Here is a 108977-nt window from a genome sequence, read left to right as displayed (position 1 = left end):
ATCGAGACGCCAGAGGATGTGGCGGCGCTGCCGGTCGTCGCCGGCCCCAATGCGGTGGTGCAGGCCAAGGACATTGCCACCATCCGCTCCACATTCAAGGACGCCGAGACGGTCACCCGCCTCGACGGCAAGCCGGCGATCGCCATCGAGGTGAAGAAGCGCATCGGCTCCAACCTGATCGATACGATTGGCAAGGTCAGGGAGGTGTCCGACGCCTTCATCAAGACGATGCCGGAGGGCATGCACGTCACCTACACGCAAGACAAGTCCGTCTTCGTGAACCAGTTGCTCGGCGACCTGCAGAACCACGTGATGATCGCCGTCATCCTGGTGTTCATCGTCATTCTCTACGCGCTGTCTGGCCGTGCCTCGCTGCTGATCGGATTGGCCATCCCCTCGTCCTTCCTGATCGGCATCCTGTTGCTGGCAATGATGGGCTACACGATCAACATGATCGTGCTGTTCAGCCTCATCCTGGCGGTCGGCATGCTGGTCGACGACGCCATCATCGTCACCGAATTCGCCGAGCGACGCATGAGCGAGGGCATGCCGAAGGAGCAAGCGTTCGCGCTTGCCGCCAAGCGCATGGCCGGCCCGGTCATCGCGGCGACGATGACGCGCATTGCCGCCTTCTCGCCGCTGTTGTTCTGGCCGGGCATTATCGGCGACTTCATGAAATACATGCCGATCACGCTGATCGTGACGCTCTCGGCCTCGATGCTCTATGCGCTGGTCTTCGCGCCGACGCTGGGCGCGATATTTGCCAAGGCGCCGGCCCATCACCCCGACGACAATCGCGACGGCTGGTACATGGCCGTGGTCAAGCAGGCGGTGCATTATCCCATCACCGTGCTTGTCCTCACTGTGGCGCTGTTGTTCGGCGTCGGCTACGCCTATTCGAAATTCGGTGCCGGCGTCGAATTCTTCCCGAATGTCGAGCCTGACTACGGCCTGCTCTATGTCCACGCCCGCGGCAATCTTTCGCTTGCCGAAATGGACGCGGCCACCAAGACCGCGGAAAATCGACTGCTCGGTTGGCCGGGCGTGAAGTCTGTCTATACCCGTGTCGGCAAGACGCAGGGCGGCGGCCAGGATGTTCCGGAAGACGTGGTTGGCGTGATCCAGTACGAATTCGTCGACTGGCGCGAGCGTAAATCGGCGAACTCAATCCTGGACGAACTGCGCGGCGTTATGGCCGGCATTCCCGGTGTCGACGTCGAGGTTCGCGTGCCGGAAGCCGGCCCGCCTACCGGCAAGCCGATCCAGATCAGGCTTTCGGCCGTCGATCCGAAGGGCCTTGACGACAAGGCCCGCGCCGTCGCCGCGCGCATAGCCAAGGTGCCCGGCGTCATCGATATTTCCGACGGCCTGGCGCCGCCCGGCGTCGACTGGGCGCTCGAGGTCGATCGCGCCAAGGCGGCGCAGTACGGCATCAGCCCGACTGCGGTCGGAACGGTGGTGCAACTGGTGACCAACGGGCTGAAGCTCAGCGAATACCGGCCCGCTGGCGCCGACGATGCAGTCGACATCAGGCTGCGCCTGCCCGAGGATCGGCGCACGCTGTCGACGCTCGACGAACTCAGGGTGCAGACCGCTCAAGGCTCGGTGCCGATCTCGAACTTCGTCGTGCGCAAGCCGGAGCCGACGGTCGGTATCCTCAACCGCATCGACGGTGCGCGAACGGTCGTCGTCCAGGCCAACGTCGCTGCCGGCGCCCAGGTGGCTGCCGTCCAGCAGGAGGTCACCAAAGCTGTCGCCGACATGAACCTCGGCAGCGGCATTCGCTGGAAGCTTGCCGGTTCGAATGAGGACAGCGCAGAGGCCGGTGCCTTCCTCAGCAAAGCCTTCGGTGCGGCGATCTTCCTGATCTTCATCGTGCTTCTGGCGCAGTTCAACAAGTTCACCAGCGTCTGGCTGGTGCTGTCCTGCGTGGTCATGGCGACGATCGGCGTGTTCCTCGGGCTGCTGCTGACGGGAGAGGCATTCGGCATCGTCATGTCGGGCATCGGTGTCATCGCGCTGGCCGGGGTGGTGGTGAACAACAACATCGTGCTGATCGACACCTATGACCGGTTGCGCGAAGAGGGCTGGGACAAATACGAAGCCGTTCTGCAGACCTGCCGCGAACGTGCCCGTCCGGTGGTGCTGACGGCGGTGTCGGCGATCCTCGGCGTGCTGCCGATTGCTTTCGGCCTCGGCCTCGAAATCTTCCATCACGAGACGACGATCAACGCGCCGTCGACGCAATGGTGGATTTCGCTGTCTTCGGCGATCGTCTTCGGGCTGTCCTTCGCCACCGTGCTGACGCTGGTGGTGACGCCGTCGATGCTGATGGTGTTTACTCGCGCCAAGGTCAAACCCGGTGCGCGTCGTGGCTGGTTCAGTCGCCTGTTGGGGCGTCGAAAGGCCGAAATCCCGTCGAAAGGCCTGGACGCCGATCTGGGTGCCGAACCGGCGATCGCCTTCCCGAAGGCCGCCGAATAGAGTCCGGATCGCCATCCTGATCAAGCAAAGGCCGCCCGGGAACAATGGGCGGCCTTCTGCATTGTTCCGTCATTGCAACCTCAAAGCGAGGATTTTCTGATGACGATCAGCACCATTCTCATCATTATCCTTATTCTTATTCTGATCGGCGCGGTTCCGGCATGGCCGCATTCCCGGTCCTGGGGTTACGGACCATCCGGCATCGTCGGCGTCATCCTGATCGTTGTCCTGGTGCTGCTGTTAATGGGCCGGATCTGAGCGCAACCTTCCTCCCGAACAGCGGCGGATGACCATCAGGCCATCCGCCTTTTTTAAGTTCCTTGTTGGGCAGCTTTTTGCGTCGTCTTGATCGTGGCGATGCCGATATCCTCAAGCGCTTCCGACACTGCATCTTCCAGCGGCGTGTGCGGGATCGTACCGATAACGCTTTCCAGCCTGCCCGAAACCAGCCGGTGCGGCTCGAAGCGGAGATAGGACATCGAAACGATCTCGCGCCACATCGCCACGAACGGGCTGCCGGCGCGCAGCACCCACCACGGCATCGACGTCAGCTTCAGCGTGCGTCCGAGCGCCTTCTCCGCGGCCGCCTTGATGTCCAGATCGGTCACCGCATGGCCAGGAAAGTTCAGCGCCTCGTAGGAGCCGAGCTTGTCGAGACTGTCAGCCAGCCCGACGAAGGCCTTGGCCAAGTCGCGCAGATAGGCCCATTCATGCACGAGATCGACCGGCCCTGGGGCGGTATAGACGCCCTTGGTCATCTTGGCGGCAACAACCAGATCGAACCACGATCCGCTGCCGGTACCACCGAAGAAATCACCGGCGCGCAGCAAGATCGTGCGCACCCGACCCGCGTCGGCCTCGCGGCGAAACAGATCTTCCATGGCGACGCGGATGCGGCCCTTTTCCGTCGTCGGGCGAAACGGCGTGTCTTCGGCGATCACCGCCGGCATCTGCGAACCGTAATTGTAGACGGTGCCCGGGAAGAGATGCAGCGCGCCGTTCGCCCGGCAGGCAGCCATCACATTCTCGGCCATCGGCAGGCATTTGCTCCAGTCGGTGTAGAGCGGGTTGAGGCCGTTGAAAATGATATCGACGCCTTCGGTCGCGCGGATCAGCGCAGCACGGTCGAGCGCGTCGCCGGCGATCGCCGTAGCGCCTTTGAGCTCGGCCGGCACCTTGCCGCTGCGGGTGACAGCGCGGACATCGTAGCCGGCATCGAGGAAGGCCATGGCGACCGTGCGGCCGAGGCGGCCATTGGCGCCGAGAATTGCGATCGTGGTCATTGTTCGTCTCCGTGTTGCGTTACGACCCCAATATTGTATCTTCGCAAACGAATGAAAATTGACTATGATTGGCGATATGATATTCAATTTTGAATGGATATTGACTGGAACCTGATCAAGAGTTTCGTCACCGTGGCGGAGACCGGCAGCCTGTCGGCCGCCGCGCGAAAACTTGCCGCGAGCCAGCCGACGCTCGGCCGCCACATCACCGAGCTGGAACAGGCGCTCGGTGTCACGCTCTTCCGGCGCGGGCGGCGTGGCTACGCGCTCACGGAAGCGGGCAGCACGCTCTTTGAACGGGGCCGCGCGGTGAGCGAGCAGGCGAGCGCCTTTTCGCTGCTGGCGCTGGGATCGGTCGAGGCGATCGAGGGTACGGTGCGCATTGCCGCCAGCGAAGTGGTGGCGGCCTATGTGCTGCCGGAAATCACAGCGAGGCTTGGGTTCGAGGAGCCGGGCATCGAGGTCGAGATCGTCGCCTCGAACCAGGTCGAGAATCTGCTGCGTCGCGACGCCGATATCGCCATTCGCATGGTCAAGCCGGCGCAGAATGAGCTGGTCGCGCGCAAGGTGACCGACATTCCGCTCCGCGCCTGCGCGGCAAAATCCTATCTGGACCGGCGTGGCCGTCCGCGCGAGGCCCGCGATCTTGCCGGCCATGATCTGGTCGGCTTCGACCGCAGCGATGAGATCATTCGCGGCTTTGCCCAGTTCGGCGTCCCGCTCGCCCGCAATGCCTTCCGCTTCAGGACCGATAATCAGATCGTGCTGTGGGAAGCGGTGCGGGCGGGAAACGGCATCGGCTTTGGCCAGGAGCCGCTCGCCGACCGTGATCCGCTGGTCGAGACAGTGCTGCCGGGTCTCCCGCTGCCGACGCTGCCGGTGTGGCTGGCCATGCACCGCGACGTGCGTACCAGCGTGCGCATCCGCCGCGTCGCGGATTTCCTCTACGAAGAGTTCAAGCGCTATTCAGCCGGTGCAGGCTCGGCAGCGAATTCGGCGCGGTGAGCGAGGCCGGCCATCAACAGCACGACGACCAGCAGCCCGGAGAGTGCGACGAAGATCGGGCCGAAGCTCGAGTGCTCGGCGACGAAGCCGATCGCCGACGGCGCCACCAGAATGCCTGAGTAACCCATTGTTGTGACGACGCTCATGCCTGTGCCGGACGCCATGCCCTCCTGGTTGCCGCCGGCCGAAAAAATGATCGGCACCATGTTGGCAATGCCGAGGCCGCAAAAGGCGAAGGCGGCAATGGCCAGCCAAGGCGAGGGAGCCAGCCCGGCCACCAGCATGCCGGCAGCAGCGGCAAGGGCCGAGGCGCGCAATGTCGTAACGGCACCGAAACGGTTGCGGACGCCATCGCCGAGAAAGCGCATGATGGCCATGACTCCGGAAAAGGCGGCATAGGCCAGGCCTGCGATGGCAAGATCGGCGCCGAGCTCCTGCCTGAGATACAGCGCCGCCCAGTCGAGTACCGCACCTTCGGAGATCATCGTCAGCAGCGCCATCAGCCCAACCAGATAGACCAGCGGGTTTGCTGGCAGCGCGAATTTGTGATGCTCGGCGACTGGGTGCTTGTCCTCGGCGATCAGGTAGCGGATCGCGACGGCGATGACGGCAAAGGCAAGAGCCGTCACCACTGTCGCATGGGCGAGGTGACCGTAGTTCTGGATGGCGAAACCGCCCAAAGCGCCGCCAGCGAAACCGCCAAGACTCCAGAAGCCGTGCGAGGACGACATGATGGCACGGGACAGCCGCCGTTCGACTGCCACTGCGTTGGCATTCATGGCGACGTCCATGCCGCCGATCGAACCGCCGAAGATGAACATGGCGACGGCCGCAAGGGGCACGTTGGGGGCCAGAGCCACAACCAAAAGGCCGAAGCTGCCGGCAAGTCCGAACCAGCGCAGCACCGTGCGCGAGCCATGCTTCGAGATCAGATGGCCGCACCAGGTCATGGCAGTGACGGCGCCGGCACCGAACAACAGAATCAGCAAGCCGAGCGTGAACTTCGAAATGTCGAGTCGCGTCAGGAACACCGGGATCTGCGGCGCCCAACTGCCGGTCAGGAAGCCGTTGGAGAGGAAGATGCCGGCCACTGCCCAGCGTCCACGAATCGCGATCTGCGTGATTTTCTGCGCGTCCATCGGGTAGAATCCGGTCCGGAAATGGCGTTGCGCGGCAAATTAGATCGATTCAATTCACAGTCAAGCGCTCTTCGCCGAAAGTGCTTGGACCAGACGCTACGTCCTCTCGCGTCGGCCAACCACCTCGGCGGTCCACTCCGAAATCCCTACGACTCGGGATAAGGCGCGCCATCTTTGTGCACAAACCGGCCGTCAGCGTTGGTGCTCATCATGTCGATGTCGGAGCAGGTGGCGACGTCGTCGGGCCAGCGCGAACCGACTTCGAGATAGATCGCCATCGCGCCCGATTTATTGATCATGTGATGGCCGTTGCCTGATCCTTTCGGAAAGGCCGCGCAATCACCGGCGCGCAGCACCGTCTCGCCGGCATCTTCGACGAGCGTCAGCTCGCCTTCAAGCACGTAGACGAATTCGTCTTCGTGCGAATGCCAGTGGCGCTGGCTCGACCAGTTGCCCGGCGGCAGGCGCATGAGATTGATGCCGAAGTCGGTGAGCCCGCCTGCGTTGCCTAGCCGCTGCCGCACGCGTTCGGCACAGGGTGCATCGAACGGCGGTGGATAGGATGAGCCCTTGCGTACGGGCACCTCGGCAACGTCGATCTTAGGCACGGCGTCCTCCCCTAGTGATCCCTAGGGCGTCTTGCCTCGAACTCGGCCTTCTTGGCGTCGGAGGCTTCGATCTGGTTCAGTGCCTGCCACTCGGCATAGGGCATGCCGTAGATGATCTCGCGCGACTGTTCCTTGCTGAGTTCGACACCTTCGGCTTGCGCCGCATCGCGGTACCAGTTGGACAGGCAGTTGCGGCAGAAGCCGGCGAGGTTCATCAGGTCGATGTTCTGTACGTCGGAACGCTCGTGCAGATGCGCGACCAGCCGGCGGAAGGCAGCGGCTTCGAAATCGCGCTTTTGTTCTTCGCTGAGTTCGGTCATGTCATGTTGGCCTCCCTTGGGCCTCATCATACCGGCCCGGTGCGCGAGCCGAATATTTTCACCGCATGTATATCGGCACGTCGATCTATCGCGTCAACGATCGGCGCCAGCCGTTCGGCCCAGGCGAGGGCACCCTTGCGGTCGGCGATCAGGTCCTGGCGGACCTCGAGCAGCGCATGGGCAAAGCCGTTGACGATGGCATGCCTGAACATGGTATCGCCGCGCAGTGCGCCGTCATAGGGTTCGTTGTCGCCGACGATGAGGCTCTTGTCCTCGGCGAGCATGTCGATCAGCGGCCGCGCAACGCGGTCGTCCAGGTCCCACAATATGCCGGCGTGCCACGGCCGCACGAATCCCTGCATGGTCGGTGTGAAGGAATGCACCGAAAAGATGAAGGGTGCCCGCGCGGATGCTCGCGCCACAGAGGCGATCATGGCGCCGACGGCATCATGATAGGGGCGGTAAAAGCGGTCCAGCCGCCTTTCGCGCTCCTCCGGGGCCATGGGATAATTTCCCGGGATGACGGTGCCGTCATAGAGCTGGCGAATCAGCGTTGGATCGTCTTCGCCGCGATTGGGGTCGATCAGCAGTCGCGAAAAATTGGCAAGCACCGCCGGAACGCCGAGCAGACTTGCGAGTTCGCGGGTTACAGTCTCGACGCCGATGTCGTAGGCGATGTGGCGGTCGAACTCCGCCGCCGGCAGGCCGAGACTGCCATACTCCTCCGGCAGGTCGCGGCGGGCGTGATCGGCCAGAAGCACCATGCCGCGCTTGCGATCGCCTTCGACGATATCGAAAGGCGCGAAAACTGTGGATCGGGTCATTGGCGGGAAAGGTCTGTTCGCTGGCTTTCGGGGAGGTGGTATCGTCATTCCACGAAGAGAACGCTTGCGCAATGCCGTTGTTTGGCCACGGTTTCTGCCAAAAAACTGAGCAGGGGCGACCGCAAGCGCGCCAGAGCCTTCTAAATCGATTGGAATTGGACAGATCGGCGCGTTGACATGCGTACGGACTTTTCCGAAAAGGGGCGTTGAGAGATGCAAATGTGGTTCTTGAGGGGTTTCAGGATGGGTTTCGCCGGCAGGCTGCGTGTGCGCCACGCCTTGGCCATGCCGCTCCTGGTACCGGCCATGGGTCTTTTCGCGGTGATTTCGGCCTCGCCGGCACGGGCCGATTTCCGGGTCTGCAACGCCACGCAGAACCTGGTCGGTGTCGGCATCGGCTATCGCGCCAAAGCCGGCTGGATCACCGAAGGCTGGTGGCACATCGAAGGATCGAGCTGCAAGACGCTGATCGAGGGACCGTTGTCATCAAGGTTTTACTATCTTTATGCAGAAGACGCCGAGCGCGGCGGACGCTGGGATGGTCCGATCAACATGTGCGTGGCCGAAAAAGAGTTCAAGATCGCCGGCGTTACCGATTGCGTCGCCCGGGGCTTTCAGCGCGCCGGATTCCAGGAATATGACACGGGCGAGCAGGCAAGCTGGATGGTCCAGCTGACTGACGAGCCCGCAACGGATGGCGCTCCAGCCGCCCCGGGAACAAACAGTCAATGAGACGCAGCCGCAAGGTCAAGATCCTCGCCACCATCGGTCCGGCCTCCTCGTCCGAGGAGATGCTGAAGAAGCTGTTCGAAGCCGGCGCCGACGTGTTCCGCATCAATATGAGCCACACCGACCATGAATTGATGCGTACGCTTGTCGGCCGCATTCGTGCCGTCGAGGAGGCGGTCGGCCGGCCGATCGGCGTTCTCGCCGACCTGCAAGGGCCAAAGCTGCGCGTCGGCAAGTTCGCCAACGGCAAAGAGGTGCTGACCGTCGGTCAGACCTTCACGCTTGACGACAATCCCGAGCCCGGCAATTCGACGAGGGTCTACCTGCCGCATCCCGAAATCCTGCGTTCGGTCGAGGCTGGTCATCGCCTGCTGATCGACGACGGCAAGCTCGAGCTCAAGGCGGTCAGCAGCAACGGCAAGGCGATCGTCTGCACCGTCGTCGCCGGCACCACCATTTCCGACAAGAAGGGCGTCAGCCTGCCCGACACCGACCTGCCGGTCGGCGCGCTGACGGAAAAGGACCGCCGGGATCTCGACGCGGTTCTGGCGACCGGCGTCGACTGGGTGGCGCTGTCCTTCGTGCAGCGGCCCGAGGACCTGGCCGAAGCGCGCAAGATCGCACGCGGCCGGGCGCTGATCATGGCCAAGATCGAAAAGCCGCAGGCCGTCGCCCGGCTGGCCGAGATCATCGAGCTTTCGGATGCGCTGATGGTCGCCCGCGGCGATCTCGGCGTCGAGATGCCTCTCGAAGCCGTGCCTGGCATTCAGAAGCAGATCACCCGCGCCGCGCGCCGTGCCGGCAAGCCGGTGGTGGTCGCCACGCAGATGCTGGAATCGATGATCACCGCGCCGGTGCCGACGCGGGCCGAGGTGTCGGACGTGTCGATCGCCGTGTTTGAAGGCGCCGACGCGATCATGCTTTCGGCGGAGTCCGCCGCCGGCGCCTATCCGGTCGAGGCGGTGGCGATGATGAACCGGATCGCCACCAAGGTCGAAACCGACCCGACCTATGCCGGAATTATCAACGCGCAGCGCTCGGAACCGGAAGCGACCGGAGCCGACGCGATCTCGCTCGCCGCCCGCGAAATAGCCGAGACGCTGAAGCTGTCGGCGATCATCACCTATACCGCGTCCGGCACGACCGGCTTGCGCGCCGCGCGCGAGCGGCCGCAAGTGCCGATCGTGGCGCTGTCGCCGATCCTCAACACGGCGCGGCGGCTGTCGCTGTTGTGGGGCACGCATTGCGTCGTTTCTCCCGACGCCAGCGACCTCGACGACATGGTCGACCGCGCCTGCCGCATCGCCTTCGATGAAGGTTTCGGCAAGCCGGGCGACCGCGTCATCATCACGGCCGGCGTGCCGCTGAGGACGCCGGGCTCGACCAACATGTTGCGCATCGCCTATGTCGGATCGGAAGTCGGCCGCTAATGTCGGCCGCGGCTGCCGGACAGGCCGGCTGCATGGCGCGTCGTAAACACGGCGCCAGCCGGGCGCATCGACGGCAGTCGGGTTAGGATAGACGCCGAACTCCGCCAGCTTGCATCAGCCTGTGACCGGCCGTGAAGCGGTTCGAAGGCCCTATCCGACTTGAGCTGGAAGTCAGTTAAGGTAATCTCTCCTGGGAGAAAGAGGAGGGTGATCCAATGTGGATGCGCACTGATCTTCTGGAACTCCTCGGCATTGAGCACCCGATAATCCAGGCGCCGATGAGCGGCATCACCACGCCGGAACTGGCGGCGGCAGTCAGCAATGCCGGGGCGCTTGGCTCGCTCGGATGCGGCATTCTGCCTGCGGCGGCTATCCGCGAGCAGCTCACGGCGACACAGCACGCCACCAATCGTCCGATCAACGTCAACTTCTTTGCGCACCCGGCGCCGGCACGCGATGATGCGGCAGCCCAAAGTATGCGAGACCGCCTTCGCGGCTGCTATGAGGAGGTCGGCCTCGGACCGGTGCCCGAGCCGGGCGAGCCCTTCCCCACCTTCGATCGTGAGCGTCTCGAAATTGTGCTCGAGCTGCGCCCCAAGGTGGTCAGCTTCCACTTCGGTCTACCCGACACCGCAATTGTGCAGCAGTTGAAGGCGGCCGGCTGTACTGTCTTGTGTTCGGCCACCACCGTCTCGGAAGCGCGCCAGCTTGAGGCAGGAGGGGTGGACGCCATTATCGCCCAGGGATACGAGGCGGGTGGGCATCGCGGCACATTCACTGGCGACCCTGCTATCGGCACAGCCGGCACTATGGCACTCGTACCGCAGATTGTTGATGCCGTGCGGGTGCCTGTAATTGCCGCTGGCGGTATCTTCGACGGTCGCGGCATTGCTGCCAGCTTTGCACTTGGTGCATCTGGTGTGCAGATCGGCACGGCTTTCCTGGCCTGTCCTGAAGCCAATGTGCAGCCAGTCTATCGCGTAGCATTGCGCTCGGCCAACGACGAGAGCACGTCGGTGACTCGCTGCTTCACTGGCCGCCCAGCGCGCGTGGTGCGCAACCGGTTTGTGATGGAAATGGCTGGTGAGGGAGATGCAGCGTTGGCGTTTCCGCTGCAGGCGAGTCTGGTCATGCCGCTTTCGATGGCAAAGGATGAAAGCAAGCGGGCTGACTTTTTGCCTATTTGGGCCGGGCAGGGCGTTGCGAAGCTGCGGGAGATGCCGGCCGCCGCCTTTGTGGAGAAACTCGTCACGGAAGCAAGCGGCATAGATCGGGCCTATAGGGGAGTAGGGGAGTAGGGGAGTAGGGGAGTAGGGGAGTAGGGGAGTAGGGGAGTAGGGGAGTAGGGGAGTAGGGGAGTAGGGCGCATGTGTTCCACAGTGCAATCTGCACCTCTCACATACTACCTTGCTACCTTGCTCCCCTATTCCCCTACTCCCTTACTGGTCTCAAATGCCTTCGCCGGCAAGCTCCTCGGAAAGTGCGGCGACCTGGTCCTGGGCGCTGCGCATCATCGGATAGATGCCGAGCACGCGCTGCCAGGCCTCGAGTGCCGACTGCTTGTGGCCGGTTTCGGCCATGATCTGAGCCAGGCCGGAAAGCGCGCCGAAATGGCGTGGTTCGAGCTGCAGGGTGCGGTCGATGTCCGCCATCGACTTCCCGTAGTTCTTCATCATGAAATGAACAGTGGCGCGGCGGTTCCAGCCTTCCGCATAGGTCGGCTGCAAAGTCACCACCTGATCGAGGAAATCGAGTGCAACATCGAATTTCTGGTTTTCGATCGCCTTCTGCGACCATTGCATCATCAGGTCGATAGAGGCGCTGCCCGACTGGGACCACTCGCTGCCGATCCGTCCGGCGATGCGCTCGGCCGCCCTTTCATTGCGTTCGCGCTTGAGATCGGCAAACAGCTGATCGAGCCGCGCCTGTTTCGTCTTGACGACCGGAGGTGCTGTCGGCGGTGTTGTGGTCGGATCTTCAGCCCACGCCGGCAGCGAGACAGCGCCGGAAACGAGGAAAGCCGTGAAAAATGCAAAAAGAATCCGCATCGCGGGAATCTAGCCCCCGACGCCGGATCGTCAAACTGAATTTAGCGTGAGAGTCGTATCATGCGGACGGAGGCGCGCAGCCTCCGTCGAAAACTCAACCCTGGCGCGCCTTGTAGCGCGGCGCGGTCTTGTTGATGATGTAGATGCGGCCCTTGCGACGAACCAGCTGGTTGTCGCGGTGACGCGCCTTCAACGCCTTGAGCGAATTCTTGATCTTCATGGTCTTGCCCGTCGGTCTGGGCCCGGTCACGGGCCGAATTATTAAGGCGCGCCCACAGACGCGCCTTTGAACTGTGCGTGGCTCATAGACGAGGAGCGTTGCCCGTGTCAACCGCAAGCGCGTTGCCTAAACGATACGGACCGTTTCGTATCATCAAATATCCGCCACTGGCGTCTTGCGGCGTTGCGCAGGCTTGAGACGGCTGGAATGATGCGGTTGCGAATTGGAGATCGTCATGCGCCGAATTCTTGTGTCCGCCTGTCTTGTCGTCCTCGCGGCAGGTTCTGTTGCCTATGCGCAGGAATGCGACCGCAACGACGACAGCCAGCAGATGATGAACATCTGCGCCGACGCGGACTACAAATCCGCCGACGCCAAGCTCAACAAGGCCTACCAGGATCTCATCGGCGGAAGTGACGCAAAAGCCAGGAAGCTGTTGCAGACGGCGCAGCGCGCCTGGATCGCTTTTCGCGACGCGGAATGCAGCTATTCCGCCGCGGACAGCGAAGGCGGCTCGATCTATCCGATGCTGATATCGGAATGCCTGACGCGGCTGACCGACGATCGCACCAAGCAGCTCACCGTCGATTCGACCTGCGCGGAAGGCGATGTGAGCTGCGCCAGCCCCGACGAGGACGAGAGCGGCGAAATCCAGTAAGCGTAGGTTCTAACTTGTGTTTGAGCATGATCTTTTCCGAAAACCGGATTCCACTTTTCGCTAGCGCGGACCTTCGGTTCGGGATCATGCTCTAGCTGCGGCGGCTCACGCGCGTAAAATGGCCCATCTTGCGGCCGGGCCGCGCCTCGGCCTTGCCATAGAGGTGCAGCATCAGATCGGGCTCGGCGAGCAGCTCAGGAACGCGCCTGACATCGTCGCCGATAAGGTTTTCCATGACGCAGTCGAACCGCCGGGCGGGATTTCCCAGCGGCAGGCCGGCGACGGCGCGGATGTGCTGCTCGAATTGCGAGACGGTGCAGGCGGCCTCCGTCCAGTGGCCGGAATTGTGGACGCGCGGCGCTATCTCGTTGGCCAACAGCGAACCGTCGGCAAGGACAAAGAATTCGACGCCGATGACGCCGACATAGTCGAGCGCTGCAAGGATCTCTGCCGCCGCCGTTTGAGCCGCAGCCGCCGTCTCGGATTTTACTCCGGCCGGCAGCGTCGAGCTGTGAAGAATACCGTTGCGATGGACATTCCACGCTGGATCGTAGGCGGCGAGCGAGCCGTCGCTGCCGCGCGCGGCGATCACCGAAATCTCGCGCTCGAAGGTGACGAAGGATTCCAGGATCAACGGCACGTTGCCCATCGCCTCGCAAGTGCCGGCAAAGCCGCCTGTTTCTATGTTGCGGAAGACACGCTGGCCCTTGCCGTCATAGCCCATGCGGCGCGTCTTCAATATGCCGCTGCCGTTGAACTGTTTCAGCGCAGCCGTCAGTTCCTCGTCATTGTCGACGGAGCTGAAATCCGCGGTCGGTATGCCGATGCCGTTGAGGAATTTCTTTTCCGCTAGCCGGTCCTGCGCCACTTCCAGTGCGCGTGCCGGCGGATAGACCGGCACCGTAGAGGCAAGTGCCGCGGCGGCCGCGACCGGTACGTTCTCGAATTCATACGTAACGACGGCACTGGCCGCAGCCAGCTCGCTAAGCGCGGCCGCGTCGTCATAGGCGGCGACGATCTGCCGGTTGGCGACCTGTGCCGCCGGGCAATCCGGCTGCGGTTCCAGCACGACGATGCGGTAGCCGAGGCGGGCCGCGGCCATCGCCAGCATGCGGCCAAGCTGGCCGCCGCCGATGATGCCGATGCTCGATCCCGCCGGCAGGCTCACGGCGCATCCGTGGGCTCGGCGGCCACCTTGGCGGTCTGCGCGGCGCGCCAGCTATCCAGCCGGGCGGCGAGCTTTTCGTCGCTCAGCGCCAGCACCGCGGCGGCCAGAAGGGCAGCGTTGGCAGCGCCGGCCTTGCCGATGGCCAAAGTGCCGACCGGAATGCCGGCCGGCATCTGCACGATTGATAGCAGCGAGTCCTGGCCCGACAGCGTCTTTGATTCCACCGGCACGCCGAACACCGGCAGCGGCGTCATCGCCGCCGTCATGCCGGGCAGATGCGCCGCACCGCCGGCACCGGCGATGATCACCTTGTAGCCGGCCGCCTTGGCGCCCTTGGCGAAGTCATAGAGCCGGTCGGGCGTGCGGTGGGCCGAGACGATCAGGCGCTTGTGCGGAATTCCAAGCGCCTCAAGCGTTTCGGCGGCGTGGCGCATCGTCGCCCAGTCGGACTGGCTGCCCATGATGATGGCGACGTCGGCGCGGTGATCGTCCAAGCTTCTGCTCTCCGGCGGCAAAAGCGCGCATTAGCTGAAATCGAGGGGAGCCGCAAGGATGGCCGGAAACGGCAAAGCCGCTTGTGCCGTCTCCGTGGCTACGCACATGGACAGGGGCGGTCTGTCATCGGGCGGCCGCTGCTCGGAAGCGGTTGACGAAGTCGTCAAGTTCAGGCCGTTCGGTATCGGAAATCGCCCAGTAGGAAAAGGCGCTGTCGCTCCAGTGGACCAGCGAGAAGCCACCAGCAGAAAGATCGACCGGTCCGGCTGTCGAGCCGGTTTCCTCGGGCGCGGCGACGAGAGTGATCAGGTGCTCGCGGTGCCTGTAGACCAGTGCCGGCACTGGCTGGTCGGCGATCACCTCGACCCGACCGCCGAGCAACGCGAAGCCGTCACTGGCAAGATCAGGTGCCGGCGGCGACAGGCCGACCCTGCGATCCAGCCAGGGTTTGACCGTGTGCCGGTCCGACGAGACGACGTCCACGGGGCTGGCTGCCAGCAGGCTGCGGCGATGGCCGCTGGCGACCGCGGCGGCAAAGCTGTCGGGCGCCCTGCTCAGCATCATCCATTGCGTCGCGCCGCTGGCCAGCACGGCGGTAACGATGATCGACGCCGCCAGCGCGCGCCAGTCGAACGCGCCAAATCGGTGCACCGCTCTGTGTGCCGGCGGCACTCGAGCGGCGGGCGCCGGCGCCGGCAGCACTTTCTCCGTACCGGCTGTCCCGATTGCAGCGATGCGAGCCTTGAAATCCTCACGGACATCGAGCCTCGGCAGCCCGCTGACGACCGTCTGCAGCGCAGCGATGCGGGCATGCTCGGCGGCGAGCGCCGGATCGGCCGCGATGCGTCGCTCGACAGCCAATGCTGCTGCTGCGTCGAGCTCGCCATCGACCAAGGCATGGATCATCAGCTCCACGCCCGCCGGGTCATCGGGCAGTCCATCGTTGTGCGCGATCATGGCGCCCTCCCAAGTTGGGATATCAGCAGACCGCGCGCCCTCGCCAGCCGCGACATCACCGTGCCTAGCGGCACGCCAAGCAGCGTCGCGATCTCGCGATAGCTGAGGCCGTTGATGTCGCGCAGCACCACAGTCTCGCGAAATTGGTGCGGCAGCGCGGCGATCGCCGCCTCGAGTGCGGCCGTGTCGGCCTTGGCGATCAGGCTTGCCTCAGGACTATCCGTATCCGGCAGGCCGGCGCCATATGCAGCCGTCATGTCATCGAGGTCGCTCAGGTCGCCGACGGCGACGATACTGCGCGGCCGGTTGCGCGCCAGCCAGGAGTAAGAGGCGTTGCGCACGATCGCCAGCAGCCAGGCGCGCGCATTGCCGCCGGCATAGCCGGCGATGCCCGCATGCGCCTTCAAACAGGCCTCCTGCACCACATCCTCCGCGTCGGCGGCGTTGCCGGTCAGCCAGCGGGCAAGCGCAAGCGCATCCGCGAGATGGGGCAGAACCACCTCGCGAAAGCGCTCGGTCGCGGCCTCTTGGTTCAACACCGTCGCATCGCCCGGCATCCCGGGCAGAACCGTCCGAAAATCCTCACGGAGCGACGGTGATCCTGCCCTGCATGTGCGGGTGAAGCCCGCAGAAATAGGCATAGTCGCCCACTTTGGTGAAGGTGAAGGCATATGTGTCACCGGTGTCAAGCGCCTTGGAGCGAAACGAGACATCGTTGGCGACCACCAGATGCGGGATGTCGTCGTCATTCTCGAAGGTCACGGTAGTGCCCTGCTTTACCGTCAGCACCGCCGGTGTGAAGGCAAAGTTCTCGATCTTGACCATTGGCTGGTCAGCTGCGTTCAGTGGCATGGCAACCATTATCAGGATCGCCGCCAAACCGAACGTGACAGAGGATACGACCAAGACGCGGGATGGGAAGCGGATCATCGCATTTCCCCTCAGGCCAGCGTGCTGTCGATGATGGCGAGGTCCTGCCCGCCTTGCTTGACTGTCACGCTGCTTGTGCCGAGCAGGCTGCGCAACTGGCCGGCAGGTACCGTCATCGGCCCGGGTGAGGCTGCGGTGCCCGGCGCCGGTTGCGGGAAAGCGGTCGAGCGCGCGGTATGAAAGGTAACGTTGCCTTCGACCTTCTGCATGATCTGGTGGATATGGCCGTTGAGTACGGTGACAGAGCCGAAGCGCTTGAGCAGGGCCAAGGCCTGCGCCGCGTCGTCGGTGCCCCAGCCCCATTCGGGATAAACAGCCCATAGCGGAATGTGGGCAAAGACGACGATTGGCGTCGAGGCGGTGACCGCCTTCAGATCATCGGCCAACCATGCCAACTGGTCGGCGCCGAGATTGCCCAGCCCGCCAGCCTTCAGGTTGACGACGTTGACCAGCCCGATGAAATGGACGCCGTTCTGGTCGAACGAATACCAGCCAGCGCCCTTGGTGCCCTTGCCGTAGCGGTCGAGATAGGCCTGGCCATTGCCGTCATCGATCAGGTCGTGCTCACCGGGCACATAATGCACGTCGAAGCCTGCGCCGCCGATGATCTGGGCAGCGTTGTCGAACTGCGCGGCTTTCGACAAATGGGTGATGTCGCCGGTGTGGATCATGAAAGCGGGCTTTTGCGGCAACGCCTGGATCTTGCCGATGGCCTCCTTCAGCGTGTCGATGGCGTGCGGGTTGGCAGCCTTGTCGAAGCCGATGTGGCTGTCGGAGATCTGGAGGAAAGTGAAGCCGGTGGCCAAGGCCTCGGCGGCTTGCGACGCACCGAGCAGGCTGAGCGAAACCGGCACGCCGGCCGAAATTGTCCACAGCACTCCCGTGCCGGCCCAGATCATGCATTCCAGTGCATGACGGCGGCTGATGCCGTCAGCTTCATTGTCGTGGTGGTGGGTCATACCGGTCTCCTGCACGCCGGAAATGGCGTCTGTTTGGGAGACCAATGGGCGGGGTGGTTTATTCCGCCCGAAGACTAAAAGTTCATTCACACTGCCGTGATGGCGCACTGGCCCGATGCGAAGCCGGCGCTGGAAGGCACTGGCTCGACCACGCTCTGGCGATGTCTAGTCCGGCCAGCGCAGCGCTCCGGCGGACTGCTTGCGAGCGGGTTTCATCGCATCCGCGGGCCGATCGGCAGCACTCAACACCGCCCGCAGGCGTTCGGCAACGATCTCCGCCTCGCCGGGATGGAGATTGCACGGATCAAGGAAGAAGTGACCGCGCTCGACCTCGTGGTTGCGCACGAGCACGGGCGGCGAACCCGCCGCAAGCGCCGAGGCGAGGCCGGCGGCGGTGAAGCGGCTTTCCGGCGCAACAAACACCTGCAGGCGGTCGAGAGGATTTCCGGTCGGATCTGGAATGACACGTGCCTCGATGCCAGGCAGGCCCTGCAATGCGGTTTGCCACAGATGCAGTGCGGCTTCTTCCCGCTGGCGAATGCCGGCATGGTCGCGCCGCTCCCAGGCTTCCAGGGCCGCCATAGTGCCGGCAATGCTCTCCTTGCCGACTTTCATGGCGCGCGCAACGCCCCGGTTCTGGAGATAGGCGGCCCGTACCAGATCCTTGCGGCCGGCAACGATGCCGCTTGTCGGCCCTGAGAGAAATTTGTGCCCGCTGTAGACAACAATGTCGGCGCCGCGCGCCAGAAAGCCACGCAAATCGTATTCCGAGGCGGCGTCGACGATCACCGGCACGCCCTTGGCGTGGCAAATCTCGCAGAACTCCTCAAGCGAGAGCATGCCGTATTGCACGGTGTGGTGCGCAACGACGTAGAGGGCTGCCGCCGTCCGGTCCCGGATCGCCTCGGCAACATGATAATCCTGGGTGACGCTGACCGTGCCGGCAGGCACTGCCTTGGCTCCGGCAAGCCGGATCGACTGGTCGATCGGCGCGCCATAATTGACGATGTGACCAAGCTGAACGATGACCTCCGATTTGAGGCCCTCGGTGTCGTCCGGCAGCCGCTCGATCGCAAGAAGGCTGGTCCCGGTCATCGCGCCGGCAATCGCCATTGTTATGCCGCTGGCGCAGCATGCGGTGATGAAGCCGGCCTCGCCGCCGGTAAGGCGTGCAATCACCCTACTTGCGGCGCGCTGCAGATCGTCCATCTCGACCCATTGCGAGGCCATTTCCGACATTGCGGCAATCGCTTCTGGCACGATGATCGAAGCACCGAGTGCCGTCATCGTGCCGGAGACATTGATGATTGGGCGAAGGCCAAGCCGTTCGCGGATTGTCGTGTTGGAACGGTCAGCGGCATAGGTCGTCATCTCTGTAGATCCTGTTTAAGATTTCAGGCGGCGATCTCGACGACCGCCTCGATTTCAACTGTGATGTTGCCCGGCAGCGAGCCGACACCGATCGCGGAACGGGCATGTCCGCCAAGCGTATCAAAGACGGCCGCGAAAAGATCGGAACAGCCGTTCACCACCTTGGGGTGCTCGCTGAATGTCGGCGTCGCATTGACAAAGCCAAGCAGCTTGACGACGCGCACGATGCGGCCGAGGTCGCCGGCCGCCGCATGCATGACGGCGAGCAGGTTCAGGCCGGTCAGACGCGCATGCCCGTAGGCCTCTTCAACGCTGACATCCTCTCCGACCTTGCCGGTGCAGAGCGCGCCATCGGCGCGCAACGGCCCCTGGCCGGAGAGGAAGATCAGCCGTCCGCTCTCGGCATAGGTGACGAAGTTGGCGATGGGCTTCGGCGGCTCGGGCAGTGTCAGGCCCAATTCCGCGAGCCGGATGTAAGGCGTCATAAAAGCTCCTTGCGACAGCTTTCGCCGTCCGATGTCAAAAATGCGAGGCGCGAAACCGCGCCAGGAAACTGCGAAGGCGTTCATTGTCGAACCCCGCCGCCAGAATCTCGGCGGGTGGTCCGACGGCACTGACGCCGCCATCCGCCATGAAAACGATGCGGCTCGATGCGTCGCGCGCAAAAGCCATTTCATGCGTGACCATCAGCATCGTCATGCCGTCTTCGGCGAGGCTGCGCACGACCTCGAGCACCTCGCCAACCAGTTCGGGGTCGAGCGCCGAGGTTATCTCGTCGAGAAGCAATATCTTCGGCTCCATCGCCACGGCGCGGGCGATGCCGACGCGCTGCTGCTGGCCGCCGGAAAGCTCGGCCGGCAGACTGTCGGCTTTGTGGGCGAGGCCTACGCGGCCGAGCCAGTGCTCGGCAATGGTGCGGGCCTCGGCATTGCTCTTGCCGCGCACCTTGCGCAGGCCAAGCATGATGTTGCCGGCCGCAGTCAAATGCGGAAACAGATTGAAGCTCTGGAACACCATTCCGGTCTCGGCTCGCATCGCCGCCAGGTCGCGCTCGCTGCGTCGCTGGCGTGTTCCCGTCTCGCGATAGCCGACTTCTTTGCCGTCGATACGGATCGAGCCGCTGTCGTAGCTCTCCAGGAAGTTGACGCAGCGCAGTAGCGTGGTCTTGCCGCTGCCGGAGGGGCCGATGATAGTCACGACCTCGCCGCGTGTCACTTGCAGGCTGACGGAGCGCAGGACCTCGACGGATCCAAAGGCTTTGGAAACCTCGGTGACATCGAGAAGTGCCGGATTCTGGTGCGAGGCGTTGGACATCGTGCTATTCCCGGATGAAGGAGAAACGCCGCTCCAGGCGCCGGCTGGCCAAGGAGAGGGCGTAGTTGACGGCGAAGTAGACGAGCGCACCGAGAATGTAGAGTGGCATCGCCTCATAGGTGCGGCCGATGACCTGGTTGATTGCCTGCATGAGGTCGGTGATGCCGAGCAGCGAGACCAGCGCGCTGCCCTTCACCGCGTCGGTGACGCCATTGATCCAGGGTGGCAGGAAGCGCCTGAACGCCTGCGGAAAAATGACGTAGACCAGCCGCTGGCGAAAGGTCAGTCCGATCGCCATCGCCGCCTCGGACTGACCCTTGGGAATCGAGCCGACGGCGCCCCTGAGATACTCGACGACTTGTGCGGTCTTGAAGAGGGTGAGGGCGAACACGGCCGCCCAAAAGGATTCCAGATGCAGCCCCACCGCGGGCAGGCCGTAATAGACGAAGAAGATCAGCACCAGGATCGGAATGCCGCGTATGGTGTCGCTGAAGATGCGCACTGCCCAGCGCAGCGGAAAAGGACCATAGACAAGGCCGACGCCCATCAGCACGCCGGCGATGAGCGATAACACCACGACCAGCAGCGACACCCACAAGGTTACGGCAAAGCCTTCGGCGAGGAACGGCAAGGCGTAGATGATCTGGCTCAGCATGTCAGCGCGCCGCCTTGAACCGGCGCTCGACGAGCCGCAGCGCGAAAAGCAGCGTGTAGCCGGTCAACAGGTACATTGCCGTCACCACCAGATAGACTTCGACAATGCGGAACGTGTTGAAGTTGATCCACTGGGCGCCATAGGTGAGTTCGGGTACCGAGATGACCGACGCCACGGACGTATCCTTGAAGAGCGATATGAATGTGTTGGAAAGCGCCGGCAGGGTTATGCGCAGCATCGTCGGCAGGCGCACATCGAGCAGCCTTTGCCATGGCGTCAGGCCGATTGCCTTGCCGGCGTCGAGTTGACCGCGCGGCACCGCCTCGAGCCCCGAGCGAAACACCTCGACCAGGTAGGCGCCGCTGTAGAGCGACAGCGTGGCAATGAATGAGGTTTGCGCGCTGTAGGCAATGTCGACCACCGTCGGCAAGCCGTAGAAGACCAGATAGACGAGCAGGATCAGCGGCACGTTGCGGATGAACTCGACATACCCCGCGATGATGGTCCGCACCGCACGTCCGGCCGACACGTACCAGACCGCCAGAACGAGCCCGATGACGATGCCGATCGCGATCGAGATGACGGCCAGTTCGAGGCTTAGCAGCAGTCCGCCCCAGAGCTTGTCGAAATGCCGCCAGATAAGGTTGAAGTTGAGAGTATAACCCATGCGTCCTCGTCATGGAGGGCTGTGATGAGAGAAGGCGGAAGGACGTTGTCCTTCCGCCTGCTTGCATCAAATGACCGGGAAACCGGGATGGCGCGCCGGCGGCTCCTGTCCGAAATAATCCTTGAACGCAGCGTCGTAGAGTGCCGTTTCATGGCCGAACATGGCGATGGTGAAGGTCTGGTTGACGAAGGTCAGCCAGTCGAGGTCGCCCTGCCGCAGCGCGGCACCATAAAGCATCGAGAACCAGCTCTTGCCGGCATCGAAGTACTTATCCGGATTGCGCGAGGCGAGCCAGCGCACCGTTGACAGATCGACCGCGGCGGCGTCGACGCGCTTCGATTCCAAGGCCTGCAGCACGTTGGCCTGCGTGTCTATCTGCATCACCTGCGACTCCGGCAGGACGATATGCACGTTAGCCTCGGCATCGACATTTTGCAGGATGGAAATCCGCGTTGCCGAACCGCCGGCAAGCAGCTTGTCGAAGGTCTTGTTTTCGGCGTTCGGAAGGGTCAGCAAGGCGATGCCTTCGACGTAGTAGGGTCGGGAGAAGTGGATCAGCTGCGAGCGCTGGGCGGTCATGGTCATGAACTGGATGGTGATGTCGACCTTGTTGGTGGTCACGTTCGGAATGCGCTGAGCCGGATCCTGCATGACGAATTCCACTTTGGTCGGATCGTCGAAAAGCCCCTTGGCGAGGATGCGACCCATGGTGATGTCCATGCCTACCAGTTCGCCGGCGTCGTTCTCGAAATGCCAGGGCGCGTTGGTGCTGCCGGTCCCGACGATCACCTTGCCGCGCTCGAGGACGGTGCGCAGCAGGCTGTCCGGCGCTGCCTGGGCCGCCGCTTTCTGAACGTCGACCGCGGTAGCGGCGCTCATCACTCCGGCCGTTGCAAGCCCGGCCATTCCCAGTTTCAGAAATTCACGCCTTTTGGATATGTCGTTCACGGCGACCTCCTTTCGTGTTGAGTTCCCCTTTGGACCAGCAGTACAGGCATCGGTTGCAACTGACGTCATTGTCCCTTACAAGAGACGCCTGTACTCTGTACAAGACAGATTAACATCAGGGATCGATAATGCAAGATGGCAATGCCTTGGCCGCTCGACCGGACATCGGTCTGGACGAAGACAAGAACTCGGGCTCTCGGGAGAAGGGTCTCAACCGGGTTCTCCAGATTTTGGAGTTTCTCCACACGACCCAGCGTGCGATCGGCATTGGCGACCTTGCCAGAGGGGTGAATGCACCGCGGTCGACGACCTATACGCTGGTGCGCTCGCTGGTCGACGCAGGCCTGCTGGAAATGGCCGGGGACGGCAATCGGGTCTATTTCGGAAAGAAGCTTTATCTCTACGGAATGGACTATGTGCGGGGCAACGACCTGCTTAGGCGAGGGCGCCAGGAAGTCGACCATCTGTCACGCGAGACCGGCGAGACCTCGGAGTTGTGCATGCTGCAAAGCGGCCGCTACACCATCGTCCATTCAAGCCCGGGAACGAGGCCATTCCGGATCAGCTCGGCGACGGGTCTGCAAATACCGCTCCCCTGGACAGCTTCCGGGCGACTGCTCCTCGCCGGCTTCGACAGGGCGGCGATCGAGGATATGGTCTCGGAAGACGATCTCGTGCTGCCGGACGGGCGCAGATTGCAGCTCGATGATTTCATAGACGACATCGCCGTCGCCAAGTCGGCCGGCTACTGCGTCACCTCCGGCCTTGTCGATGCCTACACGAAATGCCTGGCCGCGCCGGTCTTTTCAGCGCCGGGCAGGGTCGAGGCGACGATGTGCCTGGTGGTTCCCATCGATACCTCGACCGAAAAGACCGATGACCTGATAGAGCTGTTGCTCGAGCGCGCCGCGCGGCTTTCGATCGCGGCATAGGCCGCCTTTCCAGCAGGCCAGCGCCGGCGTCCGTTCAAGCGATAATGTCTGGAATGATCTTGTCTTCCAGCGCCATCAGCCTGTCCTTAAGGAAGAGCTTCTTTTTCTTCATGCGCTGGATCTGCAGCGGGTCGCAATTCATGGCGATCATCGCATTGATGGCGGCGTCGAAATCGGCGTGTTCCTGCTTCAGCCGGGAATATTCGAGGCGGATATCTGCCTGTTCCTGATCGGACATTTTTACCGTCTGCACGTCTGCGGCGCCCAAACTATGGGCCTGATTGGGCGGGACCGGGTCTTCTTGCACCGGCGCGCAGCCCATATCACATTTCATATTGGCGTGGAATGCTACCACGCAGCATTCGACATCGGTGCGCGATGGTGGCACACTGTCATTATGCCGTCACAGAAGCGAGCCTGCGGTGGACGTGCCATGACGGCTGCAATCCGAGGAAACCATGAAAGGGAGAACCAATCATGTCTCTTGCATCCCATCTTGATGAGCTGCAGCGGAAACACGGCGACATCGAACGGGAAATCGACGATGCGATGACCCATCCATCGGTGGACGACCTCGAAATCGTGAATCTCAAGCGGCGCAAGCTGGCGCTCAAGGACGAGATTGAAAAACTGAAGGCGAAACCGACGACGCACTGACGCCCTTCCAGGACTAGCCACGCCGCCCGGCGCGTGATTTCTTTCCGGTGGTATGTCTCTATGCTGCCGGAAACGCCTATGGATTTGCGGCAAGCTGCCGTCTTGTTGTTTCCGATTTGCTGGGCCTGCGCGCCAGTCGCCATTGACAAGCCATCTTTGCTCCTCCACCTCATGCCCGGACCTTCAAGATTAAAGGCAGCCGGCATGACCGGATATTTTTCCTCACCCTTCCCGCGCCGCAGGTCGGTCGGTGTCGATGTCGGCGGCGTGATGGTCGGCGGCGGCGCCCCAGTCGTCGTCCAGTCGATGACCAACACCGACACGGCCGATATCGACCAGACGGTCGCGCAGGTGGCGGCGCTGCATCGCGCCGGCTCCGAGATCGTGCGCATAACGGTCGACCGCGACGAAAGCGCTGCCGCTGTGCCGGCCATCCGCGAGCGACTGGAGCGGCTCGGCATCAACGTGCCGCTGGTCGGCGATTTCCATTATATCGGCCACAAGCTCCTGGCCGATCATCCGGCCTGCGCCGCGGCCTTGGCCAAGTACCGCATCAACCCCGGCAATGTCGGTTTCAAGGACAAGAAGGACCGGCAGTTCGCGGCAATCGTCGAGATGGCGATCCGATACGACAAGCCGGTGCGCATCGGCGTCAACTGGGGTTCGCTCGACCAGGAGCTGCTGACCCGGCTGATGGATGACAACCAGGCCCAAGGCTTTCCGCTGACCGCGCAGGAAGTGACGCGCGAGGCAATCGTGCAATCGGCGATCCTGTCGGCCGAAATGGCCGAAGAGATTGGCCTTGCCCGCGAGAAAATCATCCTGTCGGCCAAGGTCAGCGGCGTGCAGGATCTGATCGCCGTCTACACCGAGCTTGCCACCCGTTCCGACCATGCGCTGCACCTCGGCCTGACGGAGGCGGGCATGGGCTCGAAAGGCATTGTCGCCTCGTCTGCGGCCATGGGCATCCTGCTCCAGCAAGGCATCGGCGACACAATCCGCATCTCGCTGACGCCGGAGCCGAACGGCGACCGCACGCGCGAGGTGCAGGTGTCGCAGGAGCTGTTGCAGACCATGGGCTTCCGGCAGTTCGTGCCGATCGTCGCCGCCTGCCCGGGCTGCGGCCGCACGACCTCGACCGTGTTCCAGGAGCTTGCCCAGAACATCCAGGCCGACCTGCGCAAGAACATGCCGGTGTGGCGCGAACAATATCCCGGCGTCGAGAACCTCAAGGTCGCGGTGATGGGTTGCATCGTCAACGGTCCGGGCGAATCCAAACATGCCGATATCGGCATTTCGCTGCCCGGCACCGGCGAGATGCCGACCGCCCCGGTATTCGTCGACGGCAAGAAGGCGGCGACGCTGCGCGGCTCATCGATTGCCGCGGATTTCGAGAAAATGGTCGCCGACTATATCGAACGGCGGTTCGGGCAGCACGACAAAGCCGCGGCGGAGTAGTTGAATGCGGCGTTTGCTCGGCGCGGCGCTGGTTCTCATTTGCGGGCTGATCTGGGCGACAGCCGTTCAGGCCGATCCACCACGGCCCGCCAAAAAGAAGCTGATCGACCAGGTTTGCAACCTGATCGAGGCCCATGCCGACCGGAACGGGCTGCCCAGGGATTTCTTTGCCCGGCTGATCTGGAAGGAAAGCCGTTTCGATCCCAATGCGGTCAGCCCGGTCGGCGCCGAAGGCATTGCCCAGTTCATGCCGGGCACCGCCAGGATACGCGGCCTCACCAATTCGTTCGATATCGAGCAAGCGATCCCGGCCTCGGCAAAATATCTCGCCGAACTGAAGACCGGCTTCGGCAATCTGGGCCTCGCCGCAGCCGCCTACAACGCCGGCGAGACCCGGGTGTCGCGCTGGCTGAATTCCGGCGGCTTCTTGCCGATGGAGACCGAAAGCTACGTTCTGGACGTCATGGGCGAGCCGGCCGACAACTTCACCAATACCGCCTACGCCGGCGTCATCCGGCCGCTCGACAAGAAGGCGAGTTTCGCTGCTGCTTGCCGTGAGCTGCCGGTGATCATGTCCAGAACCGTGCCGATGTCGTCGATCAACATCAAGCCGTGGGGCGTGCAGGTGGCCGGCAATTTCCGCCGCGCCGCGGCGCTCAATCAGTGGAGCAACGTGAAGCGCCGGTTTCCAGCCTTGCTCAGCGGTCGCGATCCGGTGGTCAGCCGGGTGCGCACACCGATCGGCAGGCGCGGCATCTATGCGGTGCGGATCGGCGCCGACACCAAAGCCAAGGCCGACGATATTTGCCAGAAACTGCACAGCGTGGGCGGCGCATGCATCGTGGTGCGCAATCGGTAAGCCATATGTCGGTGCGTTTCGCGCCATCGCTGCCATCTTGTTCCCCGTGGGCACTTCGTCCTCGATACGTGAATCATATTTTCGGTGAACCGTCAGGCAGGTCTTGCATCGTTGTCGATGCGGGGTAAGGTCCCCGCGATTTTTCGCGAAAGGGATCAGCATGGCCGGCTTCAAGACACTGGACGACATCGGCGATATCAGCGGCAAGCGTGTGCTGGTGCGTGTCGACCTCAACGTTCCCGTCACCGAGGGCAAGGTCACCGACGCCACCCGCATCGAGCGCATTGCGCCGACTATTGCCGAGCTCTCCGGCAAGGGAGCCAAGGTCATCCTGCTTGCCCATTTCGGCCGGCCCAAGGATGGACCGGCGCCGGAATTCTCACTCGAACCGATCGCCAAGGCGACGGCGGACGTGCTCGGCCGTCCGGTTGGCTTTGCCTCCGACTGCATCGGTGACAAGGCGGCAAATGCCGTCGCCGCCATGGACAGCGGCGACGTGCTGCTGCTCGAGAACACCCGCTTCCACAAGGGCGAGGAGAAGAACGACCCGGCCTTCACCGAAAAGCTCGCCGCTAACGGCGATATCTTCGTCAACGACGCCTTCTCTGCTGCGCACCGTGCCCATTCGTCGACAGAAGGGCTGGCGCATGTGCTGCCGGCCTTCGCCGGCCGCACCATGGAGGCCGAGCTCGATGCGCTGGAAAAGGGGCTTGGCAATCCCGTCCGCCCGGTTGTCGCCATCGTCGGCGGCGCCAAGGTCTCGACCAAGATCGACCTGTTGATGAACCTGGTGAAGAAGGTCGACGCGCTGGTCATCGGCGGCGGCATGGCCAATACGTTTCTAGCGGCGCGCGGCACCGACGTCGGGAAATCCTTGTGCGAGCGTGATCTCGCGACCACCGCCAAGCAGATCATGATCGAGGCGGCCGAGGCCGGCTGCGCCATCATCCTGCCGGTCGACGGCGTCGTCGCCAGGGAATTCAAGGCGGGCGCCGCCAGCGAGACCGTCGCCATAGCGGACGTGCCGGCCGACGGCATGATCCTTGATGTCGGCGCAAAGACCGAGAAAACCATTGCCGAATGGATCGACCGTGCCGCGACGCTGGTCTGGAACGGACCGCTCGGCGCCTTCGAGATCGAGCCGTTCGACCATGCGACGGTGGCGACGGCCCGGCACGCTGGGGCGCGCACCAAGGCCGGCAAACTGGTTTCCGTCGCCGGCGGCGGCGACACGGTAGCGGCACTCAACCATGCCGGCGTCGCCGACGATTTCACCTATGTCTCGACGGCCGGCGGCGCTTTCCTCGAATGGATGGAAGGCAAGCCGTTGCCCGGCGTCGACGTCTTGAAGCGCTGAGCGCGGCCGCAAGAGCAGCGCGAAGGAGTGCGCCCGCGACTTTCAATCGATTCGCGCTTGTTTGACAAAATGGTTCGACTTGAACCTGCGTTGCTCTGGTGGTCTGCTGGGCGCGGATCAATTCTTTCAGGAGAAGCAAAAATGAGCGAACGTCTCGAGGACATTGCCGCCGCGATGGTGGCCGATGGCAAGGGCCTGCTGGCCGCCGACGAAAGCTCCGGCACCATCAAGAAGCGCTTCGACGTCATCGGCGTCGAATCGACCGCCGACAGCCGCCGCGACTATCGCGAGATGATGTTCCGCGCCAGCGATGCGATGACCAAATACATTTCCGGCGTCATCCTCTATGACGAGACCATCCATCAGAAGGCCGCCGACGGCACGCCGCTGGTCGACATCATCAAGGCATCAGGCGCCATCCCCGGTATCAAGGTCGACGCCGGCGCCAAGCCGCTGGCCGGCTTCCCCGGCGACACCGTCACCGAGGGCCTCGACGGCTTGCGCGAACGCCTTGCCGAATACTACAAGCTCGGCGCCCGCTTCGCCAAATGGCGCGCGGTGATCGACATCGATGTTGCCAAGGGCGTGCCCTCCGCCACCTCGATCGGCTCGAACGCCCATGCGCTCGCCCGCTATGCAGCGCTTTGCCAGGAGGCCGGCATCGTGCCGATCGTCGAGCCGGAAGTGCTGATGGACGGCGCCCACGACATCGACACCTGCTACGAGATCAGCAAGGCGACGCTGACAAAGCTTTACACGGAACTCTATGCGGCGCGCGTCGTCCTCGAAGGCACCATCCTGAAACCGAACATGGTCCTCGCCGGCAAGAAGTCGGGCAAGGTCAGCAGCCCCGAGGAAGTCGCCGAAAAGACCATAAAACTGTTCCGCGAGACGGTGCCGGCCGCGATCGGAGGCATCGCCTTCCTTTCGGGCGGACAATCTGACGAGGAGGCGACCTCCAACCTCAACGCCATCAATGCCATTGGCCCGCATCCGTGGAAGCTGACCTTTTCCTACGGCCGCGCCTTGCAGGCCGCTCCGCAGAAGGCGTGGGGCGGCAAGGCGGCGAACGTCGCCGCCGCCCAGGCCGCCTTCGCCCATCGCGCCCACATGAACCATCTGGCAGCGCTTGGACAATGGCAGCCGACGCTTGAGCAAGCCGCCTGACGGAATTCAGGTTGCGTTCCCTCCGACCCGGGCCTTTGCCCGGGTTTGTTTGAAAGCAGCAAGGTCTGCAATTTCCTGCAACTAAAAATGCAGCTCGGTGTCGGCATTCCTCGCTGCCGATCGTCCTCCGTGAAAAGAGGAGCAGACCTATGCCAAACAACAAGACCGTATCGCAGGAAGAGTGGTTTCAGGCGCACAAGGCGCATCTGGCGCGCGAAAAGGAATTGACGCGCTTTCGCGATCGTGTCGCCGCCGAACGCCGCGAACTGCCGTGGCTGAAGATCCGCAAGGACTACGTCTTCGAGACCGAGCAAGGGCCAAAGAAACTGCCCGACCTGTTTGGCGGCAACAGCCAGCTGATCGTCTACCATTTCATGTTCGGCCCCGGTGCCGACTATCGTTGCGAGGGCTGCTCGTTTCTTGCCGACCACATTGACGGTGCCAACCAGCATCTCAGGCACCACGACGTCTCGCTCGTGGTGGTTGCGCGGGCGCCGCTGGCCGAGCTTCTGCCCTACAAGCAGCGCATGGGCTGGAAATTCGACTGGGTGTCGTCGTACGCTTCGGACTTCAACTTCGACATGCAGGTGTCATTCACCGACAAGCAGATCGCGGCCGGCGACACGACCTACAATTTCGAGCGGCGCGCGCGGCAATCGAAGGATCTTCCCGGCACCAGCGTGTTCTATCGCGACGAGAAAGGCGACATCTTCCTGACTTTTATCTCGCGCTCCAGAGGCGGCGATCCGCTGATCGGCACATATCACTATCTCGACCTGACGCCGAAGGGTCGCAACGAAACCGGTCCCCACCATAGCCTGGTGGACTGGGTGCGGCTGCACGACGAATATGCGGATACGCCCGAGATGCAGGACAGCTGCTGCCATTGACGACGGGCGGTCACCCAAGGTCTTTCGCCTTCGGCCCGACATGCGCTAAGTGCTGTTCGCTATGCCCTAAAAGGGACTTGCCATGCGGCGCTTTCCGACCCTTCTCACCTGGCTCGCCTTTCCGGTCTATGTCTGGCAAGGACTTGGCGTGCGTCGCCGCACCGCCCGCATGCTGCCGGCACAAGGTCCGGTCATGCACGAGATATCTGGCCTGGCGCCAGCAATCTCGGTTCTGGTGCTTGGCGATTCCTCCGCCGCCTCGGTAGGGATCGGCAATTCCGAAAACGGATTGGCCGCGCAACTGGCAGTTCTGATTGCGCAACGCACCGGCCGCACCGTGCGCTGGCGGGCGGCCGGCTTCAACTCGGCAACCTCTGGCCAGATCCGCGATCATGTGCTGCCCAATCTATCGGCCGATCCGTGGACGCATATCGTGCTGGCCATCGGTACCAACGACACCAAGAATTTTCATTCGGTACCGCGCTTCAAGCGCGAGTTTGGCGGCCTGCTCTACGCGCTGCGCGCCAAATGGCCGGAAGCGCGCGTCGTGTGGTCGCCGGTGCTGGAGTTCACCCGGGCTCCGGCAATGCCGCCGCTGCTCGGCAAGATCCTCGAAATCCGCGCCGTCGAAATGAACCGGATGGGCGAGCGCCTTTGCCTCGAACGCGGCGCCATACCGGCGCCCCGGCTGCCGATCACGGATGCCGATGCCGGCTTCGCATCGGATGGATTTCACGCTTCGGAAGCCGGCTACCGAGCCTGGGCGGAACATCTGGTCAGCCTGGTGCTCGCCAACGAACCGGGCGTCGCGTAGCGGGCCGCCGGCACTAAAGCGCGTCGCGTTCGATTGGCCTCATCCGACGCGCTTCAGGTTCTTGTTTTTATGCATGTCGTTGTCGCAAAACCGCTGCACACTTTTGCGCGACATGCATTACGTCCAGTGCCCGAGCACCGCCGTAATCGAAATCGCCGCCATCGCCAGAAGCGCCAGCTTCCAGAAATCGCTGCGCCGCTTCAGCCCGGGCCAGCCGAGCGGCTTGATGAGCTGGATGACCATCATGAGGATGATGACGAGCGCGAGAAGTTTCGACATGCAGCCTTTGATCAGCATCGCGGCTGGCTGTCAAAGCGGCTCCGGGATCGCCGGCTTCCACTGCGGCAAGCCTCTTTTCAGCACTGCCTTGTCACTTCGATGGATAAATCGGAACGCCGGTCATGAGAGCCGCACCCTCCTGACAGACTGCTGTCAGCAGGGGTGTGCGATAGTGCCTGCATCGAAAGAGAGGAGACCAGCGATGAACGGTATTACCATTCTGCGTAGCGTGCAGCACTATGTCGGCAAGATCCGGACGATGCGCAATGAAATCCGCACCCAGCGGTTCATGAACACCCTGCCGGCGGACATCCGCAAGGATATTGGTTGGCCGGACATGTATGGCGACCGCCGCAATGGCGGCAATTGAGGCAAGCTTTCTGCGTGGCGTTTGGATGCGACCTGGCGACGAGCTGAGATGGGCATGCTGAAGCCTCCTGACAGTATGGTGTCAGGAGGCTCGTGCCATAGTGCGATGGCCGCCGGAGCCGGATGGCCGAGAGGACGATCGATGAAAAGCTGGAACGACAGGCTGAACACGCGTGGCATCAACGGCATAAGACCGTCGCCACGCACCATCGGCGACGTCGTCGAAGGCCAGCCGATGCTGGTTCCTACAGCTCGCCAGGTCCATGCATTCATCCGCTCCATCCCCGAAGGCATGGACATGAATATCCGCGCTTTGCGCACCGCTCTCGCCATCGAGCACGGTGCCGAGATGACATGTCCGGTCACCATCGGCTATCATCTGCGCACCGTCGCCGAGGCCGCCAACGAGGATCTTGAGCGTGGTATGGCACTGGGCGACGTTGCGCCGTTCTGGCGGGTGGTCGACGCAAGCACGCCGACAACGAGGAAACTGTCCTTCGGCGCGGCCTTCGTCGCCGCGCAGCGCAAGCGCGAAGGGCTGGAACGATAGACGCCGAGGGACCATACGATGCGCCGCGCCGACAGGCTCTTCCAGATCGTGCAGCATCTGCGTGGTGGTCGTCTGGTCACCGCCCAGAAGCTGGGCACGTGGCTCGAGGTTTCCGAGCGGACGATCTATCGCGACATCGCAGACCTGCAGTCGACCGGCGTGCCGATCGACGGCGAGGCCGGTGTCGGCTACATGATGAGGGAGGGTTTCGACCTTCCGCCGCTGATGTTCACGCGTGACGAGATCGTCGCGCTGGTCGCCGGCGCCCGCATGGTGCGCGCCTTTGGTGGCGCGGCCATGGCGCGAGCCGCCGACGAGGCGCTGGTCAAGATAGGCGCCGTGTTGCCCGACGCCGAAAAGGACCGCATCGCCCGTACCGAGATCCACACGCCGATGTGGGTGGTAAGCGATGCCGCCCGCGAAGCCATCGACCTGATCGAGCGGTCCATCGAGAAACGTCAGGTGCTGACCATCGACTATTCGGATGAGGCCGGCCGCAGCACCGCGCGCGACATCCGCCCGCTCGGCCTGTGGTTCTGGGGCAAGGTGTGGACCTTGGTCGCCTGGTGTGAGATGCGCGGCGATTTCCGCGCCTTCCGCATCGACCGCATCGCCTCGGTGGTCATCGCCGGCCGCACCTTCAAGCCGGAGCGCGGCAAGCAGCTCGCCGATTTCTATCGCGCGGTGGAGCGCAGCGAGGATTACGGCATGGCGCCGGACCGGGCGGCGCGAAGCTGACACGGAAGATCACAAAAAAGCCCGCTTGAAAGCGGGCTTTTTGTTTTGGATGCCAGACCTATTCCTCTTCGTCGGCGTCCTTGTCCTTCGACTTCAGCGCCGAAAGCTTGGCGAAGACGGCGTTGGCGTCAAGTTCGCGGTCCTCGTCCTTCGGCTTTTCGGGCGCCGGCACCAGCCGTTCGGTCAAGGCGGCCGGCAGCAGCGTATCGCCGACCGGCTGCGCCTGCTCGCGGCCGCGCGAGGCGCGGTTGATTTCCATATCGAGGTCGATCTGCGACGTCAGGCCGAGCGTCACCGGATCCATCGGCTGGAGATTGGCGGAGTTCCAGTGCTTTCTGTCGCGGATCTGGTCGATCGTCGACTTCGTTGTGCCGACAAGGCGGGCAATCTGCGCATCCTTGAGCTCGGGATGGTTGCGCACCAGCCAGAGGATGGCGTTGGGCCGGTCCTGGCGCTTCGACAGCGGCGTGTAGCGCGGACCCTTGCGTTTGGATTCCGGCACCCGCACCTTGGGATCGGAGAGCTTCAGCCGGTGGTTCGGGTCCTTCTCGGCGCGCGCGATCTCGTCGCGAGTGAGCTGGCCGGTCATGATCGGGTCCATGCCCTTGATGCCTTGCGCCGACTCGCCGTCGGCGATCGCCTTGACCTCAAGCGGATGCAGTCCGCAGAACTGCGCGATCTGCTCGAAGGAAAGCGCTGTGTTGTCAACCAGCCAGACGGCGGTCGCCTTTGGCATCAGCAGCGTATTGGCCATTACAAAAATCCTTCTCGTTCGCCCGCGTTCCCGCGCGGGCGGTGGTTTAGAGCCACCAAAATGGGAAAATCGCGGTCTATATAACCGCTCGCTCGCCGTTTCGCAATGTTTTTGGCAGGCGCGCGTCAAGGACGGCACGGCAGCGCGACCAGCAGACCGCGAAGGGTCGGCAGATGACGCCATGCAGTCGAAAAGCTTCAAAAAGACAAAGCCCGCCAGACCAAGGTCGGGCGGGCTCGGAACCGGCGACGGAAATCCGTCTGCTGCGGCTCTGGCTTCTAAAGCTTGATCCCGAACCGCGGCTCGGCGTTGCCGAAAAGCAGCGCCCGGTCTTCGGGCGGGATCGTGCTCGAGATCAAAGCCCTTTGCGGGCGATTCTCTCGATGTCGCCGCGGTTGATGCCGAGGTCGTTGAGCTGACGAGCATTCAGCCGGTTCAGTTCGCGCACGGTTTCGTTGTACATGCGCCAGTTACGGAAAGCGCGGATCGGGTTCATGATAGTCCTCCATCGTTTTGATGCCGCGTAAATAGGCATCGGCGATGAAAAATTGAACAGACGCTTTTGCATGGCCGCAATGCGTTTGTTGCATTGCACCGTTAAACTTTCGTTCAGCCTGTTTGCGGGCCGTCAGGCGACATCGAGCACAATCTTGCCGATGTGCTCACCCTCCTCCATCCGCTCATGCGCCCGCCACGCTTCCTTGAGCGGGAAGATCGTATCCATCACCGGCGCAACCTTGCGCGTGCCGAGCAGCGGCCAAACCTGCGCCTCCAGCGCAGCCGCAACTGCCGCCTTGAACTCCACGGTGCGTGGCCTGAGCAGCGATCCTGTGTGCACGAGCCGCTTGGCCATGATCTTGAAGAAATCGGCGCTCGCCACCGTCCCGCCCTGCGTCGCGATCTGGACGATGCGGCCTTCCATGGCTGCAGCCTCATAGTTTCGCGCCACATAGTCGCCGCCGACCATGTCGAGGATGACATTGGCACCCTTGCCGCCGGTTGCCTCCTTGACTGCGGCGACGAAGTCCTCCTCGCGGTAGTTGATCGCCCGGTCGGCGCCGAGCTTGAGGCAGGCGTCGCATTTCTCCTTGTTGCCGGCGGTGGTGACGACATAGGCGCCGAAAGCGGCAGCAAGCTGGATCGCCGTGGTGCCGATACCCGACGAGCCGCCATGCACGAGCAGGGTCTCGCCGCTCTTCAGGCCGCCGCGCTCGAAGACATTGTGCCAAACAGTGAAGTAGTTTTCCGGCAGCGCCGCCGCTTCGGTGTAGGTAAAGCCGGCGGGCAGCGGCAGCACGCTGCCGGCGTGCACTCTGACATATTCGGCATAGCCGCCGCCCGCCGTCAGCGCACAGACCCGGTCGCCGACGCGCCAGCGCGATATCTCGTCACCAAGGGCAGCGACTTCGCCTGCTGCTTCCAGGCCCGGCAGATCCGACGCTCCCGGCGGTGGCGGATAGGCGCCCTTGCGCTGTTGCACGTCCGGCCGGTTGACGCCGGCGGCCCGCACCCGGATCAGGATCTCGCCGGGACCGGGAACCGGTACGTCGCGGGTTTCCGGTTTCAGCACCCGCGGCCCGCCCGGTTCCGATATGGCGATCGCCATCATCTTCGCCGGAATTTTCTGTGCGTTCGCCATGAATTTTCCCGTCGTGCTCCGCCGGTTTCTCGTGCCAGCTCTTGCCCGCCATTTGCATCCATACCCTTGCCCTATGTATGCTCATTGGCAAATCAGGCAAATGGGCAATCACGGAGGAGCGACGATGGCGATCTTCGACGACGAACCCAAGAAGAAAGCGCGCCCGCACGAGATCGGGCAGGATCTGTCGCTGCTTTCCGTCGACGAATTGTCCGAACGGATCGGCATCCTGCGCGACGAGATCGCCCGGCTGGAAGCCGAGCTCAAGACCAAGGGCTCGACCAAGTCGGCGGCAGAGGCGCTGTTTCGCCGCGGGTAGTTACTGCGGGTAATGCCAAAAGCTCGGGCACGCCGCCGAAAAGCCCGAATGCCGCTGTCTGCAGACTTGTGCCCTAAACCCCAGCCGGATTGAAAAATGTTCGCAAGCTACAGACCGATCCTCTCGCTGCTGCGCGGCACCGCGTTCCTGTTGGCGGCATCCGGACTGCACGGTCTGCTGTTGCCGCTGCGCGGCCAGGTGGAGGGCTTCTCGACGGCATCGCTCGGCCTGATGGGCACGGCTTGGGCCGGCGGCTTCGTCACCGGCTGCTTCTTTGCGCCACGCATCGTGCGCCGCGCCGGTCATGTCAGGGCTTTCGGCGCCTTTGCCGCATCGGGAGCGATCGTCGCACTGCTCACCGGCCTGATCATCGACGAATATACCTGGATCCTGCTGCGCGCCTTCACCGGCTTCACCATGGCCGGCGCCTTCATGGTCATCGAAAGCTGGCTCAACGAGAAGGCCACCAACGAAAACCGCGGCACCGTCTTCGGCCTCTACATGATGGTCACCTATGCCTCGATCATGGGCGGTCAGATGATCGTTGCCGGCGGCGATGTGAGATCGGCGTCGCTGTTCATGATCACCGGCATTCTGTTCTGCCTGTCGCTGATCCCGACGGCGGTCTCGACGGCGTCTCACCCCAAGCCGCTGCAGGACGTGTCGCTTGACGTCAAGGGGCTCTACGTCAATTCGCCGGTGTCGGCGATCGCTTGCGTGCTGATCGGCATCGCCAACGGCGCCTGGGGTACACTTGGTGCCGTCTATGGAGCGCGCATCGGCATCTCGACAGCCGAGATCGCGCTGATGATGAGCCTCGTGGTCATCGCTGGTGCCGCCATGCAGCTTCCGGCCGGGCGGCTCTCCGACACGACGGACCGTCGTTTCGTGCTGGCGGGCGCGGCCTTCGGTGCTGCGCTGTTTGCCATCGCCATCTTCCTGTTCGAACCGCGCTCCGGCGTCTTCGTCATCGTCTGCACCGCCGCCTACGGCGCCTTCGCCTACACGCTCTATTCGATCGCGGTGGCGCATGCCAATGACCATGCGCGATCGGAGGACTTCGTCAAAGTGTCGGGCGGCCTGCTGCTGCTTTATGGCTTCGGCACGATGATCGGTCCGCTGGTGGCCGCCGGCCTGATGGGCTGGATGCGCCCTGAGGGGCTGTTCCTGGCCACTGCGCTCGCGCATCTCAGCCTGGCTGGCTATACGCTGCTGCGCATCAGCCGTCGCGCGCCGGTGCCGATCGAAGGCCGCGATGCCTTCAAGACCCAGCCCGCCGATCGCTCGGTGACGCCGGAAGCGTTGCGGCTCGACCCGCGCAGAAAAGCTGAAGCCGACAGTTGAGATTCGAGGCGCTTTGCCCCACAAATAAGGCATGATGCTTTCCGACGCCTTCATGGCGATTGCCGATCCCAACCGGCGCCATCTCTTGGAAGAGCTCCGGCGCGGACCGAAGACCGTCAACGAATTGGCATCCGGCTTGCCGGTGTCCCGCCCGGCCGTTTCGCAGCACCTGAAGGTGCTGCTTGATGCGGGGTTGGTCAACGCCAAGCCGGAAGGCACCAGGCGCGTCTATACGGTCAGCAATGCCGGCTTCCTGAAGCTCAACATCTGGCTTGACCAGTTCTGGGATGCGGAGCAGCTCGGTTCACCCGGAAGTTGAGGGGCATCGTCAGCGCGTCGAGCAACTATGCAGCATCGGGCCTAGAGCAATTCCAGGAAAAGTGTGAAACGGTTTTCCGTACGGAATTGCGCAAAAACAAAGAGATAGAGCGGTTCGGCGTTTCCGTGAAACGATGAACCACTCTAGCCATTGTTGTAGGGGAAGAGCTTGAAATACGGCTGCGCTTCCTCGATCACACGGGCAACCGAGGGGCGTTGCAGCAACCGGTCGTGATAGCGCCTGACCGCAGGATATTCGTCTCCGAACGGCTCGACCTTGTTGGCGTAGAACAGCGCGGGGGCGGCAGCGCAGTCGGCCATGGTGAAGCTCGCACCCACCGCCCATGTCCTCGACTGCATGTCCTGTTCAATGATGGCGTAGGAGCTGCGCAGCTGGGCGCGGGCCTGCTCGACGCCGAACGGATCGGTCTTGCCCTCCGGCCGCAGCCGGTCGCCAACGATCTTCTGCATCGGTTCCTGGACGTAGAAGTCATAGAAGCGGTCGGCAAGCCGGGTCTGACGGGCGAGATCGAGATCGCCGGGGATCAGCTCGACCGGTCCGGGATAATACGCGTTGAGATATTCGATGACGATCGTCGATTCCGGCACGGTCCGGTCCAGCGCCTCATCGCGCAGCACCGGCATCTTGCCGGCCGGCCACAATTTCAGGAACGCCGCGCGCGACTGTTCGTTGCCGAGATCGACGACGACCGATGTGAATGGCGTGCCGTTCTCATAGAGCGCGATCAGCGGTTTCCAGCAGAAGGAGGCCAGCGGATGAAGATGCATCGTCAGGGACATTTTTGCTCCTATCTTTGGTGCTTCGTCTCGCGGGCATCCGGTGTCAAGGTTCGGCCCGCTGCTACGTGGCCCGGCTGTGGGCGACGATCGCATCGATGATCGCGGCCCAATCGTCGGGATGCAGCTCGTGGCCGCCGCCCTCGATCCGGACCAGTCTTGCACCGGCGACCGCGTCGGCAAGAGCGGCGCCATGCTCGGCTGGAAAGATCGGATCGTCGGTGCCGTGGATAACGAGGAGCGGAATCTTCATCTCGTGCAGCCGCCCCGTCCAGTCCTCGCCGCTCCGATCTTCGCCGCCCTTGAGCATGAAGTGATTGGTCGCGCTGAGAAAGCCGCCGGACCGGTCGTAGTCCTGTTCCACGAACGCTCTCGTCCGCGCCTCATCGAACGGATGCGCGGTGCCGGCGAGCGCACGCGCGTTTTTGACCATGAAATCGACCGCTTGGCCACGGTCAGACCAGTCGACCTTGGCGCCTTCGGCCGAATGTTTCCTATAGGCCTCGGTGGTTCCGGGCAAATGCGACGTATCGATGCCCAGGGGCGAGCTGCTGATCACCGTCAGCGAATTGACACGCGGCGGGTATTTCAACGCAACGAGCTGCGCGATCATACCGCCCATCGACATGCCGACCACGTGCGCCTTTCGGATTCCCTGGTCGTCAAGGACGCGGACGGCATCGTCCACCATGTCGTCGAATGTATAAGGCGGCTCGCCCGGCGCGTATTTGGTCGAACGGCCGGTATCGCGATTGTCATAGCGGATCACGAAGCGACCCTCGCCGGCCAGCTTCCGGCAAAACGCTTCGGGCCACCAAAGCATGGAAGCCATCGCGCCCATGATCAACAACACCGCCGGATGGGCCGGATCGCCGAACGTCTGGGATACGATTTCGGGGTGTTCGGCGTTTCTCATGACTTTCCTCCTTGGGCTGCAAATCCGATTGCAAGTTGCAATCAGTTGCACGATATTAAAACCGATACGATAGTGCAACCGGTTTTTGGAGATTCGCATGAACATCGATCGTCGGTCCGGATGCCCCATCAACCTGTCGCTCGAAGTGTTCGGTGACCGGTGGAGCCTGATCATCCTTCGCGACATCATCTTCGGCGGCAGACGCCACTTTCGCGAACTGCTCAACGGCTCGATGGAGGGCATCGCCTCCAACATCCTCGCCGACCGGCTGAAGCGGCTGATGGAGCTCGGCATGCTGACCAAGGCGGACGATCCCTCCCACAAGCAAAAGGCGATCTACAGCCTGACCGAAATGGCGATTACGCTGGTGCCGATCCTGGCGCATCTCGGCGCCTGGGGCCGCGTCTGGCTGCCGGTCAGCGAAGAGCTCTCTATCCGTGCCGAGCTTCTGGAAAAAGGCGGCCCGCCGATGTGGGATAAGTTCATGAACGAGTTGCGCCACGAGCATCTGGGTGCGTCTCCCGCCCCATCTGGACCCACCGTCCGCGCGACTTTGCAGGCCGGATACGATGCGGTAGTCGCCCGCAAGGCGGAGCGAGTCGGCTGCGATCCGGCGCCATGACCAACTTATTTTCCCAATTGCGGGCTGGCTCTGCTATCAAGGGACTGAAGATAATTTACGGATTGGATAACGCTCTTGGTCGAGAACTCTAAGGACACTGCCCGTGCGCGGGCCGATTTGCGTTTCAAGAAACAGGAAGAGGCAGCCACGGTTCGCCAGAAGGCGATGGCGGAATATGTCGCCGAGAGCGACGCTCGCCAAGCCAAGACCAACAAGCTGCGGGCGCTGCGCCTCGCCAAGGAAGCGGAAGACCTGGCCAATGCGCCTCCGGCCCCGGTGAAGAAGCCTCGCGCCAAGAAGAAATAGGCCGGCGCTCCCAGAATGCATGCTTCCTTTCGCACGCGAAACAGTTCACTCGGAGTCTGTTCTGCCGGTTGATAACTGGCGCGTTTAGGAGACGGCCATGACCGCACTGACGCTCGACAAAGCCCTTGAAATCATCGCCGCCGCCTTTGCCAAGGGTGCCGAGCTCAAGCTCAGGCCGCTTGGCGTCTCGGTGCTCGACGCCGGCGCCCATCTGGTCGCGTTCCAGCGTCAGGACGGCGCCTCTTTCCTGCGTCCGCAAATGTCGGCCGGCAAGGCCTATGGCGCGCTCGCTATCGGCATGGGCTCGCGCCGGGTGGAAGCTTTCGCCAAGGAGCGCCCGCATCTGATCGCCGGCGTCTCCGACGTGTCGGGCGGGCGCGTCCTGCCGGTCGTCGGCGGCGTGCTGATCCGCGACAACGCCGGCACGATCATCGGCGCCATCGGTATTTCCGGCGACACGTCCGACAATGATGAAACGGCAGCCATCGCCGGCGTCGAGGCGGCTGGCTTCACCGCTGACCCGGGCTGAGTCGGGATCCTTAACTCATATTGATGTCGCGGGTGGCCGACCGCATCGACACCGAAAAGCCGGCCAGCACGTCGATCAGCGCTATGACCATCAGTGTGAAGAAAACGGAATGGGCGGCGCCCTTCACCAGCAGGAACTCGACCAGATAGGCCACAAAGACGAAGGTCGACAAAAGATGGTCCATGATCGAGGCATTTGTCGTGCGCGTCGACTTCACCACTTCGACGAACAAGAAGATCAGTGCGATCAGCACGATGAGGTCGCCGAGGGTCATCGAGAACACGCCACCCGACATCATCCGGACCGAAAACATTTCGGTGGCCCACGGATCGTCGCCGCTGCCGAATATTCCCAGAAGCCCAAGATTGTAGAGGATGAAAGGCACGATCAGCAGCGGGATGGCACCGAACATGTGGCGGCTCCGGTTGGACTGATCTTTGTAGAGTGCGCCCGGCGTTCGCCGTCAAGAATTTTCGTGCGGCCGATAAACACGGACAAAGACGGCGTGAAACAACAATGTCAGGCCCGGCTGATAGATCAGTTGTCGCAAACGCAAAAAGACCGGCCAATGGCCGGTCGTTTCGCAACCCAATAAACCGTCGAAAGCTCTATCAGCTTTCCTTCGGCTCCAGAACCTGGCGACCGCGATACATGCCGGTCTTCAGGTCGATATGGTGCGGACGGCGCATCTCGCCGGAGTTCTTGTCCTCGACATAGGTCGGGGCCTTCAGTGCGTCGGCAGAACGGCGCATGCCGCGCTTCGACGGAGAGGTTTTTCGTTTCGGAACGGCCATGGATATGCTCCACTACATGGTCAAAACGCCCCGGCGGCCCTCGTGAAAGGGCCACATCAGGGGCCGGAATCTGAGAAAGTCGGGTGCCTATACACGCCCGACAGCGTTTTGGCCAGCGTCGCCGTGTTTTTTTTTGACACTATCGCAGGCAACCGACATAGGCGCCGGCGCGGCCGGCGCGCCGTTCGATCAACGCGGCAAGCCGTCTCAGTCCCGGCCCGGGCTTCGCCGGATTGCGCACGATCGGATTCGGCAAGGTGACGGCAAGCAGCGCTGCCTGCCGCCGCGACAGCTGTTTTGCCGAGACGCCGAAATGATGCTGGGCGGCGGCCTCGATGCCGTAGATGCCCGGTCCCCATTCGGCGATGTTGAGGTAGATCTCCATGATCCGCCGTTTCGACAGCACCGCATCGAAATAGACGGCCAGCGGCAGTTCCACGACCTTACGGACCGAGCCCAACGGCCGCGACCATAGATAAAGATTCTTTACCGTCTGCATGGTGATGGTCGAGGCGCCACGTGTCATCTCGCCGGCGAGCGCATCGTCGACGACGCCGCGCAACTCGCCCAGATCGACGCCGCGATGGAAACAGAATTGCCCGTCCTCCGACATGATGACCGAATATGCCAGCACCGGCGCGACATCGTCGATGGAAACCCAGCGCCGATCGTAGCCAGAAAACGTCGCCAGGTCCTTCAGCATCAATGTCGACACCGGATGCACGAATGTCGGCAGGTACAGGAAGGTCAGCACCACCGGCACCAGCGCCAGCACGACCGCGACGGCGATGCCGCGCCGGACCCAGCGTTGAAGACCGATGCGGCTGCCGCGTCTCGGTCTCGCCATGTCCAACCCTTCGGTTTCGTGATCGACGATCGGTTCCGCCAAGCCACCCAGTCCGCGCTACTCCCTGCCCCCGGCATAATGGCGCTTGGCTTCTTGCGCAACGTCTGAGTGTCGGCTACCGCTCCCGACCATGACGAAAGACGACCAAATGGCGTTCGAAGCTGCACTTATTGCCCGGGCAGTTCCGCTCGAGGCGCTGCTGAGGCGGTTGCTCGACGGACGGACGCTTTCGGGCGAGGTCGCGCGGCCCGAACGCCTGATGGCGGCAATGCGACATGGCGTGCTGAACGGCGGCAAACGACTGCGTCCCTTCCTGGTCATGGAAAGTGCTGCACTGTTTTCAGCCGACGGCGAGGCGGCGCTGCGCGTCGCGGCGGCGCTCGAATGCGTGCACTGCTATTCGCTCATCCATGACGATCTGCCGGCCATGGACGACGACGATTTGCGCCGCGGCCAGCCGACCGTGCACAGGGCTTTCGATGAGGCGACCGCCATTCTTGCGGGCGACGCCTTGCTGACACTTGCCTTCGACATCCTTGCCGACGAGGCGACAATGCTGCCGGCCGAGCGCAGGGCAACGCTGGTGCTGGCACTGGCCCGCGCCGCCGGGGCGGGAAGCATGGTCGGCGGCCAGATGCTCGATCTCGAAGCCGAACAAAGCCGGCCGGACGAGGCCGGCATCATCCGGCTTCAGGCGATGAAAACCGGTGCGCTGATCCGCTTTGCCTGCGAAGCGGGCGCTATCCTTGCCGGCGCGCCGTCGGGCGACCGCGAAAGGCTGGCCGAGTTCGGCTCGGCGATCGGGCTTGCCTTTCAGCTTGCCGACGATCTGCTCGACCTGACCGCCGACGCGCATCAGATGGGCAAGGCGACCGGCAAGGATGCCGCGGCCGGCAAGGCGACGCTGGTCGCGCTGCACGGACCGGACTGGGCGCGGGGCCAGCTCCATGGCCTCGTTGACCAGGCTCATGCGTTGCTCGAACCTTTTGGCGAGCAAGCTGCGCTTCTGAAACAAGCGGCGCAGTTCGTAGCGGCCCGCAACAATTAAGCGCGCCCCTATGGCGCGCCGGAGAATTGGCGACTGATCGGCCGGACGCCCTCGCAACCGGCCGATCGGGATCATTTCCGGCGATGTCGGACCACATGGACCCGCCACACCAGTTGCCGAGCCATTCTTCAGCCTCGCGGCAGGGTTCCGCGGCTCGGGTGGACAGCGGTCAGCCTTCGCCAGTTGTCTTTTCCACTACGGGCTGCGGAACCGGTCCCATCTCGGCCGCCGCCTCGACCGCCTGCGCCTCGGCCGGCTTGCGCCGGTTGCGGATGAAGGCGGCGATGCGGTCGCGGATTTCGCCGGCGCTGAGGAACACCGGAACGCGCGCCACCGGCGCGGTCGGCTCAAAGGACAGGCCAAGGCCGGTGATCCTGCCCTTGTCGTCGACGTCGCGGACGATCAGCTCGATCGGACCGAGTAGCACGCGGTCGGCGTATTCGGCGTGGCCGCCGAGCCGCGTAGTGACCAGGTCGCCAATGCTGAGCTTGCGTTCCGCTTCGGTCAGGCCCGGCGCGTAGGCGGTCTCCAGTTCCTCGGCGGGGCGTGACGGATCGACGGCGAAGGCCCCGAAGAAATCCGCGTCCTCGGGATCGACCACGGCACGGCTGGCGAACAGCTTGTCGAGCAGGCGCGGATAGCGGTCCGGCACGAAGATGTAGACATGGTCGCCGGCCGCGAGCCGGCCCATATCCTGGAAGCGCATCGAGCGTCCGTCGCGCAGCACCAGCGACGGCCGCGCCCAGCGCGGAATGCGTTCGCCGCGCGCCACCGGGCTGCCAGGTGCCACGCGGTAGGCGAGAAGCTCATGATGGGCGGAGCCCGGCAGTTCCAATTCGACCTTGTCGAGCGGTCCCAGGCGGGCCGGCACGATAAGGCCGAGACGGCGCGCCAGCGGCCCGACGGTCCATCCCTGGATGATCAGCGAGACCAGCACGATGATGAAGGCAGTGTTGAAGATGAGGCGGCCGTTCTCAAGACCGCCGAGCAGCGGCGTGATGGCAAGCAGGATCGACACGGCACCACGCAGGCCAACCCACGAGACGAAGGCGACTTCCGGGCGTGGCAGACGGAACGGCACCAGGCAGAGCCAGACGGCGATTGGCCGTGCCACAAATACCAGGAACAGGCCGAGCAGCACTGCCGGCACCAGGATCGCCGGAAATTGCGAAGGCGTCGCGAACAGGCCGAGGATCAGGAACATGATGATCTGCGCCAGCCACGACATGCCGTCCTGGAAGCGCTTGAGGATGGTGACGGCCCGGATATCGGAATTGCCGGCAATCAGGCCTGCGAGATAGACCGCCAGGAAGCCGGAGCCGCCGACGGCACCGGCGGCAGCGAACACCATAAGCGACAGCGTCAGCACGAAGATCGGCAGCAGGCCGTGATCGAGATTGAGGCGATCGACAAGGCGCACGATGGCCATGCCGCCGAGAATGCCGATGACCGCGCCGAGCCCCATATTGACAAGGAAGCCGACGGCAAGATCGGTGACCAGCACCTTGGCCTCGGGGTGGGTATTGGCGGCGATGACCTCGACCAGCGTGATGGTCAGGAAGATGGCGATCGGGTCATTTGTGCCGGATTCCACCTCGAGCGTGGACCGCACGCGCTCGCGCAAATTGATCTCGCCGGCGCGCAGCAGGAAGAACACCGCCGCGGCGTCGGTCGAGGCGACGGCGGCACCGAGCAGGAAGGATTCCAGCCAGGTCAGGTCGAGCAGATAATAGGCGGCGGCGCCGAAGAGCCCGGTGGTCAAAAGGACGCCGAATGTGGCCAGCGACAGCGCCGGCCCGGCCGCCTGCCGCAAGGCGTTGAGCGGCGTGCCGAAGCCGGAATCGAAAAGGATGACCGCCAGCGCCAACGAGCCGGCAAAATAAGCAACTCGGGCATTGTCGAAATGGATGCCGAGACCGTCGGTTCCGGTGGCGAGGCCGATGCAGAGAAACAGCAGCAGGAGAGGGGCGCCGAAACGGAAGGCGATCAGGCTTGAAAACGCGGCGGCAACGACAAGTGCTGCGCCAACGAGCGTCACAAGATAGATACCATGCTCCATTCGTTGGTCGCCCCTAGTCGATATGCTCCGGCATCACGGGAGAGTGGGGCGAAGACATGGCCGCTGCAAGGCAGCAGCGTGGCTTTTTGCCCCACGCTGCCGATCGTCGAAAGTTTTGGCACCCCCGAGCAGCGGAGCGTGCCTCGGCGGTTCGTGCTGCAATGAAAAACGCCCGGACTGAGCCGGGCGTCTCCAGGTCGAGAAGCTGGCTCTGCGATCAGGCGATGGTCTTGCCGAAGGCGACGGCGGTATCGCCCATGCGGTTGGAAAAGCCCCACTCATTGTCGTACCACGACAGCACCGAAACGAAGTTGCCGTCCATGACCTTGGTCTGGTCGAGCGCCACGATCGAGGAATGCGGATCATGGTTGAAGTCGATCGAAACATTGGGGTGACGGGTAACGGCGAGGATGCCCTTCAGCTTGCCGTTCGAGGCGGCGATCACCGCGTCATTGATCTCCTGGACGGTGGTCGGCCGCTTGGCGATGAACTTGAAATCGACGAGCGAGACGTTCGGGGTCGGCACCCGGATGGAGATGCCGTCGAGCTTGCCCTTGAGTTCGGGCAGTACCAGGCCGATGGCCTTGGCAGCACCGGTCGAGGTCGGAATCTGCGACAGCGCGGCGGCGCGGGCGCGGTAGAGGTCCTTGTGCATGGTGTCCAGCGTCGGCTGGTCGCCGGTGTAGGAATGGATCGTCGTCATCATGCCCTTCTCGATGCCGACCGCCTCATTCAGCACGGCCGCCAGCGGCGCCAGGCAGTTGGTGGTGCAGGAGGCGTTCGAGATGACGATGTGGTCCTTGGTCAGCTTGTCGTGATTGATGCCATAGACGACGGTGAGATCGGCGCCCTCTGCCGGAGCGGAGACGAGAACGCGCTTGGCACCGGCGGTCAGATGGGCGACGGCCTTGTCGCGGGCGGTGAAGATGCCGGTGCATTCGAGCGCGATGTCGATGCCAAGCTCCTTCCAGGGCAGTTGCGTCGGATCCTTGATCGCGGTGACCTTGAATTTTTCCTTGCCGACGATGATCTGGTCGCCGTCAACCGTCACCTCATGCGGAAAGCGGCCATGCACGCTGTCGAAGCGCAGCAGATGGGCGTTGGTCTCGACCGGGCCGAGATCGTTGACCGCGACGACGTCGATATCCTTGCGGCCGGATTCATGGATGGCGCGCAGGATGTTGCGGCCGATGCGGCCGAATCCGTTGATGGCAACTCTGACGGTCATTGTTCTCTCCCTGGGAGTTGGAGGCCGAAGATCAAGTCCGCAGCTTCATAACGGCGGACGGGCAAAGAATCCAGCCGCCGAGGCGTGGATTTAAATCGATTAGTGCTCCACCGCCCGGCAAAACCGCTATGCCAGCCTTTGCCGGGCGGGGCTCACTTTCATTTGCCATGCAGACGGGCTTCCGCCGCCTTCACCGTTGCCTCGGCTGTGATGCCGAAATGCGGGTAGAGCTGTTCGATGGTGCCGGAGGCGCCGAAGCCGGTCATGCCGACAAAGATGCCGTCGGTGCCGATGAAGTGATCCCAGCCCTGACGGATGCCGGCTTCGATGGCAATCTTGAGCGGCGCATTGCCAATCGTCCTGCTGCGATAGTCGGCGCTCTGCTTGTCGAACAATTCGAAGCACGGCACCGAGACGACGCGGGTCGCGTGGCCGTGCTTTTCCAAGGCCTCGCGGGCGGCCAGCGCGATCTCGACCTCGGAGCCCGAAGCGAAGATCGTCACCGCCGCCTCGCCACTGGCGGCGGCAAGTTCATAGGCGCCGCGGCTGGAGAGGTTTTCCGCAACGAAGTCGTTGCGTACCGTCGGCAGGTTCTGCCGGGTCAGCGCCAATGTCGAAGGCGTCTTTTCCGACTCAATGGCCAACTGCCAGCATTCCGCGGTTTCCACCGCGTCGGCGGGGCGGAAGACATTGTGGTTCGGAATGGCGCGAAGTGCTGCCAGATGCTCGACCGGCTGATGGGTCGGGCCGTCTTCGCCAAGGCCGATGGAATCATGGGTCATGACGAAGATCGAGCGGATGCCCATCAGCGAAGCAAGCCGCATCGCCGGACGGGCATAATCGGAAAAGCACATGAAAGTGCCGCCGTAGGCGATAATGCCGCCATGCAATGTCAGCCCGTTGAGCGCGGCTGCCATGCCGTGCTCGCGAACGCCGTAATGAACGTAGCGCTGGCCGTAATCGTCGGCGGTGATGTTCTTGGTCTGGCTAGTCTTGGTGTTGTTGGAGCCGGTCAAATCGGCCGAGCCGCCGATGGTTTCGGGCACGGCGCCGTTGATGACCTCCAGCGCCATTTCCGATGACTTACGGGTGGCGACCTTCGGCTTGTCGGCGACGAGCTTCTTCTTGTAATCGCCAATGACGGCGTCGAAGTTGGCCGGCAGCGTGCCACTGATGCGGCGTTCGAACTCTGCGCGCAATTTGGCATCAGCCTTGGCAAGCCGGCTTTCCCAGTCGGTGCGCGCCTTGACGCCGGTCCGCCCGGCGGTACGCCATGCGTCGAGGATATCGGCCGGAACCTCGAAGGGCGGATAATCCCAGCCGAAGAATTTTCTGGCGCCAGCGATTTCCTCGGCGCCGAGCGGCGAGCCATGCGCCTTGTTGGTGCCGGCCTTGGTCGGCGCGCCGAAGCCGATGGTCGTCTTGCAGGCGATCATCGTCGGCTTGTCGGAGTGGCGGGCCGCTTCGATGGCATAGGCGATCGCTTCCGGGTCCTGGCCGTCGATATGGCTGGCATTCCAGCCGGACGCCTGGAAGCGGGCGACCTGATCGGTGTTATCGGCGAGCGACACCGGGCCATCGATCGAGATGTTGTTGTTGTCCCAGAAGACGATCAGCTTGTTCAGCTTCAGATGCCCGGCAAGCGCGATGGCTTCCTGGGATACGCCTTCCATCAGGCAGCCGTCGCCGGCCAGCACATAGGTGTAGTGGTCGACGAGATCTTTGCCGAAAGCGGCATTCATGATGCGCTCGCCGAGCGCGAAGCCGACCGAATTGGCAAGGCCCTGGCCGAGTGGGCCTGTCGTCGTCTCGATGCCGGCGGCATGGCCGTATTCCGGGTGGCCCGCCGTCCTCGACCCCAATTGGCGGAACTGCTTGATCTGGTCGATGGTGATGTCTTCGTAGCCGGTCAGATAGAGCAGCGAGTAAAGCAGCATCGAGCCGTGGCCGGCCGACAGGATAAAGCGGTCGCGGTCCGGCCAATGCGGGTTTTTCGGATCGTATTTGAGAAAGCGGGTGAACAGCACCGTGGCGATGTCGGCGCAGCCCATGGGCAGTCCGGGGTGGCCGGAATTTGCCTTCTCGACGGCGTCCATGGCGAGAAAACGGATCGCATTGGCCATCCGGTCATGTTGTTCGCGCGAGGTCATGCTTCCTCCAAAATGGGGGTTTGGGCCTTGGGAAAGCCCTTGAAAAGGGTGCGCGACACATAGCAGGCGCGGCCTTTTAGTCAACAAATCGGTGTGCTTTTGCCGGTCTTGTGATGGCCATGCGCGACTTACATTAGCGTTAGCAGGGGACAGTCGCGACAGCTTTATTGACGTGCGGTTCACACGACGCGTAATATTTCAGGGATAACGCGTTCTGAACGTGGATGATTCGGTGATGGGCAGGGCGCAGGACGAAAGCCATGACCGGGGAAACGACCCTCAAAGAAGTCATTGCCAGGCTGGGTAAGGCCATCGAAGGGCTGGAAAACGCCGTCGCGGCCAAGCTCGAGCACGAGCGGGACTATTCGGAAGCCGAGGCCGAAGTGCAGCGGATGAACGCCGACCGCTCGCGGCTGGCGCAGGAACTCGACAATTCCGAGGCCCGCGCCGAACGGCTGGAAGATGCCAACAAGGAAGTGTCGCGAAGGCTGGTGACAGCCATGGAAACCATCCGCGCGGTACTGGACAGGTAGGCTAATGGCACAAGTCACGGTTTCCATTGACGGCAAGCAGTATCGGATGGCCTGCGACGAGGGCCAGGAAGAGCATCTGATCGATCTTGCCGAGCGCTTCGACCGCTATGTTTCGCATCTGAAGGATTCTTTTGGCGAGATTGGCGACCAGCGGCTGACCGTGATGGCCGGCATCATGGTCATGGACGAGCTTTCGGAACTGCAAAAGCGGGTCAAGGGCATGGAAAGCGAAGTGCTGACGCTGCGCAAGACGCGCGACGACGCACTGACCAAGGCCGACAAGAACGATTCCGCGCTGACCGGGGCGCTCGGCGCGCTGGCCCAGCGCATGGAAGACCTGGCGACGACGCTGGCAGTGAACAAGGCCTGAGCCAGCGCAGCGAAAATTCCTGCGGCATTTGCCGAGAAGCAATGAAAATATTTCGCCGCCGGCCTTGATGCCGGCGCAACAGGCATTTGAAGGATGACGCCGGAGTGATAGAAAGGCAAAAGCAGCGCCGGTCAACGCCGGCTGCGATCTGCACTCACAGGGTAGGGACACGCCATGAGCCTTCGTATCAACGATATCGCACCGGACTTCACCGCTGAGACCACGCAAGGACCGATCAGCTTCCATGAATGGATCGGCGACGGCTGGGCAGTATTGTTCAGCCATCCGAAGAACTTTACGCCGGTTTGCACGACCGAACTCGGCACGATGGCCGGGCTCGAAGGCGAGTTCAGGAAGCGCAACGTCAAGATCATCGGCATCTCGGTCGATCCCGTCCAAAGCCATGAAAAGTGGCAGAACGACATCAAGACCGCGACCGGCCATTCGGTGAACTACCCGCTGATCGGCGACAAGGATCTCAAGGTCGCCAAGCTTTACGAGATGCTGCCGGCGGGTGCCGGCGAGAGCTCGGAAGGCCGCACGCCGGCGGACAATGCCACGGTGCGCTCGGTCTACGTCATCGGGCCCGACAAGAAGATCAAGCTGGTTCTCACCTACCCGATGACGACCGGCCGCAACTTCGACGAAATCCTGCGCGCCATCGATTCCATGCAGCTGACCGCCAAGCACCAGGTGGCGACGCCGGCGAACTGGAAGCAGGGCGAGGACGTCATCATCACCGCTGCCGTCTCGAATGAAGATGCCATCAAGCGTTTCGGCGCCTACGAGACAATCCTGCCATATCTCAGGAAAACCAAGCAGCCTTCCGCCTGAGCAGGCAGAGGCGGCACGGAGAATTTTCGGTTTTCTTGGCCGTATGAGCATGGGGTGCTTGACGGCGCCTGGTTGACGGACAACCATGCCTTTCATTTGCCGTGGCAGAGAAAGTCATTCCTGCCACGGTGAGGATCAAGGGGGCTGGGATTGGACGCATTATCGGCCAGGTCGCAGGTCACCGGCTTCTATGACAAGCCGAGCGGGTCCGTCCAGTATGTGGTCGCCGACATGGCGACCCGCAAATGCGCCATCATCGATCCGGTGCTCGACTTCGACGAAAGGTCCGGTACAACGGCAACGAAAAATGCCGACGCCCTGCTCGACTTCGTCAGGGAAAGCGGGCTGGAGGTCGAGTGGATCCTCGACACGCATCCGCATGCCGATCATTTCTCCGCCGCCCATTATCTGAGGGGGAGAACCGGAGCGCCGACGGCAATCGGCGAAAAGGTCATCGACGTCCAGAAATTGTGGAAGGTGATCTACAACTGGCCGGAATTCCCCGCCGACGGTTCGCAATGGGACAGGCTGTTCGCCGACGGCGCAACTTTTTCGGTCGGCCGCCTTCCGGCAAGAGTGCTGTTCTCGCCGGGCCACACACTGGCCTCGATCACTTACGTCATCGGCGACGCCGCCTTCATCCACGACACGCTGTTCATACCGGACAGCGGGACCGCCAGGACAGACTTTCCCGGCGGCAGTGCCGAGCGGCTCTGGCACTCGATCGAGGACATCCTGGCGCTGCCGGACGAGACACGTCTGTTCGTCGGTCACGACTACCAGCCGGGCGATCGCGAAGCGCGCTGGGAAAGCACGGTCGCGGAGCAGAAAGCCGGCAACATCCATGTTGCCGGCTGCAAGACGGAAGCCGACTTCGTCGCGCTCCGCCAAGCCCGCGACAGGACGTTGCCGATGCCGCGGCTGATCCTGCACGCGCTGCAGGTCAATATGAATGGCGGACGCCTGCCGGAACCGGAATCCAACGGGCGGCGCTATCTGAAATTTCCGCTCGATTGCCTGTGAGGAGATGGGTCGCTGGCATTACAGTGCCATTCAAACTCGGCGCCGCCCTCATCGTTCTGCGATGGTCATCCAAGTTATTGATCCTGATTCGATTTTTGCGATGTTTGAATCCGAGAGGTCCATGCGGGAAGACGGTGGTGGCAGCCGGATGAGGAGCAGCGCAGACGCCAGCCAGTCCAGCGTCAGGGTTTTGTTCGGCGGGCTAAATGTTCATACGTGATTTGCCAAGGATCGCTCTCGGAAGATCTTTCCTCGCCGATCCAATGGAAGCTGGTGGCAGTGATCTCAGTGAAACGCCATCGAGTTTGCAGACCGCGCGAGTCATTGCCGAGCTGGACAATGTCCTTACCCTCGGCCCGGCCGATCTGGCGCGAGCGATCCTGGTTGAGCGGGTCGTTCCATATGATATGCCAGCCATCGATCCCAGGGTCGAAGATGCGCAAGGTCGTACCATACATCGTCGACGGCGCAGGGCGCTTGGGCCTGATCCAAACGTCCTGAATCGCGCGGCCTTCGAGCACCCAGCCAAAATGGCATTCGCCATCCCATTTTTGGATTGCGCCGTCGTCGAGGTAGTGGACCGAGTCCATTTCCCAGCTTCCAATTAGCCATCCATACAGGGCCATGTCTTTCGCTCGGTCGGCTGGCGGACCTTCGGATCCGAGAGCGGCCAGGAACGGAGAAATGGTCATCGTCACACTGCCTTTCGTTTTCAATAGGCTCAACTGCCCGGCGCGGCCCCGGCGCCCGTTGTCGCCCCCGCCTGTCGCAAGCGCCGGGTTTTGAAATGCCCCGGTCGGCGCGGAACATTGCCGCTACAGCTTGCAGCGTTGCGGTTTTCAGGGCTTGGGGAAAATTGCGATAATACCGCTGTGGATGAGATCGTCTGCGGACGCCATGGCGAGACTACTGAGCAATTACGACGGCGGATCGGACATCCGCAAAAGGCGCCGCGGAACCGGCAACCCTCTAAAAAGAAACGGCGGCGCCAGTTACCTGACGCCGCCGTTATTTGTTCCCTTGGAAGGCCTTACGCCGCCGGCTGCGCCTCGATGGTGCGCAGCGCCTGCGTCTGGCGCTTGGCTGCGGCCTTGACCGCGTCCTGCACCTTCTCGAAGGCGCGCACCTCGATCTGGCGCACGCGCTCGCGGCTGATATCGAACTCGGCCGACAGCTCTTCAAGCGTCAACGGCTCATCGGCGAGGCGGCGCGCCTCGAAGATGCGGCGTTCGCGGTCGTTGAGCACGGCAAGAGCGCCCGACAGCATGCCGCGCCGGTTTTCCAGCTCGTCCTGCTCGATCAGCATCTCTTCCTGGCTTTCGTGGTCGTCGACCAGCCAGTCCTGCCATTCGCCGGACTCGCCTTCACTGGCCCGGATGGGCGCATTGAGCGAGGCGTCGCCCGACAGACGGCGGTTCATCGACACGACTTCCGCTTCCGAGACGTTCAGCCGGGTGGCAATCTCGGTGATCTGGTCGGGCTTCAAATCGCCTTCGTCGAGCGCCTGGATCTTGCCCTTCACCTTGCGCAGGTTGAAGAACAGGCGCTTCTGGTTGGCGGTGGTGCCCATCTTGACCAGGCTCCACGAGCGCAGGATGTATTCCTGGATAGAGGCCTTGATCCACCACATCGCATAGGTGGCGAGACGGAAACCGCGCTCCGGTTCGAATTTCTTGACGGCCTGCATCAGGCCGACATTGCCTTCCGAGATCACCTCACCGATCGGCAGGCCATAGCCGCGATAGCCCATGGCGATCTTGGCGACGAGCCGAAGGTGGCTGGTGACGAGCTTGTGCGCAGCCGTGGTGTCCTCATGCTCGGCATAGCGCTTGGCGAGCATGTACTCTTCCTGCGGCTGAAGCATCGGAAAGCGGCGGATTTCTTCCAGGTAGCGGCTGAGACCGCCTTCGCCGGAAACGATACTGGGTAATGACTGGGCCATGATAGCGCCCCCTCTCTATTGGAGTGATGCCCCCGAAACGCGGCGGGCATGTGGCGCGAATGCCAAAGGCACATTCGCGCCAACCGACATATATAGGAACAAAACCAGAAAGACAGGCATTTGTTCAACACGAAACAGTGTGTCACGTTGAAGTGAACAACGCCGGTCAGGTTTTCAGGTGGTTGGTTCAGAGCTTGCGGAAGCCGTCGACGAGTTCCTCCATGTCCCACGGTATCGGTGCTTCGAACCTCATCGTTAGATGGGTATCCGGATGCCGAAATGCAAGGAGGCGGGCGTGCAAAGCTTGTCGCGGAAACGCCTTTACCTTGCTTCTTAGCGGCTCGGGCAACCGATTGGCCTTGGTGCGGAAAGCCTGGCCGTATTCGGGGTCGCCAATCACCGGATGGCCGATATGGGCCATGTGGACGCGTATCTGGTGAGTGCGACCGGTTTCCAGCCGGCATTCGACCAGGCTCGCCGTGGCGAATTCCTGCTGCTGCTCGCCAAAGCGCTCAACGACGGTGAAATGCGTGACGGCGTGGCGGGCATCGTCGCGGCCTTGCGGCACCACGGCGCGGCGTACCCGGTCGGCGGCGCGGCCGAGCGGCGCGTCGACCGTCCCGGTCGGCCTTGCCGGTATGCCCCAGACCAACGCCAGATACGCCCGCTCGAGATCGCCGGTCAGGCCGTGGTCGGCAAAGGCCTCCGACAACGCCTTGTGGGCGCGATCGGTCTTGGCGACGACCATGACGCCGCTGGTCTCCTTGTCGAGGCGGTGGACGATGCCCGGCCGTCTCACGCCGCCGATGCCGGACAGGCTGTCGCCGCAATGATGGATCAGCGCGTTGACCAGCGTGCCGGTCCAGTTGCCGGCGCCGGGATGTACGACCAGCCCGGCCGGCTTGTTGATGACGATCAGCTCGCTGTCCTCGTAGAGGACGTCCAGCGCAATATCTTCGCCTTGCGGCTCCGCCGGTTCCGGCTCCGGCATGTCGACCGACACGCTGTCACCTTGTGCCATCTTGCGCTTCGTTTCGCTGGCTGGCCTGCCGCCGATCCTGACGGCGCCCTGCTTTATCAGCATCTGTACCCGGCTGCGCGACATGTCGGGGCCGAGCCTGGCCGCCAGCCATTGGTCGAGCCGCTGGCCGGCCGCATCGGCGCCCGCCTCCAGCACGATCGGTCCGGCCCCTATTAATTGTCTGACCTCTTCGTTATGAGCGCTCATCGAAAACAGTTCCGGAATCTGCTGCCATGGCCCGGCCGCTTGCCGACGAAGACGAGGAAAAGCCGCTCGACCCCGAGGTCGAAAAGGTGCGGAGGAAGCTCGTCCGCTTCGTCGCCATCAATCTCGGCCTGCTGTTCCTCGCCCTTATGGTGGTGATCGCGGCGCTTGTCTACAAAGCGCGCAACGCGCCGCCTGCCGCCCCTCCGCTGAGCAGCGACATCCAGGTGCCGATCGGCGAAACGGTCAACGGCGACATCGTGCTGCCGGTCGGCGCCAGGGTGATCAGCCAATCGCTGTCCGGCAATCACCTGTCGATCGACACCGAGCTGCCCGACGGCAGCCGCGCCATCTTCGTCTATGACATTACCGAGCGCCGCATCGTCGGCCGTTTTTCGATCAGGAACAAATGACCGGTTTTGCCGAACACCGCAGCATTGCCACGGTCGCGCTTGTCGTCGCAAATTATGACGAGGCGATCTCGTGGTATGTCGACCGGCTGGGTTTTGTGGTCGCCGAAGATGTCGACCTCGGCGGCGGCAAACGCTGGGTCACGATCACGCCGGGCAACGGGCAGGGCGCGCGGCTGCTTCTCGCCGAGGCATCCGGCGATGCGCAAAGGCACGCCGTCGGCAACCAGACCGGCGGGCGGGTCTTTTTGTTCCTCGAAACCGACGATTTTGCCCGTGACCATGCGCTGTTGCTCGAAAAGGGCATCGAATTCCATGAGGCGCCCCGGCACGAGACCTATGGCACTGTGGCGGTTTTCGCCGATCTCTATGGAAATCTCTGGGACCTGATCGAGCCAAAACGCTAGGCTTGCAGCTGAGTATTTCACCGGCGCGATCGGCAGCCTTAACCCTAGTTGCTTTTTGCCAGCCGTCAGCCTATATCGCCGGTTCTTGAACGCGCCCATCGTCTAGCGGTCAGGACACCGCCCTCTCACGGCGGGAACAGGGGTTCGATTCCCCTTGGGCGTACCAAGTCTCTCCAAGCTCTCGGCAAACCATCAATCCGATCCATCGCCTTGGGTCGCGGCGGGTTTGGCTCATTGCCGCTTCCGGCGCAGCGGAGCCGATTGCATTAGCATTGCATCGTGGGTCTTGAGGCACAGCGTTAGCGGCGCGCAGAACGTCGCGCTGAGTCGATGCCACGCGGGGAGGAGCCAGATACAGAAACTACAATCGCAAGGCGTCCATCACGCTGGTCGGCACTGCCTGGAGCCGACCTGAGCTACAGCTGCCGGCGGCGGATCGTTTTGGCGAGCTCGGCGAAGGCGCCTCTCCCTCGAAGGGTGGATGCCGGGAAGGCCCTTAGCACCCGCCAGCGAAGCTGCGCGCGACGCGCATGGCTGGGCTCTAAACGCGCCATACTCCAGTTGCAGTATCGTAGCTTCTTTGCCGTTCGAATTTCTCTCAGTCATGGCTTCGCACGATACCAAGATATGCTGCGAACGACACATCCACGGCGGGCTCAACCATTCGATCTATTCCGGCAAGCCGAAAAGTGTTTGCGCGCCTGCTATTCCTCCGAGCGGATGACTGCCCATGGCGATCATCCGCTCGGTAGTTTCTGCCTCGAACACTGTCGACGCGAGCACCGTCCGTCCCAACGGCTTGCACAGCCCTTCGATGCGGCTGACAAGATTTACAGCCTTGCCGATCGCGGTGAAGTCCAACCTGCCGGCAGTGCCGATATTCCCCCAGAGTATCTCGCCGACATGCAGGCCAATGCCATATCCGAGCTCAGGGCCGCCATTGCGGCGCCGAGTTTGGTTGAGATGATCTATCCCGGCGCGCGTGGCCTTCACGGCGCGTACCGCAGCGTCACATGCGGCATTTGCATCGCGCTCGCCAATCGGGAAAATCGCGAGGACGCCATCACCTATAAACTTGAGAACCTCACCACCAAATGCGTGCACCGCGCCGGCGACGCAATCGAACCAGGCATCAAGTACCAATACGATCTCGTCTGCATCATGAACCTCGGATAGATCGGTGAAACCTCGAAGGTCCGCGCACAGAAGCGCAGCCCGTATCGTCTCTCCCTTTACTCGACGAGCGTGACCGTTGAGCACATGTGCTGCACTGCGCTTTCCCAAATATGCTTCGAGCAATGCGCGTTTCGCGGACCGTTCTGCGAGTGCGGTCATCGGAGCCGCAGCAAACCGGGAGATTTGCCGCAGCAGCTCTGACTGCGCCTCATCCGGAGTATGATCGAACGCCCACACCAAGGTCGGTGCGACACCGCCCGCTCGCTCGTCGAACACGATCGCCCGCGTCGTGCCAAGCCACTCCCGCAGCACGAGCCGGGGATCGGCATTCTGGCGGTCGGCGCCTATCCCCAAACCCTCGACCACTTCACCCCCAGACGCTCGCCAGAGCCAGATACGGCGTGAAATGATTGGGTCGGGAGCATCCTGCGCCAGTGCGCCGGCGATGATCGGCAAGCCGTCTTCCATCAAATGCGTTGAGAGCTGCAATAGAAGTCGCCCACCGTCGCCAATATGCGCGGCGTCGTCCAGAAGGAATGAAAGCGACTTTGCGAGAAGCAGCATCGGTAGAATGTCACTCGGCACCGGCTTATGCTTACGCCTCGAACATCTTCTTGCAACTCCCCACATTCGCTTCAATCATGCATGGAATTCGATGCGGATGTGACCTGGGAGTGAGCGATGGCGGAATCGGTTTACACAGAGATTGAGGTCGCCGCGCCACAAGCGACCGTGTTCGCGCTTTTGACGGATCCGGACCAAATCGTGCGATGGATCGGGACCGAAGCGAATTTGGATGCAACGCCGGGCGGTCTGTTCCTCGTCAATGTCGGTGGTCGCCATATGGCGCGCGGTGAGTTCACCGAGGTGATCCCGGTCCACCGTCTTGCCTACAGTTTTGGCTGGGAAGACAACGAGACCGTGCCGCCCGGCTCCAGTCATGTCGAGATCGACCTGATCGCGAGGGATGCGGGGACACTGATCCGCTTCACGCACAGCGGACTGCCGAACGCAAAGGAGCGTGACAGCCACCGAAGGGGATGGGAGCACTACCTCTCAAGGCTGAAGATCACTGCCGATGGGGGACATGTCGATCCCGACGTGCCGATGAAGAATATGTGATTTTCATCTAAGGGCCGCGGATGCCCGTAATCCGAACCAGGCGCGGCATGCGTCAACGAGGCCCCTTTGACCTGCCGTCGCCAAACCGGCCGCTCGGGAAACCTAGCGACCTGCGGGCCGCCGCACCATTACAGCTGCCGGCGACGGATCGTTTCAGCGAGCTCGGCGAAGGCATCCGCGATCCCGGTGCCGCTCTTGGCGCCTGCGTGGAGTTCTTGAAACTCAGCGCTTCTGGCGCAACGCCTCGGATTGAATTAGCATCCGTTCATCAAAGCTCCGGCCGCACTCCTGCAGGATGCGGAATGCGGAGCGCAGGCGAGCGAGGCCGGGCGCGGTCACATGCCGGGCGCCGATCCAAGCGGGACTGGGCATCCGAACTTCCGTTCGGCGGCAAGACGGCGTGGCCGGGAGGAGTCAGATGCAGAAGCTGCAATCACAAGGCGTCCATCACATCACGCTGGTCGGCGCCGGGCGCCAGACTTCCATCGATTTCTGGGAGGGCGTGCTTGGCATGCCTTTCATCTTCGAGCAGCCCAATCTCGACAAGGCAAGCGAAAGCCATCTCTATTTCGATCCGGGCGACGGCCGGCTGATCACCGTCTTCACCGACGAAAGCCGCACGCCGGTCAAGCGGCGCACGCCAACCGATACTGGCTGCGTCCATCACATCGCTTTCGCGGTGTCGCGCGTCACCTTCTTGCAGGCGGTCGCCCGGCTCAACGAGCGTGAAATCAAGCACAGCGGCGTCAAGGATCGCGGTTTCATGGATTCGATTTACTTCGAGGATCCGCTCGGCCTTCTGATCGAGCTCGCCTCCTATCGTTTCGAGCCGCCCGCGGGCTTCACCCATGCCGACGTGCTGATGCAGGCGCACAAGATCCGCGTCGCGCGCGGCGATTACAACATCGCCGAAGTGCACCTTGCCGATGCGATCCAGGCGCTTGTCGAGCACTTGCGCGCAACCTTGTCGGAGGATCGCGCACCGAAAAATCCATACTGACGACACGCCAAACAAAGGGAGGACATAATGGCAAAGACAGCAACGAAGAGTGCGAAAAAGCCCGCCGCCAAGGCAGCCAAACCAGGAGCGAAGCCGGCGGCCAAAGCCGCCGCCAAGTCAGCGGCGAAAGTGGCAAGGCCGGCGACGAAGGTCTCCGGCAGAAAGCCCGCGAAGGCCAAGGCGAAGCCTGCGAAAAAGCCGGCGCTCACGCTCAGCATGCTGAAGCCCAGCGTCAACAATATGAGCGTTCGGGTGTTTGCACGCGCCGCCGGGCTCGATCATTCCGAAACCGACGTTTGGGGCCTCACGCGCTCGCCCGAATATATGGCGCGAAACCCGGCCCATCTTACGCCGATGATCGAGGACAAGGGCCTGCCGAGAGGTGTCTTGTGGGAAAGCTGCGCCATCATGCAGTATCTCGCCAACAAGCACGGGCTGGAGAAATTATATCCCAAGGCGCCGGCCAAGCGGGCAATGATCGACAGCGCCATGTTCTACCTGATCGGCACGCTCTACCCCTATGTGGCGCGCGCCACATATCCTGTACTGAATTTCCCGCAATATGCCGGCGAGGTCGGCCACAGCGACGCCCACCCCGACAAGAAGTCGGAAGCCCAGAAGGCCGCTATAGAAGCGATAGCCGAGCCGCTGGAGGTGTTTCACAGCTTCTTCAGGAACGGCAAGCCGTTCATCGGCGGCAAGAACCCGTCGATCGCCGACATCCGCCTAGCGGCGACGCTCGAATTCCTCGCCGTCATCGACTATGCGCTGCCCCAATGGGCAAAAGACTATATGGCGGCGATCGAGAAGAAGCTCGGCAAGGCCTATGCCGAGCCGGCCGGCGACGTGCGCGGCTATATCGCCTATGTGAGGTCGCAGGCCAACGCCTGAGGCACGTGCAGGCCGGCGATCGTCCGCACGTTCTGCGGGAGCCGGTAATGATCTGGGGTAATTCTTTCTTACTCTCCCCTGTTTGCACGATGTGGGGAGCTTAAGGTTTCGTTAACCGAAACCCTTTCTACTGGTATCCACCTCCAGCTTGCGACCACGGATGTACTGGCGCGGATGGAAAGCAAAGGTCGGCTGCTCGCCGGCCTTTGCTTATTGCAGCCCTGCCGAAGTTTGCGGCTGACGGCGCTTCACGACGCCTGAATGGCTGATGAAGCGCGTTGCCGGCATCTTGTCATCGCCGATGTCGGCCCTACCATCGAAGTAGTCCCGTCCTCGATGGCGGTTCAAGGACAGAGGCCCTGTCATGAAAAGCATTGCTGGAATGATGGTGATTGCAGGCGCCATGCTGGCGGGTGCAGCCGGTCAATCGAATGCAGCGACGCTCAACACCATGCCCGAGGTCGGGGCTGCCATCCAGGCGTGCTGGACCCCGCCGGCGAATGCCGGGAATTCCACCGTCACCCTGAGCTTCAGCTTCAGGCGCGATGGCACGCTGATCGGCCGGCCCAAGCCGACCGCCATCCGCGTCGCCGGCGAGGAGAAGACGCGCCAAGCTTTTGTCGACGCGGCGGTCGCGGCCGTGGACCATTGCCTGCCGTTGAGCTTTTCACCGGCGCTGGCTCAAGGCATCCCGGGCAAGGTGTTCACTCTGCAATTCAACTCGCCCAAACAAGAACAGGCTGCACCGCGAGTGAAGGCTTCGCCTTGATCTTTTCCAAAAACCGGATTCCACTTTTCGGGATCTAGTGGCGCCTTCGTCTCGCCTCGACATGTCGCGCCAGTTCCGGCACCTCGAAGACATAGTCGCTCCAGGCCGATTCCGGTATCTGGCCGGCGAGATAGCACTCCAGCAAAAGCCTCTGCTCGTGGTCGAGTGGCCTCGGTGCGCGTTCATGGTCCAACCCAAGTGAATGGAACAGATTCCTGGTCAGGTCCGCGACAGTGAAGTGGATCGACATTTGCGGTCTCCTCCTTTGGCCGCTCAACGCCGATCCCAGGGCTAAGGTTTCAGCAACGGCCGGCCGGTAACGCCGGATTGATCGCGATGCCGAACCCGCCGCGCGCATCAAACTTCGCCGTGGCGGGCGTCCGCCGGCGTTGCTGCTGGTTCGTCTCAATCTTGAAATAAAAATGTAATATTGAATTTACACGAGTGGATCTAATACACTATAGCTAAAGTCTCTGGTGGCGGTTTGATCTACTTCAATTAGGAAAAACTGATTTAGCTAGTACTTATCCATAGTCGACAAAAGAAATCCTGTTCTCGGTGCAACAAGGATAATGGTCGTTCCAATGACACGCTTCTGGCCCCTCACGATTCTGATGCTGGTGTCGGCAATAGCCGTTGCGCTCGGCACATCCTTCTCCTACGCGGATAGCTGCGGTGCCATCAGGAGCCAATTGCTTTCGGCGGGGCGCAGCGGCGGGACCAGCCCCGAGCTTGCCCAACTGCGTCGGCAACTCGCCGCGATTCAAAAGCTTGAGAGACAACGCAGATGCACGGCGAAAACGGCCGGCTTCTTCTTCAATCCCTGCGCCGACCTGGTCAGCAGCAAGGCGGAGGTGCAACGGCAGATCGCCAGACTGTCGAATTCGAGCAGGGACACGTCCGGATTGAAGGCCAGGTTTGTTGCGCTGGGCTGCGCCGCCCCCGCTGCCAAGAAACAGCCGGCGCAGCAACGCACGGCACCCAAGGCCCAGTCCGCAGGCACAACAATTGGCGGCAATCGGATGCTGTTTTGCGTTCGCTTGTCGGACGGATATTTCTTCCCCGCGCCAAAATCGCAGTTCGCCAAGAGCGACGATCTGAAGGAAACGGTCGATCAGTGTCGCTACATCTGCGACGATGCCGGCGTCGACCTCTATACGCTGAGCGACGCCACTCGCGAGACCGAGGAGATGGTCGCGCTCGAGTCGGGAAAACCCTATGTGGAGCTACCTGCCGCGTTCCGGTACCGCGACGACTCGAACTTCAAGGCCTGCGACGTCAAGCGCTATTACCGGCGCGTCGCCGAGCTCAGGGCACGAACCGTGACACCGGCCAACATGACCAACGCCATCATACCGTTGCCGACGTCAAAGCCGGATTTTGGCATCGTCGCGGAAATTCCTGAATCCGGGATCGAAACCGCCGGTGCCGCTCCGGCAGAGGCAAAAACGCAGGCTGCCGAAGTGCAGGGAGCTGCCCAGCATCAGTCGATCGAAAGAGCGATCGGCGCGAGGCCGGTGAGAGTGGTCGGGCCGGCCTTCTTCCCGGCGGACTGACCAGGGCGGGCGATGTTCCGAGACGGCTGGCCGGATAGCCGCTTCAAGGCCTGGAGCCGTGCGCATCGACCGACGTCGGCTGGTTATTCGCAGACCATGCGGGCCCGTTTGCCGGGCTCGCTGACATTCTTGCAAGTTAGCGGCTTCGTCGGCTCCGGCGACAGCATGGGCGGGTTGTTGGTGATCCTCCCCCGAGGCGCTGCAACGGAAGCCGCGCTCCTGCGCACCGCCGGCCTTTTCGGCGTTTGCGGCGCCACTGGAAAGACGTCGGTCTCCAGTTGCGACTGTTCGGCTTGCGCCTGCGGCGAAGGCCTGTCCCAGAAACGGCGAACATCGAGCGGCTTGGGAATGATGACGGTGCCGTCATAGCTGCGCGCGCAGCCGCTTCCCAGAGGCAGCGCCAGGCACAGGAAGACAGGCAGAATCCGTCGAGACATCAGCAATACCCCTGCAAGCTTATAACGCTGCTTCGGCCTAACCGACAACCGGCGGAATAGGGCGAAGGGAGTAGATACCGTGAAGTAGAGTCGTCGCACTTCCAGTCGAAGGCGGTGCTCGAAGATCGAGCGCCGGGTCGGGCGCGGATGGAGGTCCAGCGCGAGTTAGAACCTTGCGATTCGTCAACGCTTCCAGCGTAAGGCCATGGTGCGATCGCACCATACCAAAGCCGCGCTCAGTGGCGACAATGGGATATTCGAAGTTCCGCTCCTCCAGTTACGGGCGGGAGCAGCGACCGCCGGCAAGAAACAGTGTCAGATTTACCCCAACGGACCTGTTTCGGCGATGGCGCGGCCATGACACGTTCTGGCTGCATGCAACGCGCTCCCGTCCGGCTTTTTTCTTTTACAGCCGGTGGCTACGATCGCCGAGCAGACGATGCCGGCCGGAATTCACGCAAGCTGCTGATTCCAGCGGCAAACCGCGGCCATTCCGACAAAGCCCGCGGCCGCTCCTTCTTACTCCGGCTGGGCGACGTTACCGGAGCGACATGAAACTGTCATGCGACTGTAATAATCGGGGACTATTGGCCTCAGCGGGCGCCGGAGGAATGGCGCCGAGAGACCATATTCCGAACAGGAGCAGGCCACATGAGACATTTCATCCGCTCGGCGGCCGTTGCGATTGCAATGGCTGCGGCGACGACCACCCTCACCCTGTCCGCCGCGCTCGCCGCGGACATCTCCGGCGCCGGCGCCACCTTCCCCTACCCGATCTATGCGAAGTGGGCCGACACCTACAAGAAAGACACCGGCGTTGGCCTTAACTACCAGTCGATCGGTTCCGGCGGCGGCATCAAGCAGATCAAAGCCAAGACCGTTACCTTCGGCGCTTCGGATGCGCCGCTCAAGGGCGACGAGCTTGAAGCGACCGGACTGGCTCAGTTCCCGATGGTGATGGGCGGCATCGTTCCCGTCGTCAATCTCGAAGGCATCAAGCCGGGCGAGTTGGTTCTCGACGGCCCGACGCTGGCCGACATCTTCCTCGGCAAGATCACGAGCTGGGATGACGAAGCGATCAAGAAGCTTAATCCCGACGTCAAGCTGCCTTCGCAGGCGATCGCGGTCGTTCACCGTTCCGATGGTTCGGGCACGACGTTCAACTTCACCTATTACCTCGGCGACGTCAGCGCGGACTGGAAAGAAAAGGTCGGCGTCGACAAGGCCGTGGAATGGCCGGTCGGCATCGGCGCCAAGGGCAATGAGGGCGTTGCCAACAACGTCTCCCAGACCGGCGGCGCGATCGGTTATGTCGAATATGCCTACGCCAAGCAGAACAAGCTCACCCACACCGATATGATCAACAAGGACGGCAAGAAGGTCGAGCCCGCCGCGGCGGCGTTCTCGGCGGCAGCGGCCAATGCCGACTGGAGCTCGCAGCCGGGCTATGGCGTCATCCTCGCCAACGAGCCGGGCGCCGAGTCCTGGCCAATGACGGCGGCAACGTGGATCCTGCTCTACAAGAAGCCGGATGATGCCGCGACCACCGGCGAAGCGCTCAAATTCTTCGCCTGGGCATACGACAAGGGCGACGAGATGGCCGGCGAGCTAGACTACGTTCCGATGCCCGACAAGGTGGTTGAGAGCGTCAAGGCCATGTGGGCCAAGGAAGTCGTCGGCGACGACGGCAAGCCGCTCTACTCGGCTATGTAATCTCCTCCAGGGAGGGCGTCGATGGCGCCCTCCCTGTTGCCTTTAATCGCGAGGACCCAATGACCATCGCTTCCGATGCCATGCCATCATCTGCAGCAGCCCGGGCCAGGGAAGCTACGGTGCGGCGCTTCGCGCTCACAGATGCCATATTCCGCGGACTCACCCGCGCTTCCGCAATTCTTGTGCTGGTCATCCTCGGCGGTGTCGCGATCTCGCTGTTTGCCGGCTCGTGGCAGGCGCTGTCGTCCTTCGGTTTCTCCTTCCTGACGACTGAAAGCTGGAATCCGGTCACTGAAAAATTTGGCGCACTGGCGCCGATCTACGGCACCCTGGTCACGGCGGCCATCGCCATACTGATCGCGGTTCCGATCGGCATCGGCATTGCAGTCTTTCTCACCGAGCTCTGCCCGCGCCCGCTCAGGCGCCCGATCGGCATAGCGGTCGAGCTGTTGGCCGGCATTCCTTCGATCATCTACGGCATCTGGGGCCTGTTCGTGTTCGCGCCGTTCCTGCAGACGGCGATACAGCCCTTCATCATCAACGTCTTCCACGGCGTGCCGGGACTATCCAGCCTTTTCGCTGGCCCTCCTTACGGCATCGGCCTTCTGACCTCGGCGCTGATCCTTGCCATCATGGTGCTGCCCTTCATCACCTCGATCACCAAAGACGTCTTCGATACGGTGCCGGCGGTGCTGAAGGAATCGGCCTACGGCATCGGTTGCACGACCTGGGAAGTGACCCGGCGCGTGGTCATTCCCTATACCCGCATCGGCATCATGGGCGGCGTCATGCTTGGCCTCGGCCGGGCACTCGGCGAAACCATGGCAGTGACCTTCGTCATCGGCAACGCGCATCGCATCAGTGCCTCCCTGTTCGCACCGGGCACGACGATCTCGGCGACCATCGCCAATGAATTCACCGAGGCCGACGGCGACCTCTACACCTCCTCGCTGGTGGCGCTCGGCCTGATCCTCTTCGCCATCACCTTCCTGATCCTTGCCGCCGCCCGCTATATGCTGATGCGGATCGATGCCCGTACGGGAGCCTGACCGATGTCGACATCCTCATCGCTCCACAGCCGCCGCAAAGCCAGGAATTCGGTGATGATGGCGCTTTGCGTCGTCGCCGCCGGCATCGGGCTTGCCTGGCTGGCGCTCATTCTCGGCGCACTGGTCTATAAGGGCACAGCCGGGCTTTCGCTCGCGGTCTTCACCGAGATGACGCCACCACCGGGCGAGGCCGGCGGCCTGCTCAATGCCATCGCGGGCAGCCTGCTGATGACGATCATCGCCGTTGTCGTCGGCACGCCGATCGGCGTGCTGGCGGGAACCTACATGGCCGAGTATGGACGCTTTTCGCGCATCACCACCGTCGTCCGCTTCATCAACGACATCCTGTTGTCGGCGCCGTCGATCATCATCGGCTTGTTTGTCTATGAGCTGATGGTGCGGCCAATGGGACATTTCTCGGCCATTGCCGGCGCCGTTGCGCTTGCCATCCTGGTCATTCCGGTGGTCGTGCGCACCACTGAAGACATGCTCAACCTGGTGCCGAACGCGTTGCGTGAAGCCGGTGCCGCGATCGGCGCGCCACGCTGGGTGGTGATCCGTTCGGTCGCCTACCGCGCCGCATTGTCCGGCATCGTCACCGGCATATTGCTGGCGATAGCACGCATTTCCGGCGAGACGGCGCCGCTGCTCTTCACCGCGCTCAACAACCAGTTCTGGAGCAGCAATATCAACGCGCCGATGGCCAGCCTGCCGGTGACCATCTTCCAGTTCGCTCTCAGCCCTTACGAGGAATGGCAGCAACTGGCGTGGACCGGCGCACTCATAATCACCCTGACGGTTCTGGGCTTGAGCATCCTCGCCCGCAGCCTTACCGGACGCAGAGAGGACAGATGACACAGATGTTGTCCCCAGACATGACGATGGCCGAAACGGTCGCCGAGAAGACGAAGATCGAGGTCAAGAATCTCAACTTCTACTACGGCCAGAGCAAGGCGCTGAAGGACATCAGCCTGTCGCTGCCTGAGCGCAGTGTCACGGCCTTCATCGGCCCTTCGGGCTGCGGGAAATCGACGCTGCTGCGTGTGTTCAACCGCATCTATGAGCTCTACCCAAAACAGATGGCCGAGGGCCAGGTGCTGCTCGACGGCAAGAACATTCTCGACCGGTCGCAGGATCTCAACCTCCTCAGGACCAAGATCGGCATGGTGTTCCAGAAGCCGACGCCGTTCCCGATGTCGATCTACGAGAACATCGCCTTCGGCGTCAGGCTCTACGAGAACCTCGGCAAGTCCGAGATGGACGGCCGCGTCGAACAGGCGTTGAAGCGCGCCGCGCTGTGGAGCGAGGTCAAGGACAAGCTCAACGCCAGCGGCTTGAGCCTATCTGGCGGCCAGCAGCAGCGGCTCTGTATCGCCCGCACCGTGGCCGTGAAGCCGGAAGTCATTCTGCTCGACGAACCGGCTTCGGCCCTCGACCCGCTGTCGACTGCCAAGATCGAGGAACTGATCGACGAATTGCAAGCCGACTACACGATCGTCATCGTCACCCACAACATGCAGCAGGCGGCGCGCGTGTCGCGCCAGACCGCCTTCATGTATCTGGGTGAACTGGTCGAGTTCGACCGGACCGAGAAGATCTTCACGTCGCCCCGCGAGAAGCGCACGCAGGACTACATCACTGGCCGCTTCGGCTGAGCCGTTCCGATCATGCATATGAGGACAGGACCATGGGCGAACACACAGTCGCTTCTTTCGACGAGGATCTCGAGCAGATCAGCAAGCTGATCCGCGACATGGCCGACCTCGCCGGTTCGATGGTCGGCGGGGCGACCAAGGCCCTGTTGAATTCCGACAACGTGCTGGCGCAACGCGTCGTTTCCGACGACGCCATCATGGATGCGCGTCAACGCGAACTGGACGACCGCGCCATAACCCTGATCGCCAAACGCCAGCCGATGGCCCACGATCTTCGCCATGTGGTCGGAGCGATCCGCATGGCGGGCGACCTCGAACGCATCGGCGATCTTGCCAAGAATATCGCCAAGCGCGTGAGTGCGGTCGGCCTCAGCGCCACGCCGCGGGACCTGTCGCATTCCATCGACGCGATGGCGCAGCTGGTTCTCATCCAGGTGCAGGGTGTCATCGAGGAATATGCTGCAGGCGATGCGGCCGCGTTGGCCAAGCTGCGTGCCGCCGACGAGCGCATCGACGTCAAATACACGTCCGTGTTCCGCGAGCTCTTGACCTACATGATGGAAGATCCGCGCAACATCACCGCTTGCACGCACCTGCTGTTCTGCGCCAAGAATCTGGAGCGGATCGGCGACCATGTCACCAACATCGCCGAAAATGCGTATTATGTGCTGACCGGCGAGCAATTGCCGGTCAATCGTCCGAAGCAGGACGAAACGACAATGTCCGCACCGGTGACATGATGGGGGTGCCCAGCCGATGATCGCACCACGCATAATGGTGGTGGAGGACGAGGAGCCGTTGGGTGTGCTGCTCCGCTACAATCTCGAATCCGAAGGCTACCAGGTCGAGGTGGTGACACGCGGCGACGAAGCCGAGATCCGTTTGCAGGAGAATGTGCCCGACCTTTTGGTGCTCGACTGGATGATACCAGCGGTTTCCGGCATCGAGCTCTGTCGTCGGTTGCGGGTGCGCCCCGAAACCGAGCGGCTGCCGATCATCATGCTGACCGCGCGCGGCGAGGAGAGCGACCGGGTGCGCGGTCTTTCGACCGGCGCCGACGACTATCTGGTCAAACCGTTTTCGACACCGGAATTCATGGCCAGGGTCAAGGCGCTGCTGCGGCGCGCCAAGCCGGAAGTGCTGTCCAGCGTGCTGAAGGTAGGCGACATCGTGCTCGATCGCGAATCGCACAGGGTCTATCGCAAGAAGAGCGAAATCAGGCTCGGGCCGACCGAATTCCGGCTGCTCGAGTTCATGATGCGGCATCCGGGCCGTGTCTTCTCGCGCAGCCAGTTACTCGATAATGTCTGGGGCGAGACAATCTACATCGACGAACGCACCGTCGACGTGCATGTCGGGCGGCTGCGCAAAGCCGTCAACAACGGCCGGATGCCGGATGTCATCCGCACCATCCGCGGTGCCGGCTATGCGATCAGGGAAGATTGACCCGCCTGGTCAGGCTACGTTCTTTCTGACGCTGGGCCTCATTTGCGCGCCCGGCGCGAAAATCTCCTGGTCGACGAAGCTTAACGCCCGCATCGCGCAGCCTTCGCGGATCAGTGGCAATTCGTTCGGCTCTGTATCGAAGGAGATCGAGCCTGAATGCTGGCCGCCGGCGGTCTGGGCGATTGCCTTCCGCATGGCCGGCTCGATCAGATCGAAGGCGGCGGCACTGGCGCCGACCATCGCGACCGGTGCCGGATCGATCAGCGCGAACAGCGAGCCGAGACCGAAACCCAGCGCTTCGCCGGCCTTGCGGTAGGCCTCGCGTTCCGGCCCATCTTTCTCGCGCGCCCGGGCCGCCAGTGCTCGCATGTCGGCGTCGCTGACGTCGGCGACCGGCTCGCTGTCTTCGCTCATCTGCCTGGCGTTGCGCCAGATGGCGTAGTTGCCGGCATAGGCCTCGATGCAGCCGCGCCGCCCGCAACGGCAGAGCGCGCCGCCCGGACGATGGATCATGTGGCCAAATTCGCCGCCCGAGGAATGCGTCCCGGTGAACAGTTCGCCCTTCAGCACCAGCCCCATGCCGATGCCATGCGAAAGCAGGATGGCGATGAAGTCGTCGCGATAGCGATCCGGATTGCGCCAGCGCAAAGCCACCGCCATCATGTTGCAGTCGTTCTCCACCGTTGCCGGGATGCCGAATTCGTCCTCCAGCATGTCGGCAAAGGCGATGTCGGTCTGCGGCGTGATCGGCGACCACAGCATGGCGCGTGCAGGGGAGTCGGTAATGCCCTGAATCGCCAGGGCGATGCGGGCGACACTGCGGACGTCAAGGTCTGGATCCTGCAGCCGGCGCCGGACGATGGCCATGCATTCACGGATCAGCTCGTCGCGCGGCATGGTCAGCGTGTCCAGCCGGCGCTGTTCCTCGGCGACCACCTGTCCCGTATAGTCGATAATGGCGGCCGACAGGAAATTCAGCGACAACACCACGGTCAGCACCGCCGCCGCTTCCGGGTTGAGGGCGAGGCCGACCTGCGGACGACCGCGTTTCAACGAAACGGGCTCACTTGCCTTGCTCTCGGCGAGGATGCCTTCCCGTATCAGGTCGGAAGAGATCGCCGATATGGTCGAATGACTGAGGCCGGTGGTAGCTGCGATCTCAGTACGCGATGGCTGGCCGGCCCGGCGCACCGCCGAGATCACCATCGCCCGGTTGCGCCGGCGCAAATCGTCATGGCGGATTCCGACCGACATTGTTTTGCTTTCCTCCCGGTTGCCGCGGCCGCTCATGAACCGGAAGCCGTCGGTAATGTCCGACAAATAGTGTCGAATGCAGGCAAATAGTGTCAGATGCAGGTGGCGCTGTCATCGTTTATTCCGACGCTCGAAAAAACTCGCAGAGTCATCAAAATCCATCAGAATCGATGTTGACAGCAGCCGGAGATCGGGCCAGTATTTTTTCGAGGCTCGAAAAAATTAGAGCTTCTAAGCTGGTCTTTGAGCCAATTGGTCACGCCGTACGCGGCGCAGGGAGGATATGATGAAGAAATTCACGACCGCCATTCTGGCGGGTGTCGCCATGACGCTGGCGCTGGCGTCGGTGGCGCAGGCTAAAGACAAGGTCATCGGCGTTTCCTGGTCGAACTTCCAGGAAGAGCGCTGGAAGACAGACGAGGCCGCAATGAAGGCGGCCATCGAGGCCGCAGGCGACAAGTATATTTCCGCCGACGCACAGTCCAACCCCGGCAAGCAGCTCACCGACGTCGAGAGCCTGATCTCGCAGGGCGCCAACGCACTGATCATCCTGGCGCAGGACGCCTCGGCCATCGGGCCGGCCGTGCAGAAGGCACTGGACGAAGGCATCCCGGTCGTCGGCTATGACCGGCTGATCGAGAACAAGGACGTGTTCTATCTGACCTTCGACAACAAGGAAGTCGGCCGCATGCAGGCCCGCGAAGTCTTCAAGGTGAAGCCGGAAGGCAACTACGTCTTCATCAAGGGTTCGGGTTCCGATCCGAATGCCGATTTCCTGTTTGCCGGTTCGATGGAGGTGCTGAAGGAGGCCATCGACGGCGGCAAGATCAAGAATGTCGGCGAGGCCTATACCGACGGCTGGCTGCCGGCCAACGCTCAGAAGAACATGGAACAGTTCCTGACCGCCAACGACAACAAGGTCGATGCCGTGGTCGCCGCTAATGACGGCACTGCCGGCGGCGTCGTCGCCGCGCTGACGGCGCAAGGGCTGGCCGGATCGGTTCCGGTTTCGGGCCAGGACGGCGACCACGCCGCGCTGAACCGCATCGCGCTCGGCACCCAGACCGTGTCGGTGTGGAAGGATGCGCGCGAGCTCGGCAAGAATGCCGCCGAGATCGCCTCGCAACTGGCCGACGGCAAGCAGATGACCGACATTGCCGGCGTGAAGGATTTCACCACGCCCGGCGGCAATACCGTCAAGTCGCTGTTCCTGACCCCGGTCGCCATCACCAAGGACAACCTCAACGTCGTCATCGACGCCGGCTGGATCAAGAAAGAAGAGGTCTGCGCCGGCGTGACGGCTGGCGCTGTTGCAGTCTGCAACTGAGCCGACGTTTCCGAGAAGTCCGAACGCCGCGGCCGCTCGCCGCGGCGTTTTTTCAACAAGAGTTGTTTTTCCGCTTCCGGCGGATAACTTCTAGGCTGCTTCCGGCATCCGCGGCAGACGGCAACCCGGCGGGAGAAACATCATGACCGACACGACGTCCAACACGCCGGTCGACAGCACGGCAGACCGGGCACGGGAATCCGAGCTCGGCATCGTTGCCCGATTTCTCAAGGCAACCGAACTCGACACGCGCATGCTCGGCATGGTCGGCGCGCTGCTGGTCATCTGGGTCGGCCTGCATGTCATTTCCAGCGTACGGCTCGGCGTCAATCCGTTCGACTTCGACAGCCGGACCTTCCTGACGCCACGCAATCTCTGGAACCTGTCGGTGCAGACTTCGGCCGTGGCCATAATGGCCGCCGGAATGGTGCTGGTTATCGTCATGCGCAATATCGACCTGTCGGTCGGCTCCGCCGAAGGCCTGATCGGCGTGGTCATGGGTTTTGCGCAGGTGCATTTCCTGGTGCGAATGGTCGGTCTGCAATTAGGCAACCCCTGGATCTGGATCCTGGCGCTGGCCATCGGCCTGGCGCTTGGCCTTCTGATCGGAGCGTTCCAGGGATACATCATCGCTTATCTCGAGGTGCCGGCCTTCATCGTGACGCTGGGCGGCCTTCTGGTCTGGCGGGGTGCCGCATGGTGGGTCGCCAGTGGGCAGACGATTGCGCCGCTAGATGCCACTTTCCAGCTGATGGGCGGCGGACCGACGGGTTCGATCGGTGCGCGATGGAGCTGGATCGTCGGAATTGTCGCGTGCCTGGCGGTTGTGTTCATGCTGCTCAACGGGCGGGTGCAGCGCAAGCGGTTCCGCTTCCCGTTACGCCCGATCTGGGCCGAGACGTTCCTCGGGGCCGTCACTTGCCTTGTCATCATGGGCGCCATATGGCTTGCCAATTCCTATCCTTGGCCGGTCGGCATCGTGAACAGATATGCGGCGGCCAACAATATAACCGTTCCCGAAGGCGGGCTGTTCATCGCCCATGGCATCGCCATACCCGTGCTGATGGCTGTAGCCGTAGGGCTGATCATGACCTTCATCGCCAAGCGTACCCGTTTCGGCCGCTATGTCTTCGCCATCGGCGGCAATCCGGAAGCAGCCAACCTTGCCGGTATCAACACGCGCTGGGTGACCATGAAGGTGTTCATGATCATGGGCGTGCTGGCGACGATCGCCGCAGCGATCTCGTCAGCCAGGCAGAACTCGTCGACCAATGCGCTGGGCACGCTGGACGAGCTCCTGGTCATCGCGGCGGCGGTGATCGGCGGCACGTCGCTCGCCGGCGGCTCCGGCACAGTGCTCGGCGCCATGCTCGGCGCGCTTTTGATGCAGTCGCTGCAGTCCGGCATGGTGCTGCTCGGCATCGATTCGCCGCTGCAGAGCATCGTTGTCGGAGCCGTGCTGGTGGTCGCGGTGTGGCTCGATACCGTCTATCGCAAACGGGTCTGAGCATGATCCCGCAAGGTGGAAACCGGTTTTCGTACAACTTGACGCTCAAGCAGGATCTATAGGGAGGAAGGACGAGCATGGCAGACAAAACCGCTCCCACGCCGCTGATCGACATGCGCAACATCTCCATCGCTTTCGGCGGCATTCGCGCCGTCGACGATGCCTCTGTCGACCTTTTCCCGGGCGAGGTGATGGCTTTGCTCGGTCACAACGGTGCCGGCAAGTCGACGTTGATAAAAACCCTGTCCGGCGCCTACAAGCGCGATGCGGGCCAGATTTTCGTCAACGGCGAGGAGGCTTCGATCTCCAATCCCCGCGACGCCAAGAAGTACGGCATCGAGACGATCTACCAGACGCTGGCGCTGGCCGACAATGTCGATGCGGCCGCCAACCTGTTTCTCGGCCGCGAGCTGATGACCAGCTGGGGTACGCTCGACGACGTCGCCATGGAGGCCGAGGCGCGCAAGGTGATGGGCAGGCTCAATCCGCGTTTCCAACGCTTCAAGGAGCCGGTGGTAAAGCTATCGGGCGGCCAGCGGCAGTCGGTGGCGATCGCCCGCGCCATCCTGTTCAATGCTCGCATCCTGATCATGGACGAGCCGACGGCGGCACTCGGGCCGCAAGAGACGGCGCAGGTCGGCGAACTGGTCAGGCAGCTCAAGGCCGACGGCATCGGCATCTTCCTGATCAGCCATGATATTCACGACGTGTTCGAGCTTGCCGACCGTGTCTGCGTCATGAAGAACGGTCGGGTTGTCGGAACGGCGCGCACAACCGACGTCACCCAGGACGAGGTGCTCGGCATGATCATCCTCGGCAAGTGCCCACCCGGCGCCATTCCGGGGCCGGGCGCGCTGAAGATCGCCGCATGAACGAGAATTAGCCGGCTAATCACAAGCCGCCAAAATGTGCCAGCCGTCACCATGCTTTGGCCTCGCCATTGTGTTGGCGTCAGGACTTGCCCATAAAGATGCCGAACCGTCCACGGGACGTATCAGCAATTGAAGAAGCTTTTTCCGACCGTCGCTTTTATCGCCGTCGCGCTGATCAGCCTGACGATGGCGGGTTTTGCCTATTTTGCCACCCAAGAGGCGGCCCGCATTAAATTCGAGGCGACGGCAGACGATGCGCTTAACCGGATCGAAAGCCGCATCGACCTGGACCTGTCGCTGCTGCGTTCGACCCGGGCGCTGTTCGACGCACGCAATGGCGGTATCTCGCAGGGCGAGTTCAAGGCCTTCTTCAACGCGCTCGACATCGACAATAATTTCGCCGGCCTGCGCGGCATCGGTTTCGTCCGCCTGGCGAAAACTGGCAACGAGGCGGCGGTCGAGCGCGACATCCTGCACGATCACGGCGCAAGCCATCCGATCTATCCCGACACGAACTTACCGTGGCGTACGCCCATCGTGCTGTTCGAACCGCTGGATCCGTCCAACAAATCCAGCATCGGCTACGACATGTTCACCGGGCCGGCGCGGCGCGAGGCGATCGAAAAGGCGATGGCCGACGACCAGCAGCACGCCAGCGGGCTCGTGCAGTTCGGCAAGGATACGGGTGCCGCGCAGACCTTTACCGGGTTCCTCGTCTTCGTCCGGCTCAATGTCGAAACCGCGCCGGACGCCGTGAACGCGACGAGATCCTCGACTGCCGGCTTCCTTTATGCGGCCTTCCGCGCCCGTGATGTGTTCCAGGCTGCGCTCAGCCGGGCACCATTGCTGCCGGTCAACACCGAGATCTATGACGGCACGGTGGACAGCGACAACCTGCTGTTCCAATCGGAAACGCCGCCAGTTTCGAGCCTCGGCGACAGGCTGCTGGTCACCCGCAAGATCACCGTCGCCGGCCGGCCGTGGGTCGTCCTGTTCAGGCCGACAAGTGCTTTCTCGCAACCTTCCTCGCGCGCCATCCCGGTGATGCTCGGATTGTTCGGACTGCTGCTTGCGGGCGCCATCGCGCTGGTGGCCCGCTATCAGGAGCGGGCCTATGAGGCGGTCTCGCTGCTTCACGAAACGACCGAAAAGAGCCTGCTGGAAAAAGACCTGATGCTGCAGGAGATGAAGCATCGCATCAAGAACTCGATCACGCGGGTGCTGGCAATCGCGCGCCAGACAGCATCGCACACCACCGACGTCCAGGAATTCTCGGCTTCTTTCTCGGCCCGGCTGCAGGCGATGGCGGCTTCCCAGGACATGCTGACGCGCTCACGCTGGCAGAAAGCCGATCTCGGCGACCTGCTGCGCATCGAGCTAGGCCAGGTGTTCGGCAGTGAGCTTCCTGAAGGGCTGCTGTCGGGACCGCAGGTTCTTCTCGATGAAAAGACGACGCAGGCACTCGGCCTCGTCTTTCACGAACTCGCGACGAATGCGCTGAAGCATGGCGAAGCCGGCAATTCAGTCGGTGCGCTGAAGGTCGACTGGTCGCTCGAAGCCCGTAGCGGCACCCGGACATTGGCTCTCAACTGGCGCGAGGCCGGTCAGAAGAAGCTCGAGACACCGGCAAAGAGCGGTTTTGGCACCAGACTGATCGATCTCAACGTCACGCGCGAATTGCGTGGCACAATCAGGCGCGATTTTCGCGAAGATGGCTTGAACGTGGAAATCAGGGTTCCGCTGCCGGCCTGAAACGCCGTCTCGTGGGCCGCGTCGCAACAGCGCTTTAAAGGGCAAACGCGGAGACAGGTGGCCTGCCTCCGCGTTTGCTGTTCGCCTGGAGCTCGAAACTAGTTGCAGCGAGCTGTGTAAATCCGGCCGTGACGATCTCTGTATTGGCAGTAGCCATTTTGCAGACGGCGAACGAGCAGACCGCCAATCGCACCAGCGCCGGCGCCGATCAAAGCGCCCTTGCCGCCGCCGACAGCGCCACCAATGAGCGCGCCGCCCACAGTGCCGATACCCACGTTCTCTTCCGTGGTGGTGCAGCCGCTGACCGCAACCACGGCAACCATGGCAATAATCATCTTCCGCATGGAGTCATCCTCACTTTTGTCCTCACTTTAATAAGCTCCAGCCGCCATTTAGCATGAAAGTACGGCCTTTGCCCGCACGATTTCATTGTTGATTAAGATAGTCTTTTTCGGGGCGTGCGCCGTTCGATGCTACCACGAACCCGGAAATCTCCAAGGACGCATCGAGCGTGCCGCTGGGACGCACGTTCCAGACGATCCTGTCATAGTCGGTCTCGCCGGATCGACGGCAAGGCATCTGGCGACGGCATGTTGGGCCTGGCCCTGCAGGTCGGTGACCGCGAACGGGCACGGCCGAGCACTCGGGCAGTGGTTTCAAAGCGATCAAGCAGAGGCGAGTTCGATTCAGATCAGTTGGGACGCGGCGGTCAGGACGATCGCGGCAATAAGCGCGACGGCGGCGAAGCGGAGGGGCGAAGCACGAGGCGCGGGCGCTGCGGACGCGTCGGGATCCTGAAAACCGCCCATCGAGACGCGAGCGGCCTGTTCCAGTCTGTTCAAGTCGGCAGCCGTCAAGGCCCATTCCCTTCATTTTGTGCCAAACTCAATCCGGTGGATCGGCACGTTCGGACAGGATCGGACTTTATGGTGAACAGTCGGTTAAAGATGGCGATGCGCAGCAAGCCTTCGCGCGGCGACCGCCGCTCGTTAATCCGTCTCGAAATTGCCGTGAGGAACGACAAGGCGGTATTCGAGGCGGTTCCCGGTGATCTCAAGTGTCGCCGTTCCATTCAATGAAGTGGGCACGACGCGTTCGAGCGCGACGCTGCCAAAACGCTTCTCACTGCGCTGATTGTCGTTGGCTCCGATCACTTCGGCCCATGTCAGCGACAGCGCAGGCTCGCCAGCGGAAGCTGCCGTCAGATCGGCCGTCACCTCGACGAAACCGTCGCTGCGCGACAGCGCGCCATAGCTGACCGAATTGACGGCGAGCTCATGCATGGCCAAGCCGATGTGCAAGGCGGCATTGGGGTTGAGATATGGATTTGCGCCGCGGAAGCGTAGGCTGTGCAAGGGATCCGCGCCGTACCTGCCGACCTGACCGGAAACCAGCTCGCGCAGCGCCGCTCCCCGCCAGTTGGATGACGTAACCAAATCCTGCGAGGAGGCCAGCGACTGCAATCGGCCCCGGAAGCGCGTCAGGAAATCGTCAATGCTGCCGGAATAACGGCCCGTCTGGGTGGCGATGCTCTGGATGATGGCCAAAAGGTTCTTGGAGCGATGACTGACTTCGCGCAGCAGCGCCTTCAACGTCTGCTCCCGGCGTTTCTGCTCGGTTGTTTCGACCATGGTGGTCACGACGCCCTGCACCGCGCCGGTCTCGCTGCGGTCGGCGTCTATCCACACCTGAAACCAGCGGGCGCCGTCATCGGCCGGCACGCTGAGTTCAAGATGTTGAGGATTGCCGGATGCGATGACGTCGTGCTTGGCGGCGCCGATACGCTCCGCCTGCGCCGGCGGCAAGATGCCGTTGTTGTCGGAGGCATCGGAAGTCCAGGGCGCGCGCATGTTGCGCGCCCACACCGTCTTCATCTCGCGATCCTGGTATAGGACGGAAATCCCGGCATTGTGCAGTGCATGGAGAAGGGCCCGGCCAAGCTGCATCCCGCTTTCGGCAGGATGCAAAGCGATGATCTCATCACTCTGGCCGCGGTCTTTCATTTTTCCGACTCTGGAACGCATCGGTCAATTTGCTCAACCCATGTCGGGCTGAACGGTTCGCGGAAAAATGGGTTCCAAAAGGAGGAGCTTCGTATCAAGCCTTAAAAAGCGGTCCGCCGAGCGGCATCCCGTTGGAGGACACTGCCCGGCGGTGGCTGGAAACCGTTTGAGGGGTGCGGCTTCCAGTGTTCGCTTGAATGGCCGCTTGGCATTCACGCTCGTCTGATCAGGCCGGCAATAAGCGATATGATCAGGAAGGCGAGAAAGATGAAGAACAATATCTGCGCTATGCCGGCCGAGGTGCCAGCGATGCCGCCGAAACCAAGCGCACCGGCGATGATCGCCACGACGAGAAATACGAGCGCCCAGTAAAGCATGATCGATCTCCTTCCAATGCTGCGGTGAAAACGTGATTCGCCTCCGTTTGTTCCACCATTTTCCGAAAAAGACGATGCTGAAAATCTTCAGGGCCCGAATTGCCGCGGTGTGTGGAAAGGTCCAGTTGGTTGCCCCAGTTGGTTGCCAGTGAGTTGAGCCGGCGTCACGCCCCATCTGATCCAAGGGAATGGCTATCCCGGCGGCCGCAGTTCGGCCGCCGGCTGTTTCATGCCGCGGCTTTCGCGTGCCGGTCAAAGAACAGGGCCTGGCTGATAAGAGCCTTGACCATGTCCGGATTGAACGGCTTGGTAACCAGGAAAGCCGGTTCCGGCCGCTCGCCGGTGAGCAGGCGCTCGGGAAAGGCGGTGATGAAGATCACCGGTACCGAGGTCGACGACAGGATCTCATTCACGGCCGCTATGCCCGAACTTCCGTCGGCAAGCTGGATATCGGCAAGCACCATCTTTGGCCGCGCCTTGCCGAACATCGCCACCGCCTCGGCGTGGGTGCGCGCCGTTCCGACGACGCGGTGGCCGAGGCTTTCGACCATTTCCTCGATATCCATGGCGATCAGCGGCTCATCCTCGATGATCAGCACGTCGGTTGCCACCTGACGGGAGATCTCGTTGCTCGCCTGCGCGAGGAGTTCGGAGAATTCCTGTTCGTCGACGTCGAGAATCTCCGCCGCCTCGTCTTCGCTGAAGCCTTCGACCGCCACCAGCAGAAAGGCTTGGCGGGGACGAGGCGCAATTGCATTCAGATTGGCCGCGGCGCGCTGTTCCCATGCCGACTGGGCATGCTCCTGCGGAACGCGAATGGCCACCGAGGTGAAGAGCTTGGCAAAGACCTTGTAGAGCGCGATGCGGTCGTTCGATGCGTCCGGAAAGATGTCGACATCGGCAATGATGGCCTCGAGCATTGCGGCGACCAGCGCGTCGCCGCTCTCTTGCGATCCGGATACGGCGCGCGAGAAGCGGCGCAGGAACGGCAGGTGCGGAGCGATGGTTGCTGATAGGCTCATAGTGGACGTCTCCCTCATATGACGTGATTGCATGTTACAGCTAAAAACGGTTTGCAAGCCCAGCAATTGAAACGCTGGCTCCTTGAAAAAGGTTCCAATCGTGCGGAACTAATATGTGAGGCTGGCGTTTAAGGGCGGGTTGGGCAACCAGACGAGGCTGCCGCTTGCATTGCGTTATGTGTTGAAGGGCGGCTTAAGGCTGGGACAAAAGGGCGAAATGAAGAACATGACGAAAGCTACCATGGGTGGCGTTGGCAACGGGCGCCGGGCTGCTTCCCGCGACCCGCTTGGGCCGAACTCGGAAATCGGCCGTAAACTCAAACAATACTATGACGAGCTGGTCTCCGACAATGTGCCGGATCGCTTCGCCCAACTGCTCAGCCAGTTGGAAAAGGCCGAACCTGTACAAAAGAAGGACTGAGGCATGGCGGCCGTCTCCCAGGGCTTTAAGACCGACTTGCTCGGCTCGATCCCGAGCCTGCGGGCTTTTGCCGTGTCGCTGACGCAAAACGCCGACAAGGCCGACGACCTGGTGCAGGAAACATTGGTCAAGGCCTGGGACAAGCATGAAAGCTTCCAGCCCGGCACCAACCTGAAGGCATGGCTGTTCACGATCTTGCGCAACGAATTCTATTCGCAGATGCGCAAGCGCGGCCGCGAGGTGCAGGACAGCGATGGCGTCATGACGGCCAGGCTTGCCGTTCACCCGGCCCAGCACGGCCAGCTTGACCTCGAAGACTTTCGCGGCGCGCTCGAATTGCTGCCAGAAGACCAGCGCGAAGCCATTATCCTCATCGGCGCGTCGGGCTTCTCCTACGAGGAAGCAGCCGAGATCTGCGGCTGCGCCGTCGGAACGATCAAGAGCCGCGTCAGCCGCGCCCGCACACGGCTGCAGGAAATCCTGAAGATCTCCGGTGAAGACGAGTATGGCCCGGACGCAATTTCGGCTCAGGTAACCGGGTCGACGGCTGCGTGAAGCGCCGGCGTGTTCGAACCGCTCCGCGCCTCAGCGAAGAGGCGTGCGCCTGCAGGCCGTTACCACTGCCTCGACGAGATCGTCTCCCGAATAGGGCTTGGTGACCAGCCTGACGCCGGGAAAGGATTTCTTGATCTCGTCGGTATCTGAATAGCCCGAGGCGAAGACGAACGGGATGCCCGCTTCACGCAGCCGCGAAGCAAATTGGAGCGTCGAAACGCCGCTCAGCATGAGGTCGACGATGGCCACATCGAATTGCGCGGCAACGTCTTGCTGTTCGATCTCAGTCAGATCACGGGCGATGACCACATCGAGCGCGCCGTAGTCGCGGCAAAGCTGCTCGATATCCATGGCAATCAGGAACTCATCTTCCAGGATAAGAATCCGCAAACCTTCAAGCGATGGGCGCACGCAGCAATATCTCCTTAAATTCGTCTCTATCGTGAAACGGGGGAAGTCATGATCGTTATTTGGCATGCTGTCATTTAAAAAAGACGTGCCGGCGCGGATGCGTCGGCGTCGGCCCATGCAAGGCATTTGCAACGCGCGCTGCTGGAGATAGGGTTAGAAGAGGTTCGTGCCGGAACCTTGGGGTCTGTCGGGCGTTTCGACCGAGCAAAAGCATGGAGAGTGAAGCAATGGCGACTGCCGCAGGAAAGGCCGCGAACGAAGCCCGCACGAATTCCGATATTGAGGCCGACATCGCACAATTGAAGGCCGACATCGACCAACTTACCAAGCTGTTGGCCAAAACTGGCGAACATGGCTACGGGGCAGCACGGCGAGCCGCCGCCGAAAGCGTCGAGCAGTTGCGAACCCAGGGCGAGGCAGCCTTCGACAGCCTGCGCAGCAACGCCAGGGACATCGAGGCGCAGATGATAGCGCATATGCGCGAAAAACCGGTGACTTCGCTGGCGATCGCCGCAGGCGTCGGATTCCTCTTCGCTCTTCTCGCGCGCCGTTAGTTCTGCACGCATGGGAATGCTTGCATCGCTGATCTCGGGCCTTGCCTCGGGCGAAACCATTGCGGCGGTGCAACGCGCACGCGTCGCTGCGATTGTCTATTCGGTCGCAGCGCTCGCGGCGCTGTGCGGCCTCGGCTTCCTCGTCGGGGCGGCCTATATCTGGACGGCGGCCCGCTATGGGTCGATGGCAGCTTCCCTGAGCTTCGGGATCGGCTTTCTGGCAATCGCCGGTCTCATCCTGCTCGTCTACCGGATGTCGGCCGGCTCGCGCGCCAGGCGCCGGGCGAAGCGACGCAACGCCGACATGAAGGCTATCGGCATCACTGCGGTACTCGCCGTGCTGCCGGCGCTGCTCAAGGGCAAAGGTGGCCCGGGGAAGGCCGGACTGGGCGCGATTCTCGGCCCGGCGATAGCACTCGCCGCCTACGCTATCTACCGCGAGAACGTGAAGCGCGGCTCCGATGATCCGGATATCGGCAAACGGGAATAGTTCGGAGGGATAGTTCGGGGCAAACGATTCTGGCGCCGGTCGCAAAATGCTGGCGTCACAAATCTTCGAGCGGAATCGATATTTCGGCGACCACGCCTTCCGGCCGGAATTCATGGGTCACCTCGCTGGAAATGACCTTGGCCAGGCTGCGGCGGATCAGGATCGAGCCGAAGCCATGGCGTTTGGGCGGCGCAACCCGCGGGCCGCCGCTTTCACGCCAGGCCAGCAACAGACGCCGTGCGCCCTTCCTGCCTTGTACCCTCCAATCGAGATCGACCTTTCCGGAGGAAACCGAGAGCGACCCGTATTGCAGTGCGTTGCTTGCCAGTTCATGCAGGATCAGCCCGAGCCCGACTGCCTGGTCGGGTGACAGCAGGACATCGGCGCCGGAGATCGCCATGCGCGATTGTCCGGCGGCCTGGAACGGCTTTAGCTCGATCTCCACCAGCTCGCGGATGCCGATACCGCGCCACTCGCGGTCCGACAGCAGGCTGTGCGCAACGCCCAGTGCCTGCAGCCTGGCGCTGAAGGCTTCGAGGAATTCGCTTGGCTGGCGGGCATGGCGAACGGTCTGCGTCGCCAGCGCCTGTACGGTTGCCAAAGTGTTCTTGACGCGGTGATTGAGCTCGCGCAGCAACAGCCGTTGACGTTCGTCGCCAAGTTTGCGTTCGGTAATGTCGTAGTTGACGCCGAAGATCAGCGTTGGCTTGCCCTCGCCGTCGCGCTCTATGACGCGGCCGCGCGTTGCGATCCATCGCGGCGGATCGAGGCCTTTGACACGGTATTCGCCAAAATAATCGTCGCTGCCGGTCAGCGCGTCGCGAAAGCGTGTTTCGGTCTGGTGAACGTCGCGCGGGTCGATGGCGATCAGGATGTCGCGCGCCCTCAGCCTGTTCGACTTCGGCAGGTTGAACAATTCGGACAGCAGGACGTCGCAGTCGATCATATCGCTGCGGATATCCCATGCCCAGCTGGCAAGCGAAGCCGCGTCGAGCGCGATGGCGCGCCGCTTTTCCTCTCGAACCAGTGCTGCCTTGGCAATCGCCGCACTGCGGGTTGCATCCTTCAGCGTGAACAGGCTGGCGGCAAGGCCGGCCAGCGCCGACAGCTGGTCGAGCTGGACAGAGGAGGGACGTGCGTGCGGCTTCCGGTCGAGCACGCACAGCGTGCCGATCAGCGCGCCGTCGATTACGATGGGCACGCCTGCGTAAAAGCGGATATGATGCTCGCCGGTGACCAGCGGATTGGCTTTGAACCGCGGATCCGCCGCCGTGTCGGCCACCACCATCGGCACGTTGCCGGCTGCGATGGTATAGGCGCAGAACGATGTCTCGGTTGCGGTTTCGGTCTCGTCGAGGCCGATACAGGACTTGAACCACTGCCGCTCGGCATCGACCAGCGTGATCAGTGCGACAGGCGTTTGCATCGCCGAAGCGGCAAGACCGCCGATACGATCGAAATCAGGGTCGGCAGCCCCGTCCAGCGTGTCGAGGCCGTGCAGCACGGCAAGACGGTCCGCGGCGCCCACCACACGGCGAATATCGGCCGGCAGGCCCGGCGTGTTCTGGCTATTGTCGTCCACTATGCCCCCGGTGGCCGGCTCCGCTGATTGGTCAGGCCAACCGGCCCGTCTGCCGCCTTGCAGAGCCGGAACTTTCGCGGCGGGGGACCGTTACCAGCCAACGCCCCGCCAGTTACGCCTGCCGGCGCCAAATATGGAGCCAGACAATGCCAAAAACCATTCCTGAAAACAAAGCCCGTCAAGGGCGGCGGGGTCGGCATGTCCTTCGTATCCTGATCGCCGCGCTGTTGCTGGCTTTTATCGCCTGGGGCGTCGCCGAAATCTACGGCTGGATGATCGAGACGCCGAAGACCGAACAGGGCAACACGCCCAGCGGCTAGGTTCTCTCCATCGCTCGCGCCAGTTTGCATCACACAACCCCACATCACGCATTCCCACGTCAGGCAACCTTTGCCTCGGCGGCGCGCGCAGGGACGAGAACATTCAACGCGCGCGGATGGATTTCGACGGTCGTCTCGCGATCGAGCTTTACCAGTTCGCCGTCCATGACTGCCTGAACTTTCCTGTTCCTCGAATGGATTGTCAAAACGGCGCGGTTTGCCTGATGAATTTCGACATGCTCGTTGCCGCGCCATTTGCCACGGGCGACGTCAAAGAGGAACCTGATCAACTCGCCGCGCCGCCTTGCCACGGTGACATAGATGCCCAGCACGCCGCCTGCCGGATTATCGGCATAGGGCAGGTGGCCCTCGCCGAACAGATTGTTGGTGATGCCGATGCCGGTGATCCGCGTTCTGATCTCGGCCTCACCGACCGTCAGCGTTACGTTCATGGCCGGCGGGTTGTTGATCGTTGCCCAAGCGGCCCGCACCGAGGCACGCATCTTCCCCAACCGCGAGCCGAATTCCATCTTCTGGCGCAGTTGCACCATCCTGGCGTGCATGCCGATCGAGAATTGATGCACGAAAGGCCGGCCGTTGGCTGTTGCAATGTCAATCGCCATCACCTCGCCGTCGGCAAACGATTTCAGTGCCGCATCAAGGGTCTGCGGAATGCCGAGGCCGCGCGCAAAAAGATTCATTGTGCCGGCCGGCAGAATTGCAAGCGCCTTCTCCCCATTCATCAAACGGGCTGCCGCGGCCGAGATGGTCCCGTCGCCGCCGCCCGCCAGCACGACGTCGATGCCGCGCCTGGAAGCTATGTCGTCCAGCGTGGCGACGATATCCTTGCCGGCGACGATTTCGATATCGATCGAGTGGCCGGCAGTCTCAAGCGTGCCGCGCATCCGACTGGCGAAGGCCTCAAGATTGATGGTGCGCAGGGTGCCGCCGTCCTTGTTCAGCACCGCTGCAAACCGCATGGCCGCTCCATTTTTCCAGCACCTATCCGGCCGGGACGGGGTCCCAGCCGAGAGTGGAACGGGGCGGCCGAGAAAATGTTCCTTTCGACCAGCGTGGCGAATCCGAGAACCTTCGACATGGCACCGGGTGCGCCACGGCTTTTTTCGGAACAACAGTGTGGTCACAACGTTGTGAACATGCAGAAGACGCTGCGCCCGCAGCGACGCTATGCGGGCACGGCGTGCACGAAATCATCGACGAGGAGACACTAAGATGATCCGCACCCTTTTAACCACGACAGCAGTCGCAACATTGATTGCGACGGGTGCATTTGCGCAATCGGCGACGACCCCGGCGCCGGCGCAAGCACCCGCCGTAGAGAATTCCGCTCCAGCCGCTCCGGTGCAACGCGCCGAGGGCAGCCTTGTCACCAATATCATCGGCGAGTCGGTTTATAACGGCACCGGCGACAATGCAGAGAATATCGGCAAGGTCACCGATGTCGTCTTCGACGAACGCGGCCAGGTAAAATCCATCGTCATCGGCGTCGGCGGGTTCCTCGGCATTGGGACCAAGAACGTCGCCTTCGACTACAGCAAGATGCAATGGGCCGAAAGAAATGGCGATCGCTGGCTGATAGCGCAAACGACGAAGGATGAGCTGACGGGTCATCCGGATTTCGACCGCAAGCCCTATGATCCGGCGCCTGCAGCGACAGACACCACGGCTACGGCTCCTGCCGCTCCGTCGACCTCCACCGATACGGCGCAGAACGCCCCGGCGGCGCCGGCCGGTAACAACCCCGCTCCGGTCGTGAAGCGCGCGGAAGGCAATCTTGCCACCAATATCATCGGCGAGACCGTCTACAACGGTACCGGCGACGACGCCCAGAACATCGGCGACGTAAACGACATCGTCATCAACAAGGAAGCCAAGGCGCAATCGCTGGTCATCGGTGTCGGCGGCTTCCTCGGCATAGGTGAAAAGAACGTCGCCTATGACTTCGACAAGGCGCAGTGGGCCGAGAGGAACGGCGATCGCTGGTTGGTTGCCCAAACCACCAGGGAAGAGCTGACGGCGCAGCCGGATTTCGACCGCAAGCCCTATGATCCGGCCCCGGCGACCACAGCGTCGAACGATGCCGCGGCTAATGCGCCAGCCGTCGTCACGCCTACCGTGACGGCCAGCAACACTGCCACGACCGATAACACTGCGACGACCAACAACACTGACCAGGCCAGTAAGACGGCTCAAAATGCTCCGGCAGCGGCGCCTCCGGCTAATTCCACGGCCGACCAGACCAAGACCGGGTCGATCGACAAGTCGACGCTAACCGAAATGCCGATGGGCGAAATCCGGGCCGAGGATCTGGTTGGAACAACCGTTTACGGCGCCAACGATGTCAACGTCGGCGAGATCGGCGATATCGTGCTGGGCGGCGACAAGAAGGTCGACGCAGTCATCATCGACGTCGGCGGCTTCCTTGGCATCGGCGAGAAGGAGGTGGCGGTCGGCATGGACAACCTGAAATTCATGACCGACAAGAACGGCAAGCGCTATCTCTACACGAACTTCACCAAGGAGCAGCTTGAGGCGCAGGCCCCCTATGACAAGGCCAGCTATGCGCAAAATCGCGAGAAACAGCGCATGATCATGCGCTAAGCTGCGCACAGGCCGACAGAGAAGCCCGCGCCGGCAACGGCGCGGGCTTTGCTTATCTCGAGGGGAAGCCGGCGACATGGCCGGCAACGCCATTGTCCGTCAATTCGGCGAGCGCCAGCGACTGATCGAGATGCTCGGCCCGCCAGGCGAGCAACTTCTCGGCAAATTCCAGCCGTGCCAGCAGATAGGCTGGGTCGTCAGCGACATTGGTCAACTCGCGCGCATCCTTCTCCAGGTCGAAGAGCAAGGGCGGCAGGCCGCCGCCGAAATTCACATATTTGAACTTTTGCGTGCGGATGACGGCGAGATTGCACTGGCGTGAACCGATGCCGAAATACCGTTCGGCATCACCATCCGCGATCGAGCGGAAATCGAACTCCCAATGCGCCGCGTCGCGCCAATCGTCTGGCTCCGTCGCGTCCAGGAAAGGCGCCAGCGAGCGGCCGTCGAGATGCGGCAGCACTTCGCCGCCAGTGAGCTCGAGCCTAGTGAGATCGAGCAAGGTCGGTGCCAAATCCACCGCCTCGGTGAAGCGGTCGACACTGCTGCCGGCAGCCTTGCGGTGGCGCGGATCGCGAATGATCAGCGGAATATGGAAGCTGCCGTCGAAGAAACCGCCCTTGCCCAGCATGAAATGATCGCCCATCATCTCGGCGTGGTCGGAGGTCAGCACGATGACGGTGTCGTCCCATGCATCGGCCGCCTTGACCGCTTGCCAGACCCGGCCAAGCTGCGCGTCGACCTCCGAGATCATGCCGTAATAGAGCGCCCGGATGCGGCGAAAATTGTCGTCGCCCCAGTCGCGCACCTTGCCCTCCGAGCCGGGACGGAATTTCGACCGTTCCTGCCGGTCAAGTTCATAGGCGAGATAAGGGTGGCTTGCTGCTTCGGCCTGCCAGCTTTCGGCGCGGTCAAAAGCTGGACCAATGGCCGGATCGTACATGGCGTTGTAAGGCGCTGGCACGATGAAGGGCGGGTGGGGGCTGATGAAGGAAAGATGCGCGAACCACGGGGCATCGCGCTCCTGCTCGCCGAGCCAGCGGATGAATTCGCCGGCCAGGAAGGCCGACGGCGTCTCGTCCTTCGAATAGATTGGCGGACCGTTGCTGATCGCGCCGTCGTTTTCCAGGATTTCGCCCGCCGGGCGGTGAATGGCGGGGGAGCCGGCGCCGGCATCGACGCCGCGCGCCTTGAGCCATGACAGCCAGGGCTTCTGGTGCTCGGGCAGAAGCTGGCGCACGGTGAAGCCGGGCAGCACGCCTTCATAGCTTTTCAGCTGCGGGTCGCCAGGCGCCAGCGTGCGCGGGTCGCGCGCCATGTCGGTATAACCGAACAGCGTCGGATCATAGCCGAGGGCGCGTGCCCAGAGGGCTATGTTGCCGTGGCGGGCGTCGAGCGGCGTGCCGTTGCGGCAGACACGATTGTTCATCTGGTAGAGGCCGGTGTAGAGGCAGGCGCGCGCCGGCGAGCAAGGTGCGGCGCCGCCATAGTGCTTCTGGAACAAAACGCCCTCGGCAGCCAGCGCGTCGGCATTCGGCGTCCTTACCACCTTGTGGCCAGCAGCTGACAGGCAGTCGCCCCGCCACTGGTCGCAGGTGATCAGGAGAATATTGGGGCGTTTTCCACTCAACCGCTGTATCCTCATGCTGGCTACATGCGTCGCTCATGGAGCGCAATTTCGGCGAGTATGCAAGCCGGTCCAGTTTGCCGAATGGTGAACAAAACCTGCTTCGTCGTTCACTTTAACAGCACAGTCCATTCTGTGTTTGCCGCCTTTGCGGCCAGGAGGCGGATGCTCATATTTGCGTGGACAGCGGCAAGGGCCGCACCGGCACAAGGAAAGGAGCAGAAACATGCTCGACCAAGTCAAGGGCCTGCATCACGTCACCTCGATGGCCAGCGATGCGCGCCAGAACAATGAATTCTTCACCGGGACGCTCGGTCTGCGGCGGGTCAAGAAAACCGTCAATTTCGACGCACCCGATGTCTACCACCTCTATTACGGCGACGAGGTCGGCACGCCCGGCTCGGTGATGACCTACTTCCCGTTCCCGAACATCGGCAAAGGCCGCCATGGAATCGGCGAAGTCGGTACCACCGCTTACTCGGTGCCCGAAGGCACGCTCGGTTATTGGGAGAAACGGTTTGCCGAGCAAGGTGTCACTGGGCTGTCCCGCGAGGAGACGTTTGGCGAGAAGCGTCTTGCGTTCGCCGGTCCCGACGGCGACGGGTTTGCGCTGGTCGAGGACAGAGCGGACAACCGTGCGCCATGGGCCAAGGGTGGCATTCCCACCGACGAGGCGATCCGCGGCTTTCACTCGGTGTCGCTCAGGCTGAAAGATGGCGGCGCCACCGAAGAGCTGCTGAAATTCATGGGTTATGAGGAGGTCGACAAGTCCGGCAACGTCAGGCGGCTGGCGGTGAGGAACGGCAACGGCGCCGACGTCGTCGATATCGAATCGCTGCCAGGGGCCGGCTTCGCCAATCTCGGCGCCGGCTCGGTCCACCATGTCGCTTTCGCCGTCGAGAACCGCGCCAAGCAGATCGAAGTGCGCAAGGCGCTGCTCGATACAGGTTATCAGGTGACGCCGGTGATCGACCGCGATTATTTCTGGGCGATCTATTTCCGCACACCGGGCGGCGTGCTGTTCGAAGTCGCCACCAACGAGCCGGGCTTCGACCGCGACGAGGATACCGCCCATCTTGGCGAGGCGCTGAAGCTGCCGTCGCAACACCAGCATTTGCGGCCCTATCTCGAGCAGCATCTGCAGAAACTGGAAGACTGAGGGCAAGGTCATGAGCAAGGATTCGTATATTCACAAAGTGCTGCCCGGTTCGCCTGATGGACCGCTGCTCTTCGTCTTCCATGGCACCGGCGGCGACGAGGCCCAGCTTCTGTCGCTTGGACGCGATCTCGCGCCGCAAGCGACGATCGTCGCTCCGCGCGGCGATGTCTCGGAACAAGGCGCCGCACGCTTCTTCCGCCGGACCGGCGAGGGCGTTTACGATATGGGCGACATCACGCGAGCGACGGACAAGATGGCCGGCTTCGTCAAGGCACATGTCGAGACGGCAAGGCCATCTTCGGTGCTCGGCCTCGGTTACTCCAACGGCGCCAACATCCTGGCCTCGGTGCTGTTTGCCGAACCGTCGCTGTTCGACGCAACGGTGCTGATGCATCCGCTGATCCCGTTCGAGCCGGAGGTCAAGAGCAGCCTTGGCGGCAGCCGCATCCTGGTCACCGCCGGCAGGCGGGACCCGATCTGTCCGCCTGATTTGACGGCGCGGCTCGAAGCCTATTTGCGCGCCGATGGCGCCGATGTCACAGTCGAGTGGCATGACGGCGGCCATGAGGTGCGGCCGAGCGAGATCGAGGCGGCGCGGCGACTGTTCGCCGTGGCGCCGGACGAAAGGACCGCAAGCCATGTCTGACCTATTGCCGGAGATCGAACTGGAGGACCGCGGTTCGAAGGGCCGCTATCTCCTGCGTCGGCCCGGCGGCGCCGAGGCGGAGATGACCTTCACCAAGATCGGCGAGCACCAGATCATCATCGACCATACCGAAGTGCCGGATGCATTTCGCGGCCAGGGCGCGGGGCTTCGCCTCGTCACCCGTGCCGTCGAGGATGCACGTGCGGCGGGCAAGACGATCATCCCGCTTTGCCCGTTCGCCAATGCTCAGTTCCGCCGCCATCCGGAATGGGCGGACGTGCTGAAGCGGTAAGAGACAGCCCCTCGATGAATGACAGGAGAAAGGGTGCGCGGCTTTACCGCGTGCCCCTTTGGCTATTGGGGGCGTACAAACGCAAGGGGCAAACATCCGGGATTTGCGCAGAGCGCCAACCTTACCTACGTATTGCCAGCAACCGGCTCGCCGTCCGCGGTCCGACCACTTCAACCGAATGGCCCTCCATGACCGAATCCGATCTCGTTCCCGTCTTCGACGGCCACAACGACACGCTGCTCCGGCTCTACCAGTCGAAGGATGCGGACGTCGAAAAGCTGTTCGTCGAGGGGACGCCAGGTGGCCATATCGACCTGCCGCGCGCGAAGAAAGGCGGGTTTGCCGGCGGCATGTTCGCGATCTTCCCGCCGCCTGTCGAGAAATCCAAACGCGGCGCGGTGCCGCTGGCGCCGAGCGACAGCGAGCCCTTGCCACCCGAGATTCCGCGCGCCGATGCGCTCAACTCCACCGTAGCGATGGCCTCGATCCTGTTCAGGCTGGAGCGGGCTTCGGCACTTACTGTCTGCCGCAGCGCCGGCGATGTGAGGAAGGCGATGGCGCAAGGCTCGATTGCGGCGGTGTTTCATATCGAAGGGGTCGAGGCGATCGACCCTGAGCTCACCCTGCTCGATGTCCTCCACGCAGCCGGCCTGCGCTCGCTCGGCATCGTCTGGAGCCGTCCCAATGCCTTCGGCCACGGCGTGCCGTTCCGCTTCCCCTCGTCGCCCGATACAGGGCCGGGGCTGACCGATGCCGGCAAGGCGCTGGTGAAAGCCTGCAACCAGCTGAAGATCATGATCGATCTTTCGCATCTCAACGAAAAAGGTTTCCGCGACGTCGTCGAGATCAGCGACGCACCGCTGGTCGCGACCCATTCCAACGTGCACGCGATCTGCGGCCATTCGCGCAACCTCACCGAATGGCAGCTCGGCGCGATCCGCGACTCAGGCGGCATGGTCGGGCTGAACTTCGCCACCGGATTCCTGCGCGAGGACGGCAGGATGAACGCCGACACCGGCCTCGACATCATGGTGCGCCATGTCGATTCGCTGCTGCAGGCGCTGGGCGAAGACGGCGTCGGCCTAGGCTCGGATTTCGACGGCGCCATGATCCCGGCCGTGATAGGCGATGTTGCCGGCCTGCCAAGACTGCTCGACGCATTCGCGGCACGCGGCTTCGGGCGCGCGCTGATCGAGAAGATCGCCTATCGCAACTGGCTAGGCATGCTGGAAAGGACCATCGGCTAAGCGGGTGATGCCGGCTTGACCGGAACGCGTTTTGGGGGCGGACTATTCGAAACCCATGCGTTTAAGCCAGTCCTGGCCAATGCCGCGATCACGGATGATCGGCAGCGGATCCGTCGAATCCAGGCGTGCGCAGATGCGGTAGACCTCGAGCGTCTCGGCGTTCATCTCGCCGCGTTTGTAGAAGAACATGGCCGCGGCATAGCGGGTGCGGCCCGACCATTTTTCGCCGAGCGGCGTGTTGATCAGCTGCCACTGTTCGGCGGCTTCGGCGTCGAGTTCGGGACTGTCGGTGTCGTCGGCCATATTTAGAAATCCGCGGGCGGACTGGTGCGGCGGTCGAGTTTGATGACCGGCCGCGGCGCCAGTTTGGCACGCCTCAGCAGCTTTTGATATTGCAGCTCGCGCCTGGCGTAGATCTCGACCCAAGGTCCGCTGCAGGCGGGCTCGGCGGCGCTGATCTGGTCTGCATCGCCGGGATCGCTGCCTTTCGCCGACGGTGCCTTCGACGTCGTTTTCTCCAAGGATGCAATCTCGACGAGAACATTCGAATATGGGCAGCCGTGCAGAAGGTGCTTGACAGTGGCAAACACCGTCCCACTGATCTTCGCGGCCGAAGCCGATCGGCTAGCCGGCGATGCTGGAGACCATCACCCCGATGAAGACAACAGAGGCGCGCGAAGCCCTCCTCGAACCGGCGCGAAAAAGCGATTCCGATAAGCGCGGCCGCAAAGCGTCGAAAGAGACAAGGCAGGTTCAACTGATCGAAGCGACTATCGATTCATTGGCCAAGCGCGGCTATTCGGAAACGACTATGGCCGACGTCGCCGACGGCGCCGGCCTGTCGCGCGGCATCGTCAATTTCCATTTCGAGAGCAAGGACAAGCTGCTCGTCGCCACTTTGCAATACATGCATGACGAGTATTCGGCGCATTGGCGCAGCGCCTTGCAAAAGGCCGGCGATGATCCCGCCCGCCAGTTGCAGGCATTGGTGGCGGCCGATTTCGACCGCTCGATCTGCAACAAGCGCAAGCTGGCTGCCTGGTGTGCCTTCTGGGGCGAGGCCAAATCGCGACCGAAATATCAGGCGCTGAGCAGCGCACGCGATGCCGTCTACCAGAACATCTTCATCGATCTTTGCGCGGCGCTCAAGCAGAGCGGCTTCTATGCCTATGAGCCGCAAGTCATGGCGCTGGCGCTCAGCGCCATGCTGGATGGTCTGTGGCTGCGTTTGATGATGGGCACCGAGGACGCCACACGCGAGACGGCGCTGCAGGCCGCGAACGAGTTCCTGTCTGCGGCATTCCCCAAGCACTATCCGAACTCTGCAGCCCGCGGTGCCAGGCCGGCGTGAACCATCAAAAAGAGGGTGGACCAGCAATGAAGACAATGATCCGGCCCCTGACATTCGAGAAGATCAAGGCCGGCTAATGAAGTTCAAGATCGAACGAGCCGATGTGGCCATCGTCGGCGCCGGCTTCACCGGCCTGTCGGCCGCGCGTGAATTGAACCACGCCGGCATCGATGTCGTGCTGCTCGAAGCCCGCGACCGTGTCGGCGGCCGCGTCGAAGCCGTGCAGAACGGGCTCGGCGAGCGGATCGACAGCGGCGGCCAGTTCCTGTGCGAAGACATGCCGGAATTAATGGCGCTGGTGCGAGCGCGCGGCAAGACATTGGTCGAGACCCATGTCGCAGGCGAATTCGTCACGCAGCCGCGAATGAGCGAGGCGCAAGCCGGGCGCACTTACGGCACCGCGATGCGAATGCGCGAGCGGATGAATGCGATCGCACCGACCGACCCGACCATTGTCGGCTTGACGGTCGCGGCATGGCTCGATCGCCAGGCCGATCCCGACGATGCGAAGGCCGCCTTTCGGTCGATGATCGAGGGCCTGTGGTGCCTGGCAATGGAAAGGCTGCCGCTGTGGTACTTGATCGACAATGATCGCCGCATCACCAACGAGGTGTCGGAGCTGCAGTATTTCGTGGGCGAAACCATGCATTCGCTAGCGGATGATCTTGCGCGGGATCTCGGCGATCGACTGCGGCTGAATACAGCTGTCGAGGCCATTGAGCACGGGCCGGGAGGGGTTCGCGTCGTTTCGCCTGCCGGCGCGATCGAGGCACGAGCGGTACTGGTCGCCGTACCGCCGATGATGGCCTCGAGAGTGGATTTCGTGCCGCCGCTGCCGGCTGTGCTGAAGAGAGCCCTCGGCGTCTGGCAAAGCGGCGCGGTGATCAAAATGCTGGTGCGCTACCCCAAGGCTTTCTGGCGCGACAGGGGCTTGAGCGGCATGGTGATGTGGCGCGACCCGCACGGGCTTTTTGCCTGCGATGCCAGCAGGGACGAGGATCACGCAGCCCTTGTCGTCTTCATCGGCGGGCCGCTGGCGCAGCGCTGGCGGGATCTGGACGACGCGGCGTTGCGCGCAAAGGTGACGTCAAAGCTGGAAGAGGCGCTCGGTATCGAGGCGGCCGGCATCATCGATCTCAGTTATCGCGACTGGACTGGGGATCGCTGGAGCGGCGGCGGTTACAGCGATCTGATCGTCGATGCGACGGCAACCGATGCCGAACGCATTATCCGCGCCGGCGCGTCGCGGATCCATTTCGCCTCGTCGGAGCTGTCGCCATCATTTCCGGGCTACGTCGAGGGCGCCATCGTCGCCGGCCGCATTGCTGCGCTAAGAATTATTCAGTCTGCCATCGCCAGCAGAGCCTCGGGGTCATAAGCGAGGCGGATCAAGGTGCCGAGCGCATCGACGCGCATTGCCACGAGCTCGGCCTGCTGGTCCGGCCACTGATCAACATGTGCGTGATGTCGCCGCCATTGATCATCACGCGCGAGCAGATCGACGACATGGTGTCGATCCTGCGCGAAGGCATTTCGCGCACGATGGACGATCTGCGCCGCGAAGGCGTCCGGCGGGGATAGGCGTTTATCGCCGGCAATCTCAGCCGTGGCATTGGTCGGCCGTTGGCAACGTGGGCGAAGTCGGTGAACTGGGCGGTGCCGCGATCTTCCTGGTTTCCGACGCGTCGAGCTTCATGACCGGCCAGATCATCTATGTCGACGGCGACATGACCGGACCCGTATGAGCACGACTGTCGCTGTCGGGCGCATGGAAGATCGGTCGGCCTCGGGGCCGCCCTGCAAAAGGCAGGGCTCGTCATTTGCACACTCTTATCTTCACCGCTAAGCTTCTCCGGCTGGGGTATTTTCCTCAGATCACATTCGCCATCCCAAGGATCTCATGACAGCCGACACAGCAACGCGCGAACAGTTCGCCATCGATCTCGCGCGGCGCGCCGGCGCGCTCGGCCTGAAGTATTTTCGCGACCTCGACAGCCTCGCCATCGAGAGCAAAGGTCATCAGGACATGGTCTCGCAGGCTGACCGCGAGGTCGAGCTGTTCATCCGTGCGGCAATGAAAGCCGCCTACCCGACCGATGGAATTGTCGGCGAGGAGCATGCCTCGGTCACCGGATCGAGCGGGCATGTCTGGGTGATAGATCCGATCGACGGCACCGCGAACTTCGTGCGGGGCATTCCGGCCTGGTGCGTGGTCATCGCCTGCGCCAAGGACGGCGACACTGTCGTGGGTGTCATCCACGAGCCCTCTACCGGCGAAACGTTCCATTGCCGCAAGGGCGGCGGCGCTTTTCTCAACGGCAAGCCGATCAGGGCAAGCGCGGCCACCAGCCTGACCGACGGCTCGTTGGGCACCGGCTTTTCCAACCGCGCCGAAATGCAAAACGTCGCAACGCTCATCGGCTTGCTGTTTTCAAAAGGCGGCGTGTTTTTCCGTAACGCATCCGGCGCGTTGATGCTCGCCTATGCGGCCGCCGGCAGGCTGCTCGGCTATGTCGAAGAGCATATGAACGCCTGGGACTGCCTGGCAGGCATGCTGCTGGTGGAAGAAGCCGGCGGCACGATCGTCAAGCCCGACCCAAAGACGGTGCTGGAAAACGGCGCGCTGGTGATTTGCGCCGGCAGCGGTGTGTTCGCCCAGGTTCGCCAACTCTGCGTGCAATCCTTCAAGCTTTGATCAGAACCGGTCCGCGCTCCGGAAAGCCGATGCCGACGCTGTCGCCTGCCTGAAACGGCGCATCGATGTTGTGCGATATTGCAAACACCTGGCCGTGCGGTGTGCCGATGATCAGTTCGAGATGGCTGCCGACATAGGTGACCTTTTCGAGCCTGCCGGCGATCGTCCGCGGCCTGCCGGCAGGCCCGATCTCGATGCGGCTCGGACGGACCGCCAGCTTCGCCGGGCCGACCAGCTGGCCTCGCGCCGGCAGTTTCAAGGCCAGCGAACCCAGCCGGACGGCAGCTTCATCACCTTCTACCGAAACCACCTCGCAATCGAGGATATTGGCTTCGCCGATGAAGTCGGCGACGAAAGCGTTGGCCGGTGCGTCGTAGAGTTCACGTGGCGTGCCGTCCTGTGCGATCACCGCTTTGTTCATGACGATGATACGATCCGAAACCGCCAGCGCCTCTTCCTGGTCGTGTGTGACATAGACCACCGTCAGCCCGAGCTTGATCTGGATTTCCCTGATTTCCTCGCGCACGTGCCGGCGCAGCTTGGCGTCGAGATTTGACAGCGGCTCGTCGAACAGCAGCACTTGCGGTTCGAGCACCAGCGCGCGTGCCACCGCCACGCGCTGCTGCTGGCCGCCAGACAGTTCGCTGGGCAGGCGCGCCTCGAGACCGGTCAGGCCGACCAATTCCAGCCCGGCATGGGCGCGCGATGCGGCCTCCTTCTTGTCATGGCCGGAGAAACGCAAGCCATAGGAGACGTTCTCCATCACCGTCATGTGCGGAAACAGTGCATAGGACTGGAAAACCATGGACACGTCGCGGTCGGTGGCGGGCAGGCGGGTGACATCTTTGCCGCCTATCAGAATGCGGCCGCTGGACGGCATTTCAAGGCCGGCGATCATGCGCAGCGTCGTCGTCTTGCCGCAGCCGGAGGGCCCGAGAAGCGTCACCAGCTTGCCGGCTTCGATCGCAAGCGAGATGTCGTCGACCGCCGGCATGCTGGCGCCCGGATATGTCTTGGTGACATGGTCGAAGGTTACCGAGGCGGCATTGCTGCGAATTTCGGCCATCACCCGGCTCCTGCTATTGTGGTCGGGCCGCCGGCCGTTCCGGGCAGGCTGACATTGGTGCGCACGCTCCAGCCGCCGTCGCCCTGCTGGATGCCGCGCCGGCCGATATTGCGGCTGCCGACAAGCAGCTGCATCAAGCCGATTACCATCAGCATGACGACGATCAGCACCGTCGAATAGGCGATGGCGATGCCGTATTCATTGTTCTCGACACGTCCAACGATGTAGCTGGTCGAGAGATCGTAGCGCGCGCTGACCAGAAAGATGACGGCGCTGATCGCGGTCATGGCGCGCACGAAGGAATAGACGAGCGCCGCCAGCATTGCCGATCTCAGCAAAGGCAGGATGACGCGCCTGAAGGTCTGCCACGAGTTGGCGCCAAGCGTCAGCGAGGATTCATCCAGGCTACGGTCGATCTGCGACATCGAGGCGACGCCGGCGCGCACGCCCACCGGCATGTTGCGGAAAATGAACGACAGTACGAGGATGATGCCGGTCCCGGTCAGTTCGATCGGCGGCACGTTGAAGGCAATGATGTAGCTGACGCCGATGACGGTTCCCGGAATCGCGAACGAGAGCATGGTCGCAAATTCGAAGGCGTTCTTGCCGCGGAAATTCTGGCGGACCAGAAGATAGGCGGTCAGAAGCCCGATCCCGGCCGTCAGAGGCGCCGATATCAGCGCGATCTCCATGGTCGTCCAAAAGGAGCTCCATGCCGAGCCCGACCAGTGGATGCCGAATTCGTTCCAGCCGACGGAGAACGCCTTCCGGTAGTGCTCCAGTGTCAGGCTCTGGTCGACCCCCCACAGCTTGACGAAGCTGCCATAGAAGATCACCGCGTAGACCACTACGGTGAATGCCGTCCACAGTCCGGCGATGACATAGAGCGCGTATGTCAGCCCGGCAGGCAAGCGCGGATGGACGCCGGCGTCGCCCTTGCCGGTGACGGTGGTGTAAGAGCGCCTGCCGATCCAGAAGCGCTGCGCATAAAAGGCGCCGAGCGTGAAGGCCAGCAGCACCAGCGCCAGGATCGCGGCAAGTGCCGCATCGTTCTGCGCGCCGACAATGGCAAAGAAGATTTCTGTCGACAGCACGTCGTAATTGCCGCTCAGCACCAGCGGATTGCCGAAATCGGCCATGCTCTCGATGAAGCCGAGCAGAAAGGCGTTGGCAAGGCCCGGCCGCATCAGCGGCAGGGATACGGTCCAAAAGGTCTGCCAGCGGCTGGCTCGGAGCGTCTGGGAGGCCTCTTCCATGGACGGGCTGACGCCTTCGACGACGCCCATCAGCACCAGGAAGGCGATCGGCGTGAAGGCGAGAACCTGGGCAATGAGCAGGCCGGGAAGTCCATATACCCAGCGTGTCGGCTGGAAACCGAAGAGACCGGCCACGCTCTGCGTCACTGCCCCTGACAGTCCGAACAACAAGATGATGGCAAGGCCGATGACGAAAGCCGGCGTGATGATCGGCAACACGGTCAGGGCGCGGAGCAGCTTGCCGTGGCGGAAACCGGTACGGGTCACGACCAGCGCGAACACCAGCCCCAGAAACATGGTCAGCAGGCCGACGAGCACGGCCAGCAGCAGCGAATTCCAGGCCACGCCGCAGCGGCTGCCGCCGGCAAGACAAGCCAGGCTCCACAGCCGCGAACTGAACAGCTTGGCCAGGAACGCGACAGGCGAGTAGCCGCCGTCGTCGGTCTGCATGGCATTGGCCAGCATCATCAGGATCGGCATGAAGATGAAAATGGCAACCATGGCGACGACAAAGCCGATCGAGCCGACGACGAAGACGTCGCCAGAGACGGCGCCGCGCGTTGCAACACCCAGGGTGAAAAGGAACAGAAAGGCACCGCTGACCAGCAAGGCGCCGTAGCCCATGCCGAATTGGCGGTCGCCAAGTTCGCCGAACAGGCTGGTGAGCCAGCCGAATTGCCAACCGCGCAGCCCGATGGCGAAGCCCTGGAACAACAGCCAGCCAAATCCGGCGGCGCCGACAATGATCAGCAGCCGGCTGAAAACCGGATCGGATTTGGTGCGGCCCCACAGAAGCAGCGGCACCGCCAGCAGCAGGCCGAGCGGCGCCAGCCACAGTTTCTCGCCCTTGAGGGCCAGAACCAGTGCCGGCGCGAATTCGCTGTCGGACGGGTAACCGTCGAACAGCCAGGAAAAGCCGAAGAACCCGTCCTCGATGCCGTACCAGGGCAGCACGGCAAACCCCAGCCATCCGACCGCCATCCAAAGGACGGCGACCGGTTCAATCGGCCAGCGGGTTTCGCGGAAGCGCATCTGCTATTGCGGCAGCGATGCGACCTCCTCGTCCCATTTTTTCAGCAGCCGCTTCCGCTCTTCGCTCGAGCCGTACTTCTTGAAGTCGTAGTCGATCAGCTTGATGGTGGAGAGGTCGGGCGCCTTGTCGGAGGTTTTTGCCGCCTTGTTCGACGGAACCTGGAACGACCCCGCCTTTTGCGCCATGGACTGGACGTCGGCCTCGAGCGCCCAGTCGTAGAATTTTTTCGCAGCCTCCAGGTTCCGCGCCCCCTTGATGATCGATTCCGAGCCGATCTCGTAGCCGGTTCCCTCGCAAGGGGTGACCGGAACGATCGGGAAACCTGCGACGACCTGCGACACGGCGTCGTGGATGAAGACGATGCCGATGGTGGTCTCGCCGAGACCGGCGGCCTTGATCGGCGCCGAACCCGACTTGGTGTACTGGTTGACGTTCTTGTGCAGGGCTTTCATGTATTCGAAACCCTTGTCCTCACCAAACAGCTGAACGATGGTCGCCAGCATATTGTATGCGGTCCCCGAGGAATTGGGGTTGGCGACCTGGATGTGCCCCTTGTATTCGGGCTTGATCAGATCGGCCCAGCATTTCGGTTCGGGCAGATTGTTCTTGGCCAGCAAATCCTTGTTGTAGCCGAAGCCCAGCGCACCCGAATAGATGCCGACCGTGCGGTAGCCGGACGTTTCCGCCTGCTTGATCGCCCAGGGCTGCAACTGGTTGAGCAGCGGCGATTTGTATTCCACTGTCAGGCCCTCCTCGGCTGCCTGCAGATGCGGATCGCCGGTGCCGCCCCACCAGATGTCTGCCTTTGGGTTGGCGGCCTCGGCGCGCAATTGCGCATAGATTTCGCCAGCGCTCTTGCGGGTCATATTGACGGTGATGCCGGTCTTCTCCTCGAACGCCCGCGCCGTCTGCTGGCACCAGACCTCGTCAACGCCGCAATACATGGTCAGGCTTTCGGCGGACGCCGATGACGACGCGGCCCACATACCGGCGGCGAGGATGCCGGCGCCGAGAATTGCCCTTTTTATCATGTTGAAATTCCTCCCTAAGTTATTTGCCGACTTATGAAACCCAGATACGCGGAAAATTCAAGTTGGAAGGGTACGGCCGCCTTTGCGCCTTTCGCCGACTTCCCGCTCGATATGTTCGACAGGTTGATGCGGATCAATCTTTGCAGTCACCTGGCCGATCGTCCAGCGCTGCTGAACATCCTCAGACGATGGCCCGGTCCCAGCCGCCATAATGCGCAGCGCTGCGCGTGCCGCGCGGCAGGCTGAGCCCGACCAGCAGCGCTCCGATCGCCAGATTGGCGAGGCTCGCGGCCGCGCCGCCGGCGAGGATGAACGGAGAGAGGGCAATCCAGGCTCCAAGCGCGATGTTCAGAAAGCGGACGGCGCGCGCCACTTCGGCCATCGCAGTAACGGCGATCATGATGATGAGGCAACCGGTGACATGATCGCTAAGGTAGAGCGGCGGACTTGTGCCGAAGACAAGCGGCGTGATCATCAGCAGGGCGCCGGCGAGCGTGCTGGCGACAAGGGTCCACGGGAAGTTCACACCGCCGGTGATGAAGTCCCGCGCCACTGCCGATAGCGACCGGTCGAGATCCGGCGTCGGCGTCTGGTCCTCCGAAAGCGCCGGGCCGCCGCACCAGAATGTGCGCCAGAACGGCTCTCCCGCCTGTTTCGCACGCCAAAGATACTGGCAGCTCGCCAGCACCTCGTCCACCGAATAGGGGATGAGCACGACCGTGACGGCGGCCTGGACGATGCAGAGCGTGCACAGCGCCCCGATGAGCGGTGGCTGGATGATGATGAAGCCGACGCTGACCACACCGAGCGGAACGACCAACAAACCGAACAAAAGCACTATCCACGGCATGGTGCGCCAGCGGCGGCGATCGCCGATCGCGCCCGCGAGGATATCCAGCGCATAGGCAAAGGCGCCCAGCCCGGCATCGGCGATCGGAAAACCCTTGGAGACCCAGGAGGTGACCACCGCCTCGCTGCCATTGCCGGCCGGCGTTTCGCCCGGGCCGAAGAACGGATCCCAAAGACTGTCGATGTGCCCTAGCTGATAGGCAGCGAGATAGCGCGAGACGAACAGGCCGACAAAGGCGAGGCCGATTATGGGAATGCGCTGGGTGAAGAGGGAGGGCGAATAGCTCCAGCCGAGCGGGCGGTCGTCATCGGCGGCAAGGGCACGCCGGCTGATACCCGGCGTCGGCGGGATCATCACCGCGAACGCGACGATCAGCATGCCGGCCAACGTGTCGGTCGCGTAGGCTCCGGCGCTGGTGGTCCAGAACAGCAGCGGCGCGAACATCACCCAAACCCCGATCGAGGCGGTGATCCATTGCAGCCCGTGCCAGCGCCGGCGCATGCCGACAAGCGCCAGCGACAGGATGGCGAGGCCGGATACAATCTCACTGATGCCGAGCCTGCCGTCGCGCGTCTCCGGCGAGGCGATCTCATGTCCGAGCGCCGGCGGAATCGGTGCTGAAGCGGGATCGAACAGGCCGAGCGTGAAGGGCGACGCCACGAGCCACAGCCCGATCGCAACGTTGGTCAGCGGCGCCCAGAGCGTTGCGGCCCGGTGGCGTTCGGTTTCCGCCTCGACCTCGTCGTCCGAGCGCTCGAGCGGGCGCTGCAGCCGTTCGGCGGCCTGGTCGAGCTCGGGCGCGGAAGCGGCGACCGCCGACGGTTCAAGCTTGTTCTTCTTGTACCAGTCGGTAGGATCCGCCTTCAGCCGCCGGATCATTTCCGGCAAGGTAGCGGTCAGGCTGTGTCGCGGGTTCCAGCCAAGCAGGCGCCTGGCGCGGGAGATGTCGATCTCGTAGTGATCGTCAGCGTTCTCGATCATCCATGGCTTGATGTCGGTCTCCTGGTCGAGAACCTTCTCCTGCATCCAGGCGCCGAGCTTCGTCACCTCTTTCGGCAGGGACAGGGTCCGCCAGGTCTCGCCGTGCAGGAGCTGCCCGATCTGCTTCTGCATCTCGTCGTAGGACGGCGTCTCTTCTTCGCCGATCAGCAGTACGGTCTCGTTGGGAAGCGCGCTGCGCCGGTCGACGGTGCGGACCACGGCGTCGACGAGATCGTCCAGATGCAGGTAGGGCTGGCCGGTGGTGATGTCGCCGGTGAAAAGATAGGCGGTCGGCATGCGCTCGAAAATGCGGGCGATCTGCTGGGCGATAAAGGCCGCGTGACAATTCTCGTCATAGACGCCCGCCAGTCGCAGGATCGCAACCTTGACGTGGCCGTGCTCTTTCAGGATCAGCGTCTCGGTCTCAGCCTTCGATCTCGGATAGGCCCAGGCCGGATCGATCGGCGATCGCTCGTCGATCCTGGCGCCCTTTGCCGGGCTCGGCGCATGCACCAGCAACGTGCTCGAAAACACGAACTGCTCCGTCTCGAGCCCTCTCAGCGCGTTCAGCAGCCGGCGCGTTCCCTCGACGGTCACCGCGCCGTATTTCGGATTATCCTCGCCGGTCGTGTCGTAATAAGCCGCGAGATGGATCACCGAGGCAACGCGGCCGCCGCTCCGCTCGCGCACCTCGGCCAGTGCCTTCGCCACGCTCGCGTCCGAGGTAAGGTCGATCTCGATCGTCTCGACGCCGGGCAAGGATCGTCTGGCAACATCAAGGCCGATGATGTCGTAGCGCTCCATCAAGCCGCGAGCGATGGCTTGGCCCAGAAACCCGCTGCTGCCTGTGATCAGGACGGTGGGACGGGTTTTGCCGGTCATGGCGAATCTCCTTGGCGATAGCCGGGTAGAAGAAGCCGAATGCTTCGGTCGCACACTCGGAACCATGTTCGTTGAGAACGGTTCCCGATGAGGTAGCACCACAGAATGGGTGCGCGCGGCGATCCGTCAGACCGACGGCCATTCGTGCCGGCGGATTGCGTTCGTGCACAAGTGCAGGACTCCCATTGGTCTACCGGCCGCGAAGGGAAGCGACCAGAATGTCGATCAGCAGCTTGCCGCAGCGACGATCCGGATCGCGGTCGGGATCATAGATCGTCACCTCCATCCCAATCACGCGTGGATCGTTGCACCATGTGCGAAGGGCTTCGACAGCTTCGTCGGGCAAGACACCGCCGGCCTCCGGCGAATCGACAGCCGACATGATCTCGCTGTCCAGCACGTCGACATCGAAGTGAACGAATACACCCTCGACGTCCTGCCCTGCGACCGCGTCAAGCGCTATGCGTGCCGCATCGGCGAAGCCGCGCCGCCGCACTTCAGCCAAATCCATCCGGTGAACATCGGTGTCGAAGACGGCCTTGGACGTGTAAGTCGCGGGGTCCTGCACATCGCGATAGCCAAACGCGACTACGTCGGCCTCACGGACCAAAGGAGTGTGCTCGCCGAAATCGGTCAGGAGCGTCGGGCCATGGCCGGTCACGAAGGCCAAATCCATGCCCGCGGCTCCCTTTGACGGCGAGGTATCCGGCAATTTGAAATCGGTGTGCCCATCGAAGAAGATAAGGCCGTAGCGGCCACGACGCCGTAGCGCGAGCGCAGGGCCAAGCAACACACTGCAATCGCCGCCGAGCATGAGCAGGAACCCTCCCGAGTTCAGCTCCTCGTCGACCGCTTCGGCAAGCGTCTTGGAATACTGGCGCAGGGCCTGGGCATTGCGCACGCCCGTCGCAGGATCCACCTCAGGCCGATAAAGCGGAGCCCGAACCGAGCGCAACGGACCGGCGCCCAAACGGTCGGCGAGACCAAGCGATTGAAGTGCCTCCGGCGCCTTCCACACGCCGGGCTCCGGCTCACCCTCCTGCGGCATCAGCCCAAGATTAGAGGGCGCGCCGAGCAAAGCGATATGTCTCGTCTGCGTGGTGGCTCGCGGCATTGTCGTGCTGGCAGTTGAGGTCATGATCAGAGTTCCCCGCGTTATGGGCGATACGCATCATGCTCAAGAAGCAGGCTGCGCTTTCCTGACCGGTCGCCCGCTGCCCTTGCCGCCGAGTATCTCCGGTCGGTGTCACGCGTCGGGCAGCATTGCGAGCGACGAGTATTGCTCGTTCAGCGCCACCGTGTCGTCAGCGGTGATTTCGAAGTCGATGTTGTCCCGCGGATGCAGGCTCTGGTTCGCCTTGGGCAGCGGCGTTGTCCCGCGCTGCCGGGGCAGAGCTCGATACCGGTCGTTTGGGCCATATCGGATTTCCAGGAGGCGAACTGCCGTCTTTGAACTATGCGTGGTGCGCGCGCGTTCTGGCGGCCTTCTGCGCCGCCGCCTTCCTTCCGCTGGCGCCTTTCGTCTCGGCGGCCTTCTTGGCGGCGGCCGAGCGCTCCTCAGCCGTCCGGCGCGAGGCCGCACGCTTCGCCTGCTGCGCCAGCGCCGCGTGCGACGCCGTGCTCTTCGGCTCGTGCTCGAGCACCTTGGAGACGGCTTTCGAGACCCGCGGGCGGCGTTTCGGCGTGCGTTCACCCTGGCCGGCCTCATAGGCGTATTCGGCGCTTTTGCGCGTGCTCTCCTTCACCTTGCCCTTTTTGGGCGGGGGCAGGTCTACGCCTGCGCGTCTTGCCTCGGAAAGCCCGATGGCGATGGCCTGCTGGGTCGAGCGCGCGCCGTGCTCGCCGCGGCGGATTTTATCGATCTCCTCGTGCACGAACTCGCCGGCCTGTGTGCTCGGCGATTTGCCCTCGCGCTTGTCCTTTCGGGCCTTCTCGATGGTTTTCTTGTCCGCATTGTCTTTCTCCCACATGCGGGTTGCGACAGCCATTCGGGTTGCAGCTGCGCGCGGTCTTATGAGGATCATAACGCGTTGAGGACGCAAATGATCCCGGCACTGATGATCCAAGCCCCAGCTGTCAGGACGTCGACGCCGATCTGTCCGAAATCAGATGGCGCAAGAACCATCGGCTCGCCAGACCCGCGACTTCGTCCAGGGCGCCGGGCTCCTCGAACAGGTGCGTCGCGCCAGGGACGATGGCGAGCTCCTTCTCGCAGTGGAGCGCCGCCAGCGCCGAGCGGTTGAGCGCGATCACCTGCTTGTCCGCGCCTCCGACGACGAGCAAGGTCGCCGCCCGGACGCGCGGCAGGGCGAGCGCTGCAAGATCGGGCCGGCCACCACGCGAAACTACGGCCGCGGCCTGGTCGGGCCGCTCGGCCGCCGCCACCAGGGCGGCACCGGCGCCCGTGCTCGCGCCGAAATAGCCAAGACGCAACCCCGACGTGTCCGGCGAGGCGCCGAGCCAATCCGTGACGCCGACCAGCCGGTCGGCGAGCAGTCCGATATTGAAGCGCAACTCGGCCGTGACCTGGTCGATCCGCTCCTCTTCGGCCGTCAACAGGTCGATGAGGAAGGTGGCGAGGTTCGCCTCGTTCAGCCTTTCGGCCACGTGGCGGTTGCGCGGGCTGTGGCGGCTGCTTCCGCTGCCGTGGGCGAAGAGCACAAGGCCGCGAGCATCCGGGGGCAACGAAAGATTGCCCTCAAGCGTGACAAGCCCCGCGGGAACATGCACGACGTGCTCGCTATCCCGGTCCATATCCACCTCCGCTATGTCGATCTGGTGCCAGGCGCCGGACCCGCGCTCGCGCGCCCAGCCAATTCCTCTTCGCAAGCGGCAGGCTTGTGGGAAGCCGCAGGCTTGGGCACGGACCTGGCGAGGAGCGCGCGGACCTCTTCATCGCTCGTCTGCGAGAAATCCACGTACCAGCGCCCGACACCCAGCAATGGCTCTGGTGTCGTCGCGCAAACGACCTCGTCGGCGTCCGCCCGCATCGCGTCGCAAGTGTCGGGGCTACCGACGGGAACGGCCGCGACAATATGGGCGGCGTGGTTTTTTCGCAGCGCCTTGATCCCGGCCCGCATGGTCGATCCGGTCGCAAGCCCGTCATCCACGAGGATAATGGTTCGTCCATTCAACTGCGGTGGGGGTCGCCCGTCCCTATAGAGGTGCTCGCGGCGCAGAAGCTCTTTTTCCTCCTTTGCAGCGACCGCGTCGATGACATGTGGCGGGATCGCGAGACCGTTGACGATTTCGTCGTTCAGGACACGTACACCTGAGGGCGCGATCGCCCCCATGGCCAGTTCCTCGTGACCGGGGACGCCGAGCTTGCGCACGACGAAGACGTCGAGCGGTGCCTTGAGTGCCTGCGCGACCTCGTAGCCGACCGGCACGCCGCCTCGGGGCAGCGCCAATACGATCACATCGTCGCGGCCGGCAAAGCGAACGAGTTCCCCGGCGAGTTGCCGCCCGGCCTCGCGGCGATCTGAAAAGATGATAGCCATGACCTTCAATCCGCGTGCATCTGTTTCCCGGTGGATGTTTTTTCACCAGCCTGCGGCCACATTCCGTGGGATGGCTGCGGCACCGGTACCATTTTGGAACTCGCTCGCTGCCTGGACGTTCCAAGAATAGTTTCGATCGCGAGGTGCCGGCACCGGCACGCGGCTCAGCGCGGATCGGGAAGATCGAAGATAGTGATCCGTACATGCCTCGTCCGGCCAGCTGGCAATCTAGCGATGCGTGGCAGCAGGCGCGTTTGGCGGCTTGTTGCCTCAGCAATCAGGGAAAGGAATATCCCATGCAAGTTCAGGAGATCATGAGCCGTCGGACCGAACTGGTCGGCCCGAACACGACAATCAGGGATGCCGCCCGGAAAATGCGGGCCGACAATCTCGGCGCCCTTCCGGTCGGCGAGAATGACAGGCTGGTCGGCATGGTGACGGACCGCGACATCGTGATGCGCGGCGTCGCCGAGGAGCGCTCAGCCGGCAACACGACCGTTCGCGAGGTCATGTCCGAGCATGTCTATTGGTGCTTCGACGACGCCGATATCACCGATGCGGCGAAGATCATGGCCAAGCATCAGGTGCGTCGTCTTCCGGTGATCAATCACGACAAGCGCCTCGTCGGCGTCATTGCCCTGGCCGACCTCGGGCGGACCGATGAGGAAGCCGCCAAGATCGCTCTCGAAGGCGTTTCCGAGGCGACGGACGATCCCCGGCGCTAGACGCTCGCCTGGGCGGTTGCCGCCGTGCTCGCCGTTCTTCTCCATCTGGGCTGAACGCCGCCTGCTCAGGCAGCCTTCAGTTTGGCAACTATCGCGCTTTCACTTCTATGCGGCGTGTCTTGTCCTTTGCAGCGGGGTTCTTCGGAAGCTCGACAACCAAAACGCCGTTCCTGAAAGTGGCCTGCACCTTGTCGGCATCGATCTCCGCTTCCAGTGGGATGGTCCGCTGAAACCGGCCATAACTGCGTTCGCTGTAGGTGCGGCCGCCTTCGCCTTCCTTGTGCTCCGAACGCTTCTCGCCCGTAATAAAGAGGGTGTTTTCGCGCAGCTTGAGCTCAACGTCCTTCTGCTCGAGCCCCGGCAATTCGGCGGTGACCTTATAGGCTTGGTCTGTTTCATGTACGTCGACGCTCGGCCAAAGATCGCCGGCCGTAGTCGCTTCGGCCATCGGCGCGAAGAAGTCGTCGAACAGGCGGTCAATCTGCCGGTGGAATGACGTGAGCGGGTCGCGCGCGGATGGATAGAGGCTGCGCGATGGCGTCCGGGGCGCCAAATCGTGATGTGCCATGGTTCTTCTCCTGTTTTTTGTGTCTGCATCACTCGTCACCATGTGATCGGCGACGGCAAACAAAACTCGTCCACCCATGAGGATGTTCCGAGTGCCGGCCAAGAAAGGTGGTCGAAAAACAGCGGCAAAAGCCGGCCCGAATTCCCTCATGACGGGACCTCCGACAATAAATGCGCATCAGGACATGCGCGTCGGGGAACAACGGGCAGGTACGGCTGTTTGGTCACATCACCTAGTCGGATTTGAACGGAAGGAGGATTTCGATGAATGCCACCGGACTCGACGTATTCGACAAGACACTGCAGACCACGAACATCTGGCTCGACGAGATCATGGACGAGATTGGACCGGATCGGCAGGTCGCCTGGCACGTTCTCGGAGCGGTGCTGCACGCCCTGCGCGACCGTATGCAGCCGGATCTTGCAGCCCACCTCGGCTCGCAGCTGCCGATCCTGGTGCGCGGCGCCTTCTATGACCAATATCAGCCTTCCAAAGCTCCCGAGAAGATGCGGTCGCTCGACGAGTTTCTGGCCAAGATCAAGGCGGAGCTGGAATTTACCCGTCCGGTCGATTCCAAGGATGCATTCAGGGTCGTGTCCAAGGTGCTCGCCCATCACGTCGGAGAAGGACAGATGCACAAGGTCTGGGAATCCCTGCCAGGCGAGATAAGACGAGTCGCCGAAGCTCAGCAAGCGGCGTGAACGGCGCAGGCGCGGGCTTCTCGGTCGCAACCTCCTTGGGGAAATAGCAATGCCACTCACCCTTATCAGCCCGGCGTTCCGGGCAGGCGGAAGACTTCCCGAAAAATATGCGCGTGACGGCCAGAACGTCTCGCCGCCGCTGAAGTGGTCCGGTGTCCCGGATGGTACCAAGAGCCTTGTTCTTGTCGTGCGGGATCCCGATGCACCAAGCGGGATTTTCGGGCACTGGGCGGTGTTCAACATCCCGCCGGATGCCGGGGGACTAGCCGAGGCCGAAGACGGCAAGCCCGGCCCGTCGGCACTCAGGCAAGGCACCAACGATTTCGGCAATGCGTATTACGATGGTCCGCAGCCGCCTGCAGGGCACGGCGTCCACCATTACCACTTCCTGCTGGCCGCGCTCGATGTGCCGAGCCTCAGCGTACCAGGAAAGGCGGGCGTGCATCAGGTCTGGAAGCAAGCCCAGAAACACGCATTGGAGGAGACGGAGCTGGTCGGAACCTACGAACGGCCGGCGTGACGCGGGCCGTGTCGGTCGCCGCCTTCACAATGTAATCTGGGCAAGCGGTTTTCGGGCAGGGCCGTGGATGACCGAACCGTCGGCGGCGAAGATCGAGCCGTGGCAGGGACAATCCCAGGTGTGGTCCGCATTGTTCCAGGTTACGGTGCAGCCCTTGTGGGTGCAAATCGCCGAAACCGCCTGGAGTGCGCCTTCGGTGTCTCTCCACGCCGCAATCTTTTCGTCTCCCCTGACGATCACGCCACCCATGCCAGGCGCAATGTCGTGGGTGCTCGAGACGATCGATTGACTGCGGCCGTTCTTGTGGAAGTCCTCGGGATAGGGCCGGGCCGGATCGTAGAGTTTTTGCCATGGGCTTGGGCGGCCGCAGATCAGGTCGGCGATCATCGCGCCCACGGCCGTCCCGTTGGTGATGCCCCAGGCGTTGAAGCCCGTGGCAATGTGGAAGCCGGCGGCCTTGGCGGGATCGGGCTCGCCGGCATATGGAATCCTGTCGGCCGTATCATAATCCTCATTGCACCAGCGCCACGCGACGTCGCCGACCGGAAGGTTCTTTCTCGCCCATTTTTCCAGTTCGACAAACCGCCTCGCCACGTCGCCGTCCCAGCCGGTGTTGAACTTGGGGCCGAGCGTGACCAGCAGTGGACCTTCGGCATCACGGCCCGTCCGGATGGAATGCGTCGGGTCGTCGATGCCGATGAACATGCCGTCGACAGTAAGGGGATCATCGATCCGAAAGGCCATGGCGGTGTGGCAGCGCGGTTGCGTCCGGTTCGCCATGCCGACGGGGCTCTTCACCGTCATGTTGGTGGCGACGACGACGTGCCCGGCATCAACGGCGCCGCCATCGGTGACGACGCGCCAGCGGCTTGCCTCGTCGATCGAGGTGGCGCGGCTGTTTTCGAAGATCCGACCGCCACGGGCCGTCACCGCTTCCGCCAGGCCAACCAGATACATCGCCGGGTTGAACTGCGCCTGGTCGGGGAACCGTAATGCCGCGGCCGTTTCGAAAGGCAGCGGCGCGCGGTCGAGGAGATCGGCCTCCAGCCCGACATGGCGCGCGGCCTCCGCCTCGGCCGCGACCTCCGCGCGCCGGCTTTCATCGCAGGTGTAGCTATAGGCGTCCTTGCTCTCGAGATCGCAGGCGATGGCGTACTCGCGAACCCAATCGCGGATCTGTTTGGCGCCGGCGGAATTCGCATCGGCATAGGTCCGCGCCAGGTCCCGGCCGAAGGTGTCGATGAGATGACGATAGATCAGTGCATGCTGCGTGGTGATCTTGGCCGTCGAGCGGCCGGTTACCTGTCCGCCCGTGCGCAGGCCTTCGAGGACGACCACCGACCGGCCCGCCTCGCAAAGCCGAAGCGCCGTCGTTAGCCCGACAATTCCAGCACCCACGACTACGGCGTCCGCACGGATTGGACCTTCGAGCTGGGGATAGTTCGTGGAGGCGGCTGCCGCCACCCAACAGCTTCCCGGTTTTCCCAAGAGAATGGCCATTTCAACCGCGCCCCTTGCGTCTCCATGCACTTCCATCGACAACCGCGCCGGCGGAGGAACGTTCCCGAGCTTGGTCGCTTTCAATCATTGTCTCGCCACCCCGGGTTAGAAAAGCACCGGGAAGGTGCGAGGTGCAGGCCATCACCCAGGTGATCGCCTCGCGGTCGTATTCGTCGCCGGAGCGCCAGTCCTCGAAGAAGGCGTTCAGCCTATCGACACGCCCCGGCCAGATACCGGCGGCCTGCAGGCCGAGCGAAACGCCGTAATTGGTGAAGGCGAACTTGGTATCGCGCAGCCATGGCGCGCGGCTGAAATAACCGGGCGGGTCGACCCACATCGTTTCCAGAGTTCGCAGCGAACGCCTCGTCTGGGCCTCGGCCCACGGCTCGTCGGGAAAGAAATGGGCGAGCCACAGCATCATGCCGAGGCCGAGGTCCTGGTCGATGTCGAGGCTGCGCCAATCGCGCTCCATCAGGTCACGCATCTGCGCGATCTCGGGCGCCAGTTCCTCGTCGTCGAGCATTCGGTAAGAGACGTAGCCGTCATAGGCATCCATGCTGCCGAGGCCGTAGCCGGGGTAAGGACCGCTCAAATCCTCCTGCATCTTCCAGATCACGCCGCGGCCGGGGACCACAAACGCCGGGTGAATGTCCCGCGCCAGCGTAATGCCGCGCTTGCGGTATTCCGGCTTCAGATCGCCGAGACGCGCCAGGGCGAACAGCCACATCGCCAGATAGTGGAAATACTGGCCGTCGCGATCCGCCGCT

At 62.7% G+C, this 108977-nt stretch carries 124 protein-coding genes, 1 tRNA gene and 1 pseudogene (1 of these 126 running past the window's edge); 65 read left to right on the top strand and 61 right to left on the bottom strand.

Features of this window, described 5'->3' with window-relative positions; translation table 11 throughout:
* Both NKI17_RS14520 and NKI17_RS14515 read left to right on the top strand, forming a co-directional pair.
* On the top strand, positions 1-2484 hold the 3' portion of the coding sequence (locus NKI17_RS14520) for an efflux RND transporter permease subunit (RefSeq protein WP_023678455.1). Its footprint begins 693 nt before the window's first position; 2484 of the gene's 3177 nt are visible here — the last part of the coding sequence; its start codon lies off the left edge, out of view; its stop codon occupies positions 2482-2484.
* A gap of 99 nt (positions 2485-2583) precedes the next feature.
* Positions 2584-2742: a DUF3309 family protein gene (locus tag NKI17_RS14515; protein ID WP_023678456.1), complete on the top strand. Its 159-nt coding sequence runs from the start codon at positions 2584-2586 to the stop codon at positions 2740-2742.
* Positions 2743-2795: 53 nt separating this feature from the next.
* Here NKI17_RS14515 and NKI17_RS14510 read toward each other — a convergent pair whose 3' ends face one another.
* Positions 2796-3767 carry an SDR family oxidoreductase gene (locus tag NKI17_RS14510; RefSeq protein ID WP_352572005.1) on the bottom strand — a complete coding sequence of 324 codons (972 nt, stop codon included), beginning with the start codon at positions 3765-3767 and terminating at the stop codon, positions 2796-2798.
* 93 nt (positions 3768-3860) lie between these two features.
* Here NKI17_RS14510 and NKI17_RS14505 point away from each other — a divergent pair, with 93 nt between their 5' ends.
* Positions 3861-4772 carry a LysR family transcriptional regulator gene (locus NKI17_RS14505; protein WP_352572004.1) on the top strand — a complete coding sequence of 304 codons (912 nt, stop codon included), beginning with the start codon at positions 3861-3863 and terminating at the stop codon, positions 4770-4772.
* Here NKI17_RS14505 and NKI17_RS14500 read toward each other — a convergent pair.
* The 4 genes from NKI17_RS14500 to NKI17_RS14485 form a co-directional block, all read right to left on the bottom strand.
* The gene (locus NKI17_RS14500) at positions 4730-5911 is read right to left on the bottom strand and encodes an MFS transporter (RefSeq protein WP_352572003.1); all 1182 of its coding nucleotides are present in this window, start codon (positions 5909-5911) and stop codon (positions 4730-4732) included. The genes NKI17_RS14505 and NKI17_RS14500 overlap by 43 nt on opposite strands.
* Positions 5912-6057: 146 nt before the next feature.
* On the bottom strand, positions 6058-6519 hold the full coding sequence (locus tag NKI17_RS14495; RefSeq protein ID WP_352572002.1) for a cupin domain-containing protein: 462 nt from the start codon (positions 6517-6519) through the stop codon (positions 6058-6060).
* 11 nt (positions 6520-6530) lie between these two features.
* Entirely contained in the window at positions 6531-6839 is a 309-nt protein-coding gene (locus NKI17_RS14490) for a DUF1244 domain-containing protein (protein ID WP_352572001.1), read from the bottom strand.
* 26 nt (positions 6840-6865) lie between these two features.
* A complete protein-coding gene (locus NKI17_RS14485) occupies positions 6866-7663 on the bottom strand; it encodes an N-formylglutamate amidohydrolase (protein ID WP_352572000.1) in 798 nt (265 codons plus the stop codon).
* A 285-nt stretch (positions 7664-7948) separates the two neighbouring features.
* Between NKI17_RS14485 and NKI17_RS14480 the strand changes: the two genes are divergently transcribed.
* The 3 genes from NKI17_RS14480 to NKI17_RS14470 all read left to right on the top strand — a co-directional run bounded on the left by NKI17_RS14480 (position 7949) and on the right by NKI17_RS14470 (position 11120).
* A complete protein-coding gene (locus tag NKI17_RS14480) occupies positions 7949-8395 on the top strand; it encodes a DUF1036 domain-containing protein (protein ID WP_502894514.1) in 447 nt (148 codons plus the stop codon).
* The gene (gene pyk / locus NKI17_RS14475; protein ID WP_352454861.1) at positions 8392-9822 is read left to right on the top strand and encodes a pyruvate kinase; all 1431 of its coding nucleotides are present in this window, start codon (positions 8392-8394) and stop codon (positions 9820-9822) included. The genes NKI17_RS14480 and pyk overlap by 4 nt, the downstream gene beginning before the upstream one ends.
* A gap of 215 nt (positions 9823-10037) precedes the next feature.
* Positions 10038-11120, top strand: coding sequence for an NAD(P)H-dependent flavin oxidoreductase (locus tag NKI17_RS14470; RefSeq protein ID WP_352571999.1), 1083 nt, complete (start codon positions 10038-10040; stop codon positions 11118-11120).
* A 150-nt stretch (positions 11121-11270) separates the two neighbouring features.
* Here NKI17_RS14470 and NKI17_RS14465 read toward each other — a convergent pair whose 3' ends face one another.
* Together NKI17_RS14465 and ykgO are read right to left on the bottom strand one after the other, a co-directional pair.
* Entirely contained in the window at positions 11271-11870 is a 600-nt protein-coding gene (locus NKI17_RS14465) for a tetratricopeptide repeat protein (protein WP_352571998.1), read from the bottom strand.
* Positions 11871-11964: 94 nt separating this feature from the next.
* Positions 11965-12090 carry a type B 50S ribosomal protein L36 gene (gene ykgO, locus NKI17_RS14460; RefSeq protein WP_006203764.1) on the bottom strand — a complete coding sequence of 42 codons (126 nt, stop codon included), beginning with the start codon at positions 12088-12090 and terminating at the stop codon, positions 11965-11967.
* 235 nt (positions 12091-12325) lie between these two features.
* Between ykgO and NKI17_RS14455 the strand changes: the two genes are divergently transcribed.
* On the top strand, positions 12326-12748 hold the full coding sequence (locus NKI17_RS14455) for a lysozyme inhibitor LprI family protein (protein ID WP_352571997.1): 423 nt from the start codon (positions 12326-12328) through the stop codon (positions 12746-12748).
* Positions 12749-12839: 91 nt separating this feature from the next.
* Here the strand turns inward: NKI17_RS14455 and NKI17_RS14450 are convergent, their stop codons facing one another.
* From NKI17_RS14450 to NKI17_RS14395, 12 genes are all read right to left on the bottom strand, one after another.
* Positions 12840-13916 (bottom strand): 5-(carboxyamino)imidazole ribonucleotide synthase, encoded by a 1077-nt coding sequence (locus NKI17_RS14450; protein WP_352906206.1) that lies wholly within the window; start codon positions 13914-13916, stop codon positions 12840-12842.
* The gene (purE, locus tag NKI17_RS14445; protein ID WP_023678468.1) at positions 13913-14410 is read right to left on the bottom strand and encodes a 5-(carboxyamino)imidazole ribonucleotide mutase; all 498 of its coding nucleotides are present in this window, start codon (positions 14408-14410) and stop codon (positions 13913-13915) included. Before purE ends, NKI17_RS14450 begins: the two co-directional genes overlap by 4 nt.
* A gap of 124 nt (positions 14411-14534) precedes the next feature.
* Complete coding sequence (locus tag NKI17_RS14440; RefSeq protein WP_352571995.1) at positions 14535-15368, bottom strand: anti-sigma factor family protein; 834 nt, start codon at positions 15366-15368, stop codon at positions 14535-14537.
* The gene (locus NKI17_RS14435) at positions 15365-15925 is read right to left on the bottom strand and encodes a sigma-70 family RNA polymerase sigma factor (RefSeq protein WP_352817726.1); all 561 of its coding nucleotides are present in this window, start codon (positions 15923-15925) and stop codon (positions 15365-15367) included. The genes NKI17_RS14440 and NKI17_RS14435 overlap by 4 nt, the downstream gene beginning before the upstream one ends.
* A 25-nt stretch (positions 15926-15950) precedes the next feature.
* On the bottom strand, positions 15951-16298 hold the full coding sequence (locus NKI17_RS14430; RefSeq protein ID WP_352571994.1) for a cupredoxin domain-containing protein: 348 nt from the start codon (positions 16296-16298) through the stop codon (positions 15951-15953).
* Positions 16299-16309: 11 nt separating this feature from the next.
* Positions 16310-17257, bottom strand: coding sequence for a metallophosphoesterase family protein (locus NKI17_RS14425; protein ID WP_023678472.1), 948 nt, complete (start codon positions 17255-17257; stop codon positions 16310-16312).
* Positions 17258-17422: 165 nt separating this feature from the next.
* Complete coding sequence (locus NKI17_RS14420; protein WP_352571993.1) at positions 17423-18628, bottom strand: aminotransferase class V-fold PLP-dependent enzyme; 1206 nt, start codon at positions 18626-18628, stop codon at positions 17423-17425.
* 23 nt (positions 18629-18651) lie between these two features.
* Positions 18652-19113: a RidA family protein gene (locus NKI17_RS14415; protein WP_023678474.1), complete on the bottom strand. Its 462-nt coding sequence runs from the start codon at positions 19111-19113 to the stop codon at positions 18652-18654.
* A 34-nt stretch (positions 19114-19147) separates the two neighbouring features.
* Positions 19148-19942: an amino acid ABC transporter ATP-binding protein gene (locus NKI17_RS14410; protein ID WP_023678475.1), complete on the bottom strand. Its 795-nt coding sequence runs from the start codon at positions 19940-19942 to the stop codon at positions 19148-19150.
* Between the two features lie 4 nt (positions 19943-19946).
* Entirely contained in the window at positions 19947-20597 is a 651-nt protein-coding gene (locus NKI17_RS14405) for an amino acid ABC transporter permease (protein WP_023678476.1), read from the bottom strand.
* A 1-nt stretch (position 20598) separates the two neighbouring features.
* Complete coding sequence (locus tag NKI17_RS14400) at positions 20599-21264, bottom strand: amino acid ABC transporter permease (RefSeq protein ID WP_023678477.1); 666 nt, start codon at positions 21262-21264, stop codon at positions 20599-20601.
* 66 nt (positions 21265-21330) lie between these two features.
* On the bottom strand, positions 21331-22212 hold the full coding sequence (locus NKI17_RS14395) for a transporter substrate-binding protein (RefSeq protein ID WP_352454853.1): 882 nt from the start codon (positions 22210-22212) through the stop codon (positions 21331-21333).
* A 128-nt stretch (positions 22213-22340) separates the two neighbouring features.
* Here NKI17_RS14395 and NKI17_RS14390 point away from each other — a divergent pair, with 128 nt between their 5' ends.
* Positions 22341-23144 carry an IclR family transcriptional regulator gene (locus NKI17_RS14390; protein WP_352571992.1) on the top strand — a complete coding sequence of 268 codons (804 nt, stop codon included), beginning with the start codon at positions 22341-22343 and terminating at the stop codon, positions 23142-23144.
* A gap of 34 nt (positions 23145-23178) precedes the next feature.
* Here NKI17_RS14390 and NKI17_RS14385 read toward each other — a convergent pair whose 3' ends face one another.
* Entirely contained in the window at positions 23179-23382 is a 204-nt protein-coding gene (locus NKI17_RS14385) for a YdcH family protein (RefSeq protein ID WP_023678480.1), read from the bottom strand.
* A 239-nt stretch (positions 23383-23621) separates the two neighbouring features.
* On the opposite strand from NKI17_RS14385, the gene NKI17_RS14380 reads away from it, so the two are divergent.
* The 7 genes from NKI17_RS14380 to NKI17_RS14350 all read left to right on the top strand — a co-directional run bounded on the left by NKI17_RS14380 (position 23622) and on the right by NKI17_RS14350 (position 30346).
* Positions 23622-23801: a YdcH family protein gene (locus NKI17_RS14380; protein WP_023678481.1), complete on the top strand. Its 180-nt coding sequence runs from the start codon at positions 23622-23624 to the stop codon at positions 23799-23801.
* A 204-nt stretch (positions 23802-24005) separates the two neighbouring features.
* Entirely contained in the window at positions 24006-25259 is a 1254-nt protein-coding gene (gene ispG, locus NKI17_RS14375) for a flavodoxin-dependent (E)-4-hydroxy-3-methylbut-2-enyl-diphosphate synthase (protein ID WP_352571991.1), read from the top strand.
* Between the two features lie 4 nt (positions 25260-25263).
* On the top strand, positions 25264-26118 hold the full coding sequence (locus NKI17_RS14370) for a lytic transglycosylase domain-containing protein (protein ID WP_352571990.1): 855 nt from the start codon (positions 25264-25266) through the stop codon (positions 26116-26118).
* Positions 26119-26278: 160 nt separating this feature from the next.
* Positions 26279-27475: a phosphoglycerate kinase gene (locus NKI17_RS14365; RefSeq protein ID WP_352571989.1), complete on the top strand. Its 1197-nt coding sequence runs from the start codon at positions 26279-26281 to the stop codon at positions 27473-27475.
* A gap of 141 nt (positions 27476-27616) precedes the next feature.
* Positions 27617-28642, top strand: a complete 1026-nt coding sequence (locus NKI17_RS14360; RefSeq protein WP_352571988.1) for a class I fructose-bisphosphate aldolase — start codon at positions 27617-27619, stop codon at positions 28640-28642.
* A 149-nt stretch (positions 28643-28791) separates the two neighbouring features.
* A complete protein-coding gene (locus NKI17_RS14355; RefSeq protein WP_352571987.1) occupies positions 28792-29532 on the top strand; it encodes a DUF899 domain-containing protein in 741 nt (246 codons plus the stop codon).
* Positions 29533-29614: 82 nt separating this feature from the next.
* Positions 29615-30346 (top strand): SGNH/GDSL hydrolase family protein, encoded by a 732-nt coding sequence (locus tag NKI17_RS14350; RefSeq protein ID WP_023678487.1) that lies wholly within the window; start codon positions 29615-29617, stop codon positions 30344-30346.
* A gap of 117 nt (positions 30347-30463) precedes the next feature.
* Here NKI17_RS14350 and NKI17_RS14345 read toward each other — a convergent pair whose 3' ends face one another.
* Complete coding sequence (locus NKI17_RS14345; RefSeq protein WP_352454847.1) at positions 30464-30625, bottom strand: hypothetical protein; 162 nt, start codon at positions 30623-30625, stop codon at positions 30464-30466.
* A gap of 202 nt (positions 30626-30827) precedes the next feature.
* On the opposite strand from NKI17_RS14345, the gene NKI17_RS14340 reads away from it, so the two are divergent.
* From NKI17_RS14340 to NKI17_RS14330, 3 genes are all read left to right on the top strand, one after another.
* Positions 30828-30995, top strand: a complete 168-nt coding sequence (locus NKI17_RS14340; protein ID WP_352489312.1) for a hypothetical protein — start codon at positions 30828-30830, stop codon at positions 30993-30995.
* Positions 30996-31136: 141 nt separating this feature from the next.
* Positions 31137-31544: a hypothetical protein gene (locus tag NKI17_RS14335; protein WP_352571986.1), complete on the top strand. Its 408-nt coding sequence runs from the start codon at positions 31137-31139 to the stop codon at positions 31542-31544.
* Positions 31545-31562: 18 nt separating this feature from the next.
* Positions 31563-32282, top strand: coding sequence for a helix-turn-helix transcriptional regulator (locus NKI17_RS14330; RefSeq protein ID WP_023678491.1), 720 nt, complete (start codon positions 31563-31565; stop codon positions 32280-32282).
* Between the two features lie 58 nt (positions 32283-32340).
* Here NKI17_RS14330 and NKI17_RS14325 read toward each other — a convergent pair whose 3' ends face one another.
* The 3 genes from NKI17_RS14325 to NKI17_RS14315 form a co-directional block, all read right to left on the bottom strand.
* Entirely contained in the window at positions 32341-33036 is a 696-nt protein-coding gene (locus NKI17_RS14325) for a DUF1013 domain-containing protein (protein WP_292655650.1), read from the bottom strand.
* Positions 33037-33391: 355 nt separating this feature from the next.
* On the bottom strand, positions 33392-33532 hold the full coding sequence (locus NKI17_RS14320; protein WP_023678493.1) for a DUF1127 domain-containing protein: 141 nt from the start codon (positions 33530-33532) through the stop codon (positions 33392-33394).
* A gap of 132 nt (positions 33533-33664) precedes the next feature.
* Positions 33665-34675, bottom strand: coding sequence for an NAD(P)H-quinone oxidoreductase (locus NKI17_RS14315; RefSeq protein ID WP_036238914.1), 1011 nt, complete (start codon positions 34673-34675; stop codon positions 33665-33667).
* 124 nt (positions 34676-34799) lie between these two features.
* On the opposite strand from NKI17_RS14315, the gene NKI17_RS14310 reads away from it, so the two are divergent.
* The 3 genes from NKI17_RS14310 (at position 34800) to NKI17_RS14300 (ending at position 36657) form a co-directional block, all read left to right on the top strand.
* Positions 34800-34994, top strand: a complete 195-nt coding sequence (locus NKI17_RS14310; RefSeq protein ID WP_023678495.1) for a DUF1192 domain-containing protein — start codon at positions 34800-34802, stop codon at positions 34992-34994.
* 96 nt (positions 34995-35090) lie between these two features.
* On the top strand, positions 35091-36338 hold the full coding sequence (locus tag NKI17_RS14305; RefSeq protein WP_023678496.1) for an MFS transporter: 1248 nt from the start codon (positions 35091-35093) through the stop codon (positions 36336-36338).
* Between the two features lie 31 nt (positions 36339-36369).
* Entirely contained in the window at positions 36370-36657 is a 288-nt protein-coding gene (locus tag NKI17_RS14300; RefSeq protein ID WP_023678497.1) for an ArsR/SmtB family transcription factor, read from the top strand.
* 143 nt (positions 36658-36800) lie between these two features.
* On the opposite strand, the gene NKI17_RS14295 is transcribed toward NKI17_RS14300, so the two are convergent.
* Together NKI17_RS14295 and NKI17_RS14290 are read right to left on the bottom strand one after the other, a co-directional pair.
* Positions 36801-37457 carry a glutathione S-transferase family protein gene (locus NKI17_RS14295; protein ID WP_352457946.1) on the bottom strand — a complete coding sequence of 219 codons (657 nt, stop codon included), beginning with the start codon at positions 37455-37457 and terminating at the stop codon, positions 36801-36803.
* A gap of 61 nt (positions 37458-37518) precedes the next feature.
* Positions 37519-38370, bottom strand: coding sequence for an alpha/beta fold hydrolase (locus NKI17_RS14290; protein ID WP_352571983.1), 852 nt, complete (start codon positions 38368-38370; stop codon positions 37519-37521).
* 97 nt (positions 38371-38467) lie between these two features.
* Between NKI17_RS14290 and NKI17_RS14285 the strand changes: the two genes are divergently transcribed.
* The 3 genes from NKI17_RS14285 (at position 38468) to NKI17_RS14275 (ending at position 39827) form a co-directional block, all read left to right on the top strand.
* Positions 38468-38992: a winged helix-turn-helix transcriptional regulator gene (locus NKI17_RS14285; protein ID WP_352451127.1), complete on the top strand. Its 525-nt coding sequence runs from the start codon at positions 38468-38470 to the stop codon at positions 38990-38992.
* Between the two features lie 75 nt (positions 38993-39067).
* A complete protein-coding gene (locus NKI17_RS14280; RefSeq protein WP_023678501.1) occupies positions 39068-39298 on the top strand; it encodes a hypothetical protein in 231 nt (76 codons plus the stop codon).
* 97 nt (positions 39299-39395) lie between these two features.
* Entirely contained in the window at positions 39396-39827 is a 432-nt protein-coding gene (locus NKI17_RS14275) for a GlcG/HbpS family heme-binding protein (RefSeq protein WP_023678502.1), read from the top strand.
* A 10-nt stretch (positions 39828-39837) separates the two neighbouring features.
* Here the strand turns inward: NKI17_RS14275 and NKI17_RS14270 are convergent, their stop codons facing one another.
* The 3 genes from NKI17_RS14270 to NKI17_RS14260 form a co-directional block, all read right to left on the bottom strand.
* Complete coding sequence (locus NKI17_RS14270; protein ID WP_023678503.1) at positions 39838-40239, bottom strand: hypothetical protein; 402 nt, start codon at positions 40237-40239, stop codon at positions 39838-39840.
* 199 nt (positions 40240-40438) lie between these two features.
* Positions 40439-40621, bottom strand: a complete 183-nt coding sequence (rpmF, locus tag NKI17_RS14265; RefSeq protein WP_006203806.1) for a 50S ribosomal protein L32 — start codon at positions 40619-40621, stop codon at positions 40439-40441.
* Positions 40622-40760: 139 nt separating this feature from the next.
* The gene (locus NKI17_RS14260; protein ID WP_031212144.1) at positions 40761-41519 is read right to left on the bottom strand and encodes a biosynthetic peptidoglycan transglycosylase; all 759 of its coding nucleotides are present in this window, start codon (positions 41517-41519) and stop codon (positions 40761-40763) included.
* Between the two features lie 79 nt (positions 41520-41598).
* On the opposite strand from NKI17_RS14260, the gene NKI17_RS14255 reads away from it, so the two are divergent.
* Positions 41599-42516, top strand: a complete 918-nt coding sequence (locus NKI17_RS14255) for a polyprenyl synthetase family protein (protein ID WP_352457948.1) — start codon at positions 41599-41601, stop codon at positions 42514-42516.
* 169 nt (positions 42517-42685) lie between these two features.
* On the opposite strand, the gene NKI17_RS14250 is transcribed toward NKI17_RS14255, so the two are convergent.
* The 3 genes from NKI17_RS14250 to tkt form a co-directional block, all read right to left on the bottom strand.
* Positions 42686-44575 carry a potassium/proton antiporter gene (locus NKI17_RS14250; protein ID WP_352571982.1) on the bottom strand — a complete coding sequence of 630 codons (1890 nt, stop codon included), beginning with the start codon at positions 44573-44575 and terminating at the stop codon, positions 42686-42688.
* Between the two features lie 217 nt (positions 44576-44792).
* Entirely contained in the window at positions 44793-45803 is a 1011-nt protein-coding gene (gene gap / locus NKI17_RS14245; RefSeq protein WP_023678507.1) for a type I glyceraldehyde-3-phosphate dehydrogenase, read from the bottom strand.
* 158 nt (positions 45804-45961) lie between these two features.
* On the bottom strand, positions 45962-47953 hold the full coding sequence (gene tkt, locus NKI17_RS14240) for a transketolase (RefSeq protein WP_352571981.1): 1992 nt from the start codon (positions 47951-47953) through the stop codon (positions 45962-45964).
* 260 nt (positions 47954-48213) lie between these two features.
* On the opposite strand from tkt, the gene NKI17_RS14235 reads away from it, so the two are divergent.
* The 4 genes from NKI17_RS14235 (at position 48214) to NKI17_RS14220 (ending at position 50713) form a co-directional block, all read left to right on the top strand.
* Entirely contained in the window at positions 48214-48486 is a 273-nt protein-coding gene (locus NKI17_RS14235) for a DUF4164 domain-containing protein (RefSeq protein ID WP_006200774.1), read from the top strand.
* Positions 48487-48490: 4 nt separating this feature from the next.
* Positions 48491-48856: a cell division protein ZapA gene (locus NKI17_RS14230; protein WP_023678510.1), complete on the top strand. Its 366-nt coding sequence runs from the start codon at positions 48491-48493 to the stop codon at positions 48854-48856.
* Between the two features lie 174 nt (positions 48857-49030).
* A complete protein-coding gene (locus tag NKI17_RS14225; RefSeq protein WP_023678511.1) occupies positions 49031-49690 on the top strand; it encodes a peroxiredoxin in 660 nt (219 codons plus the stop codon).
* Between the two features lie 150 nt (positions 49691-49840).
* Positions 49841-50713: an MBL fold metallo-hydrolase gene (locus NKI17_RS14220; RefSeq protein ID WP_352571980.1), complete on the top strand. Its 873-nt coding sequence runs from the start codon at positions 49841-49843 to the stop codon at positions 50711-50713.
* A 182-nt stretch (positions 50714-50895) separates the two neighbouring features.
* Here the strand turns inward: NKI17_RS14220 and NKI17_RS14215 are convergent, their stop codons facing one another.
* From NKI17_RS14215 to NKI17_RS14205, 3 genes are all read right to left on the bottom strand, one after another.
* On the bottom strand, positions 50896-51405 hold the full coding sequence (locus NKI17_RS14215) for a hypothetical protein (RefSeq protein ID WP_352571979.1): 510 nt from the start codon (positions 51403-51405) through the stop codon (positions 50896-50898).
* Positions 51406-51743: 338 nt separating this feature from the next.
* Positions 51744-52655, bottom strand: coding sequence for an RNA polymerase sigma factor RpoH (gene rpoH / locus NKI17_RS14210; protein ID WP_023678514.1), 912 nt, complete (start codon positions 52653-52655; stop codon positions 51744-51746).
* 187 nt (positions 52656-52842) lie between these two features.
* A complete protein-coding gene (locus tag NKI17_RS14205; RefSeq protein WP_352571978.1) occupies positions 52843-53883 on the bottom strand; it encodes an RluA family pseudouridine synthase in 1041 nt (346 codons plus the stop codon).
* A gap of 26 nt (positions 53884-53909) precedes the next feature.
* Between NKI17_RS14205 and NKI17_RS14200 the strand changes: the two genes are divergently transcribed.
* From NKI17_RS14200 to NKI17_RS14190, 3 genes are all read left to right on the top strand, one after another.
* Positions 53910-54293 (top strand): fimbrial protein, encoded by a 384-nt coding sequence (locus NKI17_RS14200; protein ID WP_352457953.1) that lies wholly within the window; start codon positions 53910-53912, stop codon positions 54291-54293.
* The gene (locus NKI17_RS14195) at positions 54290-54697 is read left to right on the top strand and encodes a VOC family protein (protein WP_352589829.1); all 408 of its coding nucleotides are present in this window, start codon (positions 54290-54292) and stop codon (positions 54695-54697) included. The genes NKI17_RS14200 and NKI17_RS14195 overlap by 4 nt, the downstream gene beginning before the upstream one ends.
* 91 nt (positions 54698-54788) lie before the next feature.
* Positions 54789-54863 (top strand) — tRNA-Glu (locus NKI17_RS14190).
* Between the two features lie 503 nt (positions 54864-55366).
* Here the strand turns inward: NKI17_RS14190 and NKI17_RS14185 are convergent.
* Positions 55367-56437, bottom strand: coding sequence for an adenylate/guanylate cyclase domain-containing protein (locus NKI17_RS14185; protein WP_352829800.1), 1071 nt, complete (start codon positions 56435-56437; stop codon positions 55367-55369).
* Between the two features lie 117 nt (positions 56438-56554).
* On the opposite strand from NKI17_RS14185, the gene NKI17_RS14180 reads away from it, so the two are divergent.
* The 4 genes from NKI17_RS14180 (at position 56555) to tolA (ending at position 59655) form a co-directional block, all read left to right on the top strand.
* Positions 56555-56995 carry an SRPBCC family protein gene (locus NKI17_RS14180; protein ID WP_008873905.1) on the top strand — a complete coding sequence of 147 codons (441 nt, stop codon included), beginning with the start codon at positions 56555-56557 and terminating at the stop codon, positions 56993-56995.
* A gap of 418 nt (positions 56996-57413) precedes the next feature.
* The gene (locus NKI17_RS14175; RefSeq protein WP_352906203.1) at positions 57414-57995 is read left to right on the top strand and encodes a VOC family protein; all 582 of its coding nucleotides are present in this window, start codon (positions 57414-57416) and stop codon (positions 57993-57995) included.
* A gap of 27 nt (positions 57996-58022) precedes the next feature.
* A complete protein-coding gene (locus NKI17_RS14170) occupies positions 58023-58886 on the top strand; it encodes a glutathione S-transferase family protein (protein ID WP_352574823.1) in 864 nt (287 codons plus the stop codon).
* A 364-nt stretch (positions 58887-59250) separates the two neighbouring features.
* Positions 59251-59655, top strand: coding sequence for a cell envelope integrity protein TolA (gene tolA / locus NKI17_RS14165; protein ID WP_352574825.1), 405 nt, complete (start codon positions 59251-59253; stop codon positions 59653-59655).
* A gap of 34 nt (positions 59656-59689) precedes the next feature.
* Here tolA and NKI17_RS14160 read toward each other — a convergent pair whose 3' ends face one another.
* Positions 59690-59905 (bottom strand): hypothetical protein, encoded by a 216-nt coding sequence (locus tag NKI17_RS14160; RefSeq protein WP_352619697.1) that lies wholly within the window; start codon positions 59903-59905, stop codon positions 59690-59692.
* A 334-nt stretch (positions 59906-60239) separates the two neighbouring features.
* Here NKI17_RS14160 and NKI17_RS14155 point away from each other — a divergent pair, with 334 nt between their 5' ends.
* Positions 60240-61211: a DUF2865 domain-containing protein gene (locus tag NKI17_RS14155; RefSeq protein WP_352696821.1), complete on the top strand. Its 972-nt coding sequence runs from the start codon at positions 60240-60242 to the stop codon at positions 61209-61211.
* 83 nt (positions 61212-61294) lie between these two features.
* On the opposite strand, the gene NKI17_RS14150 is transcribed toward NKI17_RS14155, so the two are convergent.
* The gene (locus NKI17_RS14150) at positions 61295-61648 is read right to left on the bottom strand and encodes a hypothetical protein (RefSeq protein ID WP_352754624.1); all 354 of its coding nucleotides are present in this window, start codon (positions 61646-61648) and stop codon (positions 61295-61297) included.
* Between the two features lie 651 nt (positions 61649-62299).
* Here NKI17_RS14150 and pstS point away from each other — a divergent pair.
* Genes pstS through phoB form a run of 6 tightly spaced genes read left to right on the top strand, consistent with a single transcriptional unit; the run spans position 62300 to position 67511 of the window.
* Positions 62300-63361, top strand: a complete 1062-nt coding sequence (gene pstS, locus NKI17_RS14145; RefSeq protein WP_352451140.1) for a phosphate ABC transporter substrate-binding protein PstS — start codon at positions 62300-62302, stop codon at positions 63359-63361.
* A gap of 59 nt (positions 63362-63420) precedes the next feature.
* Entirely contained in the window at positions 63421-64410 is a 990-nt protein-coding gene (gene pstC / locus NKI17_RS14140) for a phosphate ABC transporter permease subunit PstC (RefSeq protein ID WP_352691628.1), read from the top strand.
* A gap of 3 nt (positions 64411-64413) precedes the next feature.
* Positions 64414-65265, top strand: coding sequence for a phosphate ABC transporter permease PstA (gene pstA / locus NKI17_RS14135; protein WP_023678532.1), 852 nt, complete (start codon positions 64414-64416; stop codon positions 65263-65265).
* Positions 65262-66065: a phosphate ABC transporter ATP-binding protein PstB gene (gene pstB / locus NKI17_RS14130; protein ID WP_352691625.1), complete on the top strand. Its 804-nt coding sequence runs from the start codon at positions 65262-65264 to the stop codon at positions 66063-66065. Before pstA ends, pstB begins: the two co-directional genes overlap by 4 nt.
* Positions 66066-66097: 32 nt before the next feature.
* Complete coding sequence (gene phoU, locus NKI17_RS14125; RefSeq protein ID WP_023678534.1) at positions 66098-66805, top strand: phosphate signaling complex protein PhoU; 708 nt, start codon at positions 66098-66100, stop codon at positions 66803-66805.
* A 16-nt stretch (positions 66806-66821) separates the two neighbouring features.
* Positions 66822-67511, top strand: a complete 690-nt coding sequence (gene phoB / locus NKI17_RS14120; RefSeq protein ID WP_031212149.1) for a phosphate regulon transcriptional regulator PhoB — start codon at positions 66822-66824, stop codon at positions 67509-67511.
* 9 nt (positions 67512-67520) lie between these two features.
* Here the strand turns inward: phoB and NKI17_RS14115 are convergent, their stop codons facing one another.
* Entirely contained in the window at positions 67521-68765 is a 1245-nt protein-coding gene (locus NKI17_RS14115) for an ROK family protein (protein ID WP_352796980.1), read from the bottom strand.
* A gap of 286 nt (positions 68766-69051) precedes the next feature.
* Here NKI17_RS14115 and xylF point away from each other — a divergent pair, with 286 nt between their 5' ends.
* The 4 genes from xylF (at position 69052) to NKI17_RS14095 (ending at position 74223) form a co-directional block, all read left to right on the top strand.
* Positions 69052-70092: a D-xylose ABC transporter substrate-binding protein gene (gene xylF, locus NKI17_RS14110; protein WP_352906201.1), complete on the top strand. Its 1041-nt coding sequence runs from the start codon at positions 69052-69054 to the stop codon at positions 70090-70092.
* A gap of 142 nt (positions 70093-70234) precedes the next feature.
* Complete coding sequence (locus tag NKI17_RS14105) at positions 70235-71599, top strand: sugar ABC transporter permease (RefSeq protein ID WP_352571973.1); 1365 nt, start codon at positions 70235-70237, stop codon at positions 71597-71599.
* 77 nt (positions 71600-71676) lie between these two features.
* Complete coding sequence (locus tag NKI17_RS14100) at positions 71677-72471, top strand: ATP-binding cassette domain-containing protein (protein ID WP_352906199.1); 795 nt, start codon at positions 71677-71679, stop codon at positions 72469-72471.
* Between the two features lie 129 nt (positions 72472-72600).
* Positions 72601-74223 carry a CHASE domain-containing protein gene (locus NKI17_RS14095; protein ID WP_352571971.1) on the top strand — a complete coding sequence of 541 codons (1623 nt, stop codon included), beginning with the start codon at positions 72601-72603 and terminating at the stop codon, positions 74221-74223.
* A gap of 98 nt (positions 74224-74321) precedes the next feature.
* On the opposite strand, the gene NKI17_RS14090 is transcribed toward NKI17_RS14095, so the two are convergent.
* The 5 genes from NKI17_RS14090 to NKI17_RS14070 all read right to left on the bottom strand — a co-directional run bounded on the left by NKI17_RS14090 (position 74322) and on the right by NKI17_RS14070 (position 77625).
* The gene (locus NKI17_RS14090; RefSeq protein ID WP_006328050.1) at positions 74322-74567 is read right to left on the bottom strand and encodes a YMGG-like glycine zipper-containing protein; all 246 of its coding nucleotides are present in this window, start codon (positions 74565-74567) and stop codon (positions 74322-74324) included.
* A gap of 342 nt (positions 74568-74909) precedes the next feature.
* A complete protein-coding gene (locus NKI17_RS14085) occupies positions 74910-75080 on the bottom strand; it encodes a hypothetical protein (RefSeq protein WP_352571970.1) in 171 nt (56 codons plus the stop codon).
* A 132-nt stretch (positions 75081-75212) separates the two neighbouring features.
* Positions 75213-76247 carry a sensor histidine kinase gene (locus tag NKI17_RS14080; RefSeq protein ID WP_023678540.1) on the bottom strand — a complete coding sequence of 345 codons (1035 nt, stop codon included), beginning with the start codon at positions 76245-76247 and terminating at the stop codon, positions 75213-75215.
* Between the two features lie 191 nt (positions 76248-76438).
* Positions 76439-76603 carry a DUF1328 domain-containing protein gene (locus NKI17_RS14075; RefSeq protein ID WP_023678541.1) on the bottom strand — a complete coding sequence of 55 codons (165 nt, stop codon included), beginning with the start codon at positions 76601-76603 and terminating at the stop codon, positions 76439-76441.
* A 227-nt stretch (positions 76604-76830) separates the two neighbouring features.
* Positions 76831-77625, bottom strand: a complete 795-nt coding sequence (locus tag NKI17_RS14070; protein WP_023678542.1) for a response regulator — start codon at positions 77623-77625, stop codon at positions 76831-76833.
* A 217-nt stretch (positions 77626-77842) separates the two neighbouring features.
* On the opposite strand from NKI17_RS14070, the gene NKI17_RS14065 reads away from it, so the two are divergent.
* Positions 77843-78046, top strand: a complete 204-nt coding sequence (locus NKI17_RS14065; protein ID WP_023678543.1) for a NepR family anti-sigma factor — start codon at positions 77843-77845, stop codon at positions 78044-78046.
* Between the two features lie 3 nt (positions 78047-78049).
* Positions 78050-78601: a sigma-70 family RNA polymerase sigma factor gene (locus NKI17_RS14060; protein WP_023678544.1), complete on the top strand. Its 552-nt coding sequence runs from the start codon at positions 78050-78052 to the stop codon at positions 78599-78601.
* 30 nt (positions 78602-78631) lie between these two features.
* Here the strand turns inward: NKI17_RS14060 and NKI17_RS14055 are convergent, their stop codons facing one another.
* A complete protein-coding gene (locus tag NKI17_RS14055; RefSeq protein ID WP_352906197.1) occupies positions 78632-79129 on the bottom strand; it encodes a response regulator in 498 nt (165 codons plus the stop codon).
* Positions 79130-79239: 110 nt separating this feature from the next.
* Here NKI17_RS14055 and NKI17_RS14050 point away from each other — a divergent pair, with 110 nt between their 5' ends.
* Both NKI17_RS14050 and NKI17_RS14045 read left to right on the top strand, forming a co-directional pair.
* Positions 79240-79566 (top strand): ElaB/YgaM/YqjD family protein, encoded by a 327-nt coding sequence (locus NKI17_RS14050; RefSeq protein ID WP_023678546.1) that lies wholly within the window; start codon positions 79240-79242, stop codon positions 79564-79566.
* A gap of 10 nt (positions 79567-79576) precedes the next feature.
* Complete coding sequence (locus NKI17_RS14045; RefSeq protein ID WP_352906196.1) at positions 79577-80056, top strand: hypothetical protein; 480 nt, start codon at positions 79577-79579, stop codon at positions 80054-80056.
* Positions 80057-80111: 55 nt separating this feature from the next.
* Here the strand turns inward: NKI17_RS14045 and NKI17_RS14040 are convergent, their stop codons facing one another.
* Positions 80112-81638: a sensor histidine kinase gene (locus NKI17_RS14040; RefSeq protein WP_352906194.1), complete on the bottom strand. Its 1527-nt coding sequence runs from the start codon at positions 81636-81638 to the stop codon at positions 80112-80114.
* Between the two features lie 146 nt (positions 81639-81784).
* Between NKI17_RS14040 and NKI17_RS14035 the strand changes: the two genes are divergently transcribed.
* Positions 81785-81958 carry a hypothetical protein gene (locus NKI17_RS14035; protein ID WP_292659198.1) on the top strand — a complete coding sequence of 58 codons (174 nt, stop codon included), beginning with the start codon at positions 81785-81787 and terminating at the stop codon, positions 81956-81958.
* A gap of 59 nt (positions 81959-82017) precedes the next feature.
* Here NKI17_RS14035 and NKI17_RS14030 read toward each other — a convergent pair whose 3' ends face one another.
* Positions 82018-82938, bottom strand: coding sequence for a diacylglycerol/lipid kinase family protein (locus NKI17_RS14030; protein WP_352906193.1), 921 nt, complete (start codon positions 82936-82938; stop codon positions 82018-82020).
* 253 nt (positions 82939-83191) lie between these two features.
* On the opposite strand from NKI17_RS14030, the gene NKI17_RS14025 reads away from it, so the two are divergent.
* A complete protein-coding gene (locus tag NKI17_RS14025; RefSeq protein ID WP_352574842.1) occupies positions 83192-84580 on the top strand; it encodes a PRC-barrel domain-containing protein in 1389 nt (462 codons plus the stop codon).
* Between the two features lie 52 nt (positions 84581-84632).
* Here NKI17_RS14025 and NKI17_RS14020 read toward each other — a convergent pair whose 3' ends face one another.
* Positions 84633-86225, bottom strand: coding sequence for an alkaline phosphatase family protein (locus NKI17_RS14020; protein ID WP_352646711.1), 1593 nt, complete (start codon positions 86223-86225; stop codon positions 84633-84635).
* A gap of 208 nt (positions 86226-86433) precedes the next feature.
* On the opposite strand from NKI17_RS14020, the gene NKI17_RS14015 reads away from it, so the two are divergent.
* The 4 genes from NKI17_RS14015 to NKI17_RS14000 all read left to right on the top strand — a co-directional run bounded on the left by NKI17_RS14015 (position 86434) and on the right by NKI17_RS14000 (position 89551).
* Positions 86434-87366 carry a VOC family protein gene (locus tag NKI17_RS14015; protein WP_352574845.1) on the top strand — a complete coding sequence of 311 codons (933 nt, stop codon included), beginning with the start codon at positions 86434-86436 and terminating at the stop codon, positions 87364-87366.
* A gap of 10 nt (positions 87367-87376) precedes the next feature.
* Positions 87377-88012, top strand: a complete 636-nt coding sequence (locus tag NKI17_RS14010; RefSeq protein WP_352906191.1) for an alpha/beta hydrolase — start codon at positions 87377-87379, stop codon at positions 88010-88012.
* Complete coding sequence (locus NKI17_RS14005; RefSeq protein ID WP_352906189.1) at positions 88005-88304, top strand: GNAT family N-acetyltransferase; 300 nt, start codon at positions 88005-88007, stop codon at positions 88302-88304. The genes NKI17_RS14010 and NKI17_RS14005 overlap by 8 nt, the downstream gene beginning before the upstream one ends.
* 188 nt (positions 88305-88492) lie before the next feature.
* Positions 88493-89551, top strand: coding sequence for a dipeptidase (locus NKI17_RS14000; RefSeq protein WP_352906188.1), 1059 nt, complete (start codon positions 88493-88495; stop codon positions 89549-89551).
* Positions 89552-89593: 42 nt separating this feature from the next.
* Here NKI17_RS14000 and NKI17_RS13995 read toward each other — a convergent pair whose 3' ends face one another.
* Positions 89594-89854, bottom strand: coding sequence for a hypothetical protein (locus NKI17_RS13995; protein ID WP_352634098.1), 261 nt, complete (start codon positions 89852-89854; stop codon positions 89594-89596).
* Positions 89855-89856: 2 nt separating this feature from the next.
* Positions 89857-90072, bottom strand: a complete 216-nt coding sequence (locus tag NKI17_RS13990) for a hypothetical protein (RefSeq protein WP_352634339.1) — start codon at positions 90070-90072, stop codon at positions 89857-89859.
* A 113-nt stretch (positions 90073-90185) separates the two neighbouring features.
* On the opposite strand from NKI17_RS13990, the gene betI reads away from it, so the two are divergent.
* The 5 genes and pseudogenes from betI (at position 90186) to NKI17_RS13965 (ending at position 93597) form a co-directional block, all read left to right on the top strand.
* Positions 90186-90902, top strand: a complete 717-nt coding sequence (gene betI, locus NKI17_RS13985) for a transcriptional regulator BetI (RefSeq protein WP_502894502.1) — start codon at positions 90186-90188, stop codon at positions 90900-90902.
* 76 nt (positions 90903-90978) lie between these two features.
* Positions 90979-92280: a flavin monoamine oxidase family protein gene (locus NKI17_RS13980; RefSeq protein ID WP_023678560.1), complete on the top strand. Its 1302-nt coding sequence runs from the start codon at positions 90979-90981 to the stop codon at positions 92278-92280.
* Positions 92281-92300: 20 nt separating this feature from the next.
* Positions 92301-92483, top strand: a pseudogene (locus NKI17_RS13975) (aspartate aminotransferase family protein); the annotation flags it as partial.
* Complete coding sequence (locus tag NKI17_RS13970) at positions 92480-92647, top strand: SDR family oxidoreductase (protein ID WP_352906276.1); 168 nt, start codon at positions 92480-92482, stop codon at positions 92645-92647. The pseudogene NKI17_RS13975 and the gene NKI17_RS13970, both read left to right, overlap by 4 nt.
* A 155-nt stretch (positions 92648-92802) precedes the next feature.
* Complete coding sequence (locus NKI17_RS13965; protein ID WP_023678563.1) at positions 92803-93597, top strand: inositol monophosphatase family protein; 795 nt, start codon at positions 92803-92805, stop codon at positions 93595-93597.
* On the opposite strand, the gene NKI17_RS13960 is transcribed toward NKI17_RS13965, so the two are convergent.
* From NKI17_RS13960 to NKI17_RS13925, 8 genes are all read right to left on the bottom strand, one after another.
* On the bottom strand, positions 93587-94663 hold the full coding sequence (locus NKI17_RS13960; protein WP_352906184.1) for an ABC transporter ATP-binding protein: 1077 nt from the start codon (positions 94661-94663) through the stop codon (positions 93587-93589). The two genes, NKI17_RS13965 and NKI17_RS13960, sit on opposite strands and share 11 nt — an antisense overlap.
* Positions 94663-96951 (bottom strand): ABC transporter permease, encoded by a 2289-nt coding sequence (locus NKI17_RS13955; RefSeq protein ID WP_352906182.1) that lies wholly within the window; start codon positions 96949-96951, stop codon positions 94663-94665. Before NKI17_RS13955 ends, NKI17_RS13960 begins: the two co-directional genes overlap by 1 nt.
* A gap of 3 nt (positions 96952-96954) precedes the next feature.
* Positions 96955-97983 (bottom strand): ABC transporter substrate-binding protein, encoded by a 1029-nt coding sequence (locus NKI17_RS13950; protein WP_352570620.1) that lies wholly within the window; start codon positions 97981-97983, stop codon positions 96955-96957.
* A gap of 181 nt (positions 97984-98164) precedes the next feature.
* Entirely contained in the window at positions 98165-100696 is a 2532-nt protein-coding gene (locus NKI17_RS13945) for an NAD-dependent epimerase/dehydratase family protein (RefSeq protein ID WP_352570618.1), read from the bottom strand.
* 190 nt (positions 100697-100886) lie between these two features.
* Positions 100887-101834 carry an arginase family protein gene (locus NKI17_RS13940; protein WP_352691612.1) on the bottom strand — a complete coding sequence of 316 codons (948 nt, stop codon included), beginning with the start codon at positions 101832-101834 and terminating at the stop codon, positions 100887-100889.
* Positions 101835-102150: 316 nt separating this feature from the next.
* Positions 102151-102666, bottom strand: coding sequence for a DUF6496 domain-containing protein (locus NKI17_RS13935; RefSeq protein WP_352906180.1), 516 nt, complete (start codon positions 102664-102666; stop codon positions 102151-102153).
* Between the two features lie 106 nt (positions 102667-102772).
* The gene (locus tag NKI17_RS13930) at positions 102773-103450 is read right to left on the bottom strand and encodes a dienelactone hydrolase family protein (protein WP_352570616.1); all 678 of its coding nucleotides are present in this window, start codon (positions 103448-103450) and stop codon (positions 102773-102775) included.
* An 11-nt stretch (positions 103451-103461) separates the two neighbouring features.
* Positions 103462-104196: a phosphoribosyltransferase gene (locus tag NKI17_RS13925; protein WP_352570615.1), complete on the bottom strand. Its 735-nt coding sequence runs from the start codon at positions 104194-104196 to the stop codon at positions 103462-103464.
* 296 nt (positions 104197-104492) lie between these two features.
* Between NKI17_RS13925 and NKI17_RS13920 the strand changes: the two genes are divergently transcribed.
* Positions 104493-104921: a CBS domain-containing protein gene (locus NKI17_RS13920; RefSeq protein ID WP_023677862.1), complete on the top strand. Its 429-nt coding sequence runs from the start codon at positions 104493-104495 to the stop codon at positions 104919-104921.
* An 88-nt stretch (positions 104922-105009) separates the two neighbouring features.
* On the opposite strand, the gene NKI17_RS13915 is transcribed toward NKI17_RS13920, so the two are convergent.
* Positions 105010-105489, bottom strand: a complete 480-nt coding sequence (locus NKI17_RS13915) for an Hsp20/alpha crystallin family protein (RefSeq protein ID WP_352796987.1) — start codon at positions 105487-105489, stop codon at positions 105010-105012.
* Between the two features lie 263 nt (positions 105490-105752).
* Between NKI17_RS13915 and NKI17_RS13910 the strand changes: the two genes are divergently transcribed.
* Together NKI17_RS13910 and NKI17_RS13905 are read left to right on the top strand one after the other, a co-directional pair.
* The gene (locus tag NKI17_RS13910) at positions 105753-106190 is read left to right on the top strand and encodes a DUF2267 domain-containing protein (RefSeq protein ID WP_023677864.1); all 438 of its coding nucleotides are present in this window, start codon (positions 105753-105755) and stop codon (positions 106188-106190) included.
* A 49-nt stretch (positions 106191-106239) separates the two neighbouring features.
* A complete protein-coding gene (locus tag NKI17_RS13905) occupies positions 106240-106710 on the top strand; it encodes a YbhB/YbcL family Raf kinase inhibitor-like protein (RefSeq protein ID WP_352570612.1) in 471 nt (156 codons plus the stop codon).
* A 24-nt stretch (positions 106711-106734) separates the two neighbouring features.
* Here NKI17_RS13905 and NKI17_RS13900 read toward each other — a convergent pair whose 3' ends face one another.
* A complete protein-coding gene (locus NKI17_RS13900; RefSeq protein ID WP_352570611.1) occupies positions 106735-108210 on the bottom strand; it encodes an FAD-dependent oxidoreductase in 1476 nt (491 codons plus the stop codon).
* Between the two features lies 1 nt (position 108211).
* Positions 108212-108977, bottom strand: a 766-nt coding sequence (locus tag NKI17_RS13895) for a hypothetical protein (protein WP_352906178.1), incomplete at its 5' end; no start/stop codon positions are given.

Source organism: Mesorhizobium sp. M0816 (assembly GCF_040320005.1).
Lineage (GTDB): Bacteria > Pseudomonadota > Alphaproteobacteria > Rhizobiales > Rhizobiaceae > Mesorhizobium.
This window is presented reverse-complemented; position numbering and strand designations above follow the sequence as displayed.

Bases quoted from the DNA above. Each gene is read 5' to 3' on its own strand.
- NKI17_RS14515 (WP_023678456.1), top strand. From the start codon at position 2,584: ATGACGATCAGCACCATTCTCATCATTATCCTTATTCTTATTCTGATC.
- NKI17_RS14510 (WP_352572005.1), bottom strand. From the start codon at position 3,767: ATGACCACGATCGCAATTCTCGGCGCCAATGGCCGCCTCGGCCGCACG.
- NKI17_RS14505 (WP_352572004.1), top strand. From the start codon at position 3,861: ATGGATATTGACTGGAACCTGATCAAGAGTTTCGTCACCGTGGCGGAG.
- NKI17_RS14500 (WP_352572003.1), bottom strand. From the start codon at position 5,911: ATGGACGCGCAGAAAATCACGCAGATCGCGATTCGTGGACGCTGGGCA.
- NKI17_RS14490 (WP_352572001.1), bottom strand. From the start codon at position 6,839: ATGACCGAACTCAGCGAAGAACAAAAGCGCGATTTCGAAGCCGCTGCC.
- NKI17_RS14485 (WP_352572000.1), bottom strand. From the start codon at position 7,663: ATGACCCGATCCACAGTTTTCGCGCCTTTCGATATCGTCGAAGGCGAT.
- NKI17_RS14480 (WP_502894514.1), top strand. From the start codon at position 7,949: ATGCCGCTCCTGGTACCGGCCATGGGTCTTTTCGCGGTGATTTCGGCC.
- pyk (WP_352454861.1), top strand. From the start codon at position 8,392: ATGAGACGCAGCCGCAAGGTCAAGATCCTCGCCACCATCGGTCCGGCC.
- NKI17_RS14470 (WP_352571999.1), top strand. From the start codon at position 10,038: ATGTGGATGCGCACTGATCTTCTGGAACTCCTCGGCATTGAGCACCCG.
- NKI17_RS14465 (WP_352571998.1), bottom strand. From the start codon at position 11,870: ATGCGGATTCTTTTTGCATTTTTCACGGCTTTCCTCGTTTCCGGCGCT.
- ykgO (WP_006203764.1), bottom strand. From the start codon at position 12,090: ATGAAGATCAAGAATTCGCTCAAGGCGTTGAAGGCGCGTCACCGCGAC.
- NKI17_RS14455 (WP_352571997.1), top strand. From the start codon at position 12,326: ATGCGCCGAATTCTTGTGTCCGCCTGTCTTGTCGTCCTCGCGGCAGGT.
- NKI17_RS14440 (WP_352571995.1), bottom strand. From the start codon at position 15,368: ATGATCGCGCACAACGATGGACTGCCCGATGACCCGGCGGGCGTGGAG.
- NKI17_RS14435 (WP_352817726.1), bottom strand. From the start codon at position 15,925: ATGCCGGGCGATGCGACGGTGTTGAACCAAGAGGCCGCGACCGAGCGC.
- NKI17_RS14430 (WP_352571994.1), bottom strand. From the start codon at position 16,298: ATGATCCGCTTCCCATCCCGCGTCTTGGTCGTATCCTCTGTCACGTTC.
- NKI17_RS14425 (WP_023678472.1), bottom strand. From the start codon at position 17,257: ATGACCCACCACCACGACAATGAAGCTGACGGCATCAGCCGCCGTCAT.
- NKI17_RS14420 (WP_352571993.1), bottom strand. From the start codon at position 18,628: ATGACGACCTATGCCGCTGACCGTTCCAACACGACAATCCGCGAACGG.
- NKI17_RS14415 (WP_023678474.1), bottom strand. From the start codon at position 19,113: ATGACGCCTTACATCCGGCTCGCGGAATTGGGCCTGACACTGCCCGAG.
- NKI17_RS14410 (WP_023678475.1), bottom strand. From the start codon at position 19,942: ATGTCCAACGCCTCGCACCAGAATCCGGCACTTCTCGATGTCACCGAG.
- NKI17_RS14405 (WP_023678476.1), bottom strand. From the start codon at position 20,597: ATGCTGAGCCAGATCATCTACGCCTTGCCGTTCCTCGCCGAAGGCTTT.
- NKI17_RS14400 (WP_023678477.1), bottom strand. From the start codon at position 21,264: ATGGGTTATACTCTCAACTTCAACCTTATCTGGCGGCATTTCGACAAG.
- NKI17_RS14390 (WP_352571992.1), top strand. From the start codon at position 22,341: ATGCAAGATGGCAATGCCTTGGCCGCTCGACCGGACATCGGTCTGGAC.
- NKI17_RS14385 (WP_023678480.1), bottom strand. From the start codon at position 23,382: ATGTCCGATCAGGAACAGGCAGATATCCGCCTCGAATATTCCCGGCTG.
- NKI17_RS14380 (WP_023678481.1), top strand. From the start codon at position 23,622: ATGTCTCTTGCATCCCATCTTGATGAGCTGCAGCGGAAACACGGCGAC.
- ispG (WP_352571991.1), top strand. From the start codon at position 24,006: ATGACCGGATATTTTTCCTCACCCTTCCCGCGCCGCAGGTCGGTCGGT.
- NKI17_RS14370 (WP_352571990.1), top strand. From the start codon at position 25,264: ATGCGGCGTTTGCTCGGCGCGGCGCTGGTTCTCATTTGCGGGCTGATC.
- NKI17_RS14365 (WP_352571989.1), top strand. From the start codon at position 26,279: ATGGCCGGCTTCAAGACACTGGACGACATCGGCGATATCAGCGGCAAG.
- NKI17_RS14360 (WP_352571988.1), top strand. From the start codon at position 27,617: ATGAGCGAACGTCTCGAGGACATTGCCGCCGCGATGGTGGCCGATGGC.
- NKI17_RS14355 (WP_352571987.1), top strand. From the start codon at position 28,792: ATGCCAAACAACAAGACCGTATCGCAGGAAGAGTGGTTTCAGGCGCAC.
- NKI17_RS14350 (WP_023678487.1), top strand. From the start codon at position 29,615: ATGCGGCGCTTTCCGACCCTTCTCACCTGGCTCGCCTTTCCGGTCTAT.
- NKI17_RS14345 (WP_352454847.1), bottom strand. From the start codon at position 30,625: ATGTCGAAACTTCTCGCGCTCGTCATCATCCTCATGATGGTCATCCAG.
- NKI17_RS14340 (WP_352489312.1), top strand. From the start codon at position 30,828: ATGAACGGTATTACCATTCTGCGTAGCGTGCAGCACTATGTCGGCAAG.
- NKI17_RS14335 (WP_352571986.1), top strand. From the start codon at position 31,137: ATGAAAAGCTGGAACGACAGGCTGAACACGCGTGGCATCAACGGCATA.
- NKI17_RS14330 (WP_023678491.1), top strand. From the start codon at position 31,563: ATGCGCCGCGCCGACAGGCTCTTCCAGATCGTGCAGCATCTGCGTGGT.
- NKI17_RS14325 (WP_292655650.1), bottom strand. From the start codon at position 33,036: ATGGCCAATACGCTGCTGATGCCAAAGGCGACCGCCGTCTGGCTGGTT.
- NKI17_RS14320 (WP_023678493.1), bottom strand. From the start codon at position 33,532: ATGAACCCGATCCGCGCTTTCCGTAACTGGCGCATGTACAACGAAACC.
- NKI17_RS14315 (WP_036238914.1), bottom strand. From the start codon at position 34,675: ATGGCGAACGCACAGAAAATTCCGGCGAAGATGATGGCGATCGCCATA.
- NKI17_RS14310 (WP_023678495.1), top strand. From the start codon at position 34,800: ATGGCGATCTTCGACGACGAACCCAAGAAGAAAGCGCGCCCGCACGAG.
- NKI17_RS14305 (WP_023678496.1), top strand. From the start codon at position 35,091: ATGTTCGCAAGCTACAGACCGATCCTCTCGCTGCTGCGCGGCACCGCG.
- NKI17_RS14300 (WP_023678497.1), top strand. From the start codon at position 36,370: ATGATGCTTTCCGACGCCTTCATGGCGATTGCCGATCCCAACCGGCGC.
- NKI17_RS14295 (WP_352457946.1), bottom strand. From the start codon at position 37,457: ATGTCCCTGACGATGCATCTTCATCCGCTGGCCTCCTTCTGCTGGAAA.
- NKI17_RS14290 (WP_352571983.1), bottom strand. From the start codon at position 38,370: ATGAGAAACGCCGAACACCCCGAAATCGTATCCCAGACGTTCGGCGAT.
- NKI17_RS14285 (WP_352451127.1), top strand. From the start codon at position 38,468: ATGAACATCGATCGTCGGTCCGGATGCCCCATCAACCTGTCGCTCGAA.
- NKI17_RS14275 (WP_023678502.1), top strand. From the start codon at position 39,396: ATGACCGCACTGACGCTCGACAAAGCCCTTGAAATCATCGCCGCCGCC.
- NKI17_RS14270 (WP_023678503.1), bottom strand. From the start codon at position 40,239: ATGTTCGGTGCCATCCCGCTGCTGATCGTGCCTTTCATCCTCTACAAT.
- rpmF (WP_006203806.1), bottom strand. From the start codon at position 40,621: ATGGCCGTTCCGAAACGAAAAACCTCTCCGTCGAAGCGCGGCATGCGC.
- NKI17_RS14255 (WP_352457948.1), top strand. From the start codon at position 41,599: ATGACGAAAGACGACCAAATGGCGTTCGAAGCTGCACTTATTGCCCGG.
- NKI17_RS14250 (WP_352571982.1), bottom strand. From the start codon at position 44,575: ATGGAGCATGGTATCTATCTTGTGACGCTCGTTGGCGCAGCACTTGTC.
- gap (WP_023678507.1), bottom strand. From the start codon at position 45,803: ATGACCGTCAGAGTTGCCATCAACGGATTCGGCCGCATCGGCCGCAAC.
- tkt (WP_352571981.1), bottom strand. From the start codon at position 47,953: ATGACCTCGCGCGAACAACATGACCGGATGGCCAATGCGATCCGTTTT.
- NKI17_RS14235 (WP_006200774.1), top strand. From the start codon at position 48,214: ATGACCGGGGAAACGACCCTCAAAGAAGTCATTGCCAGGCTGGGTAAG.
- NKI17_RS14230 (WP_023678510.1), top strand. From the start codon at position 48,491: ATGGCACAAGTCACGGTTTCCATTGACGGCAAGCAGTATCGGATGGCC.
- NKI17_RS14225 (WP_023678511.1), top strand. From the start codon at position 49,031: ATGAGCCTTCGTATCAACGATATCGCACCGGACTTCACCGCTGAGACC.
- NKI17_RS14215 (WP_352571979.1), bottom strand. From the start codon at position 51,405: ATGACCATTTCTCCGTTCCTGGCCGCTCTCGGATCCGAAGGTCCGCCA.
- rpoH (WP_023678514.1), bottom strand. From the start codon at position 52,655: ATGGCCCAGTCATTACCCAGTATCGTTTCCGGCGAAGGCGGTCTCAGC.
- NKI17_RS14205 (WP_352571978.1), bottom strand. From the start codon at position 53,883: ATGAGCGCTCATAACGAAGAGGTCAGACAATTAATAGGGGCCGGACCG.
- NKI17_RS14200 (WP_352457953.1), top strand. From the start codon at position 53,910: ATGGCCCGGCCGCTTGCCGACGAAGACGAGGAAAAGCCGCTCGACCCC.
- NKI17_RS14195 (WP_352589829.1), top strand. From the start codon at position 54,290: ATGACCGGTTTTGCCGAACACCGCAGCATTGCCACGGTCGCGCTTGTC.
- NKI17_RS14185 (WP_352829800.1), bottom strand. From the start codon at position 56,437: ATGCTGCTTCTCGCAAAGTCGCTTTCATTCCTTCTGGACGACGCCGCG.
- NKI17_RS14180 (WP_008873905.1), top strand. From the start codon at position 56,555: ATGGCGGAATCGGTTTACACAGAGATTGAGGTCGCCGCGCCACAAGCG.
- NKI17_RS14175 (WP_352906203.1), top strand. From the start codon at position 57,414: ATGCAGAAGCTGCAATCACAAGGCGTCCATCACATCACGCTGGTCGGC.
- NKI17_RS14170 (WP_352574823.1), top strand. From the start codon at position 58,023: ATGGCAAAGACAGCAACGAAGAGTGCGAAAAAGCCCGCCGCCAAGGCA.
- tolA (WP_352574825.1), top strand. From the start codon at position 59,251: ATGAAAAGCATTGCTGGAATGATGGTGATTGCAGGCGCCATGCTGGCG.
- NKI17_RS14160 (WP_352619697.1), bottom strand. From the start codon at position 59,905: ATGTCGATCCACTTCACTGTCGCGGACCTGACCAGGAATCTGTTCCAT.
- NKI17_RS14155 (WP_352696821.1), top strand. From the start codon at position 60,240: ATGACACGCTTCTGGCCCCTCACGATTCTGATGCTGGTGTCGGCAATA.
- NKI17_RS14150 (WP_352754624.1), bottom strand. From the start codon at position 61,648: ATGTCTCGACGGATTCTGCCTGTCTTCCTGTGCCTGGCGCTGCCTCTG.
- pstS (WP_352451140.1), top strand. From the start codon at position 62,300: ATGAGACATTTCATCCGCTCGGCGGCCGTTGCGATTGCAATGGCTGCG.
- pstC (WP_352691628.1), top strand. From the start codon at position 63,421: ATGACCATCGCTTCCGATGCCATGCCATCATCTGCAGCAGCCCGGGCC.
- pstA (WP_023678532.1), top strand. From the start codon at position 64,414: ATGTCGACATCCTCATCGCTCCACAGCCGCCGCAAAGCCAGGAATTCG.
- pstB (WP_352691625.1), top strand. From the start codon at position 65,262: ATGACACAGATGTTGTCCCCAGACATGACGATGGCCGAAACGGTCGCC.
- phoU (WP_023678534.1), top strand. From the start codon at position 66,098: ATGGGCGAACACACAGTCGCTTCTTTCGACGAGGATCTCGAGCAGATC.
- phoB (WP_031212149.1), top strand. From the start codon at position 66,822: ATGATCGCACCACGCATAATGGTGGTGGAGGACGAGGAGCCGTTGGGT.
- NKI17_RS14115 (WP_352796980.1), bottom strand. From the start codon at position 68,765: ATGTCGGTCGGAATCCGCCATGACGATTTGCGCCGGCGCAACCGGGCG.
- xylF (WP_352906201.1), top strand. From the start codon at position 69,052: ATGAAGAAATTCACGACCGCCATTCTGGCGGGTGTCGCCATGACGCTG.
- NKI17_RS14105 (WP_352571973.1), top strand. From the start codon at position 70,235: ATGACCGACACGACGTCCAACACGCCGGTCGACAGCACGGCAGACCGG.
- NKI17_RS14100 (WP_352906199.1), top strand. From the start codon at position 71,677: ATGGCAGACAAAACCGCTCCCACGCCGCTGATCGACATGCGCAACATC.
- NKI17_RS14090 (WP_006328050.1), bottom strand. From the start codon at position 74,567: ATGCGGAAGATGATTATTGCCATGGTTGCCGTGGTTGCGGTCAGCGGC.
- NKI17_RS14080 (WP_023678540.1), bottom strand. From the start codon at position 76,247: ATGCGTTCCAGAGTCGGAAAAATGAAAGACCGCGGCCAGAGTGATGAG.
- NKI17_RS14075 (WP_023678541.1), bottom strand. From the start codon at position 76,603: ATGCTTTACTGGGCGCTCGTATTTCTCGTCGTGGCGATCATCGCCGGT.
- NKI17_RS14070 (WP_023678542.1), bottom strand. From the start codon at position 77,625: ATGAGCCTATCAGCAACCATCGCTCCGCACCTGCCGTTCCTGCGCCGC.
- NKI17_RS14065 (WP_023678543.1), top strand. From the start codon at position 77,843: ATGAAGAACATGACGAAAGCTACCATGGGTGGCGTTGGCAACGGGCGC.
- NKI17_RS14060 (WP_023678544.1), top strand. From the start codon at position 78,050: ATGGCGGCCGTCTCCCAGGGCTTTAAGACCGACTTGCTCGGCTCGATC.
- NKI17_RS14055 (WP_352906197.1), bottom strand. From the start codon at position 79,129: ATGGGCCGACGCCGACGCATCCGCGCCGGCACGTCTTTTTTAAATGAC.
- NKI17_RS14050 (WP_023678546.1), top strand. From the start codon at position 79,240: ATGGCGACTGCCGCAGGAAAGGCCGCGAACGAAGCCCGCACGAATTCC.
- NKI17_RS14045 (WP_352906196.1), top strand. From the start codon at position 79,577: ATGGGAATGCTTGCATCGCTGATCTCGGGCCTTGCCTCGGGCGAAACC.
- NKI17_RS14035 (WP_292659198.1), top strand. From the start codon at position 81,785: ATGCCAAAAACCATTCCTGAAAACAAAGCCCGTCAAGGGCGGCGGGGT.
- NKI17_RS14030 (WP_352906193.1), bottom strand. From the start codon at position 82,938: ATGCGGTTTGCAGCGGTGCTGAACAAGGACGGCGGCACCCTGCGCACC.
- NKI17_RS14025 (WP_352574842.1), top strand. From the start codon at position 83,192: ATGATCCGCACCCTTTTAACCACGACAGCAGTCGCAACATTGATTGCG.
- NKI17_RS14020 (WP_352646711.1), bottom strand. From the start codon at position 86,225: ATGAGGATACAGCGGTTGAGTGGAAAACGCCCCAATATTCTCCTGATC.
- NKI17_RS14015 (WP_352574845.1), top strand. From the start codon at position 86,434: ATGCTCGACCAAGTCAAGGGCCTGCATCACGTCACCTCGATGGCCAGC.
- NKI17_RS14010 (WP_352906191.1), top strand. From the start codon at position 87,377: ATGAGCAAGGATTCGTATATTCACAAAGTGCTGCCCGGTTCGCCTGAT.
- NKI17_RS14005 (WP_352906189.1), top strand. From the start codon at position 88,005: ATGTCTGACCTATTGCCGGAGATCGAACTGGAGGACCGCGGTTCGAAG.
- NKI17_RS14000 (WP_352906188.1), top strand. From the start codon at position 88,493: ATGACCGAATCCGATCTCGTTCCCGTCTTCGACGGCCACAACGACACG.
- NKI17_RS13995 (WP_352634098.1), bottom strand. From the start codon at position 89,854: ATGGCCGACGACACCGACAGTCCCGAACTCGACGCCGAAGCCGCCGAA.
- betI (WP_502894502.1), top strand. From the start codon at position 90,186: ATGCTGGAGACCATCACCCCGATGAAGACAACAGAGGCGCGCGAAGCC.
- NKI17_RS13980 (WP_023678560.1), top strand. From the start codon at position 90,979: ATGAAGTTCAAGATCGAACGAGCCGATGTGGCCATCGTCGGCGCCGGC.
- NKI17_RS13965 (WP_023678563.1), top strand. From the start codon at position 92,803: ATGACAGCCGACACAGCAACGCGCGAACAGTTCGCCATCGATCTCGCG.
- NKI17_RS13960 (WP_352906184.1), bottom strand. From the start codon at position 94,663: ATGGCCGAAATTCGCAGCAATGCCGCCTCGGTAACCTTCGACCATGTC.
- NKI17_RS13955 (WP_352906182.1), bottom strand. From the start codon at position 96,951: ATGCGCTTCCGCGAAACCCGCTGGCCGATTGAACCGGTCGCCGTCCTT.
- NKI17_RS13950 (WP_352570620.1), bottom strand. From the start codon at position 97,983: ATGATAAAAAGGGCAATTCTCGGCGCCGGCATCCTCGCCGCCGGTATG.
- NKI17_RS13945 (WP_352570618.1), bottom strand. From the start codon at position 100,696: ATGACCGGCAAAACCCGTCCCACCGTCCTGATCACAGGCAGCAGCGGG.
- NKI17_RS13940 (WP_352691612.1), bottom strand. From the start codon at position 101,834: ATGACCTCAACTGCCAGCACGACAATGCCGCGAGCCACCACGCAGACG.
- NKI17_RS13935 (WP_352906180.1), bottom strand. From the start codon at position 102,666: ATGTGGGAGAAAGACAATGCGGACAAGAAAACCATCGAGAAGGCCCGA.
- NKI17_RS13930 (WP_352570616.1), bottom strand. From the start codon at position 103,450: ATGGACCGGGATAGCGAGCACGTCGTGCATGTTCCCGCGGGGCTTGTC.
- NKI17_RS13925 (WP_352570615.1), bottom strand. From the start codon at position 104,196: ATGGCTATCATCTTTTCAGATCGCCGCGAGGCCGGGCGGCAACTCGCC.
- NKI17_RS13920 (WP_023677862.1), top strand. From the start codon at position 104,493: ATGCAAGTTCAGGAGATCATGAGCCGTCGGACCGAACTGGTCGGCCCG.
- NKI17_RS13915 (WP_352796987.1), bottom strand. From the start codon at position 105,489: ATGGCACATCACGATTTGGCGCCCCGGACGCCATCGCGCAGCCTCTAT.
- NKI17_RS13910 (WP_023677864.1), top strand. From the start codon at position 105,753: ATGAATGCCACCGGACTCGACGTATTCGACAAGACACTGCAGACCACG.
- NKI17_RS13905 (WP_352570612.1), top strand. From the start codon at position 106,240: ATGCCACTCACCCTTATCAGCCCGGCGTTCCGGGCAGGCGGAAGACTT.
- NKI17_RS13900 (WP_352570611.1), bottom strand. From the start codon at position 108,210: ATGGCCATTCTCTTGGGAAAACCGGGAAGCTGTTGGGTGGCGGCAGCC.